Source organism: Streptomyces sp. NPDC048623, assembly GCF_040650755.1.
In the GTDB taxonomy this organism is placed as follows: Bacteria; Actinomycetota; Actinomycetes; order Streptomycetales; family Streptomycetaceae; genus Streptomyces.
Window position 1 is genome coordinate 55,747 of sequence record NZ_JBEZHV010000003.1, and the last position, 114,740, is coordinate 170,486.

Below are 114,740 nucleotides of genomic sequence, written 5' to 3' on the forward strand. Positions count from 1 at the left end.
TGGCGGCCCTCGCCGTCGATGACCGGGTGCCACCACAGCAGCGTTTCGAAGCGATCGACCTGCTGTTCAGCACGGCCACTGTCGCCGACCGCCACCTGGCCGACTGCTGGCCCAACTCACCGCGGCATGCAGATCCGGAGAGCGAGGACCGAGCCCGCGAGGCGGTCCGGTCCTGCACACCGGACCTGCTCGCCCGATGGGCAGCCGAATGTCCCGCAGTTCGGCTGGCACTCGCGGGCCTCGCCGTGGTGTTCCCTACTGCCCGCACGCTGCCCGCCTTGACCCCACGGCTTCGGGGCTTCGTCGAGCAGCACCCACAGGGGACCGACATCGGCGACTACGTGCGTTTCATCCTGGTACTGGCCGCCGAGAACGACGATCAGACCCTCGCGACCGTCGAGTCGCTCACTGACGCCTACTGGACGGGCACCTCCCGCGGAGCACCGACACCAGCCCGAGCTCTCCACCTGCTCGGCCAGATGCTCAACAGGGTCGGAACGGGCCTCACACGATCACGCCCTGGGGAATAACGTGACCGTGGACGTGAGGAATTACGTGAACGTCCACACTAGTACGCCCGGAATCCGCACAGAGCTCCGCACGTTATCCCCGGGCCCTCGTTCCGCTAAGGGACGACCCACCTCCGCCTGCGCGGAGAACGCCCAGACGATGACCTGCACCGTCGGCGGACAGTCGTAGGGCAACTTACGGGTTGCCCCACGATCGACGTTGGGCCGTGCTGGCCTGGGGCTTCGGTTGGTGGATGAGTCAGCAGGCCGTCGTGCGGACGAGTACGAGGTCGGTGCTTGTCTCGTGCCGGGTGACCCGCTGGGCGGCGCGGTCGGAGACGAGGCCGGCGATGGCCTGATGGGTGTTGCCGTAGTCCTCGCGGCGGCGATGTAGCGCTGCAGTGGACGCCATTGCCGCGTTTCGGCGTTGGCGTGTTCGACGCAGATTCGGCGCGAGGACTGGCGGCGGCGCATCTCTCGCCATCGGTACCGTTCAGTCAGCGGAGCGTAGTCGAAGTCCTTCGGCTTCTTCGGCGGGGCACTGACCTGGTCGGGAAACTCGTTGGCCAGGCCCCGGTAGCCTTCGTCGACTTCGGCTTGGACGCTGGGGTGCCGGCGGAATCGCTCGGCGATGCCCTCGGTGCGCACGGCGGTCTGGTCGTCCATCCGACCGGGCCGCGGCGCGCCGGACCACAGGGTGCGGCCCTGATGGTCGCTGATCGTGGTGGCCTTGATGGTGTCCTGCTTGCGCTTGCCGGAGACGAACGCCCAGCGTCCGGGGCAATGCGCCTGCGGGCGGCGAACCTGGGTCTCGGTGCCGTCGATGCGCAGGGTGACGTCTTCGGCCACGGCGTAGGCGAACACTTCGGCCAGGGTCCGCAGCCGGATGCCGGGCCGGTCGGGCACGGCGAGGGCCGCGGTGGGCAGGATGAGCGAAGGCCGTGCGGACCTACTCGATCTTCACGCCTCAAGAACCCGCGCGGTCCTCAGCACGTCACGATCAATCGCGGGCAGCCCGATAGCATCGGCGCATGTCCGACGATCACCTGGCCGACCCCGCCGTGCCGCCGCCCAACATGCTGATCCGCGAGCTGGATCTGAGTGATACGGCGACCGCGGCCGCGGTGCACGAGGTGGGCCGGCGCGCCTACGCTGTCGAGGCCGACCTCATCGGCTTCGACGGCATCCCCGCCCTGCACGAATCCCTCCCGGACATGCAGGCTCGCCCGTTGCGTTGGCTGGCCACGATGACCAGCGACGGTCGGGTAGCGGCCTTCGTGGCCTGGCAGACCCACGCCGGCACCGACCCGCGGGTGACCGTCATCGACCGGGTCTGCGTGGACCCCGTCTGGTTTCGCCGCGGCCTGGCATCCCGGCTGCTGAACCACCTGCTCACCGAGGTCGTCGACAGCGGTGAGGTGAGGGTCAGCACCGGAGCAGACAACCGGCCCGCGGTGACGCTCTACCAGAGGCTCGGCTTCAGCCGCGCCGCCGACTACGAACCCGTACCGGGGCTACGCATGGCCAGTCTCGTACTACGCCGCTGAAACTGATACGGAAGGTTGTCGCAGACCAAGTCGCACACCCTCAGATCAATCGCGGGGCAACCGCTAGCGAAGACCTCGTCGTCCACCACGGCCCACAACCCTCGGCGCGCGCGAGGGGTTGTGGTCCAGACGAACGCGCGGGCTGGACAAGGCGAACGGGCGCTGAGGAAACATCCCAGAAGTCTGCCAGCTGCCAAGCCCTGCGCCCTGTGGACGCACGCTCACGTAATTTCCAGCCCCGGGGATGGTGACGGCTACTTGATCTTCGGGTCGTCCGGCTTGCCTGTGGGGTTCTTGGGGCGCTTGTTCGGTCGGTAGCTTCACTGCATGAGCAGCGCGAACACGTCCAGCACGTCGCCGACCGCGGGCTCCTCCAGGTGCCGCACGACCGAGGTCAGCAGCGCGGTGCGCTTCGGCCGCCACCGAAACGGCGGGGGCAGGGCAGCCACCGGCCGAGTGCCTCCGTTCACTCCAGGCCCCGGCCGGGCAGGGCCTGCTCGGCCCAGATGGTCTTACCTGTGCCGGTGTGCCGACTACCCCAGCGGTCGGTGAGCTGGGCGACGATGAGGAGGCCGCGGCCGCCCTCGTCGAACACGCGGGCACGGCGCAGGTGGGGGGACGCGCTGCTGGTGTCGGAGACCTCGCAGATGAGTGAGGTGTCGCGGATCAGCCTCAGTTGGACGGGAGGGCTGCCGTAGCGGATGGCGTTGGTGACGAGTTCGCTCACGACGAGCTCGGTGGTGAAGGCGGCGTCGTCCAGTTCCCAGGCGGACAGTTGGGTGCGGGCAAGTTCGCGGGCGCGGCCGACGGCTACGGGGTCGGAGGGCAGATCCCAGGTGGCGACCCGGTCGGTCCGGAGGGTGTGGGTCCGGACGAGAAGCAGGGCGGCGTCATCGGTGGGGCGGTCGGGCAGCACGTCGCGCAGCACCTTCTCGCATGTTTCCTCCAGGGACGTGTCCGTGCCGGAGAGCGCGTCACGGAGCAGGGCGTACCCGTCGTCCGGGTCGCGGTCCGGGGCCTCGACGAGACCGTCTGTGTAGAGGGCGAGAAGGCCGCCTTCCGGGATGTCGAACTCCGCGACTTCGAAGGGCAGACCGCCGACGCCCAAGGGAGGACCGGCCGGGACGTCCAGGAAGTCGACGGTGCCGTCCGGGGTGACCAAGGCGGGGAGAGGGTGGCCCGCCCTGGCCGTGGAGCAGCGCCGCGAGATCGGGTCGTACACGGCGTAGAGGCAGGTGGCTCCCACCTCGCCGGTGCTCTCCCCGGTCGGTTCGCTGCCCACCGTTCCCTCGCGGTCCAGGCGCAGCACGAGGTCGTCCAGGTGAGTGAGCAGCTCGTCGGGCGCCAGGTCGACATCGGCCAGGGTGCGCACCGCCGTACGAAGCCGGCCCATGGTGGCGGTGGCGTGGACGCCGTGGCCGACGACGTCGCCGACGACCAGCGCCACCCGTGCCCCGGACAGAGGGATGACATCGAACCAGTCGCCGCCGATCCCGGCACGAGAGTGGGTGGGAAGGTAGCGGGAAGCCACGTCCACGCCCGTCTGCGCGGGCGCGTGGAGGGGGAGCAGACTGCGTTGGAGAGCAAGCGCGGTGGCACGTTCGTGGGTGTAGCGGCGGGCGTTGTCGACACACACCGCCGCCCGTGCGGCCAGCTCCTGCGCCAGGAGCAGGTCGTCCTCACCGAACGGGTCCGCCGTCCGGTGGCGGGCGAAGATCGCCAGTCCCAGCATGACGTCGCGGGCTTGCAGGGGTACCACCATCATCGAGTGGATCCCGTGGGCCGTGATCCTGCGGGCCCGCTCGGGAGAGCCCGACGCCCACCACTGCAGACTCTGGGCGTCGAGCTGGTAGTGGGAGGCCCGGCCGGAATTCAGGGCGCGGGCCGGAGGTGAATCCGTGGGATAGGTGTAGGTCGTACCGATCGGGACCACCGCCTCGGGGCAGCCGACGAGCACGGAGTGCTGGGCGGTCCGACGGAACGTGGGAACGTCGCCAGGTGAGGTGGTGTCCGGTTCCTGGCCCTGGAGGACGCCGTCCAGCAGATCCACGAGGACGAAGTCGGCGAAGTGGTCGGTGGCGACTTCCGCCAGCTCCTCCGCGGTGCGCCCCACGTCGAGTGTCGTACCGATCCTGAGCCCGGCCTCGTTGAGTACGCTGAGCCGTCGCCTGGCTTGGAACTGCTCAGTGGTGTCCATGGCCGCCATGGACATGGCTCGCACCCGCCCCGTGGGGTCCTTCACCGGATAGAGGGAAAGCAGCCATGCGTGTTGGCGTGTCTCTCCGGGGGTACGGAGATACGCCTCGTACGCCACCGTCTCCCCCGCCCGGAGTACACGCTCCACGGCGTGACCGATGCGTTCGAGGCCCTCCATCGCCTGTCCGGGGGCGTACTCGCCCAGATGCAGGCCGCGCAGGTCCTGTTCGGGCATGCCCATCGTGCGCTCCGTGGCCGCATTGGCCGCGATCGCCAGCCCACGCCGGTCGAAGAGCGCCATCGGGAGAGGGATCTGGTCCAGGGCCCACTGCTTGAGCATGGCCGTATCAGGCGCGTGACCATCCCCCTCGTCGTTCCCGCCTGCCGCGTCGGACAGCCGGGCCTCCGTGACCTCGAGAAGCCAGTGCGCCTCACCGGCGGCGTTCAGCAGCGCGTGCGCGTCGACGCCCAGTCTGCGCTGGTGACCGTCCCGGTGCCGCACGACGACCTCTCCGGTCCACGCCTGACGATCAGCCCGGCCGAGCGGAACGCTGAGCGGAAGATCCTCGGTGAACAGCTCGGCTGCCGACCGGCCGACCGCCTCCGCCGACGCGTAGCCGAGCATCAGGCGGGCGCCGGGGCTCCACGCGGTCACGATGCCCCGGGCGTCCAAGGTGATGAAGGCGGCGTGCGCTCTTGTCTGCCCGCCCCCGCCCGCGGCGGACGAGGCGGCGGCATCTTGGTTCATGGGGGCTTCTCTCGCTCTGCGTAGTCGGCCACCGTCCAGCGGGTCCGTCGCGCGGCTCTGCTCCCAGCTTGCTCCCTCCGCCGTACGCTCACAAGCGAAGCCGTGGCACCCACCGGGGAACAGGTACACGGCCGGTTCACCCGACGTCCGGGGTCGGCGCGGGGCGGCAGCCCTCACGAGGTCGAGCGGACGGCTGGAGCCAACGGCGAACGCGGGCGGATTCCTGGCGATGCGGGCGTGGAGTCCGTGCTCGCGGGACGGACACGGATCATGCCGGCGCCGACCGCGTCGACAACCTGATCGGTGTACCCGGCGCTGCCCACGCGGTGCGCCGGCACAGCATCGACCGCTCGCCGGCCGCCCGGGAACATCGGCTCGGCGTTTCAGGTCCCTGAGCGGTTCACGTACGGGTTGAAGGGGTCGGACTCAGGAACTGCGGCGATGCACAAGCCGCGCCTCCACCCGAGGACTCGGGGCGGCGGAGCCGTTCTCGACAAGCTCCACGAGTATCTCTGCGATCCGTTCCGCGGACGGCAGCTCCAGCCGTACCGTGCTGAGGGGCGGGTCCTGCGACTGGGCCATGACCAGGTCGTCGGCCCCGACGACCGCGACGTCATCCGGGACGGAAACTCCCTGACGTCGCAGCGCGTGCATCAAAAGCGCGGCGTACTCGTCGTTGTAGGCGAAGACGGCGTCCAGGCCGAGGCTCTTCCAACGCTTGGCCAGGTCCATGGCGGCCGCGTGAGAGTAGGCGAGTTCTACGGGCGTCACCGTCGCCACATTTCGGGCGGCCACCCGCTGCGCGCCCACCAGGCGCGGCTGGGCGAAGGCGGTCAGACCACGCTCATGCGGCATGATCACCCCGATCCTCGTGCGCCCTTGTGCGATCAGGTGCTCGGCCGCGACCGCTCCGACGTCCCGGTGGTCGAATGACACCGTGTACATGCCCGGCACGGGCCGGGACGCGAAGGCGAGCTGTCCGCGCACGCCGGCACGGTTCAGCACCTCGGCAGCCTGAGCGGTGTACCGGTCTCCGTCGAGCGCGAGCACGGCCATGGGTCGCAGCTCGGCCCAGGCGCGGGCGGCGTCGACAGGATCATCGAAGCGGCCGGCGTGGAGGACCGTGACGTACCCCCGCCGGTCGAGTGCGCTGTGCAGCGCGTCCACCCAGTCGCTCACCAGGCGGCCCGCCGCCGACACGGAGGCCGGCATCAGCACCAGATTGCTCTTGCCCGCGCGCAGCGACCGGGCGGCGGCGTGCGGCACGTAGCCGAGCTGACGAGCTGCCGCCAGCACCCGGTCACAGGTCGGGGCGCTCACCCGGTGCCCCTGCGTGTTGTTGAGCACGAAGGACACCGTGGCTCGCGACACCCCCGCCAGCCGTGCCACATCGGCGCTGGTCACCGTCTCGAACCCTGGCGCCTTGCCCACCATGCGCGATGCGCTCCCGCTCCCTTGTGTCCACTGAGGCCAAGAGTTCAGGTTACACGCGCCACCCCCGAGGTGGATTGTGAGTTCTCGACGGTCGCAACGACTACCGCATAGATCGGAGGAAGCCCGGAGACCTCCCGCGAGAGTGATGCCCTGACGGATTCACCGTGGCTAGGCCGCGAGCCTCCACCGGCTCCGTACCCTCCTCAGTCCCACAACCTGTCGGCCGCCATCCGGATCGCCTCGCGGCGCAGCAGCGGCGCGAAGGCGCACCACAGGATCAGCGCGACACCGGCCCCCGCCAGCACGCCGCCCAGCGCGTCCGTCAGCCACTGCGCGTGCAGCCAGGTCCGGCTCCAGGCCATCGCGCCGACATAGAGCGCGCTGAACGCCCACCACCAGGGCCTGACCCGCGGACCGAACGCGACGACGGCGACGGCGATCACGAAGGCGACCGCGGCGAGCACCTGCCCTGATGGGAAAGACCCGTCGTTCACCAGTACGGACGGGTGCGGCGGCCGGGGACGATCGGCGACCGCTTTGAGGAGCGACGCGACCACGGCGCTCGCGACCACGGCGACGGTGAAGACGAACAGCCCCGACCTCCACCGCCCATAGACGCAGAGGCAGCCCGCGAACGCGAGCGGCACCATCATGCCGAGCGGACCTCCGAGCACGTCCAGGCTGTTGGCGAGATTCTGAAGGGCCCCGGCTCTCGGCTCACCCATGAGCCGCAACCAGCGGTCGTCGAGCGGCTGAAGGCCGGACGCGCCGGCCGCACTTCGCAGATGGACGCCCGCCGCCACCACGGCGATCAGGAGTACGAGCCCGAGCGCGAGAGCCCCGCGCGCCGGAAGCGCGGGGACGGCGTGTACGGGTTGTGTCGCGGGAACATCGGAGCGCGGGACATCAGAGGTGAACGAATCAGGCACGACATACCTTTCGAGGGCACGGCCGATCGTGGGGGGGGCGCGACCGCATGCGGGATCCTTCAGGGGAATGTGGCGAGCACCGACCTGGGGGACGTCGCACGGATGTTTCTCGCGCCGGGGTCCCGAACAGCCGGCAGCAGGCCGGCGCGCAGGAAGCGGTCACCGCCATCGCTTCGGGTTGCGTCATGAGTGACGCTCCACGCAAGAGGATGGGATGTTTCCGGCCACCGACACAAGGGATGTGAACGAGGAGCGCGAATCCGACGCCCTACCGAGTCCCAAAATTTACACGTGACACCACGTCTCACTCCGTCGCGGGTAGCCGCGGCCGAGTGACACCACGTCTCACTCCGTCGCGGGTAGCCGCGGCCGCAGATCCGTACCGAGGGCTGGCGTGTACGCCAAGTCAGTGCTAGACAAGTGACACCGATAACACGTGTAACTACAGGGCAGATCTGCTCCCAGACCTGGCCACCCGCCGATTTCCGCTCCCGCCGACGTGCACAACAGCTGTCACCCGGGAACGGCTTGGCGCCCTCTGCCCATCATCCGTGCGGCACACCCGTCATGAGCGAAACCAGTGGCGCCGTGACCGGGGGCGGAAAGCGCCGCGCCGGCGACCCGCATACACCTTTCCTCTCCTCAAGGAGTTCCGTGTGAGACGTGCTCGACTGCTGTCACTGGCCGCCGTACTCCTCTGCACCCCCGTTCTGGCCACGGCCACCCCGGCAACAGCACAGGTCGGGGCGCAGCCCGATACGGACGAAGCAGCGGCCCTCAGGATCATGATCACCAACGACGACGGATTCGACGCGCCCGGCATCCGCATCCTGGCCGACCGGCTCACAGCCGCGGGCCACGACGTGACCATCGTCGCCCCGCTGACCAACCAGAGTGGTACGGGAACCAAGATGTCGGCCGGCAGCTCCGTGACCGTACGGCATCCGCGGCCCAAGGTGTGGGCGGTCGACGGGACCCCGGGCGACGCCGTGGCGTTCGGCCTCTCCGTCGTCTTCGCCGACAAGGCCCCCGACCTGGTCGTCTCCGGCGCCAACTTCGGCACCAACATCGCCGGCATCGCCACCCACTCCGGCACAGTGGGCGGTGCCGTCGCCGCCCTGGAGGCGGGCGTGCCCGCCTTCGCGGTCAGCACCGGCGGTCTGTCCGCACCCGTCTTCGAGTCGACCGTCAACGCCATGCACCCCACCAGTGACTTCGTCGCCGAGCTCATCGAGCACCTGCGGAAGCGCTCGCACTCGGCCCGTCTTCTCCCCGAAGGCGTCGGTCTCAACATCAACCACCCCATCGTCGGCGAGGACGGCAAGGGCCTCGCCAAGGGCACCGCGGTCACCACGCAGGACAAGCAGCAGATCCTGAAGCCGAACTACACGGACTCCGGGAACGGGACGTGGAAGGTCTCCGTGACCGTCGATCTGCGGACGCCGGCGATGGGCAGCGATGTGGAGGCGCTCGGTGCGGACAAGGTGTCGCTGACGCCCATCGCGGCCGACTGGAACACGGGGCCCGTCGACACCGCGAAGACCGCGGGGCTGCTGCGCGGACTGCGCCCGTAGCAGCAGCGCGGCGGAATCAGCCCGTCTGCTCCATGACCGACGCCGGGTGGCCTCGGAGACGACATCCGAGGCCACCCGGCACACCTCGCTCCCGCGTCCCCTCAAGGAGATTCCCCATGAGACCACCAGCCGTCAGCAAGGCATTACGCCTGCTCCTGGGCATCACAGTCCTGCTCGCCCTCACCCTCTTTTCGCCACCCGCCGCGGCGGTGACGCCACAGGCTCGCGAACTTCCCGTCGCGGTAGTGGAGCAGGGCTTGCTCCAGGGCAGCGCACTCGGCGGTGCCCACGCTTTCCTCGGTGTCCCCTACGCGGCACCGCCTGTGGGCGCCTGGCGCTTCCGCGCTCCGCGCCCGGCCCGGCACTGGGCCGGCCTACGGCAGGCGACACGACAGGCGCCGGCATGCCGGCAGTTCTCACCGTTCGGTCTCGCCGACCCGACCGCCGTCAGCGAGGACTGTCTGTACCTCGACGTCTACCGTCCACTTCAGGCACACCCGGGATCCCGCCTGCCCGTGATCCTCTGGATCCACGGCGGGGCGTACACGCAGGGTACGGGCACCCAGTTCGGTGGCCAGACCCTGGCCCGGCTCACCAACAGCGTCGTCATCAGCATCAACTACCGACTCGGCCAGCTCGGTTACCTGGACCTGGACGGACTCGCCGACGAGGACAGGCCCAGATCCGGCTCCTGGGGCCTGATGGACCAGATCGCCGCACTGAGCTGGACGCGTGACAACGTCGCGGCCTTCGGCGGCGACCCGGGAAACATCACCGTCTCCGGCCAGTCCGCGGGCAGCGGCTCCGTCTGCGCTCTCCTCGCCTCGCCCCGCACCTCCGGGCTCTTCAGCAGAGCGATCCTGCAGAGCGGACCCTGCTCGCTCCTCCAGGCCCCCAGCCAGGAACAGGCACGGTCACAGGCCGAGTCCTTCGCCACCGCGGCCGGCTGCCCGGACCCACGGACCCGTACGGCCTGCCTGCGCGAAGCGCCCGCCCAGGCGCTGGAAGCCGCCGCACGGAACATCCCGGTCGCCGGGCCCGCGTACGGCGACGAGCTCCTGCCCCACCAGCCCTCCGCGGCCATCACCTCGGGGACGTGGAACAGGGTGCCGATCCTCATCGGCACCACCCGCGCCGAGGGCAGGTTCTTCGTGGCCCTGACCCAGCCCCGTCTGACATCCGACCAGTACACGGCACAGATCCACGCACAGTACGGCCCGGCCGCCACCGAGGTCCTGGCCCGCTACCCGCTGTCCGACTACGCCAGCCCCTACCTCGCGATGTCCGCCCTCATGACCGACTCGCTCTTCGCGTGTCCCACGGTGGATACGGCCCGCGCCTTTGCCCGTCAGGTGCCCACGTACGCCTACGAGTTCGACGATCCGGATTCACCCACGCTTCTGGGGGCGCAGGTACCCGGTCTGGACATGGCCAACGGCCACAGCGCCGAACTCGCCTACGTACACGACTTCACCCTCACCAACACTCCGCTGACTCCGGAGCAGAGCCAGTTCGCCGACTCGATGAAGCGATACTGGGGCGCGTTCGCCCGGTCCGGCAGGCCGGACCTGCCGGGCCTTCCTCGGTGGTCGGCGGTCGGCCCGGAGTACGAGGTCCTCACCTTGAGCCCCTACGGCACCCGCATGTCCGACTCTTTCGCTTCGGACCACCAGTGCGCCTTCTGGGAACGGCCGACGCTCCCGGCGGTCGCGGCCGGGACGTTGCCGATGCGCCCCTGATCACGGGGACCGCGACGTGGCATATCCATCCTGGTGCTCCCGGTCCCGCTCCCGGAGCCAGAGGCTCAGGGAGACCTCTCGGGGCCGGGCACCGGCGGTAATCCCGCGCGGGCTGTCACGCGTGGCGTCCACGCGTTGGTGATTTGCGAGGAAGGATCGGCCGGCCGCTTACTTGGAACGGTCCGCACGGCGGACGTGAGTGACGCGGCTGGTCTTCCCGTCTCAATCGTCACGCGTCGCGACCACGGCCTGGGGCGGTGGGCCTTCAGCCGCAGGCCGCTGCACTTCTTCTCCCACGACTCCCAGCCGGGGGACAAGTACGGCGACGGCTACCTGCAGGTGTGGCACGTGACGAGGCCGTGGCCCGCTGGACGGCCAAGGCGCGCCTATGTGATCTCGTGCCGGTTCGAGGCGAGTTGACAGTGCGGCGTGTAGTGGATGGCGCCCCTGTTACCGCGGTTGGACGGACGTGGCGGTCCATGGCGTGACCCCCGTCCGGTGGTCAACGGTGTGTTGTGGCGGCTGCGGACGGGGGACGAACTGAAACATGCGGGCAGCTCGCAGGTGCGCCGGTCCCCAGGTCGGCTGACCACCAAGGCAATGTCTGCCGGCCCCACCAGTGGTTCCGCTTGGGCCAACCGGACCGAGCCTTCCTCCTCTTCAGCCGCAAGCCTCCGGAGAGGAGGAAGCGACGCGCTTCAGCGTCCGCCTCCAAGGTGAACGCGGGCGGCCTCAGAGCCCGGTGTCAATGGATCACGGCGGAGGTGCCAAGGTCGCGGCCATGGTCCGCAGCTGGAAGGTTCCTGAGACGCGGCAGGCGTCGGCCTTCTCCGCGTACCACGCCGTGCCCCAGTAGTACTGGAAGCCGGCTCCCAGGGTTGCCCGGACAGCCTTGCCGCCGTCGGCTGTGGCGACCTCGATCCGCCGCTGCCCTCCTGGGCGCCCACCCACGACCAGGTCGCGCACCGCGTCAACGGCTGCCGATGGCAGTAGCCCAGGGGTTGCCCGCCACGGCACTCCAGCCGTGGCGGGACTGACATCGCCCCGCGGACGCCCGCCGCTCCGCTTCGTTCACGGAGGACTCGGAGGCCACCACTCAGAGGCACACCGGGGATGGCCCGGTCAGTCGGCGGGCAGCACGTCACCGGCTCCCGTTCTCCTGCCACGCCGCGTGCGCACCGCGACCACCAGAGCGATGAGCGCCGCCCCGGCGACCGGTACCACCGTCAGCAGGATCACGTCCTGTCCGGAGACGCCCGCGCCGATCAACGCCCCGACCGCGGCGGGGCCGGCCACCGAACCCGCCCGGCCCATCGCGGCTGCCCAGGCGATGCCGGTCGTCCTTGCTTCGGACGAATACATCCCCGCGGCCAGGGCCGCCTGCCCGACGACGCCGACAGCGATGCCCGCTCCTGCCGCGGCGATCAGGAGGAACAGGCCGCTGCCCGAGGTGCCGGTACGGCTCACAGCGACCAGGAGAACACCGGCCACCGGCACGGCGACGGCCAGGGCCCGCGGGACGCCGAACCGGGCCGCGACGGGTACGAGGAGCGCTCCCCCCACCACCCCGCCGAAGCCCAGGGCCGCAGAGCCGAGCGGTGCCTGTTCTGGGGTGACTCCGTACCCGGTGGCGAGAAGCGTGGGCAGCCACGCCTGTAGTGCGAACATCGTGGTGAACACCAGGAACGCGAAGCCCCACAGCAGCACCGTGCTGACGCCCGCTCCCGCCGGAAACAGCGCCCTGACACCCGGAGCGGCCTTCCCGCCCGGAGCCGTACGACTCTCGGCACCGTCCGGCTCAGGGGGAAGCCAGCGGTAGAGCGCGGGAGCGAGGACAGCGGGCAGGACGGCGCCCAGCCAGAACACCGAGGTCCAGCCGAGCGCGGCGATCAGCCGCCCGCCGACCAGTCCGCCGGCAGCCGCTCCCACGCTCAGGGCCAGGGTGACAGCGACCGTGTGCGCGCTGCGGCGCGACGTGGGCGACTGGTCGGCGACCAGGGAGACGGACGTCGGCAGGACGATGCCGAGTCCGAGTGCGGTGAGGGCCCGCACCCCCGTGAGCTGCGAGGGATCGTGGACCAACGCGGTCAGGGCCGAGCCGATGCCGAAGAGCACGGTTCCGGACGTGATCACCTTGCGCCGCCCGAAGCGGGCGCTCAGTCGGCCGCAGACCAGGTAGCCGATCACGACTCCGATGTTCGTCGCGACCAGCGCGGGGGTGAAGGCGGCCGGCTGCCGCCCCCACTCCTGGGCCAGTGCCGGCACGACGAAGCCGAGTGCTGTCGTGTCGTATCCGTCGAGAAGGAGTACGGCGAACACGAGCGCGTTCACGCGCCAGAGCGGCGCGTGACGGGGCCGGCCGACCGGGGAAGGAGTGGGCGGGCGGGTAGGGGCATGTTCCATGGGAGACCTCGCCAGGGAAGGGTGGATGTGCCACCGCATACGGCGGTAACACGTGCAACCATGAAACCGCCGAGTCCCTGAGCGAGGCAGTGCTACTGGCGAGAAAGGTGTAATCGTTACGCACCGGGCAGCTGGCCGTTGCCCAGGCCTGGCCGCCCCGACAGGCCGACACGGCAGGCCGCGCGGGCATGTGGGGCGGGGAGGAATGAACGAGCGCCTTCCGGCGGCGCGGGTTATACGGGTGTGAGTAGTTGCGGTGCAGGAAATCCCGGTGCCCCGGTCTCGGGGGAGACCCTTTGTGAGACGCGTTCGGGGAGCGGTCACGGTGACCGCTCCCCGAACGGAAGCTCTGGGGTCGATGGGTCGGGAACCAGGGGCGCCCGGGTGGGTCAGTTGGAGAGGATCCCAACCTTGGCGAGGTCGTATTCAGCGCCGGAGGTTACTACCTGGAGCAGGCCGGCGTCGGCGTGGGTGTTGACGTTGTCTTCGTTGGCTCCCCGGCTGGTGAAAACGGGCTGCCGTTCGAAGAAGGCTGGCTGAGCGGGGAGGACAAGGCTGTCATGGACGTCGGCGCTGCCGACCGCGTGGGCGGTGGCAGTAGCGGACAGGACAGTAGGGGCGGCGAGCATCCCGAGCAGAACGCGAGCTGTGACTTTCATGCCTCCTCAACGATCAGCAGGGCCGTCAGGTGATGCGCCACGCCGCCCCATCGGGCGGCGGTTTGTTCCGACAGGCGGTCACTGCCACCACTGAAGTTTCCCCGTGATCTTGGACGCTCGTTCGTTATGCCGCGGGGGCGTGTTGATGCCGCTGCCTGGTCTCGGCCGGGGTGAGGTAGCCGAAGCCTGACAGCAGGTGCAGGTCAGAGGCCATGAAGATGGCGGAGAACGCGCGCAGCGATTCCCCCTGGCGGGTGGTTTGACCTCGTTTCCTCCGGCTGTCCCGGCGGGAGCGGCAACATGGCTGCCGCTCCCGCCGGGAGCCTGTCGCCCCGCGACAGCCCCCTTGGGAAGGAAGCAAGTCTCATGTCTGCTGTGTTCACCGCCGCGCTGATCGCCCGGCACAGCGACAAGGCCGTGTCTGTGCACGGCGAGAAGAAGGATGACGGAACACCTGTCGTCCAGTGGCCGTTCCAGGGCGGCGACCACCAGAAGTGGAACCTGGAAGCCACGACCAGCGGCTACTACGTGGTGCGCGCCGTACACAGTGCCAAGGCTCTGTCCGTGGACGGCGAGAGCACGGCCGAGGGTGCGAAGGTCATCCAGTGGGGCACCGTGACCGGGCCGCACCAGCAGTGGCGCCTGGTGCAGAAGGACAACGGCTACTTCGCCCTGCAGAACCGGCACAGCGGCCTGTACCTGTCCGTCAATGGCGAGAGCACCGACAACGGCGCTGCGCTCGTGCAGTGGTCCGGCGGTGAGGCGCACCACCAGCAGTTCCGGCTCGGCTAGCCCCTGCGGTTACCTGACCGTCGGCTCTGTCAGCCGAAGCTGACTGCCGCAACTGACGCGCCACGGCCTGTCCGCCGCCGCGCGCAAAACGGCTTGCTTTCGAAGGTAGCGAGCGTTTCAGGGCTTGCCTTCCAGAAGGTTCGTTGTCCCAACCAGGAGGAATACCCATGACCCTCTCCGCAGAGCAGATGCGTGTCACAGCCGCCAAGGTCTTCGACGAGGCCGACACCGACAAGGACGGCACCGTATCGGTGGAGGAGTTCCTGATCTACCTGCAGGGCAAGGGGGTGGACATGCATACGGCGCAGAACCTGTTCCTGCAGATGAACTTTCAGCGTGACACGCTGCTGACCAGGACGGAATTCGATCTCGCGGCCACGCGGTACGCCGACACGGGCCAGCCCGGAGAGGCTTCCGTGCTGTTCGGCGAGCGCTGAGCGCCTGTTCCTTAAACCCTGGGCCTGCAGCTAGCGTCGCCAGGAGGCGTCACGCGGTGACGCCTCCTGAACGCGAACGTCGGTACCGCGGCCGCCAGGTCACGGGAGTGGTGCACCGCTGCCTCAGGCGGGCGAGCGGAGCCCCTTCAAGTCGGTCTGCCCGGATCGTCCGTCCGCGACACGACAGTGACCGCGTCCGCCCGATCGACGTTTAACAGGCATGACTACTGCCACAGCAGGCAACGTTTGCCCCGTCCCGATCTTCGACGCGCACAGGTGCCGCACCAGACGCCTCTCCTTGACGGGCAAGCGTTGCCTGCCACTGCATCAGGTCACGTCTATCGGCCGGCGAGGGCCTGGAAGTCGTTAATGGTGTCGCCCACGACCATCGAGGGTGAATTGGTGACGCCGATGCCCGAGGCAAACTGATTGCCGTTAGCGACCACGTTCTGACTGTTGGAGTCGTCGGAGTTCGCGTTGGCGTTGCTTCCGATGAGCGCGATGCCGGAGAGGATGCTTCCACCCGGCGTATCGGCGACGGCATGAGGCATGCCGGAGAGCCCGAGTACGGCCCCTGTGAGAAGGCATACGGCAAGAGTCCGCTTGGTGTTGTTCATGACCGGCAAACGATCAACACCACGCAAAGATGCGCTCACGGCGTCCGGTGCGGCAAGAGTGCGCGCCGAACACCGCGACGGGGCAAACGTCGCCCGCCGCGGCACTACAGCCAAACGGGCCACGCTGGCGGCCGCCTCCCTCTGCGCCGCATTGGCGGCCTCGGCCCCGGCCGCCAATGCCCAAACCCACGAAGCGCACAGCGCCGCCGAAACGCCGCACACCCGCGTCCTCCGCGCTCCCCTCCCCAGCGACCGCTTCGGCTTCCTGGGCGGCGTCATCATCGAGCAGGCCACCGAACTCGCCACCCCCGTCCCCATCGGCGGGGTCTAGTCTTCTGAGTCAGGAATTCTGTTCAGATATGCGGCGAGGCGTTCGAGGATCTCGTCCGCGGTCTTGGTCCAGACGTAGGGCTTGGGGTCGGTGTTCCAAGCGGCGATCCAGTCGCGGATGTCCTGCTCCAGGGCCTGGACGGTCTTGTGGACGCCTCGCCGTATCCGCTTGTTCGTCAGCTCGGCGAACCATCGCTCGACCAGGTTGAGCCAGGACGATCCTGTCGGCGTGAAGTGCAGGTGGAACCGGGGATGCGCCAGCAGCCAGGTCTTGATGGCCGGGGTCTTGTGGGTGGCGTAGTTGTCCAGCACCAGATGGACATCGAGGCCGGCCGGGACTTCCTTATCGAGCTTGATGAGGAACTTCTTGAACTCTTCGGCCCGGTGGCGGCGATGGAGTGAGCCGATCACCTTGCCGGTGGCGACCTCGAGGGCGGCGAACAGGGTGGTGGTGCCGGCCCGGACGTAGTCGTGCGTGACGCGCTGCGGCACTCCGGGCATCATCGGCAGTACCGGCTGCGAGCGGTCCAGGGCACGCGTGGTGTGACTGGTGCCTAGACGACTTCCCCGCGGCAGACGTGGACGTGGACCACGTGCGACCCCTCTCACTGGGAGGGACCGACACGGACGGCAACGTTCAAGTGCTGTGCCGGGGGTGCCACCAGCTCAAGACCCGGACGGAGTTCGGGAGCGTGGCCTAGCGCTGGGTCCACAGGGTGAGCGCTGCGGTGGCCGGTGCGGTCACGCACCCTGGGCACATACCTCGGAGTCTTAGCCGTCGGCGCTTACGTCGAGATTGGTATCGCCGCTGGTCATAGCTGCCGCATTGTTCACGCCGTTTCCGGAGATCACGGCATCCCCGCCTGCGGTCACGGAGCCGTCCACGTGCGGCGTGCCGTTGCCGAGAACTCCGACGTCGCTGAAAGTGCTTCCGTCTGGCGTGTCTGCGAAGGCGTGCGTGGTACCGGCGAGTCCGAGAGCGGCCCCCGCGAGGAGCGCGGCCGCGAGCATGCGATGAGTCTTGTTCATGCCTCGTAAACGATCAGGAACGGCGCGGGATGCGCTCACCTCATGAGCTCTGTTGCCCACGGCGCGCCCTATCGCCTTGCCCCCGCGCTCGGTACCCGGGTGCCCCAAACTGACTGCCCGGGGCCGCCGCTGCGGGACGTGGACCACGTGCGGCCCCTCTCGATGGGAGGGACCGACACGGACGGCAACGTTCAGGTGTTGTGCCGGGGGTGCCACGGGCTCAAGACGAGCACGGAGTTCGGCAACGGCGCGGCTTCACCCCTTGCCCAGACCACCACTGCTACCCCCGCCGGCGAAGTGGCCGTGCTCTAGAAGAGAAGGTTCTCGGCTGCGCCCGTGAATGTGCTCGTCACCGTGCCCAGTGTGTTGTTGCTCCCGCTGAACAGCGAGTCGCCGTGTGCTGTCAGAGCATCGTTGACCGACTGGTCTGTTACCTCTCCTCCCCGGTCCCCGGACCCGTTCGGAGCGGCGTGTGCAGTGCTGGCGATGGACAGTGCGGCGCCCGCGAGGGCTACGGCGGCAAGTACGCGCTTGGTGCTGTTCATGCCGCACCAACGATCTCGAACCTGTCGGGTCACGTTCAACACTGGCCCCTTCGGAACGAGGTACCCCCATGCCCCATAGACCCCGTCCCCCGTGCTCGGTACCCGGGTGTCCCGAGCTGACCGCCCGTGGTGGCCTCTGTGCCGAGCACCAGCGTGAGGCCGAGCGGTTGCGTGGGTCCTCGGCTGAGCGGGGCTACAGCACGCGGTGGCAGCGGATTCGTAAGGCGTACCTGTACCGGAATCCGTGGTGTCTGCTGTGCGGGCGCTCGGCGACGGTGGCTGACCACTTCCCCGAGTCGCGTCGCTCGCTGGTCGCACGTGGCGTGTCCGATCCGGACGCGTTCTCTCGTCTGCGTCCGCTGTGCTCGACGTGCCACAACCGTGAGACCGCGCGCAACCAGCCTGGTGGATGGGCTGCTGAGCGTGTCCAGCCTCGCCGTTGGTGACGCTGACCAGGGGGGTACTCCCCTCTCTCCCGCCAAAAGATCGGCAGGGAGGCAAAAAAACTCGCATGGCTCATCAGAGCGTTTTAGTGGAACCAAAGCCCGCACCCATGGCGCTCTTATGACGCTGTAAGTGCGGGCTGTTTCGCGTTAGTGGGGCAACAGTCTTTCCGGGGTCACCAGACGAGCCCGTTCGAAAAGGTCACGGCCTGCATGATTCTTCATGAACGGGCGAATCCGGCTGTGCATGGTCCGAATCCGCTCGTCCGCCCTTCCGGACTGGAGACTGGGGTAGTCCTCCAGGGCGAGAGTCCACGTTTGGCACGCGGCTTCAAGGTGGCCTAGTTCTAGCTGCCTCTCGGCCAGGGTGCAACGGTGCCGGACCCTGGCACGGCGATAGACGCTCTGCCGAATCCGGTCGGACTGTTCCATGGCTTCAATTGATCCCGCTGCGGTCCCGCCTGCCGCGCCCAGGCGTACCGGGCCCGGCAACGGACCCGGCGGGACGGCGCGCTCGGCCGGCTGCTGCTCAAGGCAGTCGCCCTCGACGACGAGCGGCTTCTTCGCCGCCTCATGTGCCCGGTGTGCGGGCGGATGACGTACGCGGCGGGACACCGGCGCCGGGACGCCCGCTACTGCTCGGCCCGCTGCAGAGACCGCGCGTACCGCAGTCGGCGCCGCCGGGCCTACCGTGACGTCGAGGCGTCGAAATCGGGCGCCGTACCGGCGCGTACGACGCATTGACGTCACGCGACGCCAGGCATCGCGCGGAGACGCCTCAGGTCAGGGCAGGTGTCCTCTGACATCGAAGCTGGATGGCCTGCCACCGAAGTTAGACCGGTCGCGTCGAGCGGCTGAGCAGTAACCAGGTGACGATCTGCATCGTTGCCGCCACCCCGGCTGCTGGACGGTGCGGGGTTGGTGCCGGGACAGCACTGTGCCCCGGCACCTGGCGAGGGTGCCGGGGCCCAGTGCGGGGCGTGCTCAGATCTGACCGAAGATCACCGATCCAGGTGCCTTGGGGTCGGAGGAGAGGTAGTACTCGCGGATGGTTCGGATGAACTCCGCTCGGGAGATGACTCCGTCTCCGTCGGTGTCGATCCGGTAGAAGACTTCCGGCGCGGCAGGGTCGGTGACCTTCCAGACGTCCGTGAGGAGGCGGAGGAACTCGTCCTTGCTGATCTCGTTGTTTCCGTCGGCGTCGATGACGTCGAAGAACGCGTGGCCAGTGAGGTCGACGTAGTTGATCCTGCTGGTGTCCACGGTGGCCAGACGAGAAGCCGAGATGTACTGGTCGCGGTTGAGGCGGTCGGCGCTGGCCTCCGCGTAGCGCAGGAGCTCCAGCCACTGCATCTGGAGAGCCGTGGCCAGTCCCTGGGCGCGGCGGTCGGTCTTGTCCAGCTTGTAGGCGCTGATGAAGCGGTCGGCCAGGGCCTGGTAGTCCTCCCAGCCCACGTAGCCGTTCTTGTCGGCGTCCAGGAGGTCGAAGGCCCGCCCGTACTTCTCGCTCATGACATCGTTCGCCACGGTGGTCATGTGTTTTCCCTGTTCTGTGGTGCCGGTCAGTCGGTCGCCTGCATCCTGGGGGGCCGGCACGACCGGGCGGGGCGGTTCGGCCCAAGATCACTCGTTTGTGCGATTCACATTCGGCCACCGCGCGACCGAACGTGGCGCCTGCGGTGTAGGAGAGCGGACTGAGATTCCAGGGCGCTGAGATGTAATGGCACGCTCGCGTAGTGGTCCAACTTCAGTGGCAATCGGTCAAGGTTCGAGGTCAGAGGAGAGCAGGGCCACCGTCGAACCCTACCGACGGGTCACTTGGGTCACGCCCCGACCATGATCGTTCTCATCGGGATTTCCTGTACCCCAACTACTCGCACCCGTTATAGACCGGAGAGCTGCTTCCAGATCCTGCGGGAGGCTGCGAGAGGGTCGGTCGTGACCGTGGGTTCGACGTCCCAGATGCGGGTGAGGGAGTCCTCCGCGGTGAACGGCGGCCAGCCCGGGTCTCCCGTGGCCGCGAACGAGATCCAGGCGGCCCGGAGCTGTTCGGACATCCGGTCGTAGTCGGCGGAAGGCGGCCGTCCCGCGAGGACGAAGGAGGCGAGCGGGCTGCTGGTGTTGCCCAGGGTCGCGGGGATGTCGACGGTGTGGCAGGCCCCCAGTGCACCGCCCAGCGCCGGGCTCTGCCAGGTGAAGTCGTAGACGTGGCTGGTGCCGCCCGCGGCGGTGTGCGCCTCGGCGAGCCAGAGCGCGGGCATGCGGAAGAGCGCGTCGGAGTACATCACGGTGTACAGCTGGGCGTCGCTCAGGCCGGGGTACGCGGCCCGGTAGCCGGCCGGCGCGGACGCGTCGAGGCCGAGGTGCCCGGCGGTGGCCGCCAGGTCGACCGTGCCGACGCGCTGCTTGGCGCGGGGGGCTCGTGGCGACTTCCGGTCGCGGATCCGGTCGACGGCCATGCCGGCGAGAGCGGGCAGGGACTTGACCATGGCCGTCACACTCGGCCGGATCAGGCCGCGTTCGATCGCGAACATCGTGAACTCGTCGTGGGTGAAGCCGGAGATCAGGTCGATGTCACGGGCCGCCCCGGTGCGCAGCGCGAGCCAGGGCTTGTCTACGACGGTGATGCCGTCGATGACCGGCGAGAAGGAGGTGATCGTCTCCGGGGTGGTCCACGCCCCTGGGTCCGCGGCCATCGCGGCGAGCGGTGCGTCCTGCACGGACAGCAGGTCCTCCGGCGCGACGGTGACGAGTTCCTCCGGTTTGATCTTCAGGGCTTCGGCGGTCAGGTCGGCGATCCGCTCGGACTCCTCAGGGGGCAGATAGCGGCCGGCGATGCTCTGGACGATCGCCCGTCGGAACAGACCGCGTGCGGCTGGCGCGGACAGCAGGGCGGCGACCGACGCTCCCCCGCCCGACTCGCCGAAGATCGTGACGTTGTCGGGGTCTCCGCCGAAGGCTGCGATGTTCTCCCGCACCCAGCGGAGTGCCGCGATCTGGTCGAGGAAGCCGCGGTTGGCGGGGGCCCCGGGGACGGTGCCGAAGCCTTCGAAACCCACCCGGTAGTTGAAGGTCACCATCACCACACCGCCACGGGCGAGCACGGCGCCGTCGTACGCGGGGTCGCTGGAGGTCCCGCTCTTCCAGCCGCCGCCGTAGATCCACACCATCACGGGCAGCCGGTCGTTTCCGCCGCCCGGCGTCCAGACGTTGACGGTCAGGCAGTCGAGGCCGTCCCCGGGATGCCAGAACCGGGGCATCCCGGGGACCAGGGGCAGCTGTGGCGGCGCCGCGCCGAACTCGCGGGCGGGGCGTACGCCCTCCCACGCGGGCGCGGGCTCCGGTGCCCGGAAGCGGAGCGGGCCGTCCGGAGGCGCGGCGAAGGGAATCCCCTTGAAGGCGTTCAGTCCATCGAGGGCGACACCCTCGACCGCGCCTCCGGTCGTCCTGACGACAAGGCTCATGGCTGCTGTTCCCTTCCTTGCGGCTGCCTCGGCAGTCCTGATCGGTATATCTGTGGCACCGCCTGGCATGGCGGTGCGACGCGCCTCGAAGCCGGTCGGCTCAACGGGCCGCACCTTCCCGGGAGTCGTGCACGGCCCGGCCGCCCACCACGGTGAGCGTGGGGCGCAGTACCGCCAGATGCTCGGTGGGGCAGCTCATGGGGTCGGTGGGCCACAGGGTCAGGTCGGCGAGCTTTCCGGGCGCGAGGCTGCCCCGGTCGTCGTGCTCGCCGAGCAGACGGGCCGCGTTCGAGGTGTGCAGGGCGACGGCCTCATCGAGGGTGATGGCGTGACCGGGGCCCTGAGCGCCCGCGACGGTCTGGCGGGTCGTCATGCCCCAGACCGAGGTCATGGCGCCGTACGGCCCGACGGGGAAGTCCGAACCCGCCGTGAGCAGGGCGCCGTCGTCGATCCATTCCCGGAGCGGGAAGATGTCGCTGACACGGTCGGCTCCCCAGGCGCGGATCTGTGCGGCGGCCGCGTCGTGCAGCAGGGGGTGCTGAACGGTCACCGGGATGCCGAGCCGGACGGCTCTCGCGCGCTGGTCGGGCCGGGCCAGTCCGCCGTGTTCGATCACCAGGGTGCCCTGCGGGAGGCCGGGATGGTGCTGCAGGACGGTCTCGTAGACGTCCAGCAGGGTGCGCAGGCCGCGGTCGCCCCAGGCGTGGACGCCGACCCGCCATCCGCGTCGTACGACCCGATCGACGGCGTCCGCGAGGGCAGCCGGCTCCCACAGCAGGTGACCGTGGTAGCAGGGGCGGTCCGCGTACGGCTCGTCGAGCGCGCCTGCCTCGATCCCGCCGTCGATGCCGAATTTCACGCCCCAGACGCGCAACCAGGCGTCGTCGGCGTACCGCCAGGGCTCCATGCGGTCCAGGAGGTCGTCGATCTCGGCCGGGGTCCGGGCGCCGAATCCGGAGACGAGGGCACGCATTCGGACCGCGAGTGCGCCCGCCTCGCGGGCGGCGCGGAGCACGTCCAGGTCCTCGACGGGGACCATGCAGTCGCGGACGGTACCGATGCCGGTGGCGGCGTAGTCGCGCGAGGCGAGGCGAAGGCCGTCGATCCGGCCTTCCAGGTCCGGGCGCGGGAGCAGCCGCTCGGCCAGGGCCATCGCCTTGTCGATCAGGCGGCCGGTCAGGCGGCCCCGCTCGTCGCGTTCGATGATCCCGCCTTCGGGCTGCGGAGTGTCGGTGGTGATGCCGGCGAGGCGCATGGCGTGGGAGTTGAGCACGTCGTTGTGCCCGCCGCGCTTGACGAGCACCGGGTGGTCGGTGGTCGCCCGGTCCAGTTCCTCCGCGGTGGGGAGGCGTTGTTCGAGGAGGTTGAGTTCCTGCCAGTTGGTGGTGGTGCGGATCCATTCGCCGGGTGGAGTGGTGGCGGCGCGTTCGCGGATGAGGTCGAGGAACTCGGGGATGGTCCGGGCGTGGTGGACGGGCACGTCATGGACGCTGTAGGCGGCGAAGATCAGGTGCGTATGGGTGTCGTCGAACGCGGGCAGGACGGCGGCTCCGGGCTCGTCGACCACCTCGGTGGCGGGTCCCACCAGGTGGTCCAGGCCGTCCGGGGTGGGTGCGAGCGCGATGACGTGCTCGCCCCTGACGGCAATGGCCCGCTGGGGTCCCTGCCCGGGCTCCAGTGTGTGGACGGCGGCGGCACGGATCAGCAGGTCGGCGGGTGACAGAGGCATGGGTGCTCCTCGCTCGGTTCGAACGGTTCGGGCCGGAATGACGTGGGCGGGAGGTCCGGCCGCCCGCCCGAGCGGAGTCCTGCGGGTCAAGCACCCTCAGGTACCTCCAGAGCGGCGCTGAGGCGGCGGTCGACGATGCTGCGTCCGGCTTCCACCGCGTACGTGCCCGGGCTCATCCGCCAGCCGCCCGCCGCGGTGTCCCAGGTCTGCAGCTCGCGCAGCGGAATCCGCATCCGCGCGACCGCCGACTCGCCGGCGTCGGCTTCCACCGCGGCGAACGCGGCAAGATGCCGGGCAGGGCGTGAGGGGTCGGTTCCGTCGTGGGCGAGATAGAGCTGCACGATCTCGCGCCCGGCGCGCTTGCCGGTGTTGCGGATCCGTACGGTGACCTCGGCGGCGGCCTCGTACGGGTCGCCGGCGTCCATGTTCTCCACGCGGCGAACCTCCAGGCTCTCGTAGGCCCAGTCGGTGTAGCCGAGGCCGTGGCCGAACCAGTACGCGGGAGCGGTGGCCGACCGCTCCCAGGCCCGGTATCCGATGAACAGGCCCTCTCCATACGTCAATTCGCCCTCCTCGGGTTCGACCTGCTGGACCGGGCTGTCGGCCTCCTCTGCGGGCCAGGTCGTGGGCAGCCGGCCGCCGGGTTCCGCGTGCCCGAGTAGGACGTCGGCGAGGGCGGCGCCGCCCTCCTGGCCGGGGAACCAGGTCAGCAGCACGCCGGCCACCTCGTCGCGCCACGGCATGAGCACCGGGGATCCGGCGTTGACCACGACGACCGTGCGCGCGTTGGCGGCGGCGACCCGGGTGACCAGCTCGTCCTGGCGGCCGGGGAGCGAGAGGTTCGTCCGGTCCGCGCCCTCGCTCTCGACCTCCTCGGTGGTGGCCACGACGACCACGGCCACGTCGGCCGCGGCGGCCGCCTCCACCGCTTCGGCGATCAGTTCCTCCTCGGTGCGGGCGGGTGCGGCGTGGCCGAGCGTGAAGGAGAGCATCCCGAAGCCGGCCACCCCGGAGCGGGCGGGAGGCGTGTGCCGCAGTCGCAGCCCGACGGAGCGGCCCGCGGTCAGTTCGATCTCGAAGACCCGCTCCGGCGGATTGAGGAACGCACCCGCCGGATCGTCGCCGTCGGGCTCGACGACACCGTCGAAGAGCACTCGGTCGCCGGCCTCCAGATGGAAACGGCCGACGCCCCGGACGGACAGGCGGTGGGCTCCGCTGCCCTGTGGCACCAAGGTCCCGGCCAGCCGCACGGCGGCCAGGTCGGCGAACGCCACCTCGTCGGGCAGTTCCCCCATCCACCGCACGGTCCCGTCCCGGAGGGCGGTCGTCGCCAGCAACTCGCCATCTTTGCCGAGAAGTTCAGCGGTGAGCGGAATGGCAGCCGGGGGGACGTGGACGCGGGGGTCCACGCCGGGCGCGTACACCAGCTCGGTGGCGGTCGGCAGGGCGGCCTGCAGCTCGTCCAGCAGGCAGGTCGTCCGAGTGGGAAAGACCTCGGCGCTGCCCCCGCCGCCGGTGCGGGGCTCGACGGCGGCGGTGCCGACCACCGCGATACGTTCGGGTGCGGCCGGGAGCGGCAGTACACCGCCCTCATTGCGAAGCAGCACGAAGGAACGCACGGCGATCTCTCGGGCGAGGCCCTCGCCGTCGACGGCTGCTGGCAGCTTCGCGGCCGGCACGGCGGCGGGGGCGCCGCCGAGCAGGCCGACGCGGGCGGCGAGCCGCAGGACGCGGCGGGCCATGTCGTCGACGACGTGCAGTGGCACTCGGCCTTCGCGGACGGCCGCGACAAGGTGTTCGCCGTAGACGGTGCCCGGCCCCGGCATGGCGATGTCGAGCCCGCCGAGGGCGGTCCGTACGGTGTCGCGGGCGCCGGTCCAGTCGGAGACCAGGACGCCGTCGAAGCCCCACTCCCCGCGGACCACACCGTTGTTGATCGCGTCGTTCTCGGTCATGCTCGCGCCGTTGACCTGGTTGTACGAGGCCATCATGCCCCAGGGCCGTGCCTTGCGGACGATCATCTCGTACGGGGCGAGGTAGAGCTCGCGCAGGGTCCGCTCGTCGACCCGCACGTCGACGGTGAAGCGATCGGTCTCGGAGTCGTTGGCGACGAAGTGTTTGGGGGTGGTCGCCACTCCCCCGTCCTGGATGCCGGAGACCAGGGCGGCGCCGATCTCACCGCTGAGCAGCGGGTCTTCGGAGTAGCACTCGAAGTGGCGGCCCCCGCGCGGGGTGCGGTGCAGGTTGACTGTCGGTGCCAGGACCACGTGGGCGCCCTTGCGGCGCGCCTCCTGGGCGAGCAGCCGGCCGGTGCGGCGGGCGAGTTCGGGATCCCAGGTGGCGGCCTGCGCGGTCGGGGACGGGATGGCGATCGACGGGTCGTCCGGTGTCCAGTGTTCGCCGCGCACTCCGGCGGGGCCGTCGGACATGACGAGCCGGCCGAGTCCGATCGTGTCGTTCGGGGGCAGGGACCACATGTCGGCCCCGGCGAGGAGCGCGACCTTGGCCGTGAGGTCCAGCTTCGCGAGGGCATCCTCGACGGCGGTCTCGCGGTCGTGGTCGGCCCCGGCGGTGGTGGGATCGGGCTGCGTGTTCATGGCTCTCCGACGTCGGAACGGGAGGACCCGCGCTGTCCACGACGCGGGTCCCGGGGCGATGGGGTCACAGCCGGCCGTCGACACCGGCGAGGGGGCGTCCGGGTGGACGCGGCGGCCGTGGCCCGGTGTCAGCGGACCGTACGGACCGGCAGGATGGCGAGTGCGCCGAGCAGCGAGAGTGCGCCGCCGGCCAGGAAGAGGCCCGTGTAGCCGCCGAGGTGGGCGATCACGAGGGAGGCGACGAACGGGGCGAGGATCTGCGGTCCGGCGCTGGCGATGTTGAGCACGCCCATGTCGCGGGCGGCGTCCTCGGATCTCGGCAGGACGAGGGTGACGAGCGCGGTGTCGACGGCCATGAAGCAGCCGAAGGCCAGGCCGTTGAGCGCGCTGAACGCGAGCATCCCCGTCCAGGTGGGGCTGATCACCGGGATGGCCATCACCAGGCCGGAGAGCGCGGCGGAGACTCCGATGAAGACCTTCCTGCGGTTCCAGCGGTCCGACAGCACGCCGCCGATGACCGTGGAGACGGCCATGGCCGCCATGGAGACCGGGGTGAGGATGGCTATCGCGGCAGGTGGTGTCAGGCCGGCCGGCAGCTTGATGTGGTCGGACAGGATGTAGAGCTGGTAGCCGGTGACGGAGAAGTAGCCGAGGACAAGGAGCGCCCGGCCGATGAAGGCCCAGCGGAAGTCGTGGGTCGAGAGCGCCGAGAGGAATCTCGCCACCTGCTGGCGGAACGGGACCGGCGGCAGGGGCTCACGGCGCGGTTCGCGGCCCAGCGCGGTCAGCAGGACGGCCGCCACGGCGACGATCGCGCCGAGCGCGAGGTAGCCGGTGCGCGGGGTGCCGGCGGTCGCGGAGGCGATGAGCACGCCGAGCGTGCCGCCGATCGGCAGGCCGAGGCCGACGAGGGCCGAGGCCGTTCCGCGTCGGGCCGGCGGGATCCGGTCCGGCACGACCGCCGTGGTCGCGGCCTGGTAGACGTTCATGGTCGCCTGTCCGAGGCACCAGCCGATGGCCACGAGCAGCACCGTGTTGACACTGCCGAGGAAGGCCATGAGCGCCAGGGACGCGAGGGCACCGCCCAGGATCCACGGGCTGCGGCGGCCGGACCGGTCGGACAGTGCGCCGGCGATCGGGTTGAACACCGTGGCGAAGACCGCGCCGATCCCGCCCACGAGCCCCAGGGTCGCGACCTTGTTCACGGGGTCGAGCTGGGCGATCTGGGTCGGGACCAGGACGGCTCCGACGCCCAGGTAGAGGGCGAACATCGACGTGTTGGCGAGTGCCAGCAGCGCCATGAGGCCGCCTTGGCGGGGCTGAGCCCCTTCGGTGGTGAGAGGTCTCGCGGATTCGTCCGTCGTCTTGCTGTTCATGGTCGGCTCCGGTTCGGGAGGAAACGCCGGGATACGGAAGGGGGGTGCGCTCGGTGAAGGTGTGAGCTGAGCGGTGCGGGGATGCCGGGCCGTCGCGCAGGAAGGGGCGGGCGCGGGATGAGTCCCCAGCGAGATAACACGTGTAATCTGCTCTTATCTGTGTAGCACTCGCCTCAGAGGCTGCGCCAGCCTTCCGCGACCTGGAATGATGCAATCGTTATGTCAACCGAGCCGAACCCCGCGCCCCCGGTCACCAGCGCCGACGTCGCACGCCTCGCCGGCGTCTCCCGCGCGACCGTCTCCTTCGTCCTGAACGCGACCCCGTCAGCCCGGATCAGCGAGGCGACCAAGGCGAAGGTGCGGGCTGCCGCAGAGGAACTCGGTTACGTCCCGCACGCGGCGGCGGCAGCGCTGCGGGCGGGCCGCACCGACCTGGTGGTGCTGCCCGCCTCCGTGTCCGCGATGGGGCGACTGTTCAGCGACTGGGTGGACGAGCTGGAGACCGCCCTGGGCGGCCACGGCTACACGGTCGTCCTTCACGGCGACCGATCTGCCGACCCGGTGACCGCGGCCCGCGCCTGGGCGCGGCTGCGCCCCACCGCGGTCGTGTCGATGGGCGACGAGAGGATGACCCCCGAGGCGGTACGCATACTCCTGCAGGCCGGGACGAAGGCCGTCGTCACCGTTGCCCCGGCCCCCGTAGAAGGGGCGTACACCCTGATCGGCGACCAGAGCGGCGTCGGCATCGCGGCAATCGAGCACCTGGCCGAGCGGGGCCGCACGCGGATCGGAGTGGTGATGCCGGTGGAGCGGGGTCTGTCCGCGTTCTCCGAGCCCCGCCTGGCCGGTGCGAGGAGCGTCGCCGCCAAGCGAGGAGTCGAGGTCACCCCGCTGCCGATGCGCTACAGCGACGAGGCGGCCGCGGCCCTTGCGACCCTGTGTCGGGAGCTGGGTCTTGACGCGGTGTTCGGCTACAACGACGAGTACGCGGCCCTGCTTTCGGCCGCCCTGACGGACTGCGGAGTAGCGGTCCCGGAGGAGATCGCGGTCGTCGGCGCGGACGATCTGTTGCTCGCCCGCGTCGTACGGCCGCGTCTGACCTCGGTGCGCTATCACCTGCCCGGCGCTGGCCTGCTGGCCGACGCCGTCGACCAGCTCGTCCGGGAAGGCTCTGCCGAGCCGCTCCCCGGCATCTGGTTCGAGACGGTCCCCCGCCAGTCGTCCTGACGCCTGTGCCCAGCCGAGAACCATTGGTACCAGAACCCCACGCCATGCGTGCGGCCGCGCCGGCGAAGTCGGCCGGTCGCGATCGCGGCTGACGGGTCAGCCGGCCGAACGCTCCGTCTGTGCGAGGCCGGTGAGCTTCTCGACGTGCCGCAGGCTCGGCACGGCCAGCAGGTCGTGGAGCTCCACGAAGACGCGTCTGGCCTCGACGGCGTTCCAGTCGTCGGGCAGCAGCTCGGAGGGCAGTCCCGGGTCGAGGTAGGGCAGGCGGCGCCACTGGGTGAGCATGGGGACGTAATCGCGGAACGCGAGGACCGGGTCGATCTGCGGCTCCGACCGTAGCTCCTCGGCGACCGGGGCCCATTCGTCGGTGAACGCTGCGTACTGGGCCTCGATGGCCGGGAAGTCCCACCATGAGCTCACCGCGTCGCGCAGTTCGGCGAAGCCCGCGTAGTCGGAGGTGAACAGGTGGACGTAGGCGCTCAGGCCGAGCCGCTCCAGCATCCGCCGAGCGTCCGGGAGCAGGCGGGCGGGGGCCAGCCAGACTCCCGGGGCGGCGTTGCCGAAGCCGAGCCAGGTCAGGCGGGAGCGCAGCTGGTGGCGGTGTGAGCGCTCGGACTCGGGTACCGAGAACACGGCGACGACCCAGCCGTCCTGGAGGCGGGCGGGTTCGAGGCTGCCGAAGATGCGGCGGTCGCCCTCGTCGAAGACCGGGCCCATCTCCGGGCCGAGCCGGTAACCGATGCCGTCCCGGCGTTCCTGGAGGAGTGTCCCGGCCTTCTTCAGGCGGGAGATCGCGGAGCGGACGGCCGGGCCGTCCACATCGAGTTCCGCCATCAGCGCGATCAGGTCTGCGATGGAGATCCAGTCGCCGAGGCGCCGGACGAACTCGCCGTAGATCGTGTGGATCAGGGAGCTTGGCCGGGTCGCGCTCTCCGCCATGGTCGTATTGCCTCCTCGGATGCCAGGAGGTGATCTTACCCAGCAGGATGCCAGACGCCTGGGGCGGTCCGGTGAGGGCGCTGTGAGAGCAGGTCCCCCGGCCGGGTCCCCCCGCAGGGTCATCCCGTCGCGAGCGGCGTCTCGGCGTAGGCGCCGGAGAGCAGGTGTCCGGCGCCGGGGGCGACGGCGGGCAGGTCGAGGGCGCGCAGCATCTGGTGGACGGTGCAGACCGACGCCGAGACCACCGGCTTGCCCAGCAGTTGCTCGGCCTCCTCGATCGCGGACAGGGACGGCATCTGGACGCAGGCGGAGAGCACCACGGCGTCGGCGTCGGCGTACGCGAGGTTCTTGGCGATGGCCGGCAGCTTCCCCGGATCGTGCGCGGCCACGTCGAGGTTGCCGGGGATCTCCAGGGCGGCGTAGTCGAGGACCTCGATCCCCTCGTGTGTGAGGTAGTCGACCACGGTGCGGGTGAGCGGACGCATGTACGGGGCGACCAGCGCGATCTTCTTGGCGCCCATCGTGTGCAGGCCGTTGACCAGGGCTCCCGCGCTGGTGACGACGGGGGCGGCGGCGCCGTTCTCGGTGGTTCGGGTGTGCAGGCGCTCTTGCGAGACACGGTGGTAGCCGAGGCCCATGCTCATGATGGCGACCAGGCAGGCATAGCCGAGGACGTCGACAGCGGCATCGGACAGTTCGACGGCGCAGCGGTCGGAGTCGGCGTCCATGGCCTTGAGCTGTTCGGCGGTGACGTGGGTCATCCGCATGCGGCTGGAGTGGAAGGTGAAGCGTTCCGGCGCGATGGTCTCGCGGGCCCGGAGGATGCCGGGGACCTCGGTCTCCATGGTGATGTTCGAGCTCGGCACGATCTGGCCGACCCGGTAGGTGCGCGGGGTCACGGGCGGGACTCCTTCGAGGAGGCGGTGGGGGAAACGTCGAGCCGTGGGGCCAGGTCAGGGCCGGATCCGGCCCCACGGGGTTCAGCGGGCGTCGACGACCGGGTTGGCGAGGGTGCCGATGCGCTGGATGGTGGCCTCGACCAGGTCGCCCGGCTGGAGGAACTGCGGGGGGACCATGCCGGCGCCGACGCCGGAGGGGGAGCCGGTGGCGATGACGTCGCCGGGTTCCAGGGTGACGCCGGAGGAGATGTCGGCGATCAGGCGGGGGATCTTGAACAGCATGTGGCGGGTGTTGGAGCTCTGCTTGGTCTCGCCGTTGACCTTCAGGTCGAGGTCCAGGTCGAGCGGGTTCTCGATCTCGTCGGCGGTCAGCACGGCGGGACCGAACGGGGCGTAGGAGTCCTGTCCCTTGGAGAAGAACCACTGACCGGAACGGCGCTGGTCGCGGGCGCTGATGTCGTTGATGATGCTGTAGCCGAAGATGTGGTCCCAAGCCTCGTCCTCGGACACCCGGAACGCCTTCTTTCCGATGACGACGGCGAGTTCGCACTCCCAGTCGAGCTGCTTGGTCAGGTCGGCGTTGTGCAGGATCGGCCGGCCCGGGCCGGTGACGGCGGTCGCGGGCTTGGAGAACAACACGGGGCGGTCGGGCAGTTCGCGGTCGGTGTCCAGGCTCCGGCTGGACTCCTCCACGTGCTCCACATAGTTGAGGCCGACACCGATGATCTTTCCGGGGCGCAGCGGCGCGTGCAGCGTGACCTCGGCGAGGGGGTGGAGGACACCGGCCGCCCGACCCTCGGTGCCGCATTCGAGCAGGAGTGCCTTCGCGGCGGCGACGGCCGACTGTCCGGCCCGGATGAACGAGAGGAGGTCGCCGGGCAGTTCGGTCCCCGTGGCGGCGGCCGCGGCCGCGAGGTCGACCACAAGGTCATCGAGCTGGGCGCCCAGGCGAGGGGTTGTGTCACTGGTGTCGTCGAGGGAGTAGGTGACCAGTCGCATCGGTGGCTCCTTGCAGTGGGGCGCTGAAGAGAAGGGGTGCGCGGGGGAGGATGGGCCGACGATGCCCGGTCAGGTGGGCATCGCCGGCCCTTGGGGGACGGTCGCGCGAACGGATCGCCCCCGAGTTCCGTCGTGCGGCCTGCCTGGACCCACCCCCGGTGGGGCCCGAACGGCTGCGACCACGCGACGGAACGTCTACTGGCCGTCCTGGAGGACGGGCTGGTGGCCGTCGTTGTCGGGGTAGGCCTCTTCCCGGTAGAAGGTGAGCGAGTGCATGACCGGGAAGTCGTTGAACGAGAAGAGACAGGCGTCCTCGGACGGGTCGAGGTTCTCGTGCTCGTGCCAGGCCCAGGACGGCACGCAGAAGATGTCGCCCTGCTTCCACTCGAAGCGCCGGCCGGCGATCACCGACACGCCCCGGCCCTTGGCCGCCGTGTAGACGACCGAGCCGGTGTGGCGGTGGGCCCGGGTGGCCTGGCCCGGGCGCAGCAACTGCATGTGGGCACCCATCGTGGGCATGACCGACCCGCCGGTGAGGGGGTTGGTGTACTCCATGATGACGCCGTCGTACGGCGAGCCCTCGACAGCCTTGGCGAGGTTGCACAGGGCCTGGTACGTGGGCTCCCACGGGTAACCGAAGACCGGCGAGTAGGGGCGGGTCCACTTCTCCATGCCGTACGGCAGCAGGTTGCCGCCGTAGCTGAGGACCGAGGAGTTGATGACCTTTCCGGGTGTCTGGTACAGCTCCGGATGCACCTCGTAGAAGCCGGCGTCCAGGGCGTTGACCAGGGGGATGTCGAGTCCGTCCTGCCAGATGACGGGCGCGTCGTCGGCCTCGTTGCCGTGCTCGTGCCAGGTGCCGTTGGGCGTGATCGCGAAGTCGCGCGGGCCGACCTTGAGCTTCTGCCCGTCGACGACGGTCCAGGCGCCGGTGCCCTCGTGGACGAAGCGCAGCGCGGCGGCCTGGTGGCGGTGGGCAGTCATGAATTCGCCGGGACCCATGATCTGGAGTCCGGTGTACAGCAGGCCGACGGCGGCGCTGACGTCCCTGCGGCCGGGGTTGACCAGCATGACCACGCGCCGGCCGGCGTCGTCCGCCTTCACCAGCGGCAGGGCCTTGTGGACCAGCGGGCGGAGCTCGTCGTAGCGCCAGAGCACGGGGACGGACCTGGGCTGCGGGTACCAGGGTTCGATGTCGTTGGCGACGGTCCACAGGGCGCCCGCGTCGAGCTTGGCCAGCTCGTCGTAGTAAGCGAGCAGTTCGGGGCTGTCGGCCACATGGGCGCGGCCGAGCTGGTCGTCGTCGTAGCCGGTCATGCTTCCTCCTTCGGGGTGGTGGTGGTGTCGGCGGGAGTGCCGTCCGCCCGGGCCCCCGAGGGGTCGACCGTGAGAGCCAGGGGGGTGCGGGGGCGGTTGTCGACCTGGAGCCGGAAGATGTCGAAGCGGTTGTAGTGGCCGACGATGTCGTGCATCTGCTTGGGCTGGATGCACTTGGCGAGGTCGATGTCGGCGTAGACGATGCCCTCGTCGTCGACGAGGGGTTCGGTGACCGGCCGGCCGTCGGGGCCGAAGATGCCGGACAGGGCGCTGCGGGGCCGGGCGAGCGTCTTGCGGGTCTCGGCGTCGTCTCCGGCGATCAGGTCGGCCATCTCCGGGGAGATGGTGGAGCAGGCGACGACGGAGAAGACCTTGCCCTCGAAGCTGTGCGCGGCGGTGCGCACCGCGATCGCGTCGGCCATGTCGTAGTCCGCCGGGGCGACCGGCAGGGCGATGTAGCTCGCGGCGTGGACGAGTTCGCCCTGCGCGAGGAGGGTGAACCGGGCCAGCGTGTTGGTGTTCTCTCCGCAGGCCAGCACCCCGAGCGGGCCGACGGCTGTCTGGTGGACCTTCAGGGAACTGCCGTCGCCGCCGGTCCAGGTGAGCTTCTCGGCCCAGGTGGGAACCAACTTGCGGTGTACGCCGAGGAGTTCACCGTCGGAGCCGATGGTGAGCAGGGTGTTGTAGAGCACTCCGAGGCTGTGCGCGCCGCGTTCGTTGACACCGATGACGACCACCACACCGGCCTGCCGGGCGGCAGCACACAGGGTGTCGACGTGCGGGCCGGGGACGTCGATCGAGGAGCGGTAGAGACGTTCGTACCAGGGCGAGCCCTGGACGGGGTTCATCGTCCAGTTCCAGTACGGGTATCCGGAGACGAACACCTCCGGGAAGACGACCAGTCGAGCGCCGCTGCCGGCCGCCTCGTGGATCAACGAGACGGCCTTGTCCACGGTCGCGGCGGCGTCCAGATAGACCGGGGACGCCTGGACGGCGGCGGCGGTGAAGCGGGGCGGGATGTCCATCATGCGTGTCCTCCGTTGCCGGGTGCGAAGCACCGATGGGCGGGGCCGAAGCACTGGTAGCAGGGTCAGAGCGCCGCTCAGCAGGAAGCCGTGACCGGAAGCGGTCGGGCCGGGGGTCGGGGCAGCCAGCGCCGGTGAACCGGTGCGGCGGCCTCGCGCAGCAGTTGCAGGCGGGGCGGCACGCGGTCGACACGCGGGCCCGGGGGCTTGCGGCTGCCCGGCTGCCAGGGCACGGGCCAGGTGGTGCCGGATCCGGTGTAGCCCTGCTCGACTGCGGCATGGAGGGTCCAGAGCGGGTCGTACAGGTGGCCGCGGCCGACGGCGACCAGGTCCGCCCGCCCGGCCAGCAGGATCGAGTTGGCGTCGTCGTAGGTGGAGATGGCGCCGACCGCGATGGTCGGGATGCCGGTGGCGTTGCGGATCAGATCGGCGTAGGGGGTCTGGTAGCTGCGCCCGTACGCCGGCTTCTGGTGCGCCACGACCTCACCGGTGGACACGTCGATCGCGTCCGCGCCCGCCGCGGCCAGCGCACGGCAGATCTCGATCACCTCGGTCTCGGTGGTGCCGCCGTCGGCCCATTCGGTGGCGGAGATCCGTACCAGGAGGGGCTTGCCGACGGGCCAGGCCGCGCGCACCGCGGTCAGCACCTCCAGCGGGAACCGCAGCCGGTTCTCCGGGCTGCCACCGTAGGCGTCGGTGCGGTGGTTGGTGAGCGGGGAGAGGAAGCCGGAGACCAGTTGGCCGTGGCCGAACTGCAGCTCCAGCACGTCGAATCCGGCCCGGTCGGCGCGTACCGCCGCCGCCGCGAAGTCCGCGGTGACGGCCGCGAGGTCGGCGGGGGTGGCCTCATGCGGGACGGGGTACCCCTCGTCCCAGGCGAGTGCCGAGGCCGCGAGGGTGGGCCAGCCGTCCCCGTCGAGCGGGCGGCCGACCCCGTCCGGACCGGGCACCGCGGTCGATCCGCGTCGCCCGGCATGCGTGAGCTGGATGCCGAGCGGTGTGTCGGAGATCTGGCGGGTCGCCTCGACGGTCATCCGCCAGGCGGCCTCCTGTTCGTCGGTCCACAGGCCCGGGCAGCCGGGGGTGGCCCGGGCGTCAGGGCTGATCGCGGTCATGCCGGCGAACACCAGCCCGGCCCCGCCCAGCGCCTGTGCGGTCAGCTGAGCATGGGGAAAGGCGCCCGGCATGCCGTCCACCGCCGTGTACGTCGCCAGCGGCGGCACCACGATCCGGTTGCGCAGCGTCAGGTCGCCCAGTCGCAGGGGCCGGAACATCGGCGGCACACCGGGACCCTCGTTGTCCACGGCGGCCACGAAGTCGGCGTCGCGCGCCCGCAGGTTGTCGTAGGTGACCCGGCGGCTGCGGGTGAGCAGGTTGAAGGCGAACTGGTCCGGGCCCTGGCCTGCGTAGCGGCCGATGGTCTCGAACCACTCCAGGCTGGCCTGGGCGGCCCGCTGGACGGACTCGACGGCCGGCCGACGCTCTGCCTCGTAGGCGGCCAGCGCGTCGGTCACGTCGGGGTGTTCGTGCAGGCTCGCGACGAGTGCGAGGGCGTCCTCCATGGCGAGCTTGGTGCCCGAGCCGATCGAGAAGTGCGCGGTGTGGGCGGCGTCGCCCAACAGGACGATGTTGCCGTGCCGCCAGGAGGAGGTGCGTACGGTCGAGAAGGTGATCCACTTCGAGGCGTTGGGGATCAGCCGGTGGCCGTCGAGGTGGTCGGCCAGGATCTCCTGGCACCGTCGCACGCTGGCCTCGTCGCTCTCCCCGCGGGCGAACTCTCGGTCGGCAAGGGCCTCGAAGCCGGCCCGCCGCCAGGCGTCCTCGGCGATCTCGACGATGAAGGTGGAGCGGCGCTCGTCGTAGGGGTAGGCGTGGACCTGGACGACTCCGAAGTCCCGCTCCTCCACGATGAAGGTGAACGCCTCGAAGACGCGGTCGGTGGAGAGCCACATGTAGCGGCAGTTCCGTTCGTCCAGGTGCGCGCCGAAGGTCTCGGCGTACGCGTCGCGGGTCGCCGACCTGATGCCGTCCGCGGCAACGACCAGGTCGTAGTCGGCGGCCAGTTCCTCGGCGGGCGGCGCCGGAGTGCTGTACCGGACTTCGACCCCCAGTTCGGCACAGCGCTTCTGCAGGATCTCCCGCAGCCGGTTGCGGTCAAGGGCCGCGAAGCCGTGGCCGCCCGAAGTGCGGACCTCGCCCTGATAGTGGATGTCGATGTCGCTCCAGCGGGCGAACTCGGCCGACATCGCGGCGAACACCTCGGGATCGGCCTGCGCGATGCCGCCCAGCGTCTCGTCGGAGAAGACCACGCCGAACCCGAACGCGTCGTCACGGGCGTTGCGTTCCCAGACCGTGATGTCCCACTCCGGCGAGAGCTTCTTGGCCAGGGCCGCGAAGTAGAGGCCGCCCGGCCCGCCTCCGATGACTGCTACGCGCATGGCGTCCTCCAGTGGTGCTGTGACATTCAAAGTATTGCGTCTTTCTTGCGATCGTCAATCATCCGCCATATATGGCGATGTTCACACCCGCCTGCCTCCGGCGCCGGGGCGCATTCAGCAGTAGGACTCCCCCGGCTGCGGCCCGGCTTCGGACAGCACGGAGCGCTCCTGGTCCGGCCAGGGCGCGGTGCCCTTCGCGCGGGCGGCGGAGTGGACCACCGACATGCGTCCGGTGGCGGCCAGGCCGCGCGGCCCCTGCACGTCGAAGGCGTAGTGCAGCGATGAGGTGCCCACCTTCGCGACCCGGAACTCGATCCGGACCGGGTCCCCGAACCACAGCCGGTCGCGGTAGTCGGCCTCAAAGTGGACCCGCGGAATGCTGCCGAACAGCCTGTCGAGCCCGAGCCGCCGCAGCAGGACGGCCTCCGCCGCCTCGGCCCAGCGCTGGACGGAGGAGAAGTGGTAGTGCCCCGCCGCGTCGGTGTCGGGCCACTCGACCCGACGCTCGACCACCACGCTCGGCAGGGTCGGCTCGTCGCTCTCTCCCGTCGCCCCGCGTCCGACCCGGGCCCACCGCCTCAGCTCCTCCCGGTGGAGCTTTCCACTGGAGTTGCGGGGCAGTGACGCGACGAACTCCACCGCGCGCGGGTACTTGTAGGGGGCGATGGTGCGCTTGACGAAGTCCTGGAGCTCCTTGGTCGTCGCCGGTCCGGCCGGCGCTCCGTCGCGGAGCACCACGAACGCCTTGACGATGGTCCCGCGCCGCTCGTCGGGCGCTCCCGCGACGGCGCAGTCCGCGACGTCCGGATGCCTGATCAGGGCCTGTTCGACCTCGGGGCCGGCGATGTTGTACCCGGAGGAGACGATCATGTCGTCGCTGCGCGCCTGGTACCAGAAGTAGCCGTCCTGGTCCCGGACATAGGTGTCGCCGGTGATGTTCCAGCCGTCGCGTACGTAGACGGTCTGCCGTTCGTCGTCCAGGTAGCGGCAGCCCGTCGGGCCCTTCACGGCCAGCAGGCCGGGCCGGCCGTCGGGCACGGGGTTGCCCTCGGCGTCGAGGACGGCGGCCCGGTAGCCCGGCACGGGCTTGCCGGTGGCGCCGGGGCGCACGTCGCCGTCGGCGGCCGAGATGAACACGTGCAGCATCTCCGTCGCGCCGATGCCGTCGATCAGGCGCAGCCCGGTGGCCTCATGGAACTCCTGCCACACCGAGGCGGGCAGGGACTCGCCGGCCGAGACACATCGGCGCACGGCCGCCAGGCGGTCGGCGAGCCCGGCCGCGAGGATCGCCCGGTAGGCGGTCGGGGCGGTGAAAAGCACGGTGACCCGGTACTCCGCCACGTGCTCGGCGAGTTGCTGGGGCGTCGCCTGCTCCAGGAGCAGGGACGCCGCCCCGACCCGCAGGGGGAAGACCACCAGGCCGCCGAGGCCGAAGGTGAAGGCCAGTGGCGGAGTTCCCGCGAACAGGTCGTCCGCCTCGGGCCGCAGGACGTGCCGGGAGAAGGTGTCGGCGTTCGCCAGGACATCGCGGTGGAAGTGCAGGGTCGCCTTGGGGCGGCCGGTAGTGCCAGACGTGAACGCGATGAGAGCCACGTCGTCCGCCGCGGTGTCCACAGCAGTGAAGACACCCTGCTTGGTCGCGCAATGCTCCGACAGGTCCTCCGGACCCGAGCCGCCGTACGTCAGAGCGGTCATGCCGGGCGTCTCGGCAGCGTCCAGTTCGTCACGGAAGCGGTGGTCGCACAGCGCGATGACCGGTGAGCTGATCTCACAGAGGGCGGACAGCTCGGGTGCCCGAAGCAGCGGCATCGTGGTGACGACAACACCGCCGGCCTTCAGCACACCAAGCCAACAGGCGACCAACCACGGGTTGTTGGGGCCCCGCAGCAGGACACGGTTGCCCGGCACAAGGCCGAGGTCCTCGGTCAGGACCTGGGCGATCTGGTCGACACGGCGTCGCAGTTCCCCGTACGTCCACTCCTCGGTCGGCGTGAGCAGGCAGCGACGGTTCGCCCCGAGCCGCTCGATGGTGTCGTCGAGCAGCGACACGGCGCAGTTCAGTCGGTCCGGATACACCAACTCCGGGAGTTCGAAGAGTAGTTCGGGCCACTGGTCGAACGGCGGGAGCCGGTCGCGACAGAAGGTGTCCACATGTGCGGAGGGGGAGAGCTCCATGGCGGTACCTCATTCGGGTCAGCGGGGAGTGAGGCAAGTATGCCGTTGAGATGACGACAGTCAAGAGAGCAACATATTTCGCCGAGGTGAATCCCGGCTCCAAGGCGCGACCACGGGGGCGCCGGACGGCCTCGACACGCCAACAGGCCTTTCGAGCGCACCGATCCAGGCCATGAGGCCGCCACCTTCAGGGCGCAGCCGGCAGTCGGACCCGGACGACCTTGCCGGGCGACCCCGGCAGGAAGCCCAGTTCACCCGCCAACCCGGCCACGGCGCACCCGACGATGAAGAGCCCCCGCCCACCCTCGGCACCTTCGTCGGGCAGGTCGGAGATCCCGGGCAGGAAGGGGTGGTCGTCACCGACCTCCAGCCACACCCAGGACCCGTCGAGCCCAAGCGCGACCCGGACGACCTCGGTGACCAGGGCGGCATGCGTGACGGCATTGGTGACGAGTTCACTGACAGCCAACAGCAGAACCTCGACGGCATCAGGGGTGACCGGCCAGTCGCGCAGGGTGGCACGCAACCGGCCCCTCACCTCGGGGACCGCCGCGACGGAGGGCGAGAGGCCCCACCGGACGAGCCTGACGTCTGTCCGGCCGACCTCGACGGTCGACAGGACGGACAGTTCAGAGATGGTGTGCATGATCGAGCTCCCGATAGCCGGGACCTTGGGGTACTACTCACGACCGAGGCATGGACCCCATCGGTAACACGTGTTACCTTCCTAGTGCCCACCATTAGATCAACTCAAGACCTTTTGGGCAGAAAGTTCGATTTAGGGTGATTTGCCAATAGAGCGGCGGAGCTCTTGAGCCGCACAGTCCGAAGCGCCCACCAGGAGGCAGACCATGACCAAGCAAGCCCCACCTCAGGTCGACATGACCTGGCCGCCGCCCGCCTTCCTGCCGCCGCCGTCACCGGTCGTCACAGCCGACGGGTGCCGACGTTTCGAGAGCGCCACCTACGCCACGACCTCCGGATACCGGCCTCGTCTGCTCGATGTGTACGTGCCTGCCGACGACGGGACGAGCGGGCCCCTCCCCGCCGTCCTGTGGATCCACGGCGGCGGATGGATGGACGGCGACCGGCGCTTCCCACCGCCCACCGTGCCCGCAGAGCAGCTGTTCGGCACCCTCCTCGGCGCCGGCCTCGCGGTGGTCACCCTCGACTACCGGCACAGCCTCGAGGCGCCGTTCCCCGCCCAGCTGCACGACGTCAAGGCCGCCATCCGCTACGTCCGCGCCTTCGCCGCCACCCTGGGAATCGACGCCGACCGCATCGGTGTCTGGGGCGAATCGGCGGGCGGCCACCTCTCCGCCCTCGCCGCCCTCACCGGGCCCGACACCGCCGACGGGCTCCTCGAAGGCACCGAGGGCGTGGCCGAGGGCGACACCTCCGTCCAGGCGGCGGTCGACTGGTACGGCGTGTCCGACATCGCCTCGGCGGCTGCGGCGCTCCCGCCGCAGCTCGCCTCGCTCACGGACCCGTACGCCGCCCTGCTCGGCGCGGCCCCGGCCGACCGGCCCGACCTGGCGGGCGCGGCCAGCCCGGTCACGTACGCGGCTCAGCCCGCCCCTCCGTTCCTCCTGTTTCACGGCACGGCGGACAGCCTGGTGCCCTACCAGCAGAGTGAGCTGCTGGCCGAGCGGCTGCGGGCGCAGGGCGGCGTGGTCGAACTCGTCCCCGTGGACGGTGCCGACCACATCTTCCTCGGCGCACCGGACATTCCCGCGCTCGTCACCCGCAGCGTGTCCTTCCTCGCCGAGCACCTCAAGACGAACGCCACACGCTGACGCCCGCAGCAGCCGGCCACAGGCCCACGGCGGCGCCAGGCATGCTGCCCCGGCGGTGCGGTTCCCGGCGACTCGGAACCCGCACCGCCCCGCGCGGCCCGCGACCGCCTGCACGCCACGCCGCCCACCACCCCGCGGTGCACCGGCGTCCAGCCACCGCACCGCCGACTCGCCCCCCTTCACGTAAGGCGAACGTGAACCATGACCTACCGTCATCACCACCGAGGGCCGCACGACGCCGCACCGCGCGGCGCGCCGCCCCCTCTCCACGGCCCTGTCTTCGCCAGGGACCCGCAAGCCGTCTACGCGCATCTCCGCGCCCACTGGGGCCCTGTCGCTCCGGTGGAGCTGGAACCGGGCATCAACGCCTGGCTGGTCATGGGATACGGCGAACTGCTCACGGTCACCCGCAACGATCAGCTCTTCTCCCGGGACTCCCGCCACTGGCGCGCCCTCCGGGAGGGGCAACCACCACCCGGCTCCCGGCTGCTGCCGATGACCGGCTGGCGCCCCACGCTGCTGAACCTGGACGGCGGCGAACACCACCGACTGCGCGCGGTCGTGCTCGAACTGCTCGGCCGTGTCGACCAGCGCGCTCTACTGGACCGCGTCACGAAGAGCGCGGACGCTCTGATCGACAGTTGGCTGATCGACGGTTGCGCCGACCTGATGGCCCAGTACGTCCGCCGGCTGACCGCAACGGCGTTCACCGGACTTCTCGGACTGCCCGAAAGCTCCGGAGTGCGCGTGCACTCCCTGGTCTCGCGCATCGCCGACTCCACCGATGAGTCACCGCGCGCCGAGGCCGAACTCGAAGCGCTCGTCACGGAACTGCTCGCCGAGCGGCGCCGCACTCCAAGGAGCGATCTCGCCACCTGGCTCCTCCAGCATCCGGCTGAGCTCACGTCCGCGGAACTCCTCCACCAGCTCGTGATCTTCCTGGCCATCGGCTTGGAGGGCACGAGCAACTGGATCGGAAACACTCTGCGGCACATCCTGTGCGAGCCTCGCCACCTCGCGGCTGTCCTGAGCAGCCGGACGAGCGTGAGTGACGCCCTCGATCTGGCGCTGTGGTCGGACCCGCCCCTGCAGAATCTCCCCGGCCGATGGGCCACCGAGGACGTCAGCCTCGCAGGACAGCGGATCGCGGCCGGCGACATGCTCGTCCTCGGCGTGGCCGCGGCCAACGCCGACCCAGCCGTCCAGCCGGGACCGGCGAACGGCGCCGTCGTCAGCCGCGCCCACCTCGCCTGGGGTGCGGGCCCGCACTCCTGCCCGGCCCGCGACCCCGCCCGGATCATCGCGGAGACCGCGGTCGCCCGGGTGTTGCACCGCCTCCCCGGCATGCGGCTCGCCGTGCATCCGGATTCGCTGACCTGGCGGCCCTCACCTTGGTCACGAGCCCTCACGGCCCTGCCGGTGCTCTTCCCCCAGCTGCCGACGGCAGCTGAAGACCGCCCCGGCGCCAGCGCCGCACCGGAGGTACCGGAGCAGGAGCCGCCCACAGCCGACGCGCCTGCTCGGACTCCCGGGCAGGGCCCGGCCCGCTGGCACTGGTGGGACACTATCGGCTGAGGTGGCGGAGCGCTGTCCGGCGTCGCGGGCGTCCGCCCCGGACGTCTTGGCGGGTGCCCCGGCCTTCGCCGTGATCCTTCGCCGTCGAGGTCAGAGCGCGGAGAGGACGGCCGAGGTGAACTCTGTGGTGGACGCCGATCCCCCGAGGTCTCGGGTCCGCACAGTGGAGGTGGCCAGGACACGGGCGATCGCGTCGGTGATGTCGGCGGCGGCCTCGGGGTGGCCGAGGTGGTCGAGCATCATCGCGGCGGACCAGATCGCGCCGATCGGGTTCGCGACGCCCTGGCCGGCGATGTCGGGGGCCGAGCCGTGAACGGGCTCGAACATGGAGGGGTGGTCGCCCTCGGGGTTGAGGTTGGCGGACGGCGCGATGCCTATTCCGCCGGCCACGGCTGCGGCCAGGTCGCTGAGGATGTCGCCGAAAAGGTTGGAGGCGACGACGACGTCGAACCGAGCGGGGTCGAGAACGAACTTCGCCGCCAGTGCGTCGATGTGCTCCTGCACACAGACGACGTCGGGATGCCCGGCGGCACGCTCGGCCACCAGTTCGTCCCAGAACGGCATCGTGTGCACGATGCCGTTGGACTTCGTGGCCGAGGTCAGATGCCCGCGTCGGCGCTCGGCGAGGGCCAGGGCGAAGTCCACGACACGAGTGACACCCGTGCGGGTGAAGACGGCCTGCTGAACAGCCATTTCGTCGGGGAGCCCCCGGTTCGTCCGTCCGCCGATCTCGCTGTACTCACCCTCGGTGTTCTCGCGGACGACGACGAAGTCCACGTCTCCCGCCACCGCTCCCCGTACCGGGCTGGTCAGCCCCTCGAACACCCGGATCGGCCGCAGATTCACATACTGTTGAAAGGCTCGGCGGATGGGGATCAGCAGGCCCCACAGGGACACATGGTCCGGGACGCCGGGGTAGCCGACGGCGCCGAGCAGGATCGCGTCGTGCTCACGCAGTCTGTCGAGGCCGTCGTCGGGCATCATCGAGCCGACGCGCAGATACCGCTCGCAGGACCAGTCGAACTGCGTGTAGGTGAAGGCGATGCGGTGCCGCCGCCCGACGGCGTCCAGGACCAGGCGGGCGGCCGGCAGCACCTCGGTCCCGATGCCGTCGCCGGGGATGAGCGCAACGTTGTGTGTCGTCATGTCCCGCATTGCAGCAGGCGGTGCGGTCCGGGGTCCAAGTCCGGTCCCCGATACGCCTGATAGCGCGGATCTATCAGCCGGCGGCCGTGACGCTCATGTCCAGGAATGCCCGGGCAGCACTGGTCAGCTCCCCCTTGCGGCTCACCAGGACGTTCCGCAACGCGACGGCGGGTTCGATGTCCAGGACCATGGCACCGGCGCGCCGCGCGAGATCCGCCCAGGAGCGGGTGACCACCGCGAGCCCGACGCCTTTGAGCACCAGTGGCAGGAAGGCCATCCGGTGCTCGGTCTCCACCGCGATCGTCACGTCGATTCCGTGTGCCGCCAGATCGTCGACATAGGCGCGGATCGCCGTACCCCGTTGCCCCGTGATCAGCCGATGCCCGGCGAGTTGCCGAGGGCACACCACCTGCCCCGCGGGGAAGGGGCCGTCGGCCGAGGTGACCAGGACGAGCCGCTGGTCTCCGATCTCGCGGGCGATGATGTCCTTCCCCCGCACCTGACCCGCGGTGATCAGCAGTCCGAGTTCGCACGCCCCGGTGCGGACCGCATCCACAACCTCCTGGGCGGTCAGGGACACCTTCAGTCCCAGCGTGACGGCCGGATACCGCTCGGCGAAGCCTCGCACCATCGTGCCGAGCGGCTCCACCGTCGCCGAGGCCATGGCGGCAACCTGGAGACGACCGCCGCGCAATTCACGTACGGCACCGACGCTGCCCTTGGCGATCTCCAGGCTCAGAACCGCCGCCCGGGCCGGTGCGATCAGTTCAGTACCGGCGTCGGTAAGGATCACACGCCTTCCGATCCGATGGAACAGCGCGGTGCCGAGCTCCCGCTCCAGCGCCCTCACCGCCTGCGACAGGGTCGGCTGGGACACGTACAGAGCCGAGGCGGCGCGGTGGAAACCACCGTGGTCGACGATTGCGAGGAAGTACTCCAGCTGCCGGTGATCCATCGCCGTCCGTCCTCCCTCGCGGCCGCATGTCGCGATCGCGCAGCTACCGCCTCGCTGATAACACGTGTAATCTACGCTACCTCGCACATCCACGGAGCAGCGCGATCGCACTCCGCCCGGCTGCACATCAGCGGAGGGCCTGCATCCCCCGAGCGCCGCCGCCGATCACGCAGACCACCCGAATCCAGTGACCGGTCACGCGGGAAGCCTGAGCCGGCCCCTGAACCTGCCACATCCAAGAGGGATCACATGCCCACCACCTCTCTCGCAGCGCCGGCGCCCCACAGCCCCTGCCGGCGTCGCCTCGCTCCTGGTCTCCCGGCCGCAGGAACAGCGCTCCTCGGTACAGCGTTCGCCGCCGCGGCGGCCCTGGTCTTCGCGATCGTCGCGGCCGACACCACCCGTCCGCGGCTCCAGAATGCCGACGAGCGCTGGCTGACCTTGATGGGCGGCCCGCACGACGGCCTCCCGCTGGCGGCCGCGACCGTGCTCGACTGGTTCGGCGGCCCCCTCGGCGCGATCGTGCCGCTCGCTCTGATGGCCGCCCTGTGCGTACGACGGCGCTGGTGGTCGTTGCTGTACTTCCTCACCGCCTACCTCGGCGGCAGTGCGGTCGTCGTCCAGGTCGTCAAGTACACGGTGGACCGCCCCCGACCCGCCGGGCCCCTGGTCCGGGTGGACCACGGCTCGTTCCCCTCCGGACACGCGTTCGGTGCCGCACTGCTCGTCGTACTCGTCGGCGCACTGTTCGTGACCCGTGCCCGTCGCCCCCTCTGGTGGTCCCTCGGTGCCCTGTTCACGATGGCGATGATGTGGTCCCGGACCTGGCTCCACGCCCACTGGCTCAGCGACACCGTCGCCGGCGCCCTGGCCGGATTCGCCACCGGCCTGCTGCTGTGGTGCTCGTTCGCTCCCCTCCTGAGACGTGAGGCGACCCGCCACGTCGACCGCCGCAAGGAGAGCAGCTCCGAGTAGGCGGCGGGACCGCCCAGGACGCGACAGCCCCTGCCGCTGTGCGCCGGGCGCGCCCGACAGTTCGGCCGCGCCCGGTCGGTGGCTGCGAGTCGGTGGGTCCGGCCAGGAGCCCTCCAGAAATCCGCTTCCGCAAGGAGAGACGTGAACCCCTTCTCAGACGTGGACCGCAGCGGCCGCGCGCTGGAACTCGTCGACTACCTCGACCACGCACACCGAGGGCTGCACGCACCCAAGATCCTCATGCGCGCCGGACTGGACCTCGCGCAGGGCAGCCACGTCCTCGACCTGGGCTGCGGAACCGGACATGAGCTGATTGAACTGGAGCGCGCCGGGTGGCACGCCTACGGCATCGATTCCAGCGCTGCCATGCTGGACCACTGCCGAGCCCGGCTGAAGTCCGACGGCCTCCCCGCCCGGCTGACCCTCGGCGACGCACACCGCCTGCCCTTCCCCGACCGAACCTTCGACGGATGCCGCATCGAACGCGTGCTGCAGCACCTCGCCGACCCCGCCACCGCGCTGAAGGAGGTGCGCCGGGTGCTGCGACCGGGCGGCCGGCTGGCGGTGATGGAACCGGACTGGGCATCGTTCACCTTGGCCTCCGCCGACACCGAGGCGGTGCGCGCCGTGGCCGACTCTGTCGGCGGCCACATCCCTCACCGGGAGATCGGCAGGCATCTGCGCCGACTGCTGGTCGACGCAGGTTTCGAGGACCTCCATTCCGAGGTCGACCTGGCCGTCTACCGAACCACAGCCGAGCTCTCCCACGTCATCTCGTTGGAACGGGCGGCAGAACGCGCCTGGACCACCGGCCGGATCGAGCGCTCACGGGCCGAGACACTGTTGCTCGAGCAGCGCGATCTCTCGGAATCGGGCGGGTTCCACGCCACGCTCAACCGCGTGGTGGTGGCATGGGCACGGAGTCCCGCGCAGGAATAGCCGCGTAGCTCCCCCGGGCGGACCCTCTCGTACCCTCCATACGAGAGGCCTTCTTCCGGCGCACCCGCCGGGCAACGCACGGCTGCGTACTGCAGCCCCCTGAGCCGTGACCACGGCGCGCTCATGGCCCCCGACCGTCCTTCTGATTCACGGCATTCCAGGCAGCTCCCGAGTCTGGGACCAGGTCCGTCCGCACCTGGATGGCGGCTGTCCCATGCTGGCGCCGGACCTGACGGGATTCGCCGGGCAGCCGCTGCGCGGCGAACGTGACAGGGTGCTGGGCCCGGCCCAGGCCCGCCGCTGGTCGGCCTGCTGGACCGGGAAGGCGTGGACCGGGTCGTTGTCGTGGGCCACGACTTCGGCGGTCCGGTCGCCTCGCACCTCATCGCCGCCGCCCCGGAACGGGTCGCCGCGCTGGGGCTGCTCGCGACCAACGCGTTCTCGGGACACCCCCATCCCCTTTCCCCTGTCCCTGCTGGAAGCCCCGGTTCTCGGCGCGGCCGCTGAACGGGTGCTGTTCTCACGGCCCGCGCTCTCGGAGCTGCGCCGATTCGGGGCAGGCCGTCCGCGCCCACGGCTGGAACGGGACGTGTACCTCGGCTACGGGCACCAGAGCGAGGCGATCGCACGGGTCTTCGCCTCGAACCTGAGCCGCATCCGGGAGCTGTACGCGCCGGTCGAAACGGTGCTCCTGACGGTCGAGGTCCCGGTCTTCGTGGCCTGGGGCGACCGAGACCCGCTCTTCGGCGTGGACATCGGCCGCCGTACGGCCGCGCTGTTCCCTCAGTCGTTTTCCGCCTGTACCGAGGGAGCAGGACACTTCGCCTCGGTGCTCGCCGGCACCGTGAGTACGACCACCGCCCCGGCATTCCGTCTCTCGCGTTCACTCGGCCTCCGTCGCCCCACACACCGAGTCCGACCTGGCGCAACATCCTCGGCTGGCTGGGTGAGCGTCATCAAGCTCCCGGCGGGCCTCCGGGCCCAGCATGACGAGACCACGGCCCGGTCGGTGAACTGCGCAATCAGATCCAACACTTGACCGTGCCCTGACCGAGACAGAAGCACCACTCGCGGACCTGGCCACCACCTGGAGAGTCTTCGCCGAACTCTCACCAGCCGAAGGCGAACCCAAACCCGCTGGTCAGAAGGCTACGAATGCTGTACCACCAGCAGACGAAGAACATGCCGGCGGGCGGCCTTCAGGGCAGCTCGGTGTCCCACCGGTTCTGGGTGCATTGTACACCCTGGTAGGGCACAAACCCGCAGGTCAGACCCACGCCAGGGGCGCTGACGCCGACACCGGAGCTGGTTGATCAACCGTCCCGCGTCGGCACCCGGTAGTCGTAGCGACGCACGGGCGCCAGCTGGGGCGGTCCGACTCTCTTCGGCAGTGGCCACCGCCGGCCCTCGCCGACGCCTTGGTGGCGGCGGCCGACGCCGCGGAGGACGACTACCGGGACGACGCCACCGTGGTGGTCTTCCGCCTGAGCTGACGAGCACTCCGCAGGCCCGGCGTCGGCATTCCGCTTTCCGAAAGAGCCGGCGTCGGGGCCTCCAGTCTTCGTTGAACTCCGGTTGCCTGCCAGGCATCAGCCAGTCGGCAGCGTGCTGTTCCATCCCCGTGCCCGGATCCCCTCGATCGCCGGGGTGTCACGATTTGCGGCGGGAATCCGAAGACGCCATGGGCAGAGCGTGTGCAGCTCACTACTCTGGCGCAATGGATCACAACGGAGCGGGCACGGAAGCTGAAGGCCCGCCGACCAGCCGCGAGCAGGACGCCGTCCGCATTCTGCTGCTGATCGACGGGGCCTGCGAGCCACTGTCCGTACCGGAGCAGGCCGAGCCCGTCCTGCAGCAGGCCGTCGGGGTCATGCGGACGCAAGTCAAGCTGCAAAAGCTCGACTTCTGGTTGCGGAACCCGGACTTCCTCGCCAACGAACTCCTCAACGGCTACGAGGCCACTGGCGAACTTGAGCTCCTGGAGCACGCCGCGGCGATCCTGGACTCCGAAGAACCCGAGGTTCGCCGGTACCCGATGCTTCGCCACCATTTCGGTGCCTACGGGTGGTTGGACGACGCCCTGGCGGTCCTGCGGAGTGCCGGACTGATCATCCGCCAGCGGCGAGGAACGATCGAGCACGTGCGTCAGCACGACTACTACCTGTTGCAGCACGGCCGCCACGTCGTGCGGGAGATCATCCGTGAAGCGCCGGCCTTCGCGTACTACGTCGACCGGGTCGGGCTTGTCCTGGCCCTCGCCGGCGACCGGCGGGGCAGCGAACTCAAGGACATGCAGTACAGGATCCCCGAATACGCGGAGACGCCGCGTGGACAGGAGATCCGGTCGATCAGCGTGAAAGCACGTGGGCGCCTGGCGGCGCTTCGCCAGGGACTTGCGGCGCACGAAGGGAGACAGGCATGAGTGCACCACAGGGCGAGATGGCCCTGGAGGACAGGATCGCGAAGAAAGCGAACGTTCCGGTCGACAACGTCCGTGACGTCTTCGCGGCCTACGGTCTTCCCCTTGTCGTCTCTCCCGCTCGCGCGCGGCCTCTGCGCGTGCATCGCCTTCGACTGGCTGGCGAACGGACCGGCGATGTCCAGCCAGGTCCGTTCGACACCTCGCTCGACTTCTCGGAGGGCCTTACCGCCTTCGTGGCGTCGAACTTCCGGGGCAAGAGTTCGGTACTGGAGCTGGTCACGTGGTGTCTGCGCGGAACCTGGCGGGACGCCCTACAGACCCGGGTCCGCCACTGGCTCCGGCACGTTGATCTGGACGCCACCGTCGCCGGCACCCCCATGGCGTTTCGTCTGGACCTCGCAGAGGGGGAGATCACCTCCGCCGTTGTCCTGACCGGACCGGACATCATCGCGCTCGGAGAAGTACGCGCGCCCGACCCCGGCCGGGGGATCACACCCCTGCTCCGGGCAGCGAGCACGGCGAGCTATGCAGAGCAGATCGCAGGGTTGATGCTGGGCCGGATGGACCTGCAACCCCTCCTCAACAGCCGCAAGGAGACCAGCACCACAACGCACGGATGGCCCGCGTACTTCGGAGCGATCTACCTCCCCACTGGAGCCGACAAGCCGCTGATGGGCGACGCCATGACCGACGGCCTGCCGGGACGCCTGCTACAGGTCTTCCTCGACCTGCCAGCCGCCGCCGCTCTCACCCGGGTCAAGACGGTCCACGACGTGCGCGTCGCCGGCAACAAGGCACGCCGCAAGGAGGCCGAGGCGACGGCTGCCGCCCGCACGACCCAGCGGGCCCGCCTCCAGGACGAACTCGGCAAGGCTCAAGATCTTCTGGCCAGCTTGAGCCCGAGCGGTACGAGCGACCTCTCGCTGGTCGACCTCGCGCGCACCGCTATGAACCTGGCACAGTCCGTGGCTGACGCGCAGGACGTCTGGGAGGAAGCGGACCGCACATTCCGGCGGGCGCGCACGGAACGGCACCACGCAGCCAAACTCCTCAACGACGTCACCGAGAGCGCGACCGCTCGGCTCCTCTTCCACGGGCTCAACCCGACCAGCTGCCCGCGATGCGATCAGACCATCGACGACGAGCGCCGCCGCGAAGAGCGCCAGGCGCACACCTGCGCCGTCTGTGCCAGGGAAGTGACGGGTGACGACGAAGACCCGCAGGCTGTGACCGCCGAAGCCGAGACCCGGCTCGAAGCCACCACCGCTGCCGAAGAAGCCGCGAAGACCAAACGCGAGCAAGCCCGAGCGGACGTCCGGCATCTCACCGGCCAGCTGGAGGAGGCCCAAGCCGAGTTGCGGCGCGCCCAGTCGGTCGCCGACCTGCCGGCGCGGCTCGCGGCACACGAAGCCGTACTGCGCCTCGAAGGCGCACTGAGCGTGCTGGAAGACCCGCAGGAGTCCCCTCCGGACGAAGCGGAGGAGAAGGCCATCCGCATCCTGGCTGCTGCTGCCGCCCTGCTTGATGGTGACAGCAAGGCCACGGCCGCGAAGCTCTTCGAAGAGATCAACGCGGAGATCGCCAGCCTCGCCACCCGGTTCGGGGTGCCGTCCCTGGAGTCCGTGTCCATCGACCGCGCGGCCCGGCTGAAGATCTACCCCGTCGGCAGCGCCCAGGAATGGTTCCAAGGCCAGACGGCCGGCGCGAAACTCCGGCTGCGCATCGCGGTCGCCATCGCCCTCCTGCGGATCGGCCGAAGCAACGGCGTGTCGACTCACCCCGGCCTGCTGCTGATCGACAGCCCGAAGTCCGAGGAAGTGCAGTCCGCTGATGCCCATAAGCTCTTCCGAGAACTGGCCTCGGTCGCAGCTGATAGCGAGCTCCAGGTCCTCCTCACTACAGCCGACTTCGCGCTTGCCAACACCACCCTCCCCAAGGACACCATCCGACAGGCGGCGGAAGGCGCCCCGCTGTGGTGACCCCGCCCCGGCACAGCACGAGGAAGGACGAAGGACATGCTCCAGCTCGCCGACCGGCTCACTGAACTGGCTGCGGGCAGCGAGCCCATCACCTTTCCCGCCATCGGACTGACCCCTGACACGGTGATGGGACAGGCCGGAGACGTAGCAGCCGGCCCCCTCGCACCCTTCCTCGCCGAGGCTGTCGCCGACGCCTACAACCGCGGAGACGAGCAGTGGAAGACCGTCGGAACGACCCTTCCACCGGGCCTCGCCACCCAACCCAGCGTGCTCCACCTCACCGCCTCGCTCGACGCCTTGCTCGACAGCGCACCGGCGGCCAAGGCCCTCGGAAAGCCGCTGACCACCGCCCTCCTGAACGATCTCGTAGCCCGAATCGAAGCGGCACCGCTTCTGGCCGCCGCCCGGCTCGAAGGAGCCGTACGCCTGGCGATCGCCGAAACCGTCAGCCCCTTCAAGGTATGGCAGGCCCTCGAAGACGTCCCTGTCGACGGACCCGAGGACTTCCTTGAGCGGCTGCCGCGCATTCTCGGCCTCACCCTCGACCGCTGGGCCCACGAGAACACGATCGCTGACAGCGTCCGAGACCTCCTCGTACACCTCACGCATGACGAAGCCGCCGACGCCGATGCCACGTTCGAACTCGGCTGTGACCTGCTGCGCCGCGCACTCTCCTCCAAAACCGTCGGCGACGTGACCAGCCACCTGGTCCAGGCCCGCAGGCACTTCGCGAGAGCCGCCCAAGCCGAAGAAGCCCGCCACGATGCCGAGACCTTCGCAGCCGTCTGCGACGCGATCATGGCATTCAGCCGGCACGACTCAGACGCCATCGCCGATGCCGCCGACCGGATTGCGAACCTCCTCGACCGGCGCGATGCCTGGATCTACCGCACCCACCAGCCCGCCTGGCTCCAGCCAAGACACTCGGCCGAGATTGCCTGGCACGAGCTTGTCCTGCAACTGCGTGGCGCCGCTAACGCCCTTGATGAAGATGCCTGGCTGGACGGCTGGCAGGCTCTGGCCACGGTCCTCACCGCCTACCGGGCCAGCCGCACCGTCCAGCCGATGACCGGCGACGGGCTCGCCTTCTTGGTACAGCCAGTGATCGAGGACAGCTTCCTGCGCCAGGAGGCCTTCCTCGCGCAACTACGCCGAGCCGCTCAGGAGACGGAGCACCACGCCATCCGCGGATTCGACGCGGAGAGCGCCAACGCTCTACTCAACGCGATCGAGACCACCTCATCACGGCGCGAGGCCCGCGACGCCAGCCCGTCGCAAGGTCAAGATCAATCCGAGGATGACGACCCCGACCGGGCCACCTTGGCTCGCCTGCAGCGTCGAGCGCCGACCCTGCTGATCCTCCTCGGAGCCGGTCAGGCACTGCGGATCGCCGCTTCCCTGGATGACACCCAGCTCCTCGCCATTGAGGGGATCGCTCACGACAGCGACGTCGCCCGTCTCGAAGCCACGGACCCGTTCATCGTCCCCAAGCTCGACGAACTCACGGCAGCACTGTCCGCGCATCCCGCTTTCACCGGTGAGACACGAAGGACCTTCTCGTCCCTCGTCAAACAGACCCTGCTGTTCCTCAAAAGCCGCTCCGACCTCACCCGCACAAACCTGGTCGGCGGCAGCAAAAAGAACGAACCTCCGCCTTTCGACTACCGGCGCAAGCCCGAAGGAAGCAACGCCCGCAAGCCAGTCGAGGCTGATCTCCAGCGAGACTTTCAGCAATGGTTGCAGAAGGGCCCTCTCCACAACGCCGTCACGGTCGAACCCGTCGACCTGGCCATGGGCCGTGCCGACGTCATGGTGCACTTCGGCAGCCTGCGCTATCTCACTGAGATCAAGAAGGACGATACCGACAACAGTCGGCAGTACCTGGAAGGCCGCTACCTCCCGCAGACCGCCGACTACAGCAACACCAACGCCCCGTTCGGGCAACTCCTCGTCCTCGACCTCACCTCCAAGACCGACACCAAGGGCAATCTTCGAGTCGACGAGAGTGTGTGGAGCACTACTCACCGGCCAAACGGAGCCACCGTGGACCGGGCTGTCGTCGTCGGAATCGTCGCCGGCAACCGCACCACGCCCTCCAGCTACTCCCGGAAGTAGCTGGTCCCAGACAGCTCAGCGGTACCAGTCGAGGGGCTCCGCCGCGTATGTACCGTCGGAGAGGACCGCGTCCGTCAGCTCGAACCGCTGGCGGCGGTCGGTGGCCAGCTCCTGCCAGGTGATGACCGTGCCGGCAGGTCGGCTGCTGGCGAGCTGGACCATGAGGCCGTCCGGAGCGCGCGTACCGATCAGGGTGTACGTGCGGGCCGGTCGCGCCGCTTCCCCGTCTCTGCCCGTTGCGGTGCCACGCCGGGCACTACGACGGCCGCGGGCCCGTGCGACGAGGGCGACAGCCACGACCACTGCGCAGCCCCCCAGAAGCTCCGCGATCGAGCCAGTGATCACATCGTTCAGCATGTCGGTGAGTTCTCTTCCTCTCTTCCACTTGCCTACAGCGACCGTGCCCCGGTCGAGTGACCGCGCAGGGACCGCAAGACGTCCATGGAGTCGCCTGCTTGCGCCCCTGTGCCCCATTGAGCCAGACGGCGAAATTCCCGCTTCACGACACTTCGCAGGGTTCTAAGGTGCGGACGTGACCCGCGACGACACCTCACCTGCGGACCGGGAGCTGCTCAGGCTCCTTCACGACCGCGACCTGACCGTGTCAGCGGCGCAGTTGGAACGCTGGCGGCGAGCCGGCCTGCTGCCGCGGCACGCCCGTAAGGCACTGGGCAGAGGCCGCGGCTCGATATCCGTTCTGGACCCCCGGACCGTGGAGATCACCGATGTCCTGGCGCGGTGCAGCGGGCAGGGCAAGGACCTGCGTGCCGCAGTCCTGGCTTGGTACATGCGAGCCGGTACACCAGGAGCGCACTCCCGCCAGGCGGTCCCGGAGCCGCCCTTCGAATCTGCTCGCGACGCCCTCGTGTGGGCCCTGCGCCGCAGTCCTGTCCAGCGCCTCATCGAGCAGGCCCGTCGGGCGCGCAACGACACCGACGCGGATGCCCTCTACGCCGATGCGGAGAAGTACCTGGCCCGCTCGCGGGGCCCGTTCGGTCATCCGGGCCGCATGCGGGAAGCACTTCTCGACAGCAGTCAGGACATCCAGCCACCACCACGCGGTGGGCAGCACAGCATGGTCAACCTCATCGCGCTGCTCGGACTGCCACCAGGGGAAGTGAGCGGGGAGAGCGTCGCGCAGGCGATGACCGCCTCTGGGCTGCTGCCAGAAGTGGACGGCTCGACCATGGCCGCGGCATTCGAGCAGGCTGAGCGAGACGGAACTCTGGAGCACGTGCTACGCGTGGCACAGCAGCGTGACGTAGTGGCCGAAGCCAGAACCGTCAGCCCTGAGAGGCTCGCTCACGCACGGGAAGCCGCCCGCGTCCTGGCCTTCTGCGGCAGCGTGTACCTGATGCACGGTCTGCTGCTCCCGGACACCCCGGGCCAGCAAGCCATCCGCGACAGAATCGACGAGCTGGGCCTGGGCGAAGCCACAATCGCGGCAACCCGAAGTTTCAACACAGTCGAGGCGGCCAACGTGCTCAGCCTCTGCTTGGACCCCTCCTTCGACCACCTCGCTGAGCAGCTCAACGAGGTCATGACGGAGCACATGGCCAGCGTCTTCCGCCGCCCTGGAGAACTGGACTCGGCAGAGGACCTCATGGCCCAGTGGCTGGCAGTGCTCCGAAATGCAGCAGAGCGATAGCGTGGTTGACCTGCAGCTCTCACTGCTGGCCTTTGTACATGAGAAGTGGTTCTGGCACAGCTTCTGTGGTGTCGCGTCACGTGGCCAGCCCCGGGCGCCCCTCAATCCATCGGCCTACCGCCTCCCTCGCCTGCCGAGCGTGGCCCACCGTGCGGCGGCGCCGCACCACGGAAGTTGCGCAAGAACCGCTTCTCGTGAGCAGAGCCACGGTGTCGGGCAGTGACGACGTGCACCGCGTCGACAGCACCTGGAATTCCGGCTTCCATGAGGGCTTGCAGCGCGCTCACTTCCCGGACGCCTTCCCAGATACCGAACCGGGGCGTTGAAGGGCACAACCGTTAGGCCATATGCCTCGTACGGCGCTGACTCCAGGCAGGGGAGGGTTCCCTCGCTAGAGAATGTTCCAGGTAAGCTGCTTGTCCCGCTCCCGGAGCCCTTCGACCCGCCGCTGGATCTCGCTCAGAGAATCGGGAGCATGCCGAACCTTCCGCGCATTAGTGGTGATCATGCGCAGTTCGCGAATGTCACGCAGGACCGGGTAGTCGATGCTTCTCTTCACGTCCCACCCGTAGGCGTCCGCGAACGCTTGGTAGTGGGCCTGGCCGTAGCCAAACCGCCGGCAATGAACCTCAACCGTGACGAGGTCCCATTCCGGCTGCCCCTGGGCGACCGTGTCCCAGTCACACAGCACCGCTGACCCATCGGTGGTGTGCAGCGCGTTTCGGTGCTGAGGGTCACCCTGTATCAGTCCTGGTGCGAGGGAGAACCGGACGTCCCGCAGTGCCTCTTCCAGCCGGTCCGCCTCCTCCTCCAAGAATCCGAGGGCTACGGCAGGAAGGCACGTGATCGCGGCCAATGAGCGACGGATCGCACGGATGTTGTCGTGCTCGGCAAGGGCGATCGGGGGTGAGGGCAGCGAGTGGAGCGCCTTGAGGGGACCGGCCAGCTGCCCGGCCGCCACCGGGTGTTCAGGCTGCGGCAAGTAGGTCCAGAAGGTGACAGCGTGCCCATCGACGATCAGCGGCTGATCGCAAGGGTGAAGTGGGACGGTAGGAAAGCCCGCTTCGATGAGCCAGCGTACGAAGGTAACTGTGCGCGCGACACTCTCGACGTCCGTTCCCTTCCGAGCGATCTTGGCCACCACCTGCTCCTTCTCCAGGAGGAGAACCGCGTTGGTGTGACCGCGCAGGAGACGCGCATCACGGCTGTCGAGGCCGGCCTTCGTGCAGGCCCGCTCTAGTACCCGGTACATCTCGAACTCGTCGAACCCACCCGGGGCCGGCGTGATTGTCATGTTGCACAGGCTTACCGACAAGAGCCCGTCCTGTCACATCCGGCCTGGCGGAAGCTCGATGATCTCGAGGAGCTCGCGTGCCACTCGGCTTGTCCGTATCGCCGGCGGGAGGACTTCTACGACCTCGCGGGCTCTTTCCTCCACGATGGGTGTGCGGTGGGCGGGGTCCATCCGCAGGAAGGTTACGCCGGCCAGCTGGCACGCTTCGTCGGGGCTTCGTTCCCGTGCGTAGCAGATGGCGGCTTCGAGACGGAGAAGCGCGGGGTCGATTCCCGTCTTGTCCTGGTAGAGGGTGAGCGCCTCCTCCTGTACTTGGCGTGCCTCGCGCGTGTGCCCGAGAGCCGTCAGAGTCCCGCTCTTGTAGAGCAGGTAGCGGCGCACCGGGAAGGCAAACGCGTCGTCCGCCGAGTCCCCGCCGAACTGTTCGAACGCCTTCGTCGCATAGCGCAAAGCAGCTTCGGCCTCGCCCGTGGCGCCCAGCTTCGCCAGAGCCCGAGCCTCTGCTGCCGCGGCAAAGGCGTGCGTGGCGCTGGTTCGGAATCTGCTGCTGATGGACCTGGCCTCCCGGCACAAGTTCACCGCGTGGGTGATCGGACCGTAGTAGAAGGGGAGCATCGCGGCCTGGGCGCGGACGCGAGCTCGAAGCTCCGCGTTCCCGCTGTCGTCTGCGGCGGTACGAGCTGTGGCGTACCAGGATCGCGACCGTGTGAGGTCGCCGAGCTTCATGAGCGCGTCGGCAGTCAGAGTGGAAAGCATCGCAGTCAGCTCCGAGAGCCGAACTTGGATGGCGGCCGGCTGTCGGTATGCGGCCAACTCCTCAACCTCGGCAAGGAGGTCGAGAAGGCGGGTGAGCATCAGGGTCGGCGGGGTGGAGATGTACTCCTGGCTGGCCCAAAGGACCATCTCGTCGATGTGGTCCAGCTGGCTGGAGTTGACCGTCGCGGAGGCGAGGGTACGGTCCACCGCACGCCGCGCGGCGTCGACCCTGTTCGAGAGGTGCTCGGCAGCCGTCGGGATCCGCTCGCCGACGGCGGACATGGGGGTGACCGCGGCGCGGTGCCCATGCCGGGACTCTGCCCGGAGGACGATGCTGGCGACGGCCTCGGTGTCTTCCAGGCCCAGATCACCGGGCGAGCAGCCATAGAAGGCAGCGAGCACGAGCACGGTGGAACGAAGCGGTTGATGCCCTCCCGTTTCCCAGAGCCGCAGCTGTTCCACGGTGACCCGGGGGCCCCTGTCCAGGTCAGAGACGAGCTCGCGGATCTGGTCCGCTGCCTCGGCCAGGGTGAGGCCCTTGGCCAGACGCTGTGCGCGCAAGGGGGAGACGGAGCAGTGCGCCTGAATCGTGCGGACGATCTCGTCCGTTGAGTGTCCGCGTTCGGCACCGCTCTCACGTAACCGCTTTGCGCAGGACGGACGATGAGGTCCAGGACCACGTCGCATGGAGTTGATTCCCTTCGAACTCGCCGACCAGCGTACTGACATGCTGTCCGCTCTGCGTCAAGAAAACGCGGCTCCGTCAAGTACGGCCCTGGAATACGTGAAGCGTCACGCAAGCCAGTCACGTATACGTGAACCGTCACGGTTGCCGCTCCTGGCGCACGAGGGCAACTCTTGCCCTCCTCGGGCTTCCCGAGACCACAAGCCGCTCGCCGGCCACGACACCTGACGGTCCTGGCTCGTGAGCCCGTGGGCACCTCCGCGCCCAACCGAGTCTGGTCACGACGACCGCTGCCGTCGCCTCATACGCCAAGGAGTCCCCTGTGGCACAGGAGTATTTCCCCCGGAGCACCGGACGCTCGGCGTCGGCCGCTGCACCGCTCCGGAACACCGTCGAGGTGTTCCTGCCCAGCGAGTCCACGCACGTCAAGACCTCTCGGCGGGTGGCGGCGAGCGCGCTGGAGCGGTGGGGCGGTGTCCCCGCGATGGTGGCGGACGACGCGGTCCTCATCGTGTCCGAGCTGGTGACGAACGCGATCCTGCACGGGGGCGTCGACACCCGCGAGGCTGTCGGGCTGCGTATCGAGGTCACCGGAAACGAGCTGCTGATCGAGGTTACCGATGGGAACTCGCAGCCGGCCCAGGTGAAGGCCGTCGTGGGCACGGAGACAGGAGGCCGCGGACTTCTCCTGGTAACGCGGCTGGCCCGCGAATGGGGCACCTGCAACGAGAACCGCACCACATGGGCCCGGCTTTCGACTCGACTCCAGGAGCAGGCGTGCTGAACGCGCGAGCCGACGACGCCCTCTTGAAACGGCTGGGGACCTCGCGCGGGCCATGACGAGCGATACCCCCACACTCGGCTGACGTCGAACCTGGGCCACAGCCGGACCGCCGCTACGTCAGGACGGTCGGCTGCAAGAACGTGCGAAGTGTCCGCCGGCGCTGGTTCCGCCGCCGGCGACTCCAGACCGGGGCCCTTCAACCGGTGATCCGGAATCACGGGTGAGGGGTGGCGGCGCACCGACAGGAGTGTGTGTCGCCCCGGCCGCCGAGTGGTCCGTCCCGACCCCGAACAGCGGCGGTCGGCCCCTCCCTCATCTCCTGCCCCCAACAGCCATCGGCGAAGGAGACCAGAATGCCCTGCCTTGCCCCGGCTGGTCTTGTCGTGCTGGTGCTCTTCGCGCTCGTGGCCGTCGCCGGCCCGTACGCCTCCCGCCGCTTCCACCCCGATACCCGACCCACGGTGCCCACCATGACCGACAGCTCCCCTGATCGCTCATCACCAAAGTCCGAGCCCGCTCAGCTCCAGGCCGTCCAGGAACGGCTGAAGGACGTTCTGGCCGATGCTCCGGGCCGCCACGTCGTGTCCTTCGAACTGCCCTCTCGGTTGTCGGTGCTCTCGTACCACGGCCCCATCCTGGGGCTGCCCGAGACGGAGTCGAGCGACGTCACCACGGTCCGCATCGTCCGTGAGGCCCTGGCAGACGCAGGGATCACGGCGGAAGTGGACCGGTGCTCCGCCAACCTCGCCTACCCCGGTGTGCGCACGACGCTTTTCGACCTCAGGGGCGCCGATCGGCTGGTCCGCCTGGTCCTCGACCGGATGCCGCAGCCGGTCCTCGTCGCGCGAGGGCTGGCGCGGGTGCTGGCCGCGCACCGGTGCGTCTATGCCGACAGGGTGGAAGCGCGGGCGGGCATGGTGTGGGCCCTGCTGCTCACCCTGGACGACGTCTGTACCGTCCTCGGCGCGCTCGGTGAGAGCCCTGAGGGGCTGAGCACCTACGGGGCAGAGTTGTACGGACTGGCCGATCGTGTCGCTCAGGTCCTGCAGGACCGGCTCGGCGGCAAGCGGATCCGGATCAGTGCGTTCCCTTCCCGTGGTCAGCTGTGCAGTACGTGCCACGAGGAGATCCTGGCGGTCGAGCCGCTGTCGCCCGAGCAGGCCGAGGCCCTGACGGCCGCGCTCGTCCGGACGTTGGCGGATCCCTCGTGAACCGCCGGCCCCAGCTGGAGCTGGTTCCCGCCGTAGCCCTGTGGAGCGACCAGAGCGTCGACATACCTCCCGTGTGCCTCGCCCCCGAAGGCATTCACCACCAGGGACCCGAGGACCGAGAGATGGGAGTGCTGTGGCCTCGGATCTCCGGCACCGCGACCGGAACTCCCCGGTACGCGGACGTGAACCCCTTCCAGCAGCGCAAGGCCATGGCCGAGCTGCGGTGCCAGATCGGCATGGGTCCGGCCACCCGGTCGTCGCTGGGCGTGCTGTGGCTTCTGTCCGTGCCCGAGGGCACAGAGGACGACCCGGCACGCGACTGGGAGGCGGGCGAGAACGTGATCGAACCGCCCACCTGCCTGTTCCACGCTCGCGCGTCCGCAGCCAGGTGCCCCGAACTGCGCCGGAAACACGAGGCGGTGTGGGCCGGCCACGCCGAGCTGGTCGGTGTCGCGGGCGTCTACTACCCGCCCGACCGGCCGCAGCCGGTCGAGCGGACGCTCGCCCTTGACGACCCGGACCTCGCCTCCATGGTCGCCACAGCGCTGATCCGCTACCTGAACGCCGTCACACCCGTGGACCTGAGCGATCCCCGGCTCGACGCCCACGCGGTGCCGTGCAACGTGCAGCCCGGCAACGCGCCCACGGACGACTGTCCCGCGCGGCCGTCCCCCTCCCTGTTCCCCGCCTCTCCCCTGGACGTGAAGTGATCGCCTCCCTTCTGGTTCGCCGCCGACAGCCGACGAACCCCGACGCCCTGCAGACCGCAGCCATGCTGACGGAGGACATCGGTCGGCTGCGGTCGGTGAAAGGCCGGCGGACGAACGTGTCGGCTGCAGCCGTCGAGGACGCCTACCGTCTCGTATACGCCTCGACCCAGCCGTGGCTCCGCCTGGCCAGGTCCCGAAACGCCGCGAGCGACTCGAAGGCCGACCGGGCCCGGTGGGATGCGTGGATCGCGGCCCTCACCCCGTCCTCCCACGGCATCCGGGGCACCTGGTCCCAGGCGTGCCTCCTCGCCGCCCTGGGCCGCGAGATGCTGCGAGCCCTGCGCGAGACGCTCGTTCCCTGCCTCTCCGTCGGCTCGGTCGCCCAGGAGATCCAGCAGCGCATCGAACACGGGACCCTGACCCCGTTCGCCCGCATCCGCCGACGCACGCCGGCGAAGGCGCTGCGGGTACCGGCCTCGTACGTCGGCCTGGCGCTCGTGGACCTGGCCGCGACCGAGCTGGTGGAAGTCAGCGCCAGCGGGCACGCCGCTGTCCCGTCCGCCGGTGGCCAGGTGGCTGCGACCGGCTGGAGGCAGCGCATCGCCATAGGCGCGAACGGGGCGGGTGCGGCGTGAGCGTCCGCGTGCCCGCGCTCGCCAAGTCGCCGCTGCCGCACCTGGAGCGGCAGGTCCTGGAGCTGATTTCCGAGGGGTACGGAGACTTGGAGGTGGCAGACCGGCTCGGTCTGAAATCCGCTGCTCGCCTGCGGTACCGCCTCTCCCGGATCGCGCGCCACTTCCAGCTGGAGACGGTGGTTCGGCCGCAGCTTGTCGACCACGGCTACAGCCACGGCGCCATGCCCGTCCCCGCCCTGCTCCAGCCGCTGCTGCTGGAGGCGAAGGCGTACGGCCTGGTCCGCACGCTTGCCGACGGCGGATCGGTCAGCGCGTACGCACGACGTCAGGGCCTGAAGCCCTACCACGCCCAGTACCTGCTGAAGACGGCCCGGGCCAAGCTCGATGCCACGTCGCGCGCCTCGATGGTCCGACGGGCTTGGCAGCGGCAGATCCTCGGCCCGACACCGTTCGCGGCGGACCTGGCCGGCATGCACGGCGAAGCCCTGCAGCCGGGAGCAGGGCGCTGGGTGATCGTGCCGCTTCTCAGTGGCTACCGCCTCGCGGGCCCGGCCGGTGGCCTCCACCGCACGCGGCACCTCGACGTCCCCGACCAGGAGGCGGCGAACGCCGCGGCTCGGTTCCTCTCGGGCCGCCCGGGCTTCGCACCCCTGTGGATCGCCAAGCCCCCGCGCCCGGGTGACCCGTTCCGCGTCAGCTGGGGCCCTCCGCTGTCGGTGGCGGCCCGGGAGCCCGGCATCGCACCGGTCCGGCCGTATCAGCAGGCCGGCCTCTGCCTCCCGCAGCGCGCCTGACTCCCCCTCCCCATTCATCTCCAGCAAGGACTTCACCCATGTGCGAGCACCCGACCCCCTGCCCGTCCGCCAACTCCCCCGACCGAGAGGCGGCCAAGCCGACCGCGAGCCACTTCGAGCAGGGCTGGACCCTCCTGTGCAACGGCGTACTCCTGTTTGAGGACACCGGCGAGCTACTGCCCGACGGCCGGATCATCGCCCCGCACCGCCCCATGACCGAGGCGGTGGCCGCGTGAGCGCCCTCCCCGCCATCCCCCACCAGCACACGGTCAACCGCGTGCCGATCGTGGGCCCGCGAATCGAGGACCACGGCCTGCTGGGCGATCAGAAGGGCAGTGCCCTGGTCCGCCGGGACGGCAGCATCGTCTGGCTGTGCATGCCGCGGTTCGACGACGCTGCAGTCTTCGCCAGCCTCCTGGGCACCGAGGACCACGGATTCTGGCAGATCGCGCCCACCGCGCTGATGGACGGCACCACCATCCCAGCCTCCAGCCGACAGTACGCGGGCAACTCGCTCGTCCTGCAGACCACGTGGAGCCACGGCACCACGAGCGCGGTCGTCTGCGACTTCATGGTGCCCGGCGGTGGCGCCCCGCGTCTGGTGCGGGTCGTGACAGGGCTCTCGGGCACGATGACGATGCGGTCGCTGCTGCGGGCCCGCCCCGGCTACGGAGCAACCATGCCCCGGATCGTCGAGTTCGACGGGCGCCACGCGATCGACCTGCCGCAGCACGACGGCGGCCGGCTGTGGCTCGACACCACCGTCCCCGTGCACGTCGACCGCGCCGACCTCCTCTCGGAGTTCACCGTCACCGCCGGCCAGACGGTCACCTACGGCCTCTGCTGGCGGGAGGGTGTGGACAGCCCGCCGCCCGTCCCCACCGACGACGCCCTGCTGGGGTTCACCCTGGACTTCTGGGAGGCGTGGGCGGAGCGATGCACCTACTCCGGCCCCGACCGCGAGGCGGTCGTCCGCTCCCTGCTCACGCTGGGCGCCCTCGTCTACGAGCCGACGGGCGCGATCGTGGCCGCGCCGACCACCTCCCTGCCGGAAGAGATCGGCGGCGTCCGAAACTACGACTACCGCTACGCCTGGCTGAGGGACGGCGCGCTCACCGCCGGCGTCCTGCGCAAGTACGGCTGTCTGCGCGAGGCGCTCGCCTGGGCGAGCTGGGCCGTGCAGGCCAGCCACAGCCAGGACCAGCGGCAGATCATGTTCGGGGTCGGCGGCGAGAGGGAGCTGCCGGAGAGGGAGCTGGACTGGCTGCCGGGATACGAGCGGTCCGCGCCGGTCCGCATCGGCAACGCCGCAGCGGACCAGCTCCAGGTCGACATCTACGGCGAACTCTCCGTCGAGCTCCACGAACTCGCCCAGGCGGACAACAGCTGGGCCCCGCGGCTCGGTTCGGTCATCGTCGCGCTCGCCGAGGAGCTGGAGCAGATCTGGGACCGGCCCGACTCGGGCATCTGGGAGATGCGCGGGCCGCAGCGCCACTTCACCCACTCCCAGATCATGGCCTGGGCCACCTTCGACAGGGCAATCCGCACCATCGAGGCCGGCCACGCCGACGGGCCGCTGAAGCGGTGGCGGGCGCTGCGCGAGACGATCCACGCCGAGGTGTGCGAGAAGGGCTTCGACGACGACCTCGCCACCTTCACCCAGTCGTACGGGTCGCGGGAGCTGGATGCCTCGCTCCTGCACGCCATGCTCGTGGGTTTCCTGCCCGCTGACGACAAGCGGGTGATCGGCACCATCGAGGCGGTCCAGCGTGAGCTGGGCACCGACGACGGGTTCGTCCTCCGCTACCGCACCGCCGGCGACGACGTCGGGGCCGACGGATTCCCCGGGGACGAAGGACGCTTCCTCATCTGCACCGGGTGGCTGGCCGAGGCCCTCGCCCTGATCGGCCGGCCCGACGATGCCCGCACCGTCCTCGACAGCCTCCTCGCCGTCCGCAACGGGCTCGGCCTGCTCGCCGAGGAGTACGACCCGTGCGACGCCCGCCAGCTCGGCAACTTCCCTCAGGCGTTCAGCCATGTCGGTCACCTGGGCGCGACCGCCGCACTCGCGGGCCTCCACGCCTTCAGCAGTCCTCGTTTAGCGGGAGCGAAGTCGTGACGGCCCGGGCCCACACCCGCTCGCTCCTGGGCCGCTGGGACATGCCTCCCTGGACGTCGGGCAGCAGCGAGACCCTTCCCGCTCGCTGTGGCGAGGACTTCACCGCGGTCCGCGTCCCGGCCGACCTCGCCCGTCCGGCACTGACCGCGCTGGGACCGCGCACCGGCCCCGTCCTCGCTAACCGTACGACGCAGACGTGGCACTTCCTGCTGCCGCACGGCTCGATCCTTCCGGACGACTGGCCCTACGGTGTCCGGGTCATGCCAAAGGGCAGGCCCATAGGCATCCCTCCGCTGACGACGACCGGCGGCCGGGACGTCCACTGGGCCGTGCCTCCCGGCCAGGGCGTCACATCGCCCGCCGACCTTCACCGGGTCCTGAACGGCCCGCTTCTCCCGGCCGCGCAGACAGAACCGCCGCTCGCCAGCACGGCACCGGCCCGCGTCGCCGCCCCGGCCAAGCCGCGCCCGCTCACCCCGGCCCAACTGAAGGTCGGGCGACTGCTGCTCACCGGGGCATCGGACACGCAGATGGCCGAGGAGCTGAAACTGCCCGTCGGGACCGTCCGCCAGCAACTGAACCGGCTCGGCCGCCGCTTCGGCGCACCCACCGCCGCCCGCAAGGCCACCGCCCTGCTCGCAGGCGGCCATCTCTCCCCGCCCCCGGTCCAGATGCTCGCCCCCGAGGTCACCCCGGCCGACCTCGCCGTCCTGCGCGTCCTCGCCGGCCTCGCCGCGGACGACCACCTCCCCGCCGAGCTGCGGTCCACTGGCCTGTTCCTCGACCACGTCGACGAGCTGCGTGAACGGTGCGGAGCCCGCACCGACCCGCACCTCATCGCCTTGGCCGCCTTCTGGGGCCTCCTGCCCAACCTTTTCAACCCCGCCTCCGGAAAGGAGCAGCCGTGACACACCGAAAGGCACGCTTACCCGTCCCCACCACCCGAATCGGGTGGTCCGGCTTCGATCTTCTCGAAAGCGTCCCCGGTCTCGTGATCCTCGGCATGAACGCCGTCGGTCTCGCCCTGGCCGGAAGCCTGGTCGCCGACGAGATCGACAGCGCCCGCGGACTCGCCGCCGCGTCCGTGCCAGACCTGGAGCCGTACGCCGAAGAGCAGCCGCAGCACGACGCGGCCAACGCCACGGCGAGCAGCATCCGTACGTACCGGTACGAGTCCCCTGTGACGGGCCCGGCCCATCAGACCGCCCCGCTGCCGCTCCACGGTGGTGACCTCCGCGGGGAGGTCTGGCCGATCACCCCGTACATCGGCGACAGGCCGCCCACGCTGGAGGAGTTGGACCAGGAGCTTGGGACCCCATGAGTGGCCGATCGCCGTCTCGGCGGCTCAGAGCGGAGGGAAGCGGGCCGGGTCGCCTGCTACGCAGAGGCTCCGTCGGAGCGGATCCGCGCGAGAGCGGAGCGGACGGGGGTCGCCTGTGGCGTCTACGCCCGGGCTCGGGCGAGCAGGTCGCCTACTCCGGCAGCGTCGCGGAACTTCTCGAACTGCGGAACGAGTCCTCGCACGAGTTCAACGCATCTCGGGGCGCCAAGGCGCTGAGCAAGGTCCAGGGACTCGATGGCGGCCGAGGCAGCGCGTTCGGGCTCCCCCAGGTCGAGGTGGCTCTTTGCCTGGTAGGTCAGGAACACGCCGCGCGTCTTGTCTCGCCTCGCGGGAAGGAGCTGCTGGCCCTCGCGGATGAGCTGGTGGCCTCGGCGAACGTCCCCGAGGTCCAGAAGACACTGCCCGGAATCCACGGCGAGATCCGCCTCGGAGAGCCAGGAGCACCAGGCCGGCATAGGTTCCGCTGCCGAGGTGCCGAGCAGCTTCTCGGCAGCCTGCAACGCGCGGATCGTGGCCCGCTCCTCGTTGTCGGCGGCAAGCGCCCGGGCGAGGCGGAGGGTGAGCAGCGAACGTGCGGCGGGATGGTGGGTGCGGGTCAGCGCCCGTTCCAGAATGCTGGCTGCCGTCCGCGGGTCGTTACGCCAAGACGCCTGGTAGGCCAGATCGCTGAGGAGAGCGGCCCCCATGTCATGGTCGCCGCCGGCGTGTGCGCTGTGGAGGCCAGCGACCCAGAAGCGCGCGGCTTCGCCGTGGCGGCCGTGGTCGAAGCGGTGCCAGGCCACGGTCTGGGAGAGGCTCGCGGCCAGGGCGTGGAGCCGGGTACCGAGCTGCGGGGAGTAGCGTCCGCCTGCGATGAGGTCGGTCACGGTCGCCAGGTGGGCCTCGATCAAGGCGGCGGTGTGCTGGCGGTCCTCTACGGCCAGGGTCGTCAACCGGTCACTGGCCTCCTCCAGAAGGGCAACCAGCTCCTCTCCGACGGCCTTGCCACCGGGCGCGTGTTCGGCTGCGTCCAGCCACGCGTCGGTGGCGGCCCATGTGCCAGCCAGAGTGATCAATGCCGTGCCCGAAATCACGGACAGGACAGTTCGGCGGGATCGGTCCATCGATGCTCTCAATGCTTCTCGCAGGGCCGGCACGGTGCTGGCGGGGCCGAGGGGGACGATGCCGACGGCAGGCAGCCAGTTCGGCCACGCCTTCGCGTCGACGATCTCGGGGGGAAGACCGAGCGCCTCGGCGATGTACAGCTGGTTCTCCTGGTCGGGCGTGACACCCGCTTCCCATTTGCGGACGCGCTGCTTGTCGACGCCGGACCGAAATCCCCGGCGCTCAGCCGCTGCGCAGACCTCGCGGGCGAGGTCGACGCCGGTCATCGCCCGCGCGGCCCGTGCCACCGCGAGCGGGTGAGGGTTGTCAGACACGCCGTCATCCAATCAGCAGTGCTCGGACGAAGCGTAGCGACGGAGGACCGGGACTACCGGCGGGACTACCGCCAACTGCTTCTTTCAGAGTGCAAGTTGACCGACACTCGATCACCCAGCGACCTAGCGCCTGCCGACCGTGGTCGGCGAGTCGACGCTCCGCGCTGAGGGCCTCTCTCATCCGTACCTCGCCTCTGGTGGCGCCGTTCGGATGCGTCGTGAAGGGATTCCCGCAGATGCAGCATCCATCTCCCACGGTTCCGGCTCCGGCGGACCGCTTCGCCTCCCATGGCTTCCAGGTTCGCGATGACCTGGGCCAGCACTTCCTCCGCCACCCTGAGGCCGCCGCGCAGCTCCTGGAACGCGGGAGTCTCCCGGCGGAGTCGCAGGTTCTCGAAGTGGGCGCCGGCCTGGGCACGCTGTCCAGGGCCATCGTCACCGCGGGTCACCGCATCTGGGCCGTGGAGAAGGACCACCGGCTGCTCGCCCAGTTGACCGAGCAGCTCCACGGCTTCGAGGAGCGGGCCGTCGTCACGATCGGCGACGTGCGGCAGCTCGACCTGACCGCCGGTCTCAGCGAGGGCAGTTCCCTCGTTTCGATCATGCCGTTCGACCCGGAGCTGTCGGTCGCGCTGATCCGCCACGTCTTCTCCTCGCCCAAGGTGGTGCGGGGTCTGGTGGTTCTGCCCAGCGCCGGCGCCACGCGGCTCTCGGTCGAGGACAGCGGCACCTTGTGTGTCGAGGAGGTCGACGGCATCGGGCGCGGCGACTTCTGGCCACCGGCCCCCATGGTGCTCCGCGTCGTGCGGATCGTGAGGGCCGAGCCGTGCAGGAGCTGATCGCCACCGGCTGCTTCCACTCCGCGGTCCCCGAGGGACGTGCCGTCCTTGCGGCCGTCCGCGCGGCCAAGACGTCCGGCGCACTGGTCATCGACGCCGGGGACTTCTTCGGCGGAAGCGCCTTCCACACCTTCTCTCAGGGTCGCGTCGAGCAGAGGCTGCTGACCGACCTCTACGACGCCGTGGTACCGGGCAACCACGACTTCGCCGATCTGCTGCGGCTGCAGGATCCGGCGGCCTTCCCGCCGGTGGTGTGCGCGAATGTCCGCCCCCACCCGGACTTCCGCGGGCATTGGGTCGCCGGCCTCGTACTCGCCGGCGCCCGGCGTCGTGTCGGGATCGTCGGCTACATGGGCCGGCAGGCGTTCGATGCGATCCCCGCGGCGGAACGCGAGGGGTTCGAGTTCACTACCCCGACCGCGGACCTCCTCGCCGCGCAGGCGGCGCCCCTGCGGGCCCAGGGGGCGGAGGTCGTGGTGGGCGTCAGCCACTCCGGGTTCCTCAGCGATGTTGCCGACCAGGAAGCCGACTGGCCGATTCACGTCGTCGTCGCCTCCCACTGCCACTCCCCCTGGTCCCTCTGGTCCAAGGGCGGGCGACACGTCGCCAAGCCACCGGCGAACGGGGCGGGGCTGCTCCGCCTCCTCCTCCGTCCCGAGGGACCGCAGCAGGCCGTCTTGGAATCGCCGGCCCCGTCGACGGCGGACGACGGCCTGGAGCAGGAGGTGACGGCGTTCGGGAAGTGGGCCGGTGAACGGCTCGGTTCCCTCCCCCGCCCTTTGCCCGACCGGCGCGATGTCGCCGCCGCACTCGGCGAACACGCACGTTCCGCTCCCGGAGTGGACGCGTTCCTTCTCAACACCTACGCCCTGCGCAAGGGCATGCCCGCTGGCGTCACCCGCGGGGACCTGTTCGCCTGCGCGCCGTTCGACAGCGAGCTGGTGACCCTGGACCGGCCGCACCGCTTGGACGCTCTCATCGACCGCGCCAGCGAGCTGGGTGAGGACACCGTCGCCTGCTCGAACGCCCATGCCGTCGACGAGACCACCATCACCACCACGCGCTACCTGGCCGAGCGCCTGGCAGTGGCCTGGCGCCCCCTCGATCCGCCGTGCTCCCTGCACGGCCTCCTCATCGACCTCGTTCGGGAGTCCCGATGACCGATCTGCTGTTCCTGGACGGCCGCGAGCTGACCCACGGTCCGTCCGCACCGCGCCAGTTCGCCGCAAGCATCACCGGTCCCGGTGCCGGTCGGGCCCTGGTGACCTTCGACGGCACCGATCACGAACGGAACCTGGAGCTCGGCCTCAGCCTTCTCTCGTCCCTCGGCCCCATCCTGGCCGTCTACCCCGGCGACGGCTGCTGGAGCGAGCTGTCGGTCCGGGAGGACGCCGATCCCGGCCGCACCCACGGCGTCGGAGAGAACCGCCTTCACCTGGACCTCGTCGACCGCGCCGGGCTCCCCCACTACATCGCCCTGTACTGCGAGCGCGACGACCCCCTCGGCGGCGGGGCCTCCGCCCTGGCCGACCTGTGGCTGGCTGCCGACATGCTCACCGAGGAGGACCGGGAGCTACTGAGCCGCCCCGTCTTCTCGTACTTCGCCGACAAGGACGTCCACGGCGTGGGCACGAGCCTGGAGACCTTCGCGGTCATTCCCCACCAGCTCGGCAACGCGCCCGTTCGGTTCACCGCCAAGATGCTCCCGCACCTGCAGCGCGGCGAACTGATCACCAACGACGACCACGAGCCGGTGGCCACCGCGTTCGACCGGCTCGTACGTGCCGCGTACGCGGCACGTACGACGTGCCGCCTGCGGCCTGGGCAGATGCTCGTCTTCGACCAGTACCGCTACGCCCACGGGCGTATGCCCCTGGGCGAGGGGCAGAGCAGCATCCCCCTGGGCGAGCGGCGGCTGCTGAAGCAGACGTACGTCGGCGCCCCGGTGCTCGGGAGTGCCCTGTGATCCTCACCGGAGCCGCCATCCGCGAGGCCGTCGAGGCCGGCGAGATCACCATCGACCCGTTCGACCCCGAGATGCTGAACCCCAACAGCTATAACTACCGGCTCTCGCCCGTCTTGAAACGCCCGGCGCCTGGCCGAGCTCGGCGGCGTCCTGCGGGTGGTGGAGATCGACGTCGACCGCATCGCCCTGCGCCTGCGCGCCGCACCCGACGTCACCTCGTCCGCAGACCGCAGGATGCAGGTCACCGCCGAGGTCCCGGCGAAGCTGCAGGACCTCGCCCACCGGCTCAACCACGCGCGAACCCGCGAGTACGAGGCTCATCTCCCCGTGCCAGCAGCCGCACCGAGTGAGCCGGGACGAAGCCGGTGACCGCCACCGCTGCACCGCCTCCGTCCGGCACGGAGCTGCGCCGCCGGGCCCGCGCCGAAACGCTCCGCTTCCTCGCCGACCTCGCGCTGCCGGACCCGGCCGAGTCCGTACGGGCCTGGACACAGCACCTGTCCGACGAACGGTCCGCCGCCCAGGTCCACGTCATCCTCGACGCGCTGACCGGCACCGCGACGAGCCCGCTCCTTGTCTTGCGGGACGTCCTGCGCACTGCGGGGGGCTGGTGCCGCGAGCGCGGTCAGCCCGTGCTCGCGGAGCGGTACCTGCGTGTCGGCGACCTCCTCGACATCGCCGACCGCCAGCTCTACCAGCTCGGCGTCGACCACCTCACCGCGTTCCACACCGAGCCCGCCTCGCGCGGGCGCTCTCACCGAGAGGACCCTGCCCCTGAACTCCCGGGAAGTCGTGGGCTCCAACACCCAGATCACCCTGTTCACCAGCGACCGCGACGGCATCGTCGGCCTCGTCGACGGCAGCAACTGGCGCTGGGCCCGTCAGGCTCTGGAACTCTCCGGGTTCAAGAAGACCGACGCCGGCCACCTGGCCCTGCCGCTGTCCGACCTCGCCCATGCCCGCGAGACTCTGCTCACCCTCCGCACTGTTGCGGAGCGAGCCCTTGACCTACGGCTGACCCCCAGCAGTGACCGGTACATCGGGGACTTCGCGCTCGACGTGACCGAGCACCTGCCCGGACAGTGGACCGCCCGCGTCGAGAACTACTCGCTCCCCGTCTGGCAGGAAGACCTCACCGCCTGCCTGTGGAGCTCCGGGCCCATCGCTCGGACACTGGCGGACCACCGGGTGGCGCAGGCGGCCATCCTGAGGCGCGACGACGGAGCCGAACTCGCCTTCGTCAAGGACCCCCACCTCGACGTCTACCACGTCGGCGCACTCCAGCCCGGCCACATCCCGGGCCCTACCATCGCCCCCGCGCCGCCCGGCGTGACCGTGCAGCCGACCCCCTCCGCCGCCGCCCACCTCGTCCGCACCGGACTCCTGCCGGCCTACACCCGCGCAGTCCTCCAATCGCACGCTGCCGACCTGTCGGACGACCTCGCCTGGGCACACGAGACCTACGAAGCCGGCACCATCCCCGACCCCGCACCCGCGCACCTCGTCGACGCCTACGCCCGGTTCACCACCACCGCGCCGCACGTCATCGCGGCAATCCGCGAACTGGGCACCCTCAACAAGCACGAGACGGCCTTCCTCCAGGAGGTGGAGGACATCGCCGCGGCGCCGACCACGAACACGGGGCCGAGGCCCGTCACAGCTCACCCCGACCCACTGGGCTGGTGGCTCGTGGAAGGCGGCGACGGGCTGGTCGACCTCTCGCTGCGCACCATCGGCGGCGTCGAGCTTGCCGCCGTTCAGAAACGCCGTGCCGGGAGCCCGACGCTCGTTCTGCCCTCTGCATCTGCCCCGCCGGAGCCCAAGGCGAGGCGCCGGTGACGCAGCCTCTCACCAGCTCTGGCGCTCTCGCCTCAACCGATGCCCGTGCGGCGCTCAACGCGCTGACGTCCTACGCCGAGCGGTTCGCCGCCATCGATGTGCACACCGATGCGGCCGTCAAGCGCGCCCGGGCGAGCACCGGATGGCCCGAGCACGTCGCCCTGGAGCGGCAGATCGTGGCAGAACAACACCGCCAGCAAGAAGCGGAGTTCGCCACCCTCCTGCCGCATGCGGGGCTTCTGATCGACCGCGCCCGTGCCGCCCTGGAGTTCCAGCCGCCCGCCCGGCACGTGTCGGGGTGGAGCCTGCTTGTGGACGACCTCGAAGCCGCCGCAGACCTGGCCCGCCGCCGCCTCGCGGGCGAGACGAGCGTCGACCGGGCGACCATCCGGCAGTGCCAGGTCACCTGGGCCCGACGGGCCAGGCTCCTGCGCGACCTCGCCGTCCAGGACGCCCCGCCGCCGCCCGGCCCCGAACTGCCCGCCGCCGAGGAAGCACGGTGGACTGCGCACGCCCACGATGTCCGCCGTCGCCACATGATGTACCTGTACGAGAGCCGGTACGACGCGGCCGGTCGGCAGCTCACCGTCATCGGTGTCCCGGATCTCGACGAGCCCATTGAGGACTGCGCCCTCGTCATCGCCGGGGACGTCGACAGCGCCACGATGCGCGTCCTGGGCCGGTACGACACCTACGACCAAGCCCTGGCCGCCCTACCGCCGGCCGTCCAGCCCGGCGTGCTGCACTCGCGCGGACGGTTCCCCCGCAGCCCGGGGACGCTTCCGGCGCTGGCCGACCTCATCGACGACGTCGCCGACGCCGCGCAGAGCCAGACAGTCGCCGAGGTGCTCAGCCACGTCGTCAGCGACGGCGCCGCCCCCCGTCATCTCTCCCAGCTCTCCGACCTCCTGGGCGAATGCGCCGACTTCGCGCTCGCCACCGAGACGGTCGCAGGCCGGGACCTGTCCGTACGGCTGCGCGGCCTCCTCGTCCAGACCGACCTCCTGGACCGCCAGCTCCGCCAGGCGCTCACCGCCTTCGAGGACACCATCGCCGTCCTGCCGCCGCACCGCACCCCGCAACCCCGGCACATCAAGCCCCGGCCCGCCGTCAGGGCCGCCCCGCCGCCTCCACCCACCCAGGCCGCCCCGCCCCGCGTCCCGCGCCGACTCTGACTCCAGCACGGGCCGCCGGCGAGCCTCCACCTGCTCCCTGAAAGTTCCCGCCCTCCTTGCTCCTGGCCGAACGCCCTCTCGCCCCACCGCCCGTGACCTACCGGGCCGTTCTGGGCACGCGCCACGTCACCCGTCTGCTGGCCGGCACCCTGACCGGCCGGATGCCCAGCGGCATGGTCGCCGTCTCCCTGGTCCTTTGGGTCACGGGCGGCGGAGGGTCGCTGACGACGGCCAGCCTGCTCGCCGCCGTCTACGGATTGGCTGCCAGCATCACCCAGCCGGTGAAGGGCCGGCTCATGGACCGTCACGGGCAGACCCGTGTGAGCGCGCCGGCCGCCGTCATCGCCGGCAGCAGCCTGCTCGCCCTGCCCGTCATCGGTCCGGACGGCAGCACGTGGGCGATCGGCGCCGCCGTCGCGCTCGCCGGCCTCGCCAATCCCCCGCTGGAGTCGGGGCTGAGGTCCCTGTGGCCGAGCGTCGTGACCGACCCGGGCCAGAGGAAAGTCATCCAGGCCCTCGACACCGGATCCCAGGGCCTCATGTACGTCACCGGCCCGCTCCTGGCCACCTGGCTCGCCGCCGCCTTCGGCGCCGACGCCGCCCTGGCCGCGGCCTCCGCGCTCGGCGTCGTCGGCACCACAGCTGTCCTCACCTCCCCACCCTCGCGCACCTGGCGCCCCCGCCACGCCGAACCCTCCGAGACCACCCAGCCGGCGAATCGACAGCGACTCGCGAGCAGCGGCATGGTCCTGTTGTGCACCGGGCTCGCTGCCCTCGGTCTGTCCCTGGGCGGGCTGGGCGTCTGGGCCGCCGCCATTGCCGAGACCCACCACACCGCCTGGCTCACCGGTGCACTGCCGGCCGCGTTCTCCACCGGCTCGTTCCTCGGCGGCCTGCTCTTCGCACGCCTCGCCCGCCGTGCCGCACCCGCCACCCAACTCGTCTGCACTGCAGCGCTCTTCGCGGCCGGGTGGCTGGGGCTACTGACCCAGCCGGGCCCTCAGGCGGCAATCGTCGCCGCCGCTCTTCCCGGGCTGTTCCTCACCATGGTCATCACCTGCGGATTCGAGACCATCGACGCTCTCGCCCCTGCCTCGCGGACTACCGAGGCGTACTCGTGGCTGATCCTCGCCGTCGGCACCGGCCAGGCCGCGGGCACCGTCCTCGCCGGCAACCTCACCGGCCACGTCCTCGGCCTGTCCGCGCTCCCTGCCGCCGGCGCCGTTCTTGCCACCGCCGTCTTCGCGCTCTCCCGGCCCGTACTCGGCCCCCGCCGCCGACCCGGGCGGCACCGCCGCACCTCCACACCACCTCCCACAATCGTTGACGAAGGAGAATCGTTCATGCCCGTCAAGACCGTCTGGACCGTCACCCACAGCTGCGGACACGAAGTAACCCACAACCTTGCCGACCGGGCGGCCGACCGCCGGGCAGGGTTTGCCCGCTGGCTCACCGGCCGCGAGTGCACCGACTGCTGGAAGGCCGCCCGCGACGCCGACACCGCCGCGAAGGACCAGTGGCTCGCCACCCGACGCGCGGAAGAACAGGCCGCTGCCGCCCAGTGGGCCGAGCAGTTCCAGATGCTGCCGCTGGAAGGACCCGAGCGGGCCCTGGCCTGGGGCGAACGCTCCCGGTTCCAGCTGGTCACCGCCGCCTACACGGCCCTGGTCAGCGAAGGCACCTGGGACGAGGCGGACTGGGCGGTCCTGGAGGAGAAGATCCGTACGATCAGCCGCGCCGGATGGTGGATCGACCAGCGAGACGCCGAAGGCACCGACCTCCCCGAGCTGCTCGACGCCGCCACGAGCGACGACATCGGCACCGAGAACCCGCACCGCTGACAGCCGACTCCACGGCCTCCGCCCTGAGGCGAAGCCGCACATATATAGCGCACGTTCGCCGGTTAGCCTAACCGGCCGATTTCCAGACCATGGAGTCCTGCCCCCCAACGCCACCTGCGGCTTTCTGCGGAAGGACTCACCGTGCCCGAACCCACCCGCCCCGCGTTCGCACCCGTCGACACGATCACCTCCGACCGTGACATCACCCACGCCCATTTCGCCCCCGGCGACCAGGTCGTGGTGATCAAGGGTGTCGCCGATGGCGAGCTGTGGGGTGACGCGATGACCGTCGTGGCCCCTTCCTGGCACACCCCGACCGACGAGGACGGGTGGCGGGTGCGCAATCCGCTCGGCGGCGCGCAGTCGTTTACCACGGCCCACCCCCGCTACCTCGTCCACCTGTCCAAGCGGTGCCCCGACTGCTTGATCTACCTGCGCGCCCTGGAGGACTACCTGCTCCCGAAGATCGTCGGCACGGAGGAGGTCGACCTCGGCTGGTACCGGGTGACCGACCTCGGCCAGCTCGTCCACGCCTCCGACGCGAAGGCGGCCGGCCGGTGATCATCCGCGTCCCCGAGCGAACGGCTGACGTCGGACCCGTGCTCGGCGACGACGTGCTCGGCACCCCGCTCCCCTACGAAGAAGAGCTCGCCGCAGACACGATCGTGGCCTACTGGCCGGGGCTGGACGCGTACACGGCTGCCGGCGAACCAGAGTCGTGGACGGTGCTGGACTGGGCCGAGCACCTCTCCGATCCCCTGCACGAGCATCCCTTCACGGAGAGCCCCGCAGGCGACCGGCGGGCCGTGTTCCACCTGGCCGTCCGCCTAGCGCCCGAAGACCGGCCGCTGAACCCGCGGGAGTGGTCCGAGGTCGCTCACCGCATCGCCCGCGCCGCCGGCATCGAGATCCCCGGCGACAGCCAGGGCTGCAGGTGGGTCGCCCTCCAGGTGCGTCCACACCGTCTCGACCTGATCGCCAACCTCATCCGGCTCGACGGCACCTGGCAGCGACAGCCCGCCGGCTTCCCACGCCGTGTGGCCGCCGAGGCCCGTCGGCTGGAGAGCGACCTCGGCCTGCTCACCCCCGGAGCGCTCGCCATCCGCACCGACCGCATCACCCCCCTGGCAGAGGTGACCGCCCCGCTGGCCAGCGCCCGCGGTGTCGTCGAGCTGCACGCCCAGCTCCTCGTCGGGCATCCGCAGGCCCACCGCCGCGAGGCGGGTCACCGTCTGGAGTGGCTGGCCCGCCGCATGCACGACCTTCAGCAGGACCTCACCACCACCGCCGACGAACTCCGACCGACGCCGACCGCACCCCGGCCGGCACCGCGCCGACCGGCCCGACCCCCGGCGGCACGAACGGCATCGCGGCCCCTCGTATAAGGAGACCCTGCTTGGCGCTCAGCGACCGCCACATCGACCTGCGCCGCGATCCTCACTCAGGCGAAGTCCTCGCCCACGGAGGCGACCCGGAAGCCCACAGCATCCTGCAGCGAAACGGCTTCATCCACGTGCTCCGCCAGCACGAGCAGTACCACCGCGCCCCCACCGGCCTCGATAACACAGCCGAAGAGACCCTCGCCACCGCCGCGGTCTCCGCACTCCGGTCGGTCGGCTACTGGGTCGCCTGCGACGCACCCTTCGACACTGACCAGCACACCGAGCACTACCTGCCCCTCGGCGCGCGGGTCGCCGCCCTCGCCGACAACCTGCGGCGCGCCACGACCACCCAGGACGCTGCCGCCGTCCTGACCGAGCTGACCGCCGCCCACGACGGTGCACTCGCAGGACTCGGTCAAGTCCTCGGCGCAGTTGACGAGTTCTTCGAAACTCTCGACCGGAGCGACGACCGGCACACCGCCGCCACCGTCCGCGGCCTGGCCGGACACCACCTCGCGATCGTCGCCACCCAGCTCCACCGGCTGCGCAACGAACTCGCCGACCGGCACGAGGACCACCCCACGCGCCGCCCCTGCCCGAGCGAAGTCGCAGACAACGAACGCGAAGCGTCCGTCCACTGCCCCTGCCCCGTCACCACGCTGCCGCCCCGGCCGCCCGCCCCGCCTCCGGCCCGGCGGCCGTGACCCACGTACCAAGGACCGCCTTGCACGACACCGACCCCAGCGACCTCGAATCCTTCGCCACCATCCTCGCCGGCGAGCTGCCCGGCCGGTGGACCAGCCAGTACCACCCCGACCACGGCGGCGGTGCCGACTACGACCACCTCACGGCCACCGTGTGGGACATGGACCAGACCGCCCACTCCATCTCCACCCACGGCGTGGCCCACTGCGCGGTCCTCACCCGCACCGACGACGACACCCGCCTCCTCGTCATCGACCACCTCGGCCAGCCCGAAGGGTTCCTCGTCGCCGCCCTGGCCCCCGCCGGTCTCCCCGACGCCGCGTATGCGGGAGTCCGCGAGCCCGACGGCCTCGCCGTCCCCGCCGACCCGTTCCACGCCGCCGAGGCCGCCACCCTGCACCTGCTGCCCCGCTACGCCGACGCCGTGGCGCACGCCCGCCGCAACGCCGCGGCACTCGAGGCTCCTCTGCCCGAGCAGATCGACCTCACCTGGGCGGATGACGACCTGACCACCCCGGTCCCCGAATCCGTGGCACTGGCCCGGCTCCTGACCGAGCACGGCTTCGTCCACGACAGCCGCCAGGACCGGCTCGTCCTGCCTGGCGACGACACCGCCGTGCAGGCGCAGTCCGTGCGGGGCCTCGGAGCCCGGCTCGCCGAGCTCGGCGTCGGCGTCGGAATGCGGCATCCGGCTCCACCGGCACCAGCCACAGCGAGCCCGCTGCCCGCCCGCGTCACGCCGTCCAGCGCGCGCAGGCGATGAACTCCGCTGTGGAGGAACCCGAGTTCCTCCTCCCCCGCTACGTGACCATCACGCGCGACGCGCGAACTCAGCTCGTCCTCGCGATCGGCGGGGACCAGCGGGCGGCCGGCATCCTGCAGACGACCGGCGGCTTCACCCGCCACCCGGGCCCCAGCATCCACTACCACCGGCAGCCGGTCACCATGCCCGTCGAGCAGCAGCGACTGGGGGCTACCGCCGCCTCGTACGCGCTGCTGGCCGCCGGATACAGCACCTTCCTGGACCCCAGTCTCAACGTCCTCGCCACCCAGGACGGCGACCGGGAAGCCGCCCATCGATACCTCACGTACCTGACGGAACTCGCCCGCAGCACCGCCGAGGGACCGGTACTTGCCGCCGTCCTCGCCGAGATCTCCGCACCCGAGGCCGGAGTGCTGCCCCGGCTGCGGGACGTGTTGGTCTCCGTCTGGACGTCCTGGGGCAACCAGGTGCCCGCAGAGCCCGTGGACGGTGGGCCGGTTGAACGCCTGATGGACGTCACCGACGTGCTGTCGAGGAAGGCCCGGGAGATCGAAGAGCTGCGCACACATGCAGCTCGCTCGCCGGCGTCCGCCGCACCGGCCTCCCCCCTTCCACCGGCCGCAGTCACAAAGCGGCCTGCACGCCGCCCGGGCCCGTAATCCCGTCTTCTTCCTGGAGAACCCTTTGAACCTCGCGGACGAGAACAACACGGACGTCGAGATCTACCGCAAGGCCGGCCACCCCGACCGGCTCCACATCGTCACCAGGACCGGCGCCGCCGAGGAACTCCTCGCCCGGCTCGACGCGTCCGGTCTGGAACGGCGGCAGGAGGTGACCGACGGGCCCGTCTACACCTGGCACGAGACCCCCGAGGGTCTGAGTCAGAAGGCGCAGCGGCAGCTCGCCACCCGTGTGATCCTCCCGCTCCTGATCGCGGGGTTCGACGTCAACATCGACCCCGACGAACTCGACGTCACCGCCTTCGCCCAGAACATGCTCGCCCACCGCACTTCGCAGAAGCCACCTGCGGATCCCTCCCAGCCTCCGCCGCCCCCGGCCACCGGCACACCCGGTCCCCGGCGCTGACCGCACCCCGGCTCACACCGATCCCCGCCACTGGAGCCACGCCCTGAATCAACAGCCCGCCCCCCGTACCTATGGCGCCTACCAGGCCCGCAGCATCGCCACCCGCCTCGGCCACCTCAACGCGTACCTGACCCAGCCAGGTACGGCACCCGACACCGTGGCCGTCCTGGCCGACGTCTTCGACCCCGAGCACGGCGCCCTTGCCGCGTTCACCACCCTGGCCGCGACCGCCAGTCGCTTCGCCCAGCAGCAGGCCACGCAGGGGCTGCTGTCTCCGGAGGTCTGGCTCGCCCTGGGCCGGGCCGCCAACGAGCTCAATGACATCGGCCTCGACCTCGAAGAGCACCTCGACACCCTCGCCGCGGCCCGCATTCCCTCCACCACCGCGCTGGTCAAGCCCCCGGCGCCGGTGCCGCTCGTCGTACGGAGGCACCGGTGAGCCGCCGACACCACCCCACCTGGGGCGCCGGCGACCAGGCCGAGCAGCACTACCTCGTCGAGCCCCGGCATCTGGCCGGCGGCGGTGACATCCGGCACGTAAGCGAGTTCCTGCGCGCCTCCGGCTGGAGGGACCGCTCCGTCACGGGCGGACCGCTCGTCTTCGACCGGGCCGACCACCTGGTGCGCGTCGTGTACGACCCCGCCGTGCAGCCCGGCGGCTGGCACATCCAGGGCCAGCCGACCGCGACCGAGCCCAGCTGGCAGGTCACCTTCACCCGGCAGACGCCGGTGGAGATCGTCGCCGGTTTCACCGATGCCCTCACCCGCGACCGCTCGGCCCATGCTCCCAACCCGTGGGCGCCTCTCCAGCAGCAGCGGTGGGAGACCGAGCGCGACCAGCACTTCACCGCCATCAGCCCCGACCGCAACGCCTGGCTGCAGTTCCACCAGAACGGGCCCGGGCAGGCCCACTGGTGGGCCGGAGCCCGCACCGAGCACGGCCGGACCTGGGACGCCGTCTTCTCGGCCACGACCCCGATGCACCTGATCGAGAACTTCTCCGCCGCGCTCGCCGACCCTCAGCCGGCCATGCGCCCCCGCGGACACGTCCCGCCCTCGAAGTGGATCCAGGTCACCTCTGTCTCTGTGCGGCCCTCGGAGCTCAGCTCCTGGCAGCAGGCCCGGATCACCGCCGCCCGCGCCGCCACCTGGGGGCGCAACTCCTGGGCCGCCGCCCGTGCCCGCACCCGCAAGCCCGCTCCCATCCGCCCGTACGCAACGAGCGGCGGAGCCCGTACCCGATAGGCCACACTTGAAGGAGGAGCTCCTCCGTGATCGACTCGCTCCAGCTGGATGCCTTCACCGACGACTACCTGGGCAAGCTCGGCTCGCCGGTCTCGCCCCGCTACCTGGCAGGCCCCGGCGATCCCCGACACATCACCCACGCTCTGTGCGCCGCCGGTTGGACCGTGCACTCCGATCCCCTGCACCCGGTCATCCGCATGAAGAGCCCCGACCGTGAGCACGAGCTCGTCTTCAAGCCATCCCCTCACCACTTCCACGGCTGGTGGAAGGTCCACAGCACCCTCGGACCGGGCCATTGGTACGCCTCGTTCAGCGGCGACGCCCCCGTGGAGATCATCGCCGGACTCACTGACGCTCTCGTGCTTCCTGCACCGGACAACGCCTCCGATGACGTGGCCAGCATCCTCGCCGAGCGCGGCTGGAAGCACACGGCTGAAGCCGACGGCGGTCACAAGGTCGTCTCCCCCGACCGCACCACCGTGGCCGAGCAGCGCGTCTCCCCCTCCATGGGCCTGTGCGGGTGGGAGGTCGAAGCCGCCCGGAACTCGGGTCCCTACGGCCCCGAGGGCTTCCTGTGGCGAGCATCCCTGGACCCCCGCGCCCCGGGCCATGTGCTGAACGCAATCGCCACCGCCCTCGCCGACCCAGCCCCCGTGCCGCGGCCCCGCTTCGAGATCGACGAAGGACCCCACCTACACGTGGGCCAGGAAGTCGAAGTCGGCACCCGCATCGTCACCGCACACCACAAGCGCCTCGCCGAGGCCCGCCGGCACCGGCCCGCCCCTCCCATGCTCACCACCCGCGCGGGCCCGGTTACACCGGCAGTCGGCCCCGCACGCCGCCGCTGACCCCGCATCCGGCCTGCCTGCCCCCGCCCCGACCCGCACCGAAGGATCCGTCCTGAGCACACCGTCCGACTCCCATCCCCTCCTGCTCGCACGACTGAAGACCTTCCTGGCGGAGAGCGAGACGATCCTCGCCGCCTGGGACGCCTACTCCGATGAACACTCTGATGCCGACAGCTGGCCGCTCGACGAAGTCGCCTACGGCTGGCGCATGGTCCAGCGCGACTCCCAGACCTGGCGCGCGTTCCTGCCCGTCCGGCCCGGCGCCCGCCAGCTCCTCGCCACGGCCGCCGTCCAGCTCCAGCACCTCAGCGCGGGCGACATCGCACCCTACTGGGCCTCCCACCTGCGCGAACTGAACCAGGCCCTCGACCGGCTGGACGAACTGCGCCGCGAGCACGCCGAAGTCCGCGAAGCCCACCGCGCCGCACCCGTCTCGCCGGAGAAGTTCGTCGACTCCGTCGCAGAGCGCAACGAGGAGGCATGGAGCTACCTCAACAGTTGGGCCGCCAAGGGCCACGTCCTCCTCGACGTCCACGCCGCGGCGTACAAGGCGCCCGTCCGGTGGATGCCGGTCCCGGCGCCGGCCCCGGTGCCCGCCCGACCGGCGGGGAGGCGCTGATGAAGGCCGCGAAGGTCGAGCAGGCGCTCGTCTCCCCCCGCTACCTCGCCGGTCCGGGCGACCCGGCCTGGGTGACCGCTGCTCTGCATGCCGGCGCCGGATGGAGCCACGGGCAGGACCCGCTCATGCCCCGCGTCGTCCTGACCAGTCCGGACCAGAAGTCCCTGCTTCGGCTGGAACCGGCCCTCAACGAGCCATGGTGGCACCTCTCCCACCGTGACGGCCGCACCGGCACGCAGTGGCAGGCCGTCTTCGACGGGGCCACGCCCGTCGAGCTGATCGCCGCGGTTACCGACACGCTCACCCACCCCGACTACACCGCCGCAGCGATGGTCGAGCCGTACAAGCTGCTGATGCGGGCCGGCTGGGACGTCGCCTCCAACAGCGACTTCCGCTCCCCGGACGGCCGTGTGCGGGGCGAGCGCCACAACTTCTCCGGCAGCACCGACTGGCGCGTCACGGCAAGCCTCTACACGGACGACCCGGTGTGGAAGGCCCGGTTCTCCAGCGCTACGCCCCGTGTGCTCGTGGCCAGTTTCCTCGCGGCCCTCGCCGATCCCGAGCCGGTGCGCCGCTCCCCCGAGCAGACCCAGGGCCTCTCCCTCCACCGGGTCGCCCTGCAGTGGCAGGAACAGCCGGCGGAGAGCGTGGCCCGGGCGCTGCCGGAGCGGATCGAGCAACTCGCCGCCCGCCGCGCGAGCCCGCATCCGCCCGCGCCACCTACGCCGCCGTCGCCGCGCCTCCGCACCCGCTGACGCTCCCCGCCCGCACCGTCCAAGGAACCTCCGCTTGCGATCCGCCCCCTCCACCAGCTCCGACGGCTACGACATAGCCCTGAAGGTGCTCCTCGCCGCCCTCGCCGTCGGCCTTCCCGCCGCCTCCATCGCCTGGCTGAGCAGCAACATCGCCGCCTGGGCGACAGGCACCGGCCCCTGGGTGCCCTACCGCCCGGGGGACGCGCTCCTGCGCCCCGAGACACTCTGGCCAACGGCCGGAGAAACGTCCCTCCTGCTGACCACCCGCATCATCCCCGTCCTGCTGACCCTGCTCCTCGCCGCCGCGGCCGGATTCCTGTGGCTGCGGTTCAAGAACCGGACAAGCGGCGGCAGGAAGAAGACGGTCGACGGGATGGCGACGGCCCGTGACATCCAACCGCTGCTCGCCAAGGCCGTCGAGGCCAAGGCCCGCTCCCTGCGGCCGAGCCTCCGGAACTCCAAGCACATCGAGCCCCGCGACGCCGGCGTCTTGGTCGGCAACCTCGCCGGGACCCGCCACGAGGTCCGTATGGGCTTCGAGGACGTCGCTGTCGCGATCATGGCACCGCGATCCGGCAAGACCACCAGCCTCGCCATCCCCTCGATCCTCGCCGCACCGGGACCAGTCCTGCTTACATCCAACAAGGCGGCAGGCGACGCTTATACGGCGTGCTTCGACGCCCGGTGCCGGGTCGGGCGGGTGTGGTCGATGGATCCACAGCAGATCGCCCACGCCGAACGGACGATGTGGTGGAATCCGCTCTCAGACGCCAAGACGCTCGACGGCGCGGGACGGCTCGCCGGACACTTCCTCGCCGCGAGCGTAGACGCCTCCCAACAGGGCGACTTCTGGTCCAAGGCCGGATCCAACATTCTGGCGCAGCTCTTCCTTGCCGCCGCGCTGGACGAGCGGCCGATCACGGATGTGATGGGGTGGCTCGCCTTCCCGGCGGACCGCACCCCGCTGGACATCCTGCGCGACCACAGGTTCACCGCGGTCGCCTCCCAGCTGAAGGGCACCGTCGAAGGCCCGCCGGAGACCCGCGACGGCATCTACGAGACCGCGCGCCAGTACGCCGCCGCTCTGCTCAACCAGGACATTGCCGCCTGGGTCACCCCTCAGGAGAACGTCGCCGAATTCCGCCCCGCCGACTTCGTCAACTCCACCGACTCGCTGTTCCTGCTGTCGAAGGACGGCGGCGGCGGAGCCAGCGCGCTGATCGCGGCCTGCGCGGACTCCGTGATGCGGGCCGCGACCGCCCAGGCCGAGCGCGCCGGCGGCCGACTCGATCCGCCGATGCTCGCGATCCTCGACGAGGCCGCCAACGTGTGCAAGATCAGCGACTTGCCCGACCTCTACTCCCACCTCGGCAGCCGCGGGATCATCCCGATCACCATCCTGCAGTCGTACCGCCAGGGCCAGAAGGTGTGGGGGGACGCGGGCATGGACGCCATGTGGAGCGCGGCCACCGTGAAGATCATCGGAAGCGGCATCGATGATCCGGACTTCGCAGACAAGCTGAGCAGGATGGTCGGCGACCACGACGTCGAGACCACCTCCACCTCGACCTCCGAGTCCGGCAAGTCGACGTCCGTGTCGATGCGGCAAGAGCGGATCCTGCCCGCCGACGCGATCCGCGCGCTGCCCAAGGGCTCCGCTCTGTGCCTGGCCACCGGCATGAGGGTCGCCATGCTCGACCTGCGTCCCTGGTACGCCGAGCCCGGCGCCGACGAGCTCGGTGCCGCCTCCGCCCGTGCTTCGAAGGCCATCACCGCCCGCGCCGTCGCCAAACAGCAGCCGTCCCAGAGCGACTTCGACCAGGTCGCGTAACCGTTCCCATCCCCTGCCGCTGACGGGCCCCGGCCCTGTCCGCGCACACCGCCCCTCGCCGGAGTGACCAGTGAAGAGCATCGACCTCGCCGAACAGACCCGGCTCCTGGGGCTCGTACCGGGCGAGCTGGGTGACCTGCGCGCCGAGATCGACGGCGTTCGGGCCGGCGACATCGCGCGGCCCGTACGGGACATCGCCCCCATCGCCGTACGCGCCCACCACCTGGCGATCAGATGTCTGCAGCAGCTCGACACCCTCTCGACCAGCCAGTACGCCGTCATGAAGAACGGGCCCGAGAACCTCGCCCGCCTGTCGGAGGCCGCTCAGCGGATCTCCGTCGCCGCCTCCCTGTGCACGTACGGCATTACCGGGCGCACCGACGCCCTCCTCTATGAGGACGGCGACCGGACGGCAGGCACCAGCCGCGGCTACCTGTCCGAGGCGATCGAGGAACTCGACCGTGCCGCCGGCACGTACCGCGTGCTCGCCCAGTACCTCTCCCGGCGGTTGGCCTCCGCCGCCGCCCGTGCCGAGGACCAGCTCCTGATCGACCGTGCTACCGCCGAGCGCACGGTGACGGTCGCGAAAGTGCCGACCGCACCCGCAGCTCCGGCGGCCCGTGCGCAGCGCCGGTAGACCCTCCGAACCCTCCTCCGGGCAGGTCCTTGCACCCCGCCGCCAGGCTCGCCCAACGAACCCAGGACACAACCTTGGACTCTCCCCACAGCTCGGTCCCGAGCCCCGAGGACCTCGACTCCCTCACCCGACACCTGCTGGTCAGCATGGATAGCCTCGACGCGCTCCGGCGCCAGCGCGGCCCTGCGGCAGACCGGCTCGCGGACACGGTCCGGACCGCAGGCTTGATGCACCAGACCTCGCTCCTCGCCGGCAGACTCCTGGCCCAGACCGCGCTGAGCGATGCCCCCACCACCTCGGACGGGCTCCACGCCGTTGCCCTTCTGCGCCGCCTCGCGGAGGCGACCACCAGCGCCGCCGGGCACGCAGCGAACACCATCTCCGCCCTCGCGCACGGTGACGCCGAAGCGTCGGAGCAGCTGCTGGGGCAGACCGGAGACGCACTGGCGAGAACTCCGGTAGCCGTTCAAGACGTCGGCGCCGCCCTCCTGCGTCACGACGGCTTCCTCTACGCCCAGCATCGCGCGGCCCGCGATCAGACCGTGACGGGCAGCGCGGCCGTCAAGGTCAGCGAAGCCCAGCGCAAAGGACTGGCGGCCTTCGCCCGCGGCGACGCGGTCGTCCGGGACGCGTATTCCGGGGGCCGGGAAGTCGCCACGCCCCTGGGTACTCAGCTGCGGGCCGCAACCATCGACGCGCTCGTCGGCAAGAAGCTGGTCGGCCTCACCCCGCTGCCGGGTCAGCCGGGCCGGTACGGCGCACGGCTCACCTCCAGCGGCGTCCGGACCCTTCTGGAAGCCCGTCCCGTTCCCGCCCTCCCCACTGCCGTCCCGCAACCCACCACGGCACGCCCGGGTACACCCCGTCCGACAGGCGCACGGCGTTAGGCCGGCCTGCCAACTCCCCCTCTCAGAAGGGAACGCCCCGCCATCACTTCCCCCACCACGGCCGACACCCTGCTGCAGCTCTCCCAGGCCCTGACGTCCGTATCCACGAGCTTCAACATCACGCGCGATCGGGTCAGCAAGCTGAAAGACTCCGGCAGCGAGGCGGTCTTCACCCAGGGCACCGGCCTGTTCCTCGCGTCGCAGCAGATCAACGCCAAGCTCGTCGCCCTAACCCAGGCTCTCGCCACCGGCCCGTACGCGGAAGTCCCCGAGAGCCGACGGCTGCTGGCCGAGCTGACCGTCACCATCGCCGCAGCGTCGAACGCCTCCGCCCTCATCGCCTCCGCCGTCGCCGGCGACCCACTGGACGCTGTCGGCCTTCCCGCTCCTGGCGGGTATGCCAAAGCCATCGCCCAGGTGCGGGAAGAGGAGGGGCTCGACGACGTCCAGGGCGCCCTAGCCGAGGCCGTCGACTGCCTCGGCCTCGCAGCCAAGAGCTGCGCCCACGCCGCCTTCAACGTCGCACATGCCGCCAGAACCACTGCGTCCGCGCCCCTGCCGACCCGGAGAATGGGGCCGACAGCAACGACCGGGAAGACCTCTACCCAGCCCAACGCCCATGCTCAGGGGCCCAGATGAGAGAACCCGGCATGCACGAGTCCGCCCCCGTCGCAGTGGTCGCTTCCGGTCCCCGGACGTCTCCTCCAGCAGACTCCGCGGAACGGCGCACGGTCTGGCCGAAGGACCGGCGCCGCGACCGCTACATGTGGGAACTGGCCCGCGGGCAGATCACCGCGTTCGGCGAGGCCAAGCCTCTGGCCTCGTGGGCCGAGGACCCCCGCTGTTCGGTCACCCGCGAAGCGTTGCGGACCCGGCTCGCTCTGGGATGGCTGCCCGAGGACGCCATCACCCGACAGCACCACGACAAACCGGTCCTGGAACACACCTACCGGGGACGAACTTTGACCCTGCGCGGCTGGGCGGACCAGTCCGGGATCAAGTACCACACCCTCTACAACCGGATCACGAAGTTCGGGATGACCTTCGAAGAGGCTCTGCTCAAGGGAGCCGACGGCCCGGACTTCACTATTCAGATCACCGCCTTCGGCGAGACCAAGCCGCTCTGCCACTGGGGTGTCGACCCTCGGGCAAACTGCAGCACCACCACCATCCGCCGGCGTCTCACCGAGGGGTGGGACCCCGAACAGGCGATCACCGAGGAGCCGCAGAGCCGCTCGACACTGGGCACCGGCACCCCCCACAGGGCGTACGGACTCAGCATGGGGCTAGAGGACTGGGCCCGCCACACCCAGATCCCAGCCGGCACCCTGCGCCACGCCATGACTCAGCACGAGCTACCCCTGGAATCCGCACTCCACGCCCTGGGCTGGAGCCCCAATGCCGGGCCCGCCGCGGTGCACGACCTGATCACCATCACGTCCGACCAGCTCCTTCCGGGCGACCGCGTACTCGGCGTCACGGCCGACGACTCCCCCGCACCCGTGCTCACGGTCCGAAGGCCGCCCGCACCCCAACACCCGCAACCGGGCACGCCTGGCGCACTGCCCACAGCACCGGCGCTCCCACGCCCAGCACACCCCTCCGCCGCTGCCGCCCTCCGGCGCTGACCCTGCCGGCGCCGCGGGCCCGGGAGGGCGCCCTGACAGCCGCCTGCGCGACTCCGCTTGGCGCCGCGACACGACCCTGGCGCCCACGAATCCAGCACAGGTTCACCCTCACCCACCCGCACCTTCGTACCACTCCTCTTTCGCCTCACCCAAGGATTTTCCATTTCCCGCTCGCCCTCCACGCCCCCTCAGTTCCGCGCCCTTTCCCTCGGCGCCGGCGTCCAGTCCAGCACGCTCCTCGCCCTCTCCGCAGAAGGAATCCTCCCGAAGGTCGACTATGCGATATTCGCCGACACGGGATGGGAGCCCGAATCCGTCTATAACCACCTCGACCGCCTCGAACGAGAAATAGCAGCTCCCGCCGGAATACCGATCCTCCGCGTCTCCTCGGGCAATATCAGAAATGACGCCCTGAACCCCGATCACCGCTTTGCGTCGATGCCCCTCTACATCCTGAATAGGGGCGGGCAACTTGGGATGACCAGGCGCCAGTGCACAGGGGAGTACAAGGTCAAGCCGATCAAGAAGATGATCCGGAAGCTCCTCGGATACCCCTACCCGACCCGCGTACCCAAGGGCGTCTTCGTCGAGCAGTGGATCGGTATTTCCACCGACGAGTTCCATCGCGCCAAGGACGCCGACGTCCAGTACATGCGGAACCTGCACCCTCTGATCGAAATGGACTGGTCACGCCCGGACTGCGTCCGTTATCTGGCATCCCTCGGGCTTTCCGATACGCCGAAGTCCAGCTGTCTGGGCTGCCCTTTCCACGGTAATGCCCAGTGGCGGCACATACGCGACACCTCTCCTGCCGAATGGGAGGACGTCGTGGAATTCGACGCCGCCATCCGTAAGGGCAACGCCCGGGCAAACGCCACTGGCAACACGCTGCTCGGCGAAGCCTTCCTCCACCGCTCGCGCGTGCCCCTGAGCCAGGCCCCGATCGACCATGTCACCGCCGCGGAGCGCGCGGCCCTGGGCGAGGACGCGGCCTCCGAGCTGGAGGACGGCGTCGTCAACGGCTGTTCCCCCTGGTCGTGTCGCAGCGAAGCCGACGCAGTCCAGGACGACTTCGGGCTGACGGCGTGATCACGGGCCGCGATCTCGTGATCGATCTGTTCGCCGGCCCGGGCGGGTGGAGCGTCCCCCTACGCCGCTTCGGGATCCGTGACGTCGGACTGGAGTGGGACGAGTGGGCGTGCAGGACGCGGGCCGCTGCTGGCCTGCTGACCATCCGCACCGACGTCGCGATGTACCCGGCCTGGATTTTCGCCGGCCGGACGCGCGGGTTCATCGCGTCCCCGCCCTGCCAGGCGTGGAGCATGGCGGGCAAGCGACTCGGGCTGCTCGACCAGGGCCTCGTCCACCAGGCGGTCGCCGACCTCGCCTCCGGCCGCGACACACGCGAGAAGCTCCTGGGCGCCTGCCGGGACGAGCGGTCCCTCCTCGCGGCAGAACCGATGCGATACCTCCGCGCTCTGCACTCGGTCGGCGAGCCGGAGTGGGTGGCAATGGAGGAGGTCCCGGACGTCCTTCCGCTGTGGCGTCAGTACGCCGAGATCCTGCGGTCCTGGGGGTTCTCTGTCTGGACCGGCGTCCTCAACGCGGCCGACTACGGTGTCCCGCAGACCCGCCGCCGGGCGATCCTCCTCGCATCGCGCGTCCGAACGGCCGAGCCTCCGCCGCCGACCCACGCCCGCTTCGCCGAACCCGAGTCGCTGTTCGGGCCCGGCCGCGACCGCTGGGTGTCCATGGCCGAGGCACTCGGCTGGGGCGCCACCGACCGCCCCGTGCCCACCGTCTGTGCCGGCGGCGGACCCGGAGGCGGACCCGAGCCCTTCCCGTCTGGCGCCCGCAAGACGCTGACCGACGCCCGCGACCGGGGCACCTGGACGGAACCCCCGACCGCTGAGGACATCGTCCTCAAGCCGCAGACCCGCGGGGCGGGCTGGACGACCCGGCACGGGACGCGCGGCGACAGCCCGGCCTCTGGCCCGGCCCCGACCTGCACGAGCAAGGCCACGCACTGGACCTGGGCCTTGCGCAGCAACAACCAGTCCAACGCGACCGTCCGAGACGTCGACGAGCCTGCGGGCACGCTGTTCTTCGGGCATCGGGCGAACGAGTGCACGTGGGTCGCGCGCCCTGCCCACCTGGAGGTGCCGGAGATGGCGCCGCCGGCGCCGATCCGAATCACTGCTGCCGAGGCCGGCGCCCTGCAGACCTTCCCCGCCGACTACCCCTGGCAGGGCACCAAGGGCGCCCAGTTCTCCCAGATCGGGAACGCGGTTCCCCCGCGGCTCGCCGCGCACCTCCTCGCCCCGCACCTCGACCGCACCCTCACCACCGACGACTTCACCCTGGCCGCCTGATGTCTCCCACCCCCGACGCCGATGCCGAGGATCTGTACGAGCCGGCCGAACGCCCGCCGGTACACTACGCCGAGCAGGCGCTCCTCGGTGCCGTCCTCCTCCAGCCCGCGCTCCTGGCGGCCCTGGAGGACCTCGGATCCTCGGCCTTCGACAGCCCCGTCCACGCCGCCATCTTCGCCGCGATGAACGACGTCCCTGCTCCCGCGGAGGCGACCGCCAGCGCCGGGCTTGGCTGGCTGAACACCGTCCTGTCCAAGGCCCGGCCGCAGGCACCGGGCCTGAGCCCTTCGTACATGCACACCCTGATCTCCGCCTGCCCCCAGCCACAGCACGCCCCCGCCTACGCCGTGGTCATCCGTGCCGAACATGCCCGGCGCACCATCCGCCTCCATGCCGAGCAGCTCGCGCAGGCCGCCACGGACACCACCGTGCCGGACCGGCCCCGGCACGCTCTCATTGCCGCCGACGCCCTCGTCCGGCACCTCGATCAGCTGGCCGAACGGTTCCCCTTCCACGCCCGCCCTCTGCCTCGCACGCCGCAGCCGCCGGCCCCGCAGCTGTCGGCGGGCGACGAGATCCGGGAGACCGAGCAGTGGCTGCTCGCCAGCGCGGTATCCCGACCGGAACAACTTCAAGGCATGCGCTGGCTGACGTCCGACGACTTCCTCGACCCTGTCCATGCCTGCCTGTGGCAGTCCATGACAACGCTGGCCCATCGCCGAGATCCCGTGGATCCGGTCACGGTGCTGTGGGAGGGCCAGCAGCGGGGCCTCCTCTCCAGCGGCATCGCCCCTGCCGCAGTAATCGCCCTGCTATCGACGCCCGTCGGCTCCGCGAGCTACTGGGGCGAGCGGCTCCTCGAACGGAACCTGCTGGCCCGCGCCCTCCACGCCGCCGGGCAGATCACCGCCTACACCGCCGACCCCGCCAACAGCGTGAACCAGCTCGTCACCGGCAGCCGCCGCGCGCTCGCCGACTTGCACACCGTCCGCAGCCGCTGGCAGCACGCCACCCGCCCCATCGTGGCCTCCCCCTCATCTGCCGAATCCTCCGCAGCCCCACGAGCCGGCCCTCGCAGCCCCCTCACCACCCAGACCACTCCCGTCCCCGCCCCCGCCCGCCGACCCAGCGCCGGTCGAGTCCCGTAACCGAAGGATCCCGATGCCTCACGCCCGCGCCGACGCCCACACCCGCTTCGCCCTCCACCCCGACCACCACCCCGGCATCATCGCCACCACCAGCGGCCTGACAGCCGACGCCGCTCGCTCCCACCTCCACGACCTGGGCTGGCGCAGCACCAGCCCCACCACCATGGTGCTCGCCCGCATCGACCGCGAAGAGCCCTACTACGCCAGCCTCTCCGCCCAGCAGCTCCGTTGCTACGGCTTCACCGTCGAAATCACCCCCGACCTCCAGGACGAGATCGACACCGAGTGGGAATGGGGCAACTACCCCTTCCCCTGGTGTACTCGGGATGAAGTCCGCGAGGTAAGCGCGGAAGCCCAGCGCATCCACGACGACATCGCCGAAGGCCGCCTCGTCATCCACCTGCACGCCGACGACGGACAGAACACCGTCGCCGTCGGCAGCTACACCACCGGCGTCCGGCGCCACGTCCACCTACACGGCGAAAACCACGTCCGACAGGTCACCATGACCTACGAGAGCGAGACGGAGGCCATCGCCGAGTTCCAGCGGCTGTACTCCGTGGCCGTCCGCCCCGGCCCCGCCCCGCTGACCGAGCTCGAACGCACCGTCCGCCAAGTCCTCGCGGTCAAGCAGCCGGCGGAGCACGTGGAAGCTGCCACGCCCGTCACCGAGCCGCCGGCCGCAGGGCCTGGCGAGCACGAAACGTTCCTCCGGAACCTCTTCGAGGAGTCCCCGCAGTGGGAGAGGTACCGGCCTTTCGACGAGACAACGATCGCCGTCCACGAATCCCTCGCCGTCCGAGCCGAATTCGATCACGAGGCCCGCCACCGAACCGACGTCGCCTGGACGATCGCCGAGTACGACAGCCCGGTCGGCGAGCGCCTCTGGCACTCAACCATCACCGCCGGCACCCCTGTCCCCCTGATCCACACGATCCTGCACCACCTCGACGCACCGGCGCCCGTGCCGTTGGGGGAACCACACGAGATCCTCCAGGCCGCCAGATGGCATCCCACCAGCCACCCCGCCCGCACGTCCTGGACGGCGACCGGCCGCACGATCACCTTCGAGCACTCCCCGCACGCCACGGCAGACCGCTGGGTCATGTACGGCGGGGAGAACCTCGACCATGCCGCGTGGACGATACGACTCTCCGCCGGCGCCAACACGGACCTCCTGGCCGAACTGGCCTCCACTGCCCTGGCCCTCGCCCCCAGTCCTACGCCTGCCCCAGCCAGTCGTGCCACGCCCATCGCTCGAGTCCCCACCGCTGCTCCGCAGCCGCAGGCCCGACGTCGGTGACCCAGCGCATGACCGGTCCGGCCTTACGGCATCCAGGCAGCGCCGACGTCCGGCCTTCATGTCAGAGGCCCCCCGTACAGTCCGGGAAGGCGCACGCCCCCGAGACGACGAGATGAAGCGGTGAACTCCTCTACAAACTCCTTCGTGTACGTGATCGGCCCTCCCGGATCGGGCCGAGTCAAGATCGGCACAAGCGTCAACCCGTCCAAGCGACTGAAGGAGTTACAGACCGGCAACCCCGACCGGCTCGAAGTCCTGTGGACGGCGCCCGGCGGCCGTGAGCTGGAGAGCGCGTTGCACCAGACGTTCAACGCCTACCGAATTGAGGGTGAGTGGTTCGACTTCGGTGCCGTCGAACCCGTCGGTGCGATCCCGCGGGCCGTCCACGCGTACGCCAACCCCAAGCCGCGAGGCCAAGCTGCCACGTCTCCGTTGCCCCGTGCCCCGCATGCCGAGCGCAGTGACGTCATTACCCCGGAACGCCTTGCCGGCATCGTCCGTGATGTCGTCCTGGGCGCCCGTCACAGCCCCGACCCCGAGGACGAGACCGACCCGGAGGAGGTGTTGCCCCACCGAACAGCCCGTGTCGACCGCGACATGAAGCGCGTGCTCGGGTTCCTCTACGGCCGGCTTGCCAGCAACCACGCGGATCGCAACTTGCAGGGGAAGAGGGGATTCGCCGCGTTCGGTGGATGGCGGGCTCTCACCTACTTCGTCCTCACCCTGCCGCTCGCGACGCCCATCGGCGCGTTCCTCACGTTGCGCACGGTGGCACGGGACATCTGGCCGGTCCGCAAGCTGCCGCTGCTCGCACTGTTCGGCTTCGCCGCCTGGGACATGTTCGGCTTCGACCGGCTCATCCGCGACCAAGTGCTCTCGCGGCTGCCCCTGCATGACATCGAGTGGTTCCTTCGTACCTACTTCACGGAAGCCGCCACAACCTCGGCCTGGTTGCTGGCCTGGACCGGCCTCGTGATGCCCGTGGCCGGGTACGCCCTGCTGCTGACGGAAAAGAAGGAGGAGGCTCACGAGGCCGAGGCTCGCGCCAAGGCCGAAAGAGAGAACGAGCAGACCAGGGTGCAGGAGGAGCGGCTGTCATCTGCCGCCCTTGCCGCCACGTTGGTCGCGCCTTCGCCCCATGTGCAACCGCCCCCGATCATCGACCTCATCCGGGCGGCTGTCCCTCGGCAGGCTACGGAGGAGAAGCCCGTGAGAGCCTCTGTCACTCAGGAGGGACCGCCGCAGAATGATGAAGGGAACGTCGACAACGCCCCGAAGCCCGGTCGTCCTTCGCCCCCTAGTTGACGGCGGCTCTCCGCTACTGTGGTCCGGCATGACGGCGCTGATCATCGGAGCCAGCGGGTTCCTGGGTACCGAACTGGTCCGGCAGGCGATCTCCGCAGGACGGCTGGCGGCTGCGACCTTCCGCTCTCGGCCCGGCAAGGGTACTGGCGTCAGGTGGCACCGCCTCGATCTCCGTGACGCCGACCAGATCGAAGCGGTACTCGGCGCAGTAAGGCCGAACGTCGTGATCAACGCCTCCAGCGGTGACGCCGACTGGGCCGTCACAGCCGACGGCTCCATCCACCTGGCAGCAGCGACAGCACGACAGCGGATCAGGCTGGTGCACGTATCCACCGACGCCGTCTTCTCCGGGGCCGACGTGCATTACGCCGAGACGGCGCTCCCGGATCCGATTACGCCGTACGGGGCAGCGAAGGCCGCAGCCGAGACAGCCATCCGGCTCCTCCATTCCTCGGCCGTCGTCGCCCGCACGTCGCTGATCATCGGCGACGGAGCATCCGCACACGAACGGATCATCCACGAACTCGCCGCCGGGGCACGGACCGGAACCCTGTTCACCGACGACGTCCGCTGCCCCATCCACGTCTCCGACCTGGCCGCAAGCCTCTGGGAGCTCGCCGACTCCCACACCACCGGCGTCTTCCATCTGGCAGGCCCCGACGCGATCAGCCGTTACGCCCTCGGGGTACTGGTCGCCCGTCGGGACGGCCTCGACCCCGCCCTCCTGCCTGCCGGCCTACGGGCAGAGAGCGGTGTGCCCGGAGCGCTCGACGTACGACTCGACTGCCACACCTCCCGGCAGCAACTGGCCACCCGGATCCGCGGAGCACGCGAGTTTCTGAGCGAACGCCGAGACGAGCGCACTGCGCCGTGACACGGCAGCCGGGCAAAATCCCCAACCGCCTAAGGACTGACCCGTAACTGTTGGTCGTCACCGGGCGACGGCGTGCAGGTCCCATGTGTACCAGTCGAAGCGTGTGCCGTCCTTGCTGTGCGTCGGCTTGCCGGGGGTGAACCCTGCCCGCTGCGCGACTGCGGCAGATGCGGGATTCTCCGGCTCCACCTGGATGACCGCCTCCGCCCCGCCTTCACTCGCCGCGTACTGGGACGCCAACAGGACCGCGCGGGTCGCCAAGCCACGCCCCCGCCAGGATGGATAGAGGCCGTAGGCGACATTCACCTGGCCGGGCGCCAGACCTTCTCCTGCGAACCGCAAGTCGATCGTGCCCGCGAGCACCTCGTCGGCACCCATCCGGATGCCGAACGCACGGAGCGGCCCCGCGGTGTCCCACTGCTCCCGGCAGTGCCGGAAGTACGCTTCGGTGCCCTCCCACGTGCCGGGACCGCCGTTGAGCCAACGAACGAGTAGCTCGTCCTCCCCCGCGAGATGCGCCTCCACATCGTCCAGGCACAGAGGGGACAGAGTGATAGTCCCGTCGGACAGCTTCACTTCTTGCATCCGGTGATTCTTGACGCCACAGCCGTGCCGCACCATCGAATTCTGCGCGACATCACGCGGACCTCCCGGGCCAGGAGATGATCTCCGTGTGACTGCTGTGATCACAGCGTCGGAGCCGACCCGGATCGCCCCGTTCACCGGTCTGAGCCCGCGTGCCTTCGGGAAGCTGGTGACGGTTCTGCGGCATGAGGGTGCGGACGCGGTCCGCAAGGGCCGGCCGTGGAGCCTGCCGCTTGAGGACCCCAGCCTTGCTGGTCGCGGCCTACTGGCGCACGAATCTGACGATGCGACAGCTCGCGCCGCTCTTCGGGGTCTCGAAATCGGCGGCGGACCGGATCATCGACCATCTCGGGCCGATGCTCGCCCTTCGGCCCCGCAAGCGGTTCGCCCAGGACACCGTCCTCATCGTGGACGGAACTCTGGTCCCCACCCGGGATCACACCATCGCCGAGCGGTCGAAGAATTACCGGCACTCCACCGACCACCAGGTCGTCATCGACGCCGACACCCGCCTGGTCGTCGTGGTCGGCCGGCCGCTCGCCGGGAACCCCAACGACTGCAAGGCGTGGGAGGAGCCCGGCACCAGGTCCGCCGTCGGCACGGTCACCGGGAAGGCGGTGGTGGGACCCACGCCCCGGTCACGGTGTGATGTCTCCGCCCGCTTCAGGTGTTTCGCGGCGCTGCCGTGCAGCGCGCATCTCCGCCAAGGCCACGACAACGACCGCGACGTTCAATGGGAAGGCCACAGCGTTGGCCACGTCAGGCATATCGAAGGCACGAAGCGCGCTGGCGACGACGGAAGCGAGGAAGAGGGCAAGCGGGAGGTACCGGCGCCACAAGGGCAGATCTTTGATGCGGGCTACGGTGACGGCACACCACAGGGTGAAGGCGAAGATGGCGATGCCGATGGCGGCGACAGCAAACAGCATGGAGACGGGCTTTCGTTCCGGGCGGTCGCGGGGAGGTCGGTGGGACCGCGGGCGATCGATCTTGGGTGGGGTGGGTGTGCCCCACGTTCACACGTGGGGCACACCCACCCCTCACGGGATCAACACTCCGGCGTTAGCCGTTGGTGTAGACGATCCGATAGCTGGACACATAGGTCCGTGATGTTCTGGCCCAGCTCCAGCCGCCGGTCCGGGTCCACTTGATACCCGACCAGGCTATCCGGTAGGTGGTCCGGTCTCGGTAGCTGTATTGGTAGCTGGTCTCGTACGAGGCCACGATCTTCTGTCGGCCCCAGCCGTACCAAGCTGCGACACGACACTTGAAGACGTACTGCTTGCGGTAGCGGTACTGGCGCTTCCACGACGTGATCGGCAGGGGGCCCCAGTCACCACTGACGACATCCCAGAACCAGTGGTAGTTGTAGTTCTGCCAGCTGCCGTAGCTCCACGCAGTCGTACGCAGGACTGTGGTGAAGGTGCGGCCGGTCCAAGCATGCTTGGGGACCCGGCAGGTGGCGCACCCGGTCACGTCTTCGCTGTTCACCGGGTCAGCGCAAGCGTAGTCATACGCGTTGCAACTGCCCCCCGGCACGGGGTCGGTCGACAGGAACCGGCCGGTGGTCGGGTTGTACAGGCGTACGCCCATGAGCAGGAGGTTGGTCCGCGTCTCGGAGGAGCGGTGCTGACCACCGTGCCAGCCGTAGCGGACCGTACTGCCCTCGCCGGTGCGGTTGCCGAACTCGTCCGTGCCGAGGACCGTGGCGGACTGGCCGGCCGCGGTAGGCAGCTGCATCGCGACGTCGCCGTGCAGGTTGACCAGTTGGAGCACCGTGTCACCGGACTTGCCGGTCGTGGCAACCAGCCCGCCGTCGGATCCGTTGACGTTGCGGGTCAGCGCCCCGGTGGCGATGTCTTCGACGATCCAACGCGGAGAGTCCGCGTCGGAGCCGTAGTGGTTCAGCTTGGACTGAGTCTGCACCCAGCTACCGGAGGCGTTCGTCTCGACCGTCCAGCCGCGGAAGCGGAGCTGGGAGTCGAGGGTCCAGGTCTGCCGCTGGGAGCCGGCCGTCTGCTGACGCACCAGGTCGTTGGCGTAGTACGCGAGCGTGGTGCCGGGGGCCGCGGTGGTACGCCCGAAGGCGTCGTAGGCGTAGCCGGTGTCGACCAGGCGGTCGCCGCTGTCGTGGGTGTGCGTGGTCGTGGTCGCACCGCTGGTGGTGCAGTCCAGGCCCGGGGCCGCGGCCGCGGTGGAACGCGTCTTCCGGTTGGAGTTCTTGTCGAAGGTGTAGCTGCGGGTGACGCAGACGGCGTCAACCGTGTCGTCCTGGGTTTTGGTGAGGCGCCCTGCCTTGTCGTAGCTGTAGGTCTGGTTGGAGGTCTGCCCTGCCGAGCCGGTGTAGGTGGCTCGCTGACCGTGGACGGTGGGCAGCAGGTTCTCCGAGAAGAGGATCGCGCCGTCGCTGTCGCGGGTGTACGTGCGCTCCGTCGGCTGTCCGGCGGGATTGGTGCTCTGGCGCATGGTGAAGCCGCCGGGCAGCTTCCTGCTCAGCACCTGGCCGTCGGCGTCGTAGCTGGTGGTGAAGGTGCCGGCCACCGAGTCGGTGATGGAGGACAGCAGGCCGCGCGGGTCGTTCGTGGTGTCGTACCCGTACGTGGTGCTCGACGGCACGTTGTCGCTGACCTGGATGGGCTGGCCCTCGGCGTCGTACGTGCTGGTGGTCACACCCCCGTCGGCGTCGGTGTAGGAGATCAGGCGGCCCAGCTTGTCGTAGGACTTCCTGATCGTGCCGCCGTCGGTAGACGTGATCGTGGCCACCTTGCCGCTGGCCGGGTCGTACGTCGTCGTGACCGCGGGGACGGCCGTGCCGAGACCACCGGTGACGGTCACCTTGGAGGCACGGCCGGCGGGGTCGTACTCGGTCGTCTTGACGCGGGTGCTGCCGTTGGCGGTTTCGGTCAGCTTTGCGGTCTCGCCCCAGCGGTCGTACTCGGCGAGCGTGGTGACCAGCTCGGCCGGGTTGCTGCCGCCGCCGGTGACGGCCCCGGCGGGCCGGGTACGGCACACCTCGTCGGCCCACTCGGGGCGTCCCGCGCACACGCCGGTTCCGTCACCGGTGTAGTACTCGGTGATCTGAGTTCCGGCGTCCGACCCCGTGGAGGCCGGCAGGCTGCGGCTGATCTGTCGCCCGGCCGCGTCGTATGTCGCCTTCTCGGTGATGGCGAGGCCGCCCGGGTCCTGGGTGGTGCTGGTGGGCTGTCCGTTGCCCCAGTCGAAGACGGTCTGGGTCACCCGAGGGTCGGCGGTCAGCGTCGGCCAGTTGCGGGGCTGGGCTCCTTCGGTGGACTTGGTGACCTTGTCGGAAACGGTGGCGCTGCCGTCGGTGGGGCGACCGCCGTCGTATTCCTTGAGTGTGCGGTGCCGGACCATCAGCTGGTCGCCGGCCGCGGCCACGGTGGTCGTACCGTCCTTCAGGTCCGCTTCGAGCACTGCTCGGTGAAGGGGACCCAGGGTCTCCAGCTCGTGTGAGCCGTCGGCGTTGTAGATGCCGCGGTTCGACAGGAGTTCCGCGCGCTCGGCGACGGGCAGCGTGGTGATGCCGAGATCCGCGAGGGTGGCCTTCTCCGCGGCGGTGGCGCCGAGGGCGAGGGCACGGTTGGCCGCGGAAAGCTCGCGGACGCTGTTGCCGAACTGGTCATACTCGGTCGTGGTGATGTTCTTCGCCGGGTCGAGGGTGTTGACCTCGCGGCCGGACGCGTTGAGATAGTGCACCATGGCACGCCGGTAATCGGCTGCCGTCAGCGCGCTGCCGTCGCTGGACGACGGGCGTGCGTCGGTGGGGAAGACCGCGGTGGCGTCGGTGGGCGCGTCGAGCTGGCCCCATGCCTTCACGTCGGTGGCGCTCATGGCCTGGGGGGCGTTGCCGCCCGTCAGGGGCACGCCGTAGACCACGGTCGTCTGGGCGGTGTTGCCGTCGGTCTCGGCAGCCGAGCCCGGCTTCAGTGTGGGCCGGCTGACGTTGAGGAGCATGCCGTCACCCGTCACCGGATCGCTGCCCACCTTGCCGTAGGTGAAGGTCCACGGCAGCTGGCCGGGCGGAGTCATCTCAGTGACGCGGCCCGCCGAGTCGTACGCGTAGGTGGTCTTCAACGCCGGGGAGATCCGCGGGTCCCAGGTCTCCCTGAGCCGTCCGGACTCGTCGTAGGCGTACTTGGCGACGGTGGTCGAGGTCGAGGACGTCGCGCCGGGCGAGGTCGCCCAGACACGGATCTCGGAGACCTGGTCCTTGACGTCCCCGAAGGCCGAGGAGGTCGCGGTGGTCGACGGCGCGTAGACGAACTCCAGGACTCGGCATCCCTTGGTGGACGGGCCGGCCTCGCACGCGCCCACCGTCACAGCACTGGTAGCCGCGATGATCCGCTTGGGACGGGCAAGCACCTTGCCGTTCACGGTCACGGATTCGGAGACGACATCCGTGGTGGAGTTGGCGTGGCCATCCAGCAAGGAGCGGCTGACGGTCCAGGCGGTGCCGGCGGTACCGACCCGGCTGAACGTGGTGACGGTGCCGTCGGTGTCCGACAGCGTGAGGTCACCGCTGGTGAGGCTGCCCTTCAGCGTCAGGTTCTCCGCGCCAGGTTCGGGGACCCAGGCCGTCTTGGTCGCGTTGGCCGTGAAGGAGATCGTGCCACCCTCGGCAGTGACCGCGTCCAGCGACGTGGCCGAGGTCTTGCGGATCTCGGAGTAGTCGGACTGCACGGCCTGAGCGGCCGTTCCCGCCACCCACTCCTTGCCGAAGATCGCCGCCTGGCCCTCCTGGTCCGCGCCCGCGGTAGGCGTACGCGAAGAGGCACTGCGCGTCACACTCATGTCGAGCACGGAGACATCGGTGCCGGACAGCGTGTAGTCACCGGTCAGCAGGTTGACCGAACCAGGGCCGGCTTCGGAGGACGCGGCGCTGTCGGCGTTGTGGTCCACCACGACGGTCAGTGGCTGTGTGGCACCGGTGGCGCCGTTCGGGCCGGTGAAGTCGGCCTTGATCTGGACGGTGCCGTCGGGGTTGACGGTGTCAGTGGCGTTCCACACCAGCGGGCTGTTCTTGCCGCCCGTCATGGCCACGGGCCACGCGGTCAGCGGGGTGCCGCCAGAGGTGACGTTCCCGGCCGGGATCGTAACCCAGGGGTCGGCCTCAGAGCGGCGCCACGAGAAGGCGACGTTGTCGTACTTGGTGCCGTCGGCCTCGGCGACCAGCGGCAGGCGGCGCGCTGTGCGCTCACCGTCGGCGGGCTGGACGAATCCGCCGGGTCCGGCGTGGAAGGTGTAGGTGATCGGCTCGGACTTGTTGTCGGCCTTGTCGACCTGTCGCACCTGGAGGGTGTGGGTGCCGTCCTTGGGCGGGGTGATGCTGATGGCCTTGGCGGCGGTGGAGCCTGCGGTGGCGGCCTTGGTCCAGGTCACGCCGTCGAGAGACCACTCGAGCCAGTTGTGGTCGGTGCCGTTCGGGGTGACGGTGAAGGTGCCGGCCTGGCCCGCGCCCTTGACCCACGCGTTCGACGGGTAGTCCGTCGACGTGATGCCGGTCGGCGCGGACGGATTGGTGGTGTCGACCGTGAAGGTCTTCCACTCCGACCAGCCCAGGTTGTAGTGCGTGCCGTCGTACGGCGACGTGCGGAACTTGTACGTCTTGCCGTTCGTCAGCACACCCGCCGGAACGGTCACGGCGGCGACCTGCCCGGAGTTCACCCACGGCGAGACGATGACGTTGCCGACCTGGGTGTTGGTGGCGGAGTCGAAGATCTGGAAGGTGCCGTTGACCTTGTCACCGTCGGGGTCGAGGAACGTGTCCCGCAGGGTGGGAGTCACGGTGTTGACCATGTAAGCGCCGTTGTAGGAGAAGAACGGCGGGCCGGCCTCCTGCTTCGTACCCGTGCGCGGCCGGTAGTTGTAGGTGACGACCAGCTTGGGCGGGTTGGACGCGGCGTTGGCGGAGTTGACCCGCTTCCACTGGCCGGTGTTGTTCTCGTCGGTGGCACGCAGGCCCATGTGGGACTTGGCGGCCTTGGCCGACGCCCACTCCTGCACCATCGTGGTGACGTTGGCGTTGATCCACCCGTCGGGCTGCGTGGTGCAGGAGGCGTTGCCACGGGTCTCCGAGGAGGTGGCCTTCTTCGCGGTCCACGCCGGCTGGGCCGTCCACCGCGACGAGGTCGTCGCAGCACCGGTGGACCACACCTCCCACGGCTGTGTGGGACACGACGTGCCGGTGTAGTTGGCGGAGTGGAAGTTCCACAGCGACAGCTTGGCGTCCATCACCAGAGCGTCGGCGATCGGCGCGGTGTTCCAGGAGATGAACGAACGCGCCGTGCGGAAAGTACCGTCGGCGTTCTTCGTGCCCGGATTGCCGAGGTCGAGTTCGACGTCCGTGGACCAGTCGACCGTCGTGCCCTGCTGGACGTAGGTGTCGAAGACGTTCGACAGCGAGGACGTTGACGGGTCGACCGTCACCGGGTACTTCGTCGCCGGATCAGTGAGGAAGGCGGCGTCCGGAGTGATGACGAGGTCGACGCCGCCCTTGGTCTTGACGACCCTCATGGCAACCTTGACCTGGCGAGTGTGCTCACCGGAGACCGGATCAACGGTCGCGTCCCACATGACCGGGGCGGGCATGACCGCGGACTTCTTCGACTTCTTGTCCGTGAACAGCACACTGCCGTCGGCCTGCTGCGCCACCTTCAGACCCTTGGTCTTCAGCGGCAGGGTGTACGAGAAGCTGTCGGCCGGCTTCTGCTTGATCTCGACGAACTGCTCGAAACCCGTGCGGGTTGCTTCGACGACGACGTCGGCACCGGGCACCGCGTTCGCATAGGTTGCGCGCGTGCCGTCGAGCTTCGGCGCGGGCAGGCCGCCACGCCACTGGAGAGTGATCTGCTCGTCGCCCTGGCCCAGGGTGACGAGGTCGGTGGCCGGGGCGGACTGCGCCGCGCGCAGGGACCCGGCGGGCGCACCAGTCCTGCCGGCGAGGGTGAGGCCCTGCGGGTGAGCCTTCGCGGCGACCGAGCCGTCCGCCCGGGTGGCCAGCTCCACATCGACGTCGCGCCACTCGCCGGTGGCCGGATCCTTGAAACGGACGGGCCCGGCGGACAGTTCGGTGGTCAGCGAGCCGTCTTTGTTGGCCCACGTCGTCGACGTCTCGGTCCGCTCCGACAGCGCCTCCACACGCTGCCCCGACAACCGCGCCGCCACGCGCGCCGAGGCGACGTCGGCCGCCGCGGTGACGGGCTGGGCGGCCGGCTTCTGCTGCGCCTGGACGGCCGGTGCGGCGACGGCCGCCTCGGAGCCGTAGACGGCGGAGACGGCCATCAGCAGGCTGAGGCCCGCTGCGGTGCCACGCAGTCCTCTGGACTGGTCGAGTCTGTACCGTGCCTGTCGCCCGGTTGGGCGTGCCGGTATATGGCTCTTCACGTATTCCCCTTGTGTTTGTGCTCTTGCATGGTGGTATGGGCTCCGGCGTGTGGGGCACCGGGCCGACGCCGGGCAGGCCGAACGTGGCCTTCCCGACGAGTTCTTGGATGTGCGGCGGCTCGCTGCCCTGCTATGGCTCGATGAGCCCGGTCCGTATCGCGTAGCGGGTGAGCTCGACACGGTCGCGCATGCCCAACTTCTGGAGCAGGTTGGCGCGGTGGCGCTCGACCGTCTTGACGCTGATGACGAGCAGGTCGGCGATCTCCTTCGAGGAGCAGCCCTCGGCGACCAGCTTGAGGATCTCCTCCTCGCGCTCGGCGATCGGCTTGCGGGGCAGCGCCCCGCCCCGGCGGACCAGGTCCAGATAGTGCCGGACCAGCGCCGATTCGGTTCCGGGGTACAGGAAGGGCTCGTCGCGCATCGCCCCGCGACTGGCGCCGACCAGGTCCCGGTCGGCGACCGACTTGAGCACGTAGCCGCAGGCTCCGATGCGCAGCGCCTCGAAGAAGTACTGCTCGCTGTCGTGCATCGTCAGGAAGAGGATCCGCAGCCCGGGCCGGTCCTTGGCCAGCGCGCGGGCGGCCTGCAGGCCGGTCATCCGGGGCATCGCGATGTCGAGGACGGCGAGGTCGGCGACGACCTCCTGGGCGAGTTCGAGCACTCCGGCACCGTCGCCCGCCTCCCCGACGACGGTCAGATCCGGTTCGGAGTCGAGGACTTGACGTACTCCGCGGCGCAGCAGCGCGTGGTCGTCGGCGAGAAGGATGCGTACGGGGGTGCTCACCCGGCACCGCCGGCGGGGCAGATTGGAACGCGGAGCCGCACGGCCGTACCGCCGGCACCGTCCGAGGTCGGGGGCGAAGTCAGGGTGAGGGTCGCGCCGAGCAGCAGCGCGCGTTCCCGCATGCCCTGGAGGCCGGCGCTCTCCGCCGTACCGGGCCGCAGGCCGCGCCCGTCGTCCCGTACGAGAAGCTCCACGGCGCACTCACCGATCTGGTGAAGTTCGAGGTGGATGGCCCGCGCACCCGAGTGCCGGGCGGCGTTGGTCATGGCCTCCTGGGCGACGCGGTAGAGGCCGAGTTCGGCCTGCTCGCCGAGGGCGGGCAGGTGACCGTCGACCCGGTGCGTGACGGTGACGCCGGGCGCGGCGAACTCGAGCGCGAGGGCGCGCAGCGCGCTGGCCAGGCCGAGGTCCTCCAGGACCCCGGGCCGAAGCCGACGAGCGATCCGCCGCACCTCGTCGAGGCTGTCCCGCACCGTCTCCTTGGCCGTCACCACATCCTCGCGCAGTTCCTCGGGCACCCGGTCAGCCAAGCCCTTGAACTGCAACAGAACGGCGGTCAGGGTCTGCCCGACCTCGTCGTGCAGCTCGCGGGCGACCCGGCGACGCTCGGCCTCCTGCGCAAGGAGCACCCGGCCACTGCTCCCGGCCCGTTCAGCCTCCAGCCGGTCCAGCATGACGTTGAACGTCTCCGTCAGCTTCGCAAGTTCGCCACGTCCGGTGACTCGTGTCCGCTGCCCTGGCTGCAGAGGGTTCGCGTCCGCCATGGCATCGCCGAGTCGCTTGAGCGGGGTGAGGCCGGCCCGGAACAGCACCGCGTTGATCGCGAGCATCGCGATCACACCACAGCCGATGACCAGGGCCTCGCCGAGCAGCACGGGGCTGGAGACCGTCACCCAGGGGCCGATGAGGAGGGCAGTGGCAACGGCGAGGACGGCGGCGTTGGAGAGGAAGATGCGCCAGAACAGCGACACGCCTGATTCCCCCTTGCCCCCGTCGGTGCCTCGGCACACCTCCAGCCACCCCAGGATGGGGAGCCTGTAGGAGCAAGCTTTGTCGTGCGAGGCCGACGATTCCATACATGCTGACACCCATCTTTCGGCTCTATGCACGCCTGTGACGTGGCATTTTGCGGCAGCGTGGTCGGCGGAGGACTCACACACGCAGTACCGGTGCATAGGATCGGTGCGCCCGCGGCGAGCCCCGGATAGGACGGGCAATGCAACTGGCAGTCCAGGTATCCAAGGTCCTTCGGGAGTGGGGTTCACGAGCCACTGCATGGTGTGCTCGCCGTAGAGGCGCAGGGCCGTCCCCACTGCGCTGCGGCTCCATCTCCCATGCGACCGCGTTCTGTTGATTCCACCGCAGGCATAGCAGTCCACTTTGGGGCATTCGTTCAGATATTGCGCGTCTGTCGGTCTGCGGTACTGCCCGTAGAGCTATGTAAGGGGTGGGGCTGCTTGAAGCGGCATCGGATATGGGGAAGTAGCCGACGGGAGCGCCAACGCCACGAGCGCGAGAAGCAGTACCAGCGCCTGGCGGCGCTGGCCGCCCGGCTTGCCCCGCCCGTGGCCCCTATCACCTGGCGGGCGGGCTGGGGCTGCCGGGCCCTCGGCGCCATCTGGCTCGGGCAACTCGTCGCGTTCGGGCCCCTCGCCTACGACCGAGACCTCGGCCGGTTCGGCGCCGTCGACTGGTTCATCCGCGTCTTGGCGACCGTCTTCTCGGGCTGGATCCTCGGACGTCTCTGGGCCTGGCAGATCACTGCCGACGCGACTGGTGTGTGGATTCCGCGGCTGTGGAAGGTGCAGTGCGTTCCGTGGGACCTGGTCGGCACCGTGCGCGCACGAGCCGATGGCACTGTCGTCCTCGACGAGCGACCACTCGGCCCGTTCCTGCCACCCCTCGTCGCCCGAGCGCTCGGACGGCGGGCGACAGCGACAACCGTCGCCGGTCATCTGACCATCATGGCCCACGCGAACGCGCTGAGACCCGGCGTGGCAGCCAGCCGGCTCCGGCGCGGCCTGCCCTACGCCCCATGGGCCCTCGTTCCTCTGATCGCCCTGGCAGTGGCCCACTTGATCCGGGCATGGCGCTGACCTGTACGGCGCAAGATCCCGGCATGTGATGGCTGTCCAAGACACGTCGCTGGAACCGGCGAGGGCGGCGAAGGGGCCGGGTAGGGTCGGGTCCACTGTCCTGGGAGGAGAGTCGCTTGCCGACCGAGATCGTGATCGCTCAGACGACCGTCGACGACGTGGACATGGCCATTGCGCTGGCGCGAGGCGCTGTCGAGTCGCGCCTGGCCGCAGGCACGCACATCGATGGCCCATTCATTGCGACCTACCGGTGGCGTGGTGGTATCCAGACCGAGCAGGAGTGGCGGATCTCGTACAAGACGACGGTCGAGCGGCTACCCGCTCTCCAGGCTTGGGTACACCAGCATCACCGCTACGAGGCGCCGGAGTGGATCACGCTGCCGGTGACCGGCGGCTCCAGCGCCTATCTGTCCTGGGTGACCGAAGAAACCACACCAGACAGCGTCTGATCCACGGCGAGCTCGTTCTGTGCTGGGCGCCCGGCTTCCTCGACGGCATCCGTGCCCCACCCGGGTTCCAGGCGCAACCTCCGGCAGGCAGCCGAGGTATCCGGCTTCGGCCCCTGGCACGTGATCACCGACTCGCCCGGCGCACCTTCGTGTTTCTCCCTGGATTTCGGCCCCGAAGTCGTGGTCGCGGTCACCAGGCGTACTTCTCCGCTGCCGCCCAGCGCGACGACTCCTTCAGCGTGCCGCCGTTGCTCCTCCAGGGACTCGCACCGCAACGTGAACAAGGTCGTCGCCCGCTTCTCGCCCGTCATGAACGAGGCCGAACTCGCCACCGTCACCAACGACCGCTACAGCGTGGAGGCGCACCGCTCCCCCGCCGGGCACTCCAGCCTGGACGGGGACAACGACACGTGAGACGCGGGCAGAGGCGCTCGCGGCGGCATCGTTCGTGCCGAGGGCTGGACGGTGTCCGCGCATTGGCAGGAGCATCGCCGGGAACCACGACACGGCGAGATGGGTGCTGGCCCCGATGTGGCCGAGCGGTGCCAGGGGGGATGGTGGGGTGGAGGAGTACACGCCTTGGTTTCCCCAGCGCCGCACGGTGTGAGAGCGATCGGCCGGTGACGCGTGTGCTCGAGGACGCGGCATGAACGGAGCCCGCGCCGATGAGCAGCCCAGCACTGACCACCCGGCAGCCATCCGGCCTTTCCGGCCCTGGCGGAACGGGTCCGCCATGAGCGTCACTGCCTGGCTGGCCGTGGCGGTGTTCGCGGCCGTCTACGTACTGATCGCCACGGAGAAGGTCCACCGGGTCACCGCGGCGCTGGGCGGCGCCGTGGTGATGCTCGTGATCGGTGCGACCAGTGCGGACGACGCGTTCTTCTCCGACGTGACGGGTATCGACTGGAACGTCGTCTTCCTGCTGCTGGGCATGATGCTGATCGTCGCGGTCCTCAAACGCACGGGGCTGTTCGAGTTCGTGGCGATCTGGGCCGCGAAGCGGTCGAGGGGCCGGCCCTACCGGCTCATGGTGCTGCTCATCCTTGCCACCGCGTTCCTGTCGGCGTGGCTGGACAACGTCACTACGGTGTTGCTGATCGCCCCGGTCACGATTGCGGTCTGCGCCCGGCTCGGCCTGCCGCCCGTGCCGTACCTGATCGCCGAGGTGATGGCGTGCAACATCGGAGGCGCCGCGACGCTGATCGGTGACCCTCCCAACATCATGATCGGCTCGCGTGCGGGGCTGTCGTTCAACGACTTCCTCCTCCACTTGGCGCCCATCACCACCCTGCTGCTGGTCGTGTTCGCGGTCATGGCTCGCTGGATGTTCCGGGATGCGTTCTCTTACGACCCCAAGAGGGCGGCGCACGTCATGGCCATGCGCGAGCGGGATGCGATCACCGACGGGAGACTGCTGGCCGTCAGCGGCGTCGTCATCACGATCGTGATGGCCTGCTTCGTCCTGCACACGACCCTGCACCTGGCACCCTCAGTCGTGGCCATCAGCGGCGGGCTGATCCTTCTTGCCGCCTCCCGCCTGAACGCCGGGGACGTGGCGGCCGATGTGGAGTGGGAGACGCTGGCGTTCTTCACCGGGTTGTTCGTCATGGTCGGCGCGATGGTGCAGACCGGGATCATCACCGACATCGGCGAAGCTGCTGCCCGGGCTACCGAGGGGCAGCTGTTCGGCGCCTCGATGGCCCTGCTGTTCGGCTCGGTGGTGCCCTCCGCCGTGATCGACAACATTCCGTTTGTCGCCTCGGTCAGCCCCATCGTCTCCGAGATCGTCGAGTCGTCCGGAGGAGTCGAGCGGGCCGGCGTGCTCTGGTGGTCGTTCGCCCTCGGCGCGGACCTCGCGGGCAACGCCACGATCATCGCCTCGTCCGCGAACGTCGTCACGGTAGGCATCGCCGACCGGGCAGGGCACCACATCTCGTTCTGGCAGTTCAGCAGGTACGGCCTGATCGTCACCGCCGTCACCACCGCCCTCGCCGGCCTGTACGTCTGGCTGCGCTACTTCGCCTTCGCCTGAGCGCCGAAAGGGAGCTGAGCACCATGGACGACGATAAGGAAAGGCTCGCCGCCGTCGAAGCCGGGCTGCGCGACAAGCCCCCGCAACGATCGCGGGTGCACCGGCGCGGCAGCGCCTGGCTGGCCTTGGCCTTGGCCGTGGCGGCCGTTGTGGCCGGGGCAGTAGTGCCCAACGGCCTGGTTCTGGCCGCCGGGCTGGTTCTGGCTGCGTTCGCGGCAGCCATGTTCGACACCCGCGAGCGCCGTGGACGCCACCGCAAGTCCTAGGAGTGGCCGTGACGCTGCAGCAGCTGTACCTGGTGTTGCTGGTGGGCGGTGTCGTGCTGATGGCGGGCATCGCGGCCGCCCGTGCCGCACACCGCATCGGCCTGCCCAGCCTGCTGTTCTTCCTCGCCGTCGGCGTCATCGCGGGCGAGGACGTGGTCGGCATCGAATTCGATGACGCACAGCTCGCCCAGTCGCTGGGCACTGCCGGCCTCGCCGTCATCCTCGTCGAAGGAGGCCTGACCACTCATTGGCCGGACGTCAGAAGGGTGCTGGCGCCCGCCGGTGTACTGGCCACCTTCGGTGTCGCACTCTCTGTGGCGCTCACCGGGGCGGGGGCCCACTTCCTCCTCGGCATGGAATGGCATCTGTCCTTGCTCCTGGGAGCGATCGTCTCCTCCACCGATGCGGCTGCCGTCTTCGCCGTCCTGCGCTCCCTGCCGCTACCGCGGAAGACCACCGGGTTGCTCGAGGCCGAGTCAGGATTCAACGACGCCCCGACCATCATCCTCGTGCTGGTCTTCTCCACCGCCGCAACCGAACTGCCTGGACCCGTCACGATCCTCGGCAATGTCCTCTACCAGCTCGTTGTCGGAGGGCTGATGGGCCTGGCCATCAGCAGGATCGGGGTCGCCGCGCTTCGGCACATCGCTCTCCCGGCCGCCGGCCTCTATCCGCTGGCCACGGTCGGATTCGGCATCCTCGCCTTCGCCGCAGCGGGAGCGGTCAACGCGAGCGGCATCATCGCCGCGTATCTGGCCGGGCTGGTGTTGGGCAATTCGCGGCTGCCGCACCGCGCGGCGACCCGTTCCTTCGTGGAAGGTACGGGGTGGCTCGCCCAGATCGGCCTGTTCGTCATGCTCGGTCTCCTCGTCGATCCCAGCGAACTGCCCTCCGCCGTCCTGCCGGCCCTCGCCGTGGGACTCGTGCTGCTGCTGATCGCACGCCCCGGGTCGGTCACCGCTTGTCTTCTTCCCTTCCGCACGCCTTGGCGGGACCAGGCGTTCATCTCCTGGGCCGGCCTTCGCGGCGCCGTGCCCATCGTTCTCGCCACGTTCCCCATCGTGGCGTCCGTCGACGGCGCCAGGCACCTGCTCAACATCGTCTTCGTCCTGGTCGTCGTCTTCACGCTCGTCCAGGGCCCCACACTGCCCGCCGTGGCCCGGTTCCTCCATGTGGCCAGGACGGAGACGCTCCGGGAGATCCAAGTGGAGAGCGCGCCCCTCGACGTTCTCGACGCCGACCTCCTGACTGTCACGATCCCGTCCGGCTCGCGACTCCACGGCGTGGCTGTCTTCGAGCTCCGGCTACCTCCGCCCTCGGCGATCACCCTCCTCGTCCGGGACGGCAGAACGCTGGTGCCCGGCCCCGACACCGTGCTCGCCGTCGGGGACGAACTGCTGCTCGTCAGTACCCAGGACACCCGGCGGGCCACCGAGCGGCGACTGCGCGCGGTCGGCCGCCGGGGCCGACTCGCCCGTTGGCTCGGCGAAAACGGCCGAGCGGAACCGGGCGAAGGCAGCGACGCGAGGAGGGACGGGAGTCCCAGGCGTCCCTCGCGCTGGAGAGCCCAACGGCCCCGGCATTGAGGTCACCGCCGGCGGCGAGCGGATACCTTGAACAGCACATACACGACAGCCGCCGGCCACAGGACGATGAGTGCGGTGAGCGTGACAGCACTGGGCAAGGAGTCTTCGCCCGTGTCCGCTCGCCAGCCCTGGTTGCGCATCAGCACGCGCGGGAGCCGCCTGGCGAATCCGATGACGCCGCCGAGGTAGACGGACACGGCGCTCAGCAGCAGCACCGTGTCCCGGTCGGTCAGCACTGCCCAGGTCTCTTCGCTCACGAGTGGGCAGCAGGGTCCTGCGACGGCTGCTCGACCGCTTCCGGCAGACCGGAACTGCTGGGAACAGCGGCAGGGGCCGGGCGGGCAGGCGCGCGGCGGCTGTTGATCCAGGCGACGGCGGGCTCGGTGTAGCGGGCGGTCAGCGGCCCGAGGATCACCAGGAGAAGGACGTAGGCGGTGGCGAGCGGGCCGAGAGCGGGCTCGATGCCGGCGGTCACGGCCAGCCCTGCGATCACGATGGAGAACTCGCCGCGCGCCACGAGCGTCCCGCCTGCGCGCCAGCGGCCCTTCGTCCCGATCCCGGCCCGCTTCGCGGCCCAGTAGCCGGTCGCGACTTTCGTGAGTGCGGTGACCACCGCGAGGGCGAGCGCGGGCAGCAGTACGGGCGGGATGCTCGCCGGATCGGTGTGCAGGCCGAAGAAGACGAAGAACACGGCGGCGAAGAGGTCACGCAGCGGGCTGAGCAGGGTGTGGGTGCCCTCGGCGACCTCCCCGGACAGGGCGATGCCGACGAGGAACGCGCCGACAGCGGCGGAGACCTGGAGCTGCTGGGCGATTCCGGCGACGAGGAGGGTCAGGCCGAGGACGACCAGGAGCAGCTTCTCCGGATCGTCGCTGGAGACGAACCGGGAGATCACGCGCCCGAAGCGCACGGCGAGGAACAGCACGGCGCCCGCGACACCGAGCGCGATGGCCAGCGTCACACTGCCCGCCGCCAGACCGGCCCCAGCCAGCAGAGCGGTGATGATGGGCAGGTAGACCGCCATCGCGAGGTCCTCAAGGACCAGGATGCTGAGGATGACGGGCGTCTCCCGGTTTCCGAGGCGACCGAGGTCGCCCATGACCTTGGCGATCACGCCTGATGAGGAGATCCAGGTGACGCCGGCGAGGACAACGGCCGCGACGGGGCCCCAGCCCATGATCAGCGCGGCGATCGCGCCGGGGACGGCGTTCAGGCCGAAGTCGACGAGACCGGCCGGGTATTGGGTCTTCAGGTTGGATACGAGATCGCTGGCCGTATACTCCAGACCCAGCATGAGCAGCAGCAGAATGACGCCGATCTCGGCGCCGATCGCGACGAACTCCTCACTTGCCCCCATGGGCAGCAGTCCGCCCTGCCCGAAGGCCAGACCGGCCAGGAGGTAGAGGGGTATCGGGGAGAACTTAAGCCGTCCGGCGATGCGGCCGAGCAGGCCGAGGCCCAGGATGATCGCGCCGAACTCGATCAGGAAGAGAGCGGAGTGCACAGGCGATCACGTCCGTCCGAGGATCGCGGCGGCGGCATCCACGCCTTCGCGGGTGCCGATCACGATGAGAGTGTCGCCGCCGGCCAGGCGAAAGTCCGGCGCGGGGGAAGGCCGGGCCTCCGTCTGCCGCAGGACGGCCACGATCGAGACCCCGGTCTCGGTCCGCATCCGGGTCTCACCGAGGAGCCGGCCGTTCCAGTGCGAGTGCGCCGACAACTCGATCCGCTCGGCGACGAGCCCCAGACCGGTGGTGTGCAGCAGGCTGGGGCTGTGATGCGCGGGCATGAGCGCGTCGATCAGCGACGCGGCCTCGGCGCCGGTCAGATGCAGCGACTGCGCGCACGCGTCGGGGTCGCCGTTCTCGTACAGGTTGACCGTACGGGTCCCGTCCCGGTGCGCGATCACCGACAGACGCCGATGCTCGCGAGTGGTGAGGTCGTACCGAACCCCGATTCCCGGTAGCGGCGTCGAACTCATCCGTGGAGCAGGCACAACGATTCCCTCCGTGTTCATTCCATGGGCGTCGCCGGTGCGGCATGCGGTGGGACCACAGGCAGGTGCCGCCCGCTCGGCGGGGGACATCGTGCCACTTCCGCAGCGTCCGGAATATGGGTGTCGGCACGGATGGACACACCCTCCAGGCGTGGGTAACGATGAGTCGGGGAGATAGGCTTCTTCGCAGGTCAGAGCCCCGGATCCCTCAGGTTCGGAATACGGGCCGTGGCTTGTCAACAGCTGGCTGGAAGGTACGACGTCATGTCGCTGTACTGGCGGATCTTCCTGATGAACGCGGCGGTCCTGGGAGTCGCCGTGGCCCTTCTGCTCGGCCCAGTCACGGTCTCCACCCCGGTCCTCGCCGGCGAGGCACTCGTCCTCCTCGGCGGACTCACCGCCATGCTGGTGATCAACGCCATCCTGCTGCGCATCGGGCTCGCACCACTCGACCGGCTGAACAAGGCAATGGCGGCCGCCGACCTTCTCAACCCCGGCGCCCGCCCCGCCATCACCGGCGCCAGCGAGATCGCCGAACTCACCAAGACCTTCAACGCCATGCTCGACCGACTCGAAGCCGAGCGGGCCACCAGCAGCGGCCGCGTCCTCACCGCCCTGGAAGCGGAACGCCGGCGGATCGCCCAGGAACTCCACGACGAGATCGGCCAGACCCTCACCGCGGTTCTGCTCCAGCTCAAGCACGCCGCCGACCGGACCGACGACCCCGTACGCGCCGACCTCCACGCCGCCCAGGAGAGCACCCGCGCAAGCCTGGACGACGTACGCCGCATCGCCCGCCGCCTGCGGCCGGGAGTCCTGGAGGAACTCGGGCTGCACAGCGCGCTGCGCTCCCTGACCGCGGAGTTCGCCACCACCCGCCTGAGCGTCACGGCCCACATCACTCCCGGCCTGCCGCACCTCGACCCGGCCATCGAGCTCGTCATCTACCGTGTCGCCCAGGAGAGCCTGACCAACGCCGCCCGGCACTCTGGTGCCACCCGGGTCAATGTCTACCTCCAGCCCATGCCGCGCGACGGCGTCAGCCTGCTGGTACGGGACAACGGCCACGGCCTCAACGCCAAACCCGAAGGAGCGGGCATCCAGGGAATGCGCGAACGCGCCGTACTCATCGGCGCCGACCTCCACATCGGGGCGAGCCCCGGCGGCGGCACCCAGGTCCGACTCGACATCACCGACCCGTCAAGGACCGCACGATGAACCATCCGGACACCACCCCCGCCCGGATCCTCCTCGCCGACGACCACACCCTCGTACGCCGCGGCGTACGACTCATCCTCGACGCCGAGCCCGACCTGTCCGTCGTCGCAGAAGCAGCCGACGGCGCCCAGGCCATCACCCAGGCCCGCAACCTCGACATCGACCTGGCCGTCCTCGACATCGCCATGCCCCGGCTGACCGGCCTCCAAGCGGCCCGCGAACTCGCCCGCATCCGCCCGGGCCTGCCGATCCTGATGCTGACCATGTACGACAACGAGCAGTACTTCTTCGAAGCCCTGCGCGCCGGCGCCTCCGGATACGTCCTCAAATCCGTCGCCGACCGCGACCTCGTCGAAGCCTGCCGCGCCGCGCTGCGCGACGAACCCTTCATCTACCCCGGCGCCGAGACCGCCCTCATCCGCAGCTATCTCGACCGCGCCCGCAGCGGCGAGGCACTGCCCGACCGCCCCATCACCGAACGCGAGGAGGAAATCCTCAAGCTCGTCGCCGAAGGGCACAGCTCCAAGGAAATCGGCGATCTCCTCGTCATCAGTCCCAAGACCGTCGAACGCCACCGAGCCAACCTGCTCCAGAAACTGGGCCTGCGCGACCGCCTGGAACTGACCCGCTACGCCATCCGCGTCGGCCTCATCGAACCCTGAAACCGATCCTCCCCACTGATCGGGCACGGTGCGCTCAAGCCCGCGCACAACATACGCTGCACCCATGAACAGGCACCGCTGGCTGGCAGAACTCAGGTCGATCGCCGCTTGGTGGGCGCTGGTGACCGGCGTTCTGTGGCTCCTCGGACTCCTCCTCGAACAGCGGACGAGCCTGGCGGGCTGCGCCGCCACCGCCCTCGTCATCATCGCCCTCGGCGAAGCAGGAAACTGGGCACGGCGCCGGTACACCTCAGGCCGAACGCACTGACCCCGTCTGACCAGGTGTCCTGGGTCTCCGCCTCGCAGATCCGCTTGCAGCGGCACAACGGTACGCCCGCGACCGGCGCGTGCTGCACTCATCGCCGGACAGCGCACCCGACTCGACATCGGGTTCCTCAGCAGCGACCGCTGCAGTCAGTGTGTGATTCTGCGATAGGCGGCGCGAGCGTGGACGAGCCTGGCGACGACCGTCCCTACGACGGCTGCTGCGAACAGACAGGCAAGGCGTCCGCCATCCTGCGAGGCCGTCCAGGTCAGCCGACCCATGGGTGGGATGGCGAAGCCGTTGAGGATGGTCCAGCAGAGCAGAGCGGTGCCGGGTGCAGCAGCGAAGCGCGCTCCCGTACTGACCAGGGCGGCTATCACGGACAGCGCGACGAGGTCGACAAGGGGGTCACCGCGGTTGTCGAGGAGGTTGAAGGACGTGACCAGCGTCAGCGCTGCAGCCGAGGTAACAACCCAGACGGACGGCGTCGCGACTCGGTCCGGGACGGGGCGAGGACCACTGCTCATCCGTTTCCATTCCAGCATCCGAGCCTCCTCCGCCCCTGACCCCGCCGTTGGGGCCCCCGCCATGGTGCACCACAGCGCGTGATCACCTGAACCGCGCGTGACGTCCGCCCTCCAGGCCTGAGCGAAAACGAACACGCGCTCTGGAGGATCCACGAACCCACGCCTCTCGTTGCCAGGCCTCCGCGATCCATCGCGGCCTTGACCAACTGCCTCTTCGAGGCGAGCTGCCCCCACGAGACACGAACCGATGACAACGGTTCACACAGGTCGATCCAGCCATCACCTTCCAAATCGAAGGCGATTCCTCGGTCATTGGCCTGTTTACCCAAGTCATCCCCTTTGTCATACGCTAAGATTCTTTACCGAGCCATTACGCTCTGCTGAGCGCATGGTCGCTCATCTTTACGGTCCGCCGCCGTCGGCGTCGGGCATCGATGTCCGGGGAACGGGGGGATGACGTGGACCGACACACCAGCGCCTCGAATCTGGCCCTCGCCCACACGGGCCACCGCTCCTCCGCGCCCGACACCAACCGAGCCGTCCGTGTCGACAATGCCCCTCGCGGCAGCGTGCCTGATACCGACCCCTGCGGCTCCGGCGCCCAGCGCCACTGACGCGTACGTGGCCGGGACGCGCACGCGTCCGGGACCTCGCGCCTGACGCTCCGTACGCCTCAGGGCGCCGCACAGGCGACTGACCTCCCCAGCCCACCCGGAGAGTCCAAAGACTCCGACCGGGTCGGCACACGCGTCCGCATGCCCCACAAGTCCGGCCCGATCCGCCGAACCGTCACCAGCACGTTCGTCACGCTTCCGCACTGGAGCACGCCATGGAACTCGCCACACCCTTCAGCAAGACCACCCGGCCGGGGGCAACCCGTGCAGGCGCGGATGACACCGCTGAACTCATCACCGGAGGTTAGAGGCCTGTGCACGACACGACAGCCATGCTCATCGAGCTCGGAGCGATCATCCTCGGCCTGGGACTCCTCGGACGACTCGCGGGGCGGGTGGGTTTCTCCCCCATACCCCTCTACCTGCTCGCCGGGCTCGCCTTCGGCCACGGAGGCGTGCTCCCGCTCACCGCGAGCAAGGAGTTCACCGCCACGGGTGCCGAGATCGGTGTCATCCTCCTCCTGCTGCTGCTCGGCCTGGAGTACAGCGCCTCCGAACTCGTCACGAACCTCAAGACGCAATTCCCCTCCGGCGCAGTCGACTTCGTCCTCAATGCCGTGCCGGGCGCGGTCGCCGCACTGCTCCTCGGCTGGGGACCCGTCGCGGCCGTGGCACTGGCCGGCGTCACCTGGATCTCCTCGTCCGGTGTCATCGCCAAGGTCCTCGGCGACTCCGGCCGCCTCGGCAACCGCGAAACGCCGGTAGTCCTCGGCGTCCTCGTCATCGAGGACCTGGCCATGGCCCTCTACCTGCCCATCCTCACCGCTCTGCTCGCCGGCGTGACCCTCCTGGGCGGCACCGTCGCCCTCCTGATCTCGCTCGGCACCGTCGGCGCCGTCTTTTACGTCGCCCTGCGCCACGGACGCCTCATCAGCCGTGCTGTCTCATCCGACAACACCGAGATGCTGCTCCTCGTCGTCTTCGGCCTGACCCTCCTGGTCGCCGGCATCGCCCAGGACCTCCAAGTGTCCGCAGCCGTGGGCGCCTTCCTCGTCGGCATCGCGCTCTCCGGCGAGGTCGCCGAGGGCGCCAGCACCCTGCTCACCCCGCTTCGCGACCTGTTCGCCGCGGTCTTCTTCGTCTTCTTCGGCCTGTCCACGGACCCGGCGGACATCCCGCCTGTCCTCGCCCCGGCCCTGATCCTCGCCGTCGTGACCGCACTCACGAAGATCGCAACGGGTTGGTACGCGGCACGCCGCGCCGGAATCGCGACCGCAGGCCGCTGGCGCACCGGAGGCACCCTCGTCGCCCGCGGCGAGTTCTCCATAGTCATCGCAGGCCTCGCCGTCGGCGTCGAGCCCGGCATCGGCCCCCTCGCCACCGCCTACGTCCTCATCCTCGTCACCGTCGGTCCACTCGCTGCCCGCTGGACCGAACCCCTCGCTCTCCTCCTCACTCGCCGCCGGCCCACTCACCTGACGCGAGTCCCCGCGCCCGCATCGGAACGTATCGACCGGGCCCGCACAGGCAGTTGAACGATCCGGGCAGTACCGAGGCGGCGTACCCCGCCGAAGCATCCCGGCCCAGACGACCTACAAACCCAAGACGACCAGGCGAAACGCCACGTCAACGAGAATCAAGAGGAGCAGGCCAGTGCAGGAGACGACATCGACGAAGTTCCTGGACGGCTACCGCCACATCATCACCGAGGCATCGTCAACCGGCCGCCGCCTCACACGAGCCGAGTTGGAATCACGCCGGGCGCTGGGTGCGCAGGCCGCCGAGGCCGGACAC

The 114,740-nt window shown here is 69.9% G+C and carries 105 protein-coding genes and 5 pseudogenes (2 of these 110 only partly in view); 69 read left to right on the forward strand and 41 right to left on the reverse strand.

The genetic code is table 11. The features are described from left to right. Positions 1–530: the 3' portion of a hypothetical protein gene (locus AB0C73_RS05425; RefSeq protein WP_362524867.1), read on the forward strand. It extends 238 nt beyond the left edge of the window; the window shows 530 of its 768 coding nt (coding positions 239–768); its start codon lies beyond the left edge, outside the window; its stop codon occupies positions 528–530. 21 nt (positions 531–551) lie between these two features. Here AB0C73_RS05425 and AB0C73_RS05430 read toward each other — a convergent pair whose 3' ends face one another. Continuing rightward, complete coding sequence (locus AB0C73_RS05430) at positions 552–1,373, reverse strand: transposase family protein (protein WP_362524870.1); 822 nt, start codon at positions 1,371–1,373, stop codon at positions 552–554. Between the two features lie 167 nt (positions 1,374–1,540). Here AB0C73_RS05430 and AB0C73_RS05435 point away from each other — a divergent pair, with 167 nt between their 5' ends. Further along, a complete protein-coding gene (locus AB0C73_RS05435; RefSeq protein ID WP_362524873.1) occupies positions 1,541–2,056 on the forward strand; it encodes a GNAT family N-acetyltransferase in 516 nt (171 codons plus the stop codon). 320 nt (positions 2,057–2,376) lie between these two features. On the opposite strand, the gene AB0C73_RS05440 is transcribed toward AB0C73_RS05435, so the two are convergent. From AB0C73_RS05440 to AB0C73_RS05455, 4 genes are all read right to left on the reverse strand, one after another. Then, positions 2,377–2,505, reverse strand: coding sequence for a hypothetical protein (locus AB0C73_RS05440; protein WP_362524875.1), 129 nt, complete (start codon positions 2,503–2,505; stop codon positions 2,377–2,379). A 17-nt stretch (positions 2,506–2,522) separates the two neighbouring features. Continuing rightward, complete coding sequence (locus AB0C73_RS05445; RefSeq protein WP_362524878.1) at positions 2,523–5,000, reverse strand: SpoIIE family protein phosphatase; 2,478 nt, start codon at positions 4,998–5,000, stop codon at positions 2,523–2,525. A gap of 426 nt (positions 5,001–5,426) precedes the next feature. After that, positions 5,427–6,434, reverse strand: a complete 1,008-nt coding sequence (locus AB0C73_RS05450) for a LacI family DNA-binding transcriptional regulator (protein ID WP_362524880.1) — start codon at positions 6,432–6,434, stop codon at positions 5,427–5,429. 203 nt (positions 6,435–6,637) lie between these two features. Then, on the reverse strand, positions 6,638–7,363 hold the full coding sequence (locus tag AB0C73_RS05455; RefSeq protein ID WP_362524883.1) for a phosphatase PAP2 family protein: 726 nt from the start codon (positions 7,361–7,363) through the stop codon (positions 6,638–6,640). A gap of 656 nt (positions 7,364–8,019) precedes the next feature. Between AB0C73_RS05455 and surE the strand changes: the two genes are divergently transcribed. From surE to AB0C73_RS05470, 3 genes and pseudogenes are all read left to right on the forward strand, one after another. Beyond that, positions 8,020–8,937, forward strand: a complete 918-nt coding sequence (gene surE, locus AB0C73_RS05460) for a 5'/3'-nucleotidase SurE (RefSeq protein ID WP_362524885.1) — start codon at positions 8,020–8,022, stop codon at positions 8,935–8,937. A gap of 116 nt (positions 8,938–9,053) precedes the next feature. Beyond that, on the forward strand, positions 9,054–10,676 hold the full coding sequence (locus tag AB0C73_RS05465; protein WP_362524888.1) for a carboxylesterase family protein: 1,623 nt from the start codon (positions 9,054–9,056) through the stop codon (positions 10,674–10,676). Positions 10,677–11,074: 398 nt separating this feature from the next. After that, positions 11,075–11,210: pseudogene (locus AB0C73_RS05470) on the forward strand (IS5/IS1182 family transposase); the annotation flags it as partial. 588 nt (positions 11,211–11,798) lie between these two features. Here AB0C73_RS05470 and AB0C73_RS05475 read toward each other — a convergent pair. After that, complete coding sequence (locus AB0C73_RS05475; RefSeq protein WP_362524890.1) at positions 11,799–13,007, reverse strand: MFS transporter; 1,209 nt, start codon at positions 13,005–13,007, stop codon at positions 11,799–11,801. A gap of 461 nt (positions 13,008–13,468) precedes the next feature. Beyond that, a complete protein-coding gene (locus tag AB0C73_RS05480) occupies positions 13,469–13,738 on the reverse strand; it encodes a hypothetical protein (RefSeq protein ID WP_362524893.1) in 270 nt (89 codons plus the stop codon). A gap of 366 nt (positions 13,739–14,104) precedes the next feature. Here AB0C73_RS05480 and AB0C73_RS05485 point away from each other — a divergent pair, with 366 nt between their 5' ends. After that, positions 14,105–14,530, forward strand: coding sequence for an RICIN domain-containing protein (locus tag AB0C73_RS05485; RefSeq protein WP_362524895.1), 426 nt, complete (start codon positions 14,105–14,107; stop codon positions 14,528–14,530). A 167-nt stretch (positions 14,531–14,697) separates the two neighbouring features. Next, positions 14,698–14,967: an EF-hand domain-containing protein gene (locus AB0C73_RS05490; protein WP_362524897.1), complete on the forward strand. Its 270-nt coding sequence runs from the start codon at positions 14,698–14,700 to the stop codon at positions 14,965–14,967. A 338-nt stretch (positions 14,968–15,305) separates the two neighbouring features. Here AB0C73_RS05490 and AB0C73_RS05495 read toward each other — a convergent pair whose 3' ends face one another. Then, positions 15,306–15,584 carry a hypothetical protein gene (locus tag AB0C73_RS05495; protein WP_362524898.1) on the reverse strand — a complete coding sequence of 93 codons (279 nt, stop codon included), beginning with the start codon at positions 15,582–15,584 and terminating at the stop codon, positions 15,306–15,308. Between AB0C73_RS05495 and AB0C73_RS05500 the strand changes: the two genes are divergently transcribed. Further along, positions 15,574–15,915: a hypothetical protein gene (locus tag AB0C73_RS05500; RefSeq protein WP_362524900.1), complete on the forward strand. Its 342-nt coding sequence runs from the start codon at positions 15,574–15,576 to the stop codon at positions 15,913–15,915. The genes AB0C73_RS05495 and AB0C73_RS05500 overlap by 11 nt on opposite strands. Here the strand turns inward: AB0C73_RS05500 and AB0C73_RS05505 are convergent. Beyond that, positions 15,912–16,451, reverse strand: a pseudogene (locus AB0C73_RS05505) (IS630 family transposase); the annotation flags it as partial. The gene AB0C73_RS05500 and the pseudogene AB0C73_RS05505 overlap by 4 nt on opposite strands. A gap of 17 nt (positions 16,452–16,468) precedes the next feature. On the opposite strand from AB0C73_RS05505, the pseudogene AB0C73_RS05510 reads away from it, so the two are divergent. Then, a pseudogene (locus AB0C73_RS05510) lies at positions 16,469–16,615 on the forward strand (HNH endonuclease signature motif containing protein); the annotation flags it as partial. 70 nt (positions 16,616–16,685) lie between these two features. Here the strand turns inward: AB0C73_RS05510 and AB0C73_RS05515 are convergent. Then, complete coding sequence (locus tag AB0C73_RS05515; RefSeq protein ID WP_362524903.1) at positions 16,686–16,943, reverse strand: hypothetical protein; 258 nt, start codon at positions 16,941–16,943, stop codon at positions 16,686–16,688. A gap of 42 nt (positions 16,944–16,985) precedes the next feature. On the opposite strand from AB0C73_RS05515, the gene AB0C73_RS05520 reads away from it, so the two are divergent. Beyond that, positions 16,986–17,255: an HNH endonuclease signature motif containing protein gene (locus tag AB0C73_RS05520; RefSeq protein WP_362524905.1), complete on the forward strand. Its 270-nt coding sequence runs from the start codon at positions 16,986–16,988 to the stop codon at positions 17,253–17,255. Here the strand turns inward: AB0C73_RS05520 and AB0C73_RS05525 are convergent. The 6 genes from AB0C73_RS05525 to AB0C73_RS05550 all read right to left on the reverse strand — a co-directional run bounded on the left by AB0C73_RS05525 (position 17,252) and on the right by AB0C73_RS05550 (position 27,022). Continuing rightward, entirely contained in the window at positions 17,252–17,488 is a 237-nt protein-coding gene (locus AB0C73_RS05525) for a hypothetical protein (RefSeq protein ID WP_362524907.1), read from the reverse strand. The genes AB0C73_RS05520 and AB0C73_RS05525 overlap by 4 nt on opposite strands. A 1,427-nt stretch (positions 17,489–18,915) precedes the next feature. Further along, on the reverse strand, positions 18,916–19,467 hold the full coding sequence (locus AB0C73_RS05530; protein WP_362524910.1) for an EF-hand domain-containing protein: 552 nt from the start codon (positions 19,465–19,467) through the stop codon (positions 18,916–18,918). A gap of 347 nt (positions 19,468–19,814) precedes the next feature. Continuing rightward, positions 19,815–21,395, reverse strand: a complete 1,581-nt coding sequence (locus AB0C73_RS05535; RefSeq protein WP_362524912.1) for a carboxylesterase family protein — start codon at positions 21,393–21,395, stop codon at positions 19,815–19,817. Positions 21,396–21,495: 100 nt separating this feature from the next. Continuing rightward, positions 21,496–23,124, reverse strand: coding sequence for an amidohydrolase (locus AB0C73_RS05540; protein ID WP_362524915.1), 1,629 nt, complete (start codon positions 23,122–23,124; stop codon positions 21,496–21,498). An 86-nt stretch (positions 23,125–23,210) separates the two neighbouring features. Continuing rightward, positions 23,211–25,721: a glycoside hydrolase family 3 C-terminal domain-containing protein gene (locus AB0C73_RS05545; RefSeq protein ID WP_362524917.1), complete on the reverse strand. Its 2,511-nt coding sequence runs from the start codon at positions 25,719–25,721 to the stop codon at positions 23,211–23,213. A gap of 128 nt (positions 25,722–25,849) precedes the next feature. After that, complete coding sequence (locus AB0C73_RS05550) at positions 25,850–27,022, reverse strand: MFS transporter (RefSeq protein WP_362524919.1); 1,173 nt, start codon at positions 27,020–27,022, stop codon at positions 25,850–25,852. Between the two features lie 294 nt (positions 27,023–27,316). Between AB0C73_RS05550 and AB0C73_RS05555 the strand changes: the two genes are divergently transcribed. After that, positions 27,317–28,324, forward strand: a complete 1,008-nt coding sequence (locus AB0C73_RS05555) for a LacI family DNA-binding transcriptional regulator (RefSeq protein WP_362524921.1) — start codon at positions 27,317–27,319, stop codon at positions 28,322–28,324. Positions 28,325–28,420: 96 nt separating this feature from the next. On the opposite strand, the gene AB0C73_RS05560 is transcribed toward AB0C73_RS05555, so the two are convergent. The 9 genes and pseudogenes from AB0C73_RS05560 to AB0C73_RS05600 all read right to left on the reverse strand — a co-directional run bounded on the left by AB0C73_RS05560 (position 28,421) and on the right by AB0C73_RS05600 (position 38,762). Continuing rightward, positions 28,421–29,263, reverse strand: a complete 843-nt coding sequence (locus AB0C73_RS05560) for a PaaX family transcriptional regulator C-terminal domain-containing protein (RefSeq protein WP_362524924.1) — start codon at positions 29,261–29,263, stop codon at positions 28,421–28,423. Between the two features lie 119 nt (positions 29,264–29,382). Next, complete coding sequence (locus tag AB0C73_RS05565) at positions 29,383–30,108, reverse strand: Asp/Glu racemase (RefSeq protein ID WP_362525583.1); 726 nt, start codon at positions 30,106–30,108, stop codon at positions 29,383–29,385. 135 nt (positions 30,109–30,243) lie between these two features. Further along, the gene (locus tag AB0C73_RS05570; protein WP_362524925.1) at positions 30,244–31,161 is read right to left on the reverse strand and encodes a fumarylacetoacetate hydrolase family protein; all 918 of its coding nucleotides are present in this window, start codon (positions 31,159–31,161) and stop codon (positions 30,244–30,246) included. Between the two features lie 195 nt (positions 31,162–31,356). Then, complete coding sequence (locus tag AB0C73_RS05575; RefSeq protein WP_362524927.1) at positions 31,357–32,478, reverse strand: cupin domain-containing protein; 1,122 nt, start codon at positions 32,476–32,478, stop codon at positions 31,357–31,359. Beyond that, positions 32,475–33,506: a carbon-nitrogen hydrolase family protein gene (locus tag AB0C73_RS05580; RefSeq protein WP_362524930.1), complete on the reverse strand. Its 1,032-nt coding sequence runs from the start codon at positions 33,504–33,506 to the stop codon at positions 32,475–32,477. Before AB0C73_RS05580 ends, AB0C73_RS05575 begins: the two co-directional genes overlap by 4 nt. Positions 33,507–33,580: 74 nt before the next feature. Continuing rightward, positions 33,581–35,941, reverse strand: a complete 2,361-nt coding sequence (locus tag AB0C73_RS05585) for an FAD-dependent monooxygenase (RefSeq protein ID WP_362524932.1) — start codon at positions 35,939–35,941, stop codon at positions 33,581–33,583. 114 nt (positions 35,942–36,055) lie between these two features. After that, positions 36,056–36,457, reverse strand: a complete 402-nt coding sequence (locus AB0C73_RS05590) for an acyl-CoA thioesterase (protein WP_362525585.1) — start codon at positions 36,455–36,457, stop codon at positions 36,056–36,058. A 60-nt stretch (positions 36,458–36,517) separates the two neighbouring features. Further along, positions 36,518–38,116 (reverse strand): annotated as a pseudogene (locus tag AB0C73_RS05595) (AMP-binding protein); the annotation flags it as partial. A 187-nt stretch (positions 38,117–38,303) separates the two neighbouring features. Further along, a complete protein-coding gene (locus AB0C73_RS05600; RefSeq protein ID WP_362524934.1) occupies positions 38,304–38,762 on the reverse strand; it encodes an ATP-binding protein in 459 nt (152 codons plus the stop codon). A gap of 205 nt (positions 38,763–38,967) precedes the next feature. Between AB0C73_RS05600 and AB0C73_RS05605 the strand changes: the two genes are divergently transcribed. Further along, positions 38,968–39,912: an alpha/beta hydrolase gene (locus AB0C73_RS05605; protein WP_362524936.1), complete on the forward strand. Its 945-nt coding sequence runs from the start codon at positions 38,968–38,970 to the stop codon at positions 39,910–39,912. A 201-nt stretch (positions 39,913–40,113) separates the two neighbouring features. Continuing rightward, complete coding sequence (locus AB0C73_RS05610; RefSeq protein ID WP_362524938.1) at positions 40,114–41,487, forward strand: cytochrome P450; 1,374 nt, start codon at positions 40,114–40,116, stop codon at positions 41,485–41,487. 90 nt (positions 41,488–41,577) lie between these two features. Here AB0C73_RS05610 and AB0C73_RS05615 read toward each other — a convergent pair whose 3' ends face one another. Both AB0C73_RS05615 and AB0C73_RS05620 read right to left on the reverse strand, forming a co-directional pair. After that, positions 41,578–42,633 (reverse strand): tartrate dehydrogenase, encoded by a 1,056-nt coding sequence (locus tag AB0C73_RS05615; RefSeq protein ID WP_362524941.1) that lies wholly within the window; start codon positions 42,631–42,633, stop codon positions 41,578–41,580. Between the two features lie 73 nt (positions 42,634–42,706). After that, entirely contained in the window at positions 42,707–43,588 is an 882-nt protein-coding gene (locus tag AB0C73_RS05620) for a LysR substrate-binding domain-containing protein (RefSeq protein ID WP_362524943.1), read from the reverse strand. A gap of 249 nt (positions 43,589–43,837) precedes the next feature. Between AB0C73_RS05620 and AB0C73_RS05625 the strand changes: the two genes are divergently transcribed. The 7 genes from AB0C73_RS05625 (at position 43,838) to AB0C73_RS05655 (ending at position 52,018) form a co-directional block, all read left to right on the forward strand. Beyond that, positions 43,838–44,563, forward strand: coding sequence for a phosphatase PAP2 family protein (locus tag AB0C73_RS05625; protein WP_362524944.1), 726 nt, complete (start codon positions 43,838–43,840; stop codon positions 44,561–44,563). A gap of 141 nt (positions 44,564–44,704) precedes the next feature. After that, complete coding sequence (locus AB0C73_RS05630; protein ID WP_362524947.1) at positions 44,705–45,502, forward strand: methyltransferase domain-containing protein; 798 nt, start codon at positions 44,705–44,707, stop codon at positions 45,500–45,502. A 312-nt stretch (positions 45,503–45,814) separates the two neighbouring features. Next, positions 45,815–46,009, forward strand: a complete 195-nt coding sequence (locus tag AB0C73_RS05635) for an alpha/beta fold hydrolase (protein ID WP_362525587.1) — start codon at positions 45,815–45,817, stop codon at positions 46,007–46,009. An 82-nt stretch (positions 46,010–46,091) separates the two neighbouring features. Next, positions 46,092–46,541: a hypothetical protein gene (locus tag AB0C73_RS05640; RefSeq protein WP_362524949.1), complete on the forward strand. Its 450-nt coding sequence runs from the start codon at positions 46,092–46,094 to the stop codon at positions 46,539–46,541. Between the two features lie 678 nt (positions 46,542–47,219). Next, on the forward strand, positions 47,220–47,924 hold the full coding sequence (locus AB0C73_RS05645; protein ID WP_362524951.1) for a hypothetical protein: 705 nt from the start codon (positions 47,220–47,222) through the stop codon (positions 47,922–47,924). Then, on the forward strand, positions 47,921–49,903 hold the full coding sequence (locus tag AB0C73_RS05650) for a hypothetical protein (RefSeq protein ID WP_362524954.1): 1,983 nt from the start codon (positions 47,921–47,923) through the stop codon (positions 49,901–49,903). The genes AB0C73_RS05645 and AB0C73_RS05650 overlap by 4 nt, the downstream gene beginning before the upstream one ends. A gap of 36 nt (positions 49,904–49,939) precedes the next feature. Beyond that, complete coding sequence (locus tag AB0C73_RS05655) at positions 49,940–52,018, forward strand: hypothetical protein (protein ID WP_362524956.1); 2,079 nt, start codon at positions 49,940–49,942, stop codon at positions 52,016–52,018. Positions 52,019–52,033: 15 nt separating this feature from the next. On the opposite strand, the gene AB0C73_RS05660 is transcribed toward AB0C73_RS05655, so the two are convergent. Next, on the reverse strand, positions 52,034–52,180 hold the full coding sequence (locus tag AB0C73_RS05660; RefSeq protein ID WP_362524958.1) for a hypothetical protein: 147 nt from the start codon (positions 52,178–52,180) through the stop codon (positions 52,034–52,036). A gap of 370 nt (positions 52,181–52,550) precedes the next feature. Here AB0C73_RS05660 and AB0C73_RS05665 point away from each other — a divergent pair, with 370 nt between their 5' ends. Continuing rightward, positions 52,551–53,666, forward strand: coding sequence for a hypothetical protein (locus AB0C73_RS05665; protein ID WP_362524960.1), 1,116 nt, complete (start codon positions 52,551–52,553; stop codon positions 53,664–53,666). Between the two features lie 391 nt (positions 53,667–54,057). Here AB0C73_RS05665 and AB0C73_RS05670 read toward each other — a convergent pair whose 3' ends face one another. Together AB0C73_RS05670 and AB0C73_RS05675 are read right to left on the reverse strand one after the other, a co-directional pair. Next, positions 54,058–54,960, reverse strand: a complete 903-nt coding sequence (locus AB0C73_RS05670; protein WP_362524962.1) for a phosphotransferase — start codon at positions 54,958–54,960, stop codon at positions 54,058–54,060. Between the two features lie 33 nt (positions 54,961–54,993). Beyond that, positions 54,994–56,277, reverse strand: a complete 1,284-nt coding sequence (locus AB0C73_RS05675; protein WP_362524965.1) for a helix-turn-helix transcriptional regulator — start codon at positions 56,275–56,277, stop codon at positions 54,994–54,996. A 446-nt stretch (positions 56,278–56,723) separates the two neighbouring features. Between AB0C73_RS05675 and AB0C73_RS05680 the strand changes: the two genes are divergently transcribed. From AB0C73_RS05680 to AB0C73_RS05720, 9 genes are all read left to right on the forward strand, one after another. Then, a complete protein-coding gene (locus AB0C73_RS05680) occupies positions 56,724–57,185 on the forward strand; it encodes an ATP-binding protein (protein ID WP_362524968.1) in 462 nt (153 codons plus the stop codon). Between the two features lie 353 nt (positions 57,186–57,538). Next, positions 57,539–58,396 (forward strand): hypothetical protein, encoded by an 858-nt coding sequence (locus AB0C73_RS05685; protein ID WP_362524969.1) that lies wholly within the window; start codon positions 57,539–57,541, stop codon positions 58,394–58,396. A gap of 122 nt (positions 58,397–58,518) precedes the next feature. Next, positions 58,519–59,106: a hypothetical protein gene (locus AB0C73_RS05690; protein ID WP_362524971.1), complete on the forward strand. Its 588-nt coding sequence runs from the start codon at positions 58,519–58,521 to the stop codon at positions 59,104–59,106. A 116-nt stretch (positions 59,107–59,222) separates the two neighbouring features. Beyond that, positions 59,223–59,741: a hypothetical protein gene (locus tag AB0C73_RS05695; RefSeq protein WP_362524974.1), complete on the forward strand. Its 519-nt coding sequence runs from the start codon at positions 59,223–59,225 to the stop codon at positions 59,739–59,741. Beyond that, positions 59,738–60,535 carry a DUF6302 family protein gene (locus AB0C73_RS05700; RefSeq protein WP_362524976.1) on the forward strand — a complete coding sequence of 266 codons (798 nt, stop codon included), beginning with the start codon at positions 59,738–59,740 and terminating at the stop codon, positions 60,533–60,535. The genes AB0C73_RS05695 and AB0C73_RS05700 overlap by 4 nt, the downstream gene beginning before the upstream one ends. Before the next feature lie 38 nt (positions 60,536–60,573). After that, entirely contained in the window at positions 60,574–60,771 is a 198-nt protein-coding gene (locus AB0C73_RS05705) for a DUF5999 family protein (RefSeq protein WP_362524978.1), read from the forward strand. Between the two features lie 50 nt (positions 60,772–60,821). Continuing rightward, a complete protein-coding gene (locus AB0C73_RS05710; RefSeq protein ID WP_362525589.1) occupies positions 60,822–62,654 on the forward strand; it encodes a glycoside hydrolase family 15 protein in 1,833 nt (610 codons plus the stop codon). Further along, positions 62,651–63,562, forward strand: coding sequence for a hypothetical protein (locus tag AB0C73_RS05715; protein WP_362524979.1), 912 nt, complete (start codon positions 62,651–62,653; stop codon positions 63,560–63,562). The genes AB0C73_RS05710 and AB0C73_RS05715 overlap by 4 nt, the downstream gene beginning before the upstream one ends. Next, complete coding sequence (locus tag AB0C73_RS05720; RefSeq protein ID WP_362524981.1) at positions 63,559–63,975, forward strand: hypothetical protein; 417 nt, start codon at positions 63,559–63,561, stop codon at positions 63,973–63,975. Before AB0C73_RS05715 ends, AB0C73_RS05720 begins: the two co-directional genes overlap by 4 nt. Before the next feature lie 122 nt (positions 63,976–64,097). Here AB0C73_RS05720 and AB0C73_RS05725 read toward each other — a convergent pair whose 3' ends face one another. Then, positions 64,098–65,414: a helix-turn-helix transcriptional regulator gene (locus AB0C73_RS05725; RefSeq protein ID WP_362524983.1), complete on the reverse strand. Its 1,317-nt coding sequence runs from the start codon at positions 65,412–65,414 to the stop codon at positions 64,098–64,100. 236 nt (positions 65,415–65,650) lie between these two features. Between AB0C73_RS05725 and AB0C73_RS05730 the strand changes: the two genes are divergently transcribed. The 3 genes from AB0C73_RS05730 to AB0C73_RS05740 are packed head-to-tail and all read left to right on the forward strand — an operon-like array spanning position 65,651 to position 68,219. Then, on the forward strand, positions 65,651–66,253 hold the full coding sequence (locus tag AB0C73_RS05730; protein ID WP_362524986.1) for an rRNA adenine N-6-methyltransferase family protein: 603 nt from the start codon (positions 65,651–65,653) through the stop codon (positions 66,251–66,253). After that, positions 66,241–67,413, forward strand: coding sequence for a metallophosphoesterase (locus tag AB0C73_RS05735; RefSeq protein ID WP_362524988.1), 1,173 nt, complete (start codon positions 66,241–66,243; stop codon positions 67,411–67,413). The genes AB0C73_RS05730 and AB0C73_RS05735 overlap by 13 nt, the downstream gene beginning before the upstream one ends. After that, positions 67,410–68,219 carry a TauD/TfdA family dioxygenase gene (locus AB0C73_RS05740; RefSeq protein ID WP_362524991.1) on the forward strand — a complete coding sequence of 270 codons (810 nt, stop codon included), beginning with the start codon at positions 67,410–67,412 and terminating at the stop codon, positions 68,217–68,219. Before AB0C73_RS05735 ends, AB0C73_RS05740 begins: the two co-directional genes overlap by 4 nt. A gap of 317 nt (positions 68,220–68,536) precedes the next feature. Here AB0C73_RS05740 and AB0C73_RS05745 read toward each other — a convergent pair whose 3' ends face one another. Next, positions 68,537–68,932, reverse strand: a complete 396-nt coding sequence (locus AB0C73_RS05745; protein ID WP_362524993.1) for a hypothetical protein — start codon at positions 68,930–68,932, stop codon at positions 68,537–68,539. A gap of 79 nt (positions 68,933–69,011) precedes the next feature. Between AB0C73_RS05745 and AB0C73_RS05750 the strand changes: the two genes are divergently transcribed. The 24 genes from AB0C73_RS05750 (at position 69,012) to AB0C73_RS05865 (ending at position 92,462) form a co-directional block, all read left to right on the forward strand. Beyond that, entirely contained in the window at positions 69,012–70,058 is a 1,047-nt protein-coding gene (locus AB0C73_RS05750) for a hypothetical protein (protein ID WP_362524996.1), read from the forward strand. Continuing rightward, positions 70,055–71,233: a hypothetical protein gene (locus AB0C73_RS05755; RefSeq protein ID WP_362524999.1), complete on the forward strand. Its 1,179-nt coding sequence runs from the start codon at positions 70,055–70,057 to the stop codon at positions 71,231–71,233. The genes AB0C73_RS05750 and AB0C73_RS05755 overlap by 4 nt, the downstream gene beginning before the upstream one ends. Positions 71,234–71,325: 92 nt before the next feature. Next, positions 71,326–73,074: an MFS transporter gene (locus AB0C73_RS05760; RefSeq protein ID WP_362525002.1), complete on the forward strand. Its 1,749-nt coding sequence runs from the start codon at positions 71,326–71,328 to the stop codon at positions 73,072–73,074. Positions 73,075–73,215: 141 nt separating this feature from the next. After that, on the forward strand, positions 73,216–73,635 hold the full coding sequence (locus AB0C73_RS05765; RefSeq protein WP_362525005.1) for a hypothetical protein: 420 nt from the start codon (positions 73,216–73,218) through the stop codon (positions 73,633–73,635). Beyond that, positions 73,632–74,459, forward strand: a complete 828-nt coding sequence (locus AB0C73_RS05770; protein ID WP_362525007.1) for a relaxase/mobilization nuclease — start codon at positions 73,632–73,634, stop codon at positions 74,457–74,459. The genes AB0C73_RS05765 and AB0C73_RS05770 overlap by 4 nt, the downstream gene beginning before the upstream one ends. Before the next feature lie 11 nt (positions 74,460–74,470). Further along, positions 74,471–75,160 (forward strand): hypothetical protein, encoded by a 690-nt coding sequence (locus tag AB0C73_RS05775; RefSeq protein WP_362525010.1) that lies wholly within the window; start codon positions 74,471–74,473, stop codon positions 75,158–75,160. Between the two features lie 20 nt (positions 75,161–75,180). After that, positions 75,181–75,924 (forward strand): hypothetical protein, encoded by a 744-nt coding sequence (locus AB0C73_RS05780; RefSeq protein WP_362525012.1) that lies wholly within the window; start codon positions 75,181–75,183, stop codon positions 75,922–75,924. Continuing rightward, positions 75,921–76,583, forward strand: coding sequence for a hypothetical protein (locus AB0C73_RS05785; protein ID WP_362525014.1), 663 nt, complete (start codon positions 75,921–75,923; stop codon positions 76,581–76,583). The genes AB0C73_RS05780 and AB0C73_RS05785 overlap by 4 nt, the downstream gene beginning before the upstream one ends. A gap of 25 nt (positions 76,584–76,608) precedes the next feature. Further along, positions 76,609–77,010: a hypothetical protein gene (locus AB0C73_RS05790; RefSeq protein ID WP_362525017.1), complete on the forward strand. Its 402-nt coding sequence runs from the start codon at positions 76,609–76,611 to the stop codon at positions 77,008–77,010. Between the two features lie 157 nt (positions 77,011–77,167). Continuing rightward, positions 77,168–77,449, forward strand: a complete 282-nt coding sequence (locus AB0C73_RS05795) for a hypothetical protein (protein ID WP_362525019.1) — start codon at positions 77,168–77,170, stop codon at positions 77,447–77,449. Next, positions 77,446–78,255: a DUF317 domain-containing protein gene (locus tag AB0C73_RS05800; protein WP_362525022.1), complete on the forward strand. Its 810-nt coding sequence runs from the start codon at positions 77,446–77,448 to the stop codon at positions 78,253–78,255. The genes AB0C73_RS05795 and AB0C73_RS05800 overlap by 4 nt, the downstream gene beginning before the upstream one ends. A 26-nt stretch (positions 78,256–78,281) precedes the next feature. Next, entirely contained in the window at positions 78,282–79,103 is an 822-nt protein-coding gene (locus AB0C73_RS05805; RefSeq protein WP_362525025.1) for a DUF317 domain-containing protein, read from the forward strand. Between the two features lie 208 nt (positions 79,104–79,311). Then, positions 79,312–79,722 (forward strand): hypothetical protein, encoded by a 411-nt coding sequence (locus AB0C73_RS05810; RefSeq protein WP_362525028.1) that lies wholly within the window; start codon positions 79,312–79,314, stop codon positions 79,720–79,722. Next, positions 79,722–80,477, forward strand: coding sequence for a DUF317 domain-containing protein (locus tag AB0C73_RS05815; protein WP_362525031.1), 756 nt, complete (start codon positions 79,722–79,724; stop codon positions 80,475–80,477). Before AB0C73_RS05810 ends, AB0C73_RS05815 begins: the two co-directional genes overlap by 1 nt. 34 nt (positions 80,478–80,511) lie before the next feature. After that, a complete protein-coding gene (locus tag AB0C73_RS05820; protein WP_362525034.1) occupies positions 80,512–82,308 on the forward strand; it encodes a TraM recognition domain-containing protein in 1,797 nt (598 codons plus the stop codon). A 70-nt stretch (positions 82,309–82,378) separates the two neighbouring features. Beyond that, complete coding sequence (locus AB0C73_RS05825; RefSeq protein ID WP_362525036.1) at positions 82,379–82,945, forward strand: hypothetical protein; 567 nt, start codon at positions 82,379–82,381, stop codon at positions 82,943–82,945. A gap of 146 nt (positions 82,946–83,091) precedes the next feature. Next, the gene (locus AB0C73_RS05830; protein WP_362525039.1) at positions 83,092–83,832 is read left to right on the forward strand and encodes a hypothetical protein; all 741 of its coding nucleotides are present in this window, start codon (positions 83,092–83,094) and stop codon (positions 83,830–83,832) included. 635 nt (positions 83,833–84,467) lie between these two features. Next, complete coding sequence (locus AB0C73_RS05835; protein ID WP_362525042.1) at positions 84,468–85,460, forward strand: hypothetical protein; 993 nt, start codon at positions 84,468–84,470, stop codon at positions 85,458–85,460. 258 nt (positions 85,461–85,718) lie between these two features. Continuing rightward, the gene (locus AB0C73_RS05840; protein WP_362525590.1) at positions 85,719–86,549 is read left to right on the forward strand and encodes a hypothetical protein; all 831 of its coding nucleotides are present in this window, start codon (positions 85,719–85,721) and stop codon (positions 86,547–86,549) included. After that, positions 86,546–87,832, forward strand: coding sequence for a DNA cytosine methyltransferase (locus AB0C73_RS05845; RefSeq protein WP_362525044.1), 1,287 nt, complete (start codon positions 86,546–86,548; stop codon positions 87,830–87,832). The genes AB0C73_RS05840 and AB0C73_RS05845 overlap by 4 nt, the downstream gene beginning before the upstream one ends. Then, positions 87,832–88,980, forward strand: coding sequence for a DnaB-like helicase N-terminal domain-containing protein (locus AB0C73_RS05850; protein WP_362525046.1), 1,149 nt, complete (start codon positions 87,832–87,834; stop codon positions 88,978–88,980). Before AB0C73_RS05845 ends, AB0C73_RS05850 begins: the two co-directional genes overlap by 1 nt. Positions 88,981–88,993: 13 nt before the next feature. Continuing rightward, positions 88,994–90,283, forward strand: coding sequence for a DUF317 domain-containing protein (locus AB0C73_RS05855; RefSeq protein ID WP_362525048.1), 1,290 nt, complete (start codon positions 88,994–88,996; stop codon positions 90,281–90,283). A gap of 144 nt (positions 90,284–90,427) precedes the next feature. Next, positions 90,428–91,588 (forward strand): GIY-YIG nuclease family protein, encoded by a 1,161-nt coding sequence (locus AB0C73_RS05860; RefSeq protein WP_362525050.1) that lies wholly within the window; start codon positions 90,428–90,430, stop codon positions 91,586–91,588. Positions 91,589–91,616: 28 nt separating this feature from the next. After that, the gene (locus AB0C73_RS05865; protein WP_362525053.1) at positions 91,617–92,462 is read left to right on the forward strand and encodes a sugar nucleotide-binding protein; all 846 of its coding nucleotides are present in this window, start codon (positions 91,617–91,619) and stop codon (positions 92,460–92,462) included. A 57-nt stretch (positions 92,463–92,519) separates the two neighbouring features. On the opposite strand, the gene AB0C73_RS05870 is transcribed toward AB0C73_RS05865, so the two are convergent. Next, positions 92,520–93,047, reverse strand: coding sequence for a GNAT family N-acetyltransferase (locus tag AB0C73_RS05870; RefSeq protein WP_362525055.1), 528 nt, complete (start codon positions 93,045–93,047; stop codon positions 92,520–92,522). A gap of 88 nt (positions 93,048–93,135) precedes the next feature. On the opposite strand from AB0C73_RS05870, the pseudogene AB0C73_RS05875 reads away from it, so the two are divergent. After that, a pseudogene (locus AB0C73_RS05875) lies at positions 93,136–93,655 on the forward strand (transposase family protein); the annotation flags it as partial. A 30-nt stretch (positions 93,656–93,685) separates the two neighbouring features. Here the strand turns inward: AB0C73_RS05875 and AB0C73_RS05880 are convergent. The 4 genes from AB0C73_RS05880 to AB0C73_RS05895 form a co-directional block, all read right to left on the reverse strand. Then, positions 93,686–93,976, reverse strand: a complete 291-nt coding sequence (locus AB0C73_RS05880) for a hypothetical protein (protein ID WP_362525592.1) — start codon at positions 93,974–93,976, stop codon at positions 93,686–93,688. Between the two features lie 133 nt (positions 93,977–94,109). After that, positions 94,110–100,349 carry a DNRLRE domain-containing protein gene (locus tag AB0C73_RS05885; RefSeq protein WP_362525059.1) on the reverse strand — a complete coding sequence of 2,080 codons (6,240 nt, stop codon included), beginning with the start codon at positions 100,347–100,349 and terminating at the stop codon, positions 94,110–94,112. A 232-nt stretch (positions 100,350–100,581) separates the two neighbouring features. Next, entirely contained in the window at positions 100,582–101,235 is a 654-nt protein-coding gene (locus AB0C73_RS05890; protein WP_362525062.1) for a response regulator transcription factor, read from the reverse strand. After that, positions 101,232–102,206 carry a histidine kinase gene (locus AB0C73_RS05895; protein WP_362525064.1) on the reverse strand — a complete coding sequence of 325 codons (975 nt, stop codon included), beginning with the start codon at positions 102,204–102,206 and terminating at the stop codon, positions 101,232–101,234. Before AB0C73_RS05895 ends, AB0C73_RS05890 begins: the two co-directional genes overlap by 4 nt. Before the next feature lie 486 nt (positions 102,207–102,692). Here AB0C73_RS05895 and AB0C73_RS05900 point away from each other — a divergent pair, with 486 nt between their 5' ends. From AB0C73_RS05900 to AB0C73_RS05925, 6 genes are all read left to right on the forward strand, one after another. Continuing rightward, positions 102,693–103,331, forward strand: coding sequence for a hypothetical protein (locus AB0C73_RS05900; protein ID WP_362525067.1), 639 nt, complete (start codon positions 102,693–102,695; stop codon positions 103,329–103,331). 116 nt (positions 103,332–103,447) lie between these two features. Further along, positions 103,448–103,780 carry a divalent-cation tolerance protein CutA gene (gene cutA, locus AB0C73_RS05905; protein ID WP_362525070.1) on the forward strand — a complete coding sequence of 111 codons (333 nt, stop codon included), beginning with the start codon at positions 103,448–103,450 and terminating at the stop codon, positions 103,778–103,780. A 276-nt stretch (positions 103,781–104,056) separates the two neighbouring features. Then, the gene (locus AB0C73_RS05910) at positions 104,057–104,194 is read left to right on the forward strand and encodes a hypothetical protein (RefSeq protein ID WP_362525072.1); all 138 of its coding nucleotides are present in this window, start codon (positions 104,057–104,059) and stop codon (positions 104,192–104,194) included. A 319-nt stretch (positions 104,195–104,513) separates the two neighbouring features. Continuing rightward, the gene (locus AB0C73_RS05915; RefSeq protein ID WP_362525075.1) at positions 104,514–105,812 is read left to right on the forward strand and encodes an ArsB/NhaD family transporter; all 1,299 of its coding nucleotides are present in this window, start codon (positions 104,514–104,516) and stop codon (positions 105,810–105,812) included. 23 nt (positions 105,813–105,835) lie between these two features. Continuing rightward, entirely contained in the window at positions 105,836–106,078 is a 243-nt protein-coding gene (locus tag AB0C73_RS05920) for a hypothetical protein (RefSeq protein ID WP_362525077.1), read from the forward strand. 8 nt (positions 106,079–106,086) lie between these two features. Beyond that, a complete protein-coding gene (locus AB0C73_RS05925; protein ID WP_362525079.1) occupies positions 106,087–107,664 on the forward strand; it encodes a potassium/proton antiporter in 1,578 nt (525 codons plus the stop codon). 2 nt (positions 107,665–107,666) lie between these two features. Here the strand turns inward: AB0C73_RS05925 and AB0C73_RS05930 are convergent, their stop codons facing one another. The 3 genes from AB0C73_RS05930 to AB0C73_RS05940 are packed head-to-tail and all read right to left on the reverse strand — an operon-like array spanning position 107,667 to position 109,645. Next, the gene (locus AB0C73_RS05930) at positions 107,667–107,921 is read right to left on the reverse strand and encodes a hypothetical protein (RefSeq protein ID WP_362525082.1); all 255 of its coding nucleotides are present in this window, start codon (positions 107,919–107,921) and stop codon (positions 107,667–107,669) included. After that, entirely contained in the window at positions 107,918–109,168 is a 1,251-nt protein-coding gene (locus AB0C73_RS05935) for a cation:proton antiporter (RefSeq protein WP_362525084.1), read from the reverse strand. The genes AB0C73_RS05930 and AB0C73_RS05935 overlap by 4 nt, the downstream gene beginning before the upstream one ends. Positions 109,169–109,174: 6 nt before the next feature. Continuing rightward, entirely contained in the window at positions 109,175–109,645 is a 471-nt protein-coding gene (locus AB0C73_RS05940; protein ID WP_362525087.1) for a TrkA C-terminal domain-containing protein, read from the reverse strand. A 279-nt stretch (positions 109,646–109,924) separates the two neighbouring features. Between AB0C73_RS05940 and AB0C73_RS05945 the strand changes: the two genes are divergently transcribed. From AB0C73_RS05945 to AB0C73_RS05955, 3 genes are all read left to right on the forward strand, one after another. Continuing rightward, complete coding sequence (locus AB0C73_RS05945) at positions 109,925–110,878, forward strand: sensor histidine kinase (RefSeq protein ID WP_362525089.1); 954 nt, start codon at positions 109,925–109,927, stop codon at positions 110,876–110,878. Further along, positions 110,875–111,540, forward strand: coding sequence for a response regulator transcription factor (locus AB0C73_RS05950; protein WP_362525091.1), 666 nt, complete (start codon positions 110,875–110,877; stop codon positions 111,538–111,540). The genes AB0C73_RS05945 and AB0C73_RS05950 overlap by 4 nt, the downstream gene beginning before the upstream one ends. A 64-nt stretch (positions 111,541–111,604) precedes the next feature. Beyond that, complete coding sequence (locus AB0C73_RS05955) at positions 111,605–111,808, forward strand: hypothetical protein (protein WP_362525093.1); 204 nt, start codon at positions 111,605–111,607, stop codon at positions 111,806–111,808. A 146-nt stretch (positions 111,809–111,954) separates the two neighbouring features. Here AB0C73_RS05955 and AB0C73_RS05960 read toward each other — a convergent pair whose 3' ends face one another. Then, complete coding sequence (locus AB0C73_RS05960) at positions 111,955–112,350, reverse strand: hypothetical protein (protein ID WP_362525096.1); 396 nt, start codon at positions 112,348–112,350, stop codon at positions 111,955–111,957. A gap of 910 nt (positions 112,351–113,260) precedes the next feature. On the opposite strand from AB0C73_RS05960, the gene AB0C73_RS05965 reads away from it, so the two are divergent. Beyond that, on the forward strand, positions 113,261–114,481 hold the full coding sequence (locus tag AB0C73_RS05965; RefSeq protein ID WP_362525099.1) for a cation:proton antiporter: 1,221 nt from the start codon (positions 113,261–113,263) through the stop codon (positions 114,479–114,481). Between the two features lie 118 nt (positions 114,482–114,599). Then, positions 114,600–114,740: the start of a helix-turn-helix domain-containing protein gene (locus tag AB0C73_RS05970; RefSeq protein WP_362525102.1), read on the forward strand. The gene runs 903 nt beyond the window's last position; only the first 141 of its 1,044 coding nucleotides appear in the window; its start codon is at positions 114,600–114,602; the stop codon falls past the right edge of the window.

What these genes read in the sequence shown, in the direction of transcription:
- AB0C73_RS05435 (WP_362524873.1), top strand. Translation starts at nt 1,541, where the DNA reads ATGTCCGACGATCACCTGGCCGACCCCGCCGTGCCGCCGCCCAACATG.
- AB0C73_RS05445 (WP_362524878.1), bottom strand. Translation starts at nt 5,000, where the DNA reads ATGAACCAAGATGCCGCCGCCTCGTCCGCCGCGGGCGGGGGCGGGCAG.
- AB0C73_RS05450 (WP_362524880.1), bottom strand. Translation starts at nt 6,434, where the DNA reads ATGGTGGGCAAGGCGCCAGGGTTCGAGACGGTGACCAGCGCCGATGTG.
- AB0C73_RS05465 (WP_362524888.1), top strand. Translation starts at nt 9,054, where the DNA reads ATGAGACCACCAGCCGTCAGCAAGGCATTACGCCTGCTCCTGGGCATC.
- AB0C73_RS05480 (WP_362524893.1), bottom strand. Translation starts at nt 13,738, where the DNA reads ATGAAAGTCACAGCTCGCGTTCTGCTCGGGATGCTCGCCGCCCCTACT.
- AB0C73_RS05485 (WP_362524895.1), top strand. Translation starts at nt 14,105, where the DNA reads ATGTCTGCTGTGTTCACCGCCGCGCTGATCGCCCGGCACAGCGACAAG.
- AB0C73_RS05490 (WP_362524897.1), top strand. Translation starts at nt 14,698, where the DNA reads ATGACCCTCTCCGCAGAGCAGATGCGTGTCACAGCCGCCAAGGTCTTC.
- AB0C73_RS05495 (WP_362524898.1), bottom strand. Translation starts at nt 15,584, where the DNA reads ATGAACAACACCAAGCGGACTCTTGCCGTATGCCTTCTCACAGGGGCC.
- AB0C73_RS05515 (WP_362524903.1), bottom strand. Translation starts at nt 16,943, where the DNA reads ATGAACAAGACTCATCGCATGCTCGCGGCCGCGCTCCTCGCGGGGGCC.
- AB0C73_RS05520 (WP_362524905.1), top strand. Translation starts at nt 16,986, where the DNA reads ATGAGCTCTGTTGCCCACGGCGCGCCCTATCGCCTTGCCCCCGCGCTC.
- AB0C73_RS05525 (WP_362524907.1), bottom strand. Translation starts at nt 17,488, where the DNA reads ATGAACAGCACCAAGCGCGTACTTGCCGCCGTAGCCCTCGCGGGCGCC.
- AB0C73_RS05530 (WP_362524910.1), bottom strand. Translation starts at nt 19,467, where the DNA reads ATGACCACCGTGGCGAACGATGTCATGAGCGAGAAGTACGGGCGGGCC.
- AB0C73_RS05535 (WP_362524912.1), bottom strand. Translation starts at nt 21,395, where the DNA reads ATGAGCCTTGTCGTCAGGACGACCGGAGGCGCGGTCGAGGGTGTCGCC.
- AB0C73_RS05540 (WP_362524915.1), bottom strand. Translation starts at nt 23,124, where the DNA reads ATGCCTCTGTCACCCGCCGACCTGCTGATCCGTGCCGCCGCCGTCCAC.
- AB0C73_RS05545 (WP_362524917.1), bottom strand. Translation starts at nt 25,721, where the DNA reads ATGAACACGCAGCCCGATCCCACCACCGCCGGGGCCGACCACGACCGC.
- AB0C73_RS05550 (WP_362524919.1), bottom strand. Translation starts at nt 27,022, where the DNA reads ATGGCGCTGCTGGCACTCGCCAACACGTCGATGTTCGCCCTCTACCTG.
- AB0C73_RS05555 (WP_362524921.1), top strand. Translation starts at nt 27,317, where the DNA reads ATGTCAACCGAGCCGAACCCCGCGCCCCCGGTCACCAGCGCCGACGTC.
- AB0C73_RS05560 (WP_362524924.1), bottom strand. Translation starts at nt 29,263, where the DNA reads ATGGCGGAGAGCGCGACCCGGCCAAGCTCCCTGATCCACACGATCTAC.
- AB0C73_RS05565 (WP_362525583.1), bottom strand. Translation starts at nt 30,108, where the DNA reads ATGGAGACCGAGGTCCCCGGCATCCTCCGGGCCCGCGAGACCATCGCG.
- AB0C73_RS05570 (WP_362524925.1), bottom strand. Translation starts at nt 31,161, where the DNA reads ATGCGACTGGTCACCTACTCCCTCGACGACACCAGTGACACAACCCCT.
- AB0C73_RS05575 (WP_362524927.1), bottom strand. Translation starts at nt 32,478, where the DNA reads ATGACCGGCTACGACGACGACCAGCTCGGCCGCGCCCATGTGGCCGAC.
- AB0C73_RS05580 (WP_362524930.1), bottom strand. Translation starts at nt 33,506, where the DNA reads ATGATGGACATCCCGCCCCGCTTCACCGCCGCCGCCGTCCAGGCGTCC.
- AB0C73_RS05585 (WP_362524932.1), bottom strand. Translation starts at nt 35,941, where the DNA reads ATGCGCGTAGCAGTCATCGGAGGCGGGCCGGGCGGCCTCTACTTCGCG.
- AB0C73_RS05600 (WP_362524934.1), bottom strand. Translation starts at nt 38,762, where the DNA reads ATGCACACCATCTCTGAACTGTCCGTCCTGTCGACCGTCGAGGTCGGC.
- AB0C73_RS05605 (WP_362524936.1), top strand. Translation starts at nt 38,968, where the DNA reads ATGACCAAGCAAGCCCCACCTCAGGTCGACATGACCTGGCCGCCGCCC.
- AB0C73_RS05610 (WP_362524938.1), top strand. Translation starts at nt 40,114, where the DNA reads ATGACCTACCGTCATCACCACCGAGGGCCGCACGACGCCGCACCGCGC.
- AB0C73_RS05615 (WP_362524941.1), bottom strand. Translation starts at nt 42,633, where the DNA reads ATGACGACACACAACGTTGCGCTCATCCCCGGCGACGGCATCGGGACC.
- AB0C73_RS05620 (WP_362524943.1), bottom strand. Translation starts at nt 43,588, where the DNA reads ATGGATCACCGGCAGCTGGAGTACTTCCTCGCAATCGTCGACCACGGT.
- AB0C73_RS05625 (WP_362524944.1), top strand. Translation starts at nt 43,838, where the DNA reads ATGCCCACCACCTCTCTCGCAGCGCCGGCGCCCCACAGCCCCTGCCGG.
- AB0C73_RS05645 (WP_362524951.1), top strand. Translation starts at nt 47,220, where the DNA reads ATGGATCACAACGGAGCGGGCACGGAAGCTGAAGGCCCGCCGACCAGC.
- AB0C73_RS05650 (WP_362524954.1), top strand. Translation starts at nt 47,921, where the DNA reads ATGAGTGCACCACAGGGCGAGATGGCCCTGGAGGACAGGATCGCGAAG.
- AB0C73_RS05655 (WP_362524956.1), top strand. Translation starts at nt 49,940, where the DNA reads ATGCTCCAGCTCGCCGACCGGCTCACTGAACTGGCTGCGGGCAGCGAG.
- AB0C73_RS05660 (WP_362524958.1), bottom strand. Translation starts at nt 52,180, where the DNA reads ATGGTCCAGCTCGCCAGCAGCCGACCTGCCGGCACGGTCATCACCTGG.
- AB0C73_RS05670 (WP_362524962.1), bottom strand. Translation starts at nt 54,960, where the DNA reads ATGACAATCACGCCGGCCCCGGGTGGGTTCGACGAGTTCGAGATGTAC.
- AB0C73_RS05685 (WP_362524969.1), top strand. Translation starts at nt 57,539, where the DNA reads ATGCCCTGCCTTGCCCCGGCTGGTCTTGTCGTGCTGGTGCTCTTCGCG.
- AB0C73_RS05690 (WP_362524971.1), top strand. Translation starts at nt 58,519, where the DNA reads ATGGGAGTGCTGTGGCCTCGGATCTCCGGCACCGCGACCGGAACTCCC.
- AB0C73_RS05705 (WP_362524978.1), top strand. Translation starts at nt 60,574, where the DNA reads ATGTGCGAGCACCCGACCCCCTGCCCGTCCGCCAACTCCCCCGACCGA.
- AB0C73_RS05730 (WP_362524986.1), top strand. Translation starts at nt 65,651, where the DNA reads ATGCAGCATCCATCTCCCACGGTTCCGGCTCCGGCGGACCGCTTCGCC.
- AB0C73_RS05740 (WP_362524991.1), top strand. Translation starts at nt 67,410, where the DNA reads ATGACCGATCTGCTGTTCCTGGACGGCCGCGAGCTGACCCACGGTCCG.
- AB0C73_RS05785 (WP_362525014.1), top strand. Translation starts at nt 75,921, where the DNA reads ATGAACTCCGCTGTGGAGGAACCCGAGTTCCTCCTCCCCCGCTACGTG.
- AB0C73_RS05810 (WP_362525028.1), top strand. Translation starts at nt 79,312, where the DNA reads ATGGTCCAGCGCGACTCCCAGACCTGGCGCGCGTTCCTGCCCGTCCGG.
- AB0C73_RS05815 (WP_362525031.1), top strand. Translation starts at nt 79,722, where the DNA reads ATGAAGGCCGCGAAGGTCGAGCAGGCGCTCGTCTCCCCCCGCTACCTC.
- AB0C73_RS05830 (WP_362525039.1), top strand. Translation starts at nt 83,092, where the DNA reads ATGGATAGCCTCGACGCGCTCCGGCGCCAGCGCGGCCCTGCGGCAGAC.
- AB0C73_RS05835 (WP_362525042.1), top strand. Translation starts at nt 84,468, where the DNA reads ATGAGAGAACCCGGCATGCACGAGTCCGCCCCCGTCGCAGTGGTCGCT.
- AB0C73_RS05850 (WP_362525046.1), top strand. Translation starts at nt 87,832, where the DNA reads ATGTCTCCCACCCCCGACGCCGATGCCGAGGATCTGTACGAGCCGGCC.
- AB0C73_RS05855 (WP_362525048.1), top strand. Translation starts at nt 88,994, where the DNA reads ATGCCTCACGCCCGCGCCGACGCCCACACCCGCTTCGCCCTCCACCCC.
- AB0C73_RS05865 (WP_362525053.1), top strand. Translation starts at nt 91,617, where the DNA reads ATGACGGCGCTGATCATCGGAGCCAGCGGGTTCCTGGGTACCGAACTG.
- AB0C73_RS05870 (WP_362525055.1), bottom strand. Translation starts at nt 93,047, where the DNA reads ATGCAAGAAGTGAAGCTGTCCGACGGGACTATCACTCTGTCCCCTCTG.
- AB0C73_RS05880 (WP_362525592.1), bottom strand. Translation starts at nt 93,976, where the DNA reads ATGCTGTTTGCTGTCGCCGCCATCGGCATCGCCATCTTCGCCTTCACC.
- AB0C73_RS05885 (WP_362525059.1), bottom strand. Translation starts at nt 100,349, where the DNA reads ATGGCCGTCTCCGCCGTCTACGGCTCCGAGGCGGCCGTCGCCGCACCG.
- AB0C73_RS05915 (WP_362525075.1), top strand. Translation starts at nt 104,514, where the DNA reads ATGAGCGTCACTGCCTGGCTGGCCGTGGCGGTGTTCGCGGCCGTCTAC.
- AB0C73_RS05920 (WP_362525077.1), top strand. Translation starts at nt 105,836, where the DNA reads ATGGACGACGATAAGGAAAGGCTCGCCGCCGTCGAAGCCGGGCTGCGC.
- AB0C73_RS05940 (WP_362525087.1), bottom strand. Translation starts at nt 109,645, where the DNA reads ATGAGTTCGACGCCGCTACCGGGAATCGGGGTTCGGTACGACCTCACC.
- AB0C73_RS05945 (WP_362525089.1), top strand. Translation starts at nt 109,925, where the DNA reads ATGTCGCTGTACTGGCGGATCTTCCTGATGAACGCGGCGGTCCTGGGA.
- AB0C73_RS05950 (WP_362525091.1), top strand. Translation starts at nt 110,875, where the DNA reads ATGAACCATCCGGACACCACCCCCGCCCGGATCCTCCTCGCCGACGAC.
- AB0C73_RS05955 (WP_362525093.1), top strand. Translation starts at nt 111,605, where the DNA reads ATGAACAGGCACCGCTGGCTGGCAGAACTCAGGTCGATCGCCGCTTGG.
- AB0C73_RS05960 (WP_362525096.1), bottom strand. Translation starts at nt 112,350, where the DNA reads ATGCTGGAATGGAAACGGATGAGCAGTGGTCCTCGCCCCGTCCCGGAC.